Genomic DNA, 115,343 nt, shown 5'->3' with positions numbered 1-115,343 from the left:
TCGTCGCTGTTTTCAAATACCACGGCGCGGCCGGTATGCTTGAGCAGGGCCGGCGTAGCGGCAGATGGTTTGATCACGGCGCCGTCCGGGCACAGATTGCCGTGCAATACGGCGATACCGGCAGCCGGTTTGAACGGCGCATCGAAGGCATGAATCACGTCGCGATTCCAGTTCGGCGCTTCCTTGCAGTTATCCCACAGGGTCTGACCATTGGCCGACAGGGCACCCTTGTCGATCACGCTTTCCAGTTCGCGGATCACGGCTGGCAGCCCGCCGGCGTAGTAGAAGTCTTCCATCAGATACTTGCCCGATGGTTGCAGATTCAACAGGCATGGCAAATGTTGACCGATATCATCCCAGTCTGCCAGATTCAGATTGACGCCGATACGACCGGCAATTGCCAGCAAGTGAATTACGGCGTTGGTGGAACCGCCGATGGCGGCGTTGACGCGGATCGCGTTTTCAAATGCGGCGCGGGTCAGGATCTTCGACATGACGAAGTCTTCCTGCACCATTTCCACGATGCGGCGGCCGGAGTTGCGGGCCAATACATTGCGACGCGCATCGACGGCCGGAATCGCGGCATTGCCCGGCAAGCTCATGCCCAGCGCTTCGACCATGCTGGCCATGGTGGAGGCGGTGCCCATGGTCATGCAGTGGCCGTGCGAACGGTGCATGCAGCTTTCGGCTTCAAAGAATTCTTCCTGCGTCATCTTGCCGCCGCGCACTTCTTCCGACATTTGCCAGACACCGGTGCCGGAACCGAGTTCGCCGCCACGGTATTTGCCGTTGAGCATCGGACCGCCGGAAACGCCGATGGTCGGCACGTCAACCGACGCCGCACCCATCAGCAACGCCGGTGTGGTTTTGTCGCAGCCCATCAGCAGCACCACGCCGTCGAGCGGATTGGCGCGAATCGATTCTTCCACATCCATGCTGGCCAGATTGCGGAACAACATGGCAGTCGGACGCAGCAGTGTTTCACCGAGTGACATGACCGGGAATTCCAGCGGAAAGCCACCGGCTTCCCAGACGCCGATTTTGACCTGTTCGGCCAGCGCGCGGAAATGGGAATTGCAAGGCGTCAGTTCGGAGTAGGTATTGCAAATGCCGATCACCGGCCGGCCATCGAACTGATCGTGCGGAATGCCGCGGTTCTTTACCCACGAACGGTAAATGAAACCGTCGCGGTCCTGGCGGCCGAACCAGGCTTGGCTGCGGCGGGTGATTTTTTTGGTATCGCTCATGATCTTTTCCTTTTCGGACCATCGTGGTCACGAATGTGCATCTTCAAATAGGGGGGCTATGCTTCCTCAAGCGCGTGTCATGTCGCGCTGCGCGTATTGCTTTGCTCAAAGAAATAACGAGAGAAATCGATCAGGTGAAACGCCAGCACGGAAGCGGTATTGCGTATCCAGGTCACGGAGGAAGTCACGCGCATGAGCGGGCAGCACTGCAGAAGCATGCGGGCACGCCGGGATTCTTGCGCAATAGATAGGTAAGCCAATGCCCGTCTCCATGTGTTGTCATTACCCGCCGACAAGGTCTGCTGTATTTTATTTTTTGCAGACACATTTGATGCCAGCGAGTCTATTCAGCAATTGATATTCGGTCAAGTGGTAATACCAAATTTGCAGATGAGTGTTTTTGTCCTGCTATCGGCTGTCGGCCTCAGAGTATCCGTAACAGCCCGTCCTTGCATGCTGCGGCGCGGTATCGATGAATTATTTTCGCGTGGCATTTTCTTGCTTGACATGCATGGGTGGATATGAAATTCTTTTTGCGGGTTGGTCAGACCACATTACCGGTTTGCCGATTCGGTTCAGCATGATCATTCATGGCATGGCACCGTGACAGCACATGAAAACGCGGCAAGAGGGCGTCAGACCTGATTAGCCATTCAAACGAACGCGGCAGGCGAAATACGACTCGTTGTAAAAACGAAATGCTTTTTTTGCCACGCCTACGGAGGAGACACAATGACACAGCTACGCAGAAATTTTTTGAGAGCAGCAATCGCGATTGGTGCTGCTTTGTCGTTCGGCAGTGCCCACGCGGCATGGCCGGAACGGCCGGTGACACTGGTGGTGCCATGGGGCGCCGGCGGCGGTACCGACGCTACGGCGCGCATTATCGGCGCCTTGCTGGAAAAGGAGTTGGGCCAGCCGGTCAATGTGGTCAATCGCACTGGCGGTAACGGTGTGGTTGGTCATCAGGCAATTGCCGGCGCGGCGCCCGATGGTTACACCATTGGCCTGGCTACGGTTGAAATTGCGATGATGCACCACCAGGGACTGACCCAGCTGACCCCCAGAAATTACACGCCGATTGCCTTGATGAATTTCGATCCGGCGGCGTTGACGGTAAGTGCCGAGTCGCCGCACAAGACGTTCGATGATCTGCTCAAGGCGGTCAAGGCCAATCCCGGCAAACTGAAAGCATCCGGTACCGGCCAGGGCGGGATCTGGCATCTGGGGCTGGCGGGCATGCTGGGCGATCTCAAGCTGGAACCGAACGCGGTGCGCTTTGTGCCTTCCAACGGCGCCGCGCCGGCCATGGTTGATCTGGCCGCAGGCGGTGTCGATGTCGTGGCGGCATCGCTGCCCGAGGCACGTTCACTGATTGATGCCGGCAAGGCCAGACCGCTGGTGGTGATGGCCGAAGCGCCTGCCGGTCTGTATCCGAAAGTGCCGACCCTGAAGAGCCTGACCGGCAGCAACTGGACCAATGGTGCCTGGCGCGGCATCGTGGCACCGAAGAATCTGCCGCCGGAAATTCAGGCCAAACTGGCGCTGCATCTGAAAAAAATCTATGACAGCAAAGAGTACAAAGACTTCATGAGCGGTCGCGGTTTCGGCGTGATGTATGCCGACTCCGCCGATTTCGGGAAGTTCATGGACAAGAGCGATGCCGACATGGGCAAGATCCTGAAAACGCTGGGCATGGCGAAGTAATCAACGGTACTGGCGGCCATCGCAACACGGGTGTTGTGGTGGCCAGCCGGAAGCGGCGCGTGCGCATCCGCATGCCAACCTTTTCGGGATAACGCAATGAAAATCAATGATGCATTGTCAGGCGTGTTGCTGGCGTTGTTTGCAGTCGTGATTTATCTGTATGCGGCAACGTTGCCGCAGATGGGACAACAAATCGGCGCGGCCGTCTTTCCACAATTGCTGGCCGGCGGATTTCTGATCTGCGCCATTTTTCTGGTGCGCCAGGGATTACGCAGCGTGCGCGCCGAAGGCTGGTTCAGCTTGCCGGAGTGGTTCCGCGAAAGGCGCGCGGTGGCAGGTTTTCTGCTGGTCTTGCTGGCGCTGGTGTTTTACGTGTTGGCATCGGAAAAACTGGGTTTTTTGCCGACTGCTTTCATTTTGCTGATGGGCTTGTTCATGGTGTTCCGGGTAAGTCTCAAGCTGGCGGTACCGGTAGCCTTGCTCAGCGCCCTCGGCATTCACTATCTGTTCTACAAATTTCTCAAGGTGCCGCTGCCATGGGGAATCTTGCAGCCGGTTGCGTGGTAAGGGAGAACCGATATGCTTGCTAATCTGTATGCGGCCTTTGGCCTGGTATTTGATCCGTATGTGCTGGCGGTGATTCTCGGTTCTTCCATTTTCGGCCTGTTCATGGGAGCTATTCCCGGACTGAGCGCGACCATGGCGGTAGCGTTGCTGGTACCGGTGACGTTTTTCATGCCGCCGGTGCCGGCAGTGGCAGCCATGGTGTCGGCCACGGCGATGGCAATTTTCTCGGGAGACATTCCCGGCTGCCTGTTGCGTATTCCCGGGACCCCGTCGTCGGCGGCGTATACCGACGAAGCCTACGCCATGACCATGAAAGGGAAGGGCGAGATCGCATTGGGTGCCAGCCTGGTGTTTTCTGTCATTGGCGGCCTGTTCGGTACCTTGGTACTGATTCTGGCAGCGCCGGCGCTGGCCGAGCTGGCATTGAAATTTTCTTCATTTGAATATTTCTGGCTGGTGCTGATGGGACTGACCTGCGCCATTTTCATCGCCTCCGAAAATCCGCTCAAGGGTTTCGTGTCGCTGTTCATCGGCATGTTCATCGCATCGATCGGCATGGGCAATCCATCCGGTGTGCCACGTTTTACCTTTGACAATACCGACCTGCTAGGCGGGGTGTCGCTGGTACCGTTGATGGTCGGCATGTTTGCCATGTCGGAAGTGCTGCGCTTTGCAGTGTCGCGCGACCAGAAAATGGAAATTCCGGGTGGTGCCGTCGGCAATGTATTCAAGGGCATGTGGGACCTGATGTGGAAGTACCCCAAGTCGGTATTGCGCGGCAGCGTGCTGGGTACGCTGGTGGGGGCATTGCCGGGCGCGGGGGCGGATATTGCGGCATGGATGTCGTATGCGATGAGCAAGAAGTGTTCGAAAGAGCCGGAGAAATTCGGCACCGGCCATCCGGAAGGTATCGTTGAATCCGGTGCCGCCAATAATTCAGCGCTGGCCGGAGCCTGGATTCCGGCGCTGGTATTCGGCATTCCCGGCGATTCGATTACCGCCATCGTGATCGGCGTGCTGTACATGAAAAACCTGAATCCGGGGCCGATGATCTTTGTTGAAAATCCGGTCTCGATGTACGCAATTTTCATTGTGTTCATTTTGGCCAATCTGCTCATGCTGCCACTCGGTTACTGGTGCATCAAGGTATCCAAGCGGATTCTGAAAGTGCCGCGCAATATCCTGATGCCGCTGATCCTGCTGTTCTGTATCGTCGGTTCGTATGCCACCAACAACAGTGTGTCCGATGTCGGCATCATGCTGGTGTTCGGTTTGCTGGCTTATCTGATGGAAGAAAACGGTTTTCCGGTGGCGCCGGCAGTGCTGGGCGTGGTCTTGGGTGGCATGCTCGAAGAGCATTTCGTAACCTCGATGATCAAGGCCGACGGCGAGGTACTGGCCTTCTTCAGCCGGCCGATTGCCGGCACGCTGGGCGTTTGCACCATCCTGTTATGGGTATTGCCGCTGGTGGTCAGTCGCCTGCGCCGCAAGCAACTGGCGCAGGTTTGAGGCAGGCATATTGAATTTTTGAATGTTGTTGAATGATGAAAGGATGGTTTTTCCATGGCTGCACCCGAACGTTTTTCCGTTGCCGAACTGACGCAGTTTTCCGAGGCGCTGTTGCAGGCTGCCGGTTTGCCGCAAGAGTCGGCCAAGGCCGTCGCCTCGACCCTGATCGATGGTGATCTGCTCGGCCACGATACGCATGGGCTGGCGCTGCTGGCACCGTATGTCAAAGAAATCGAAAAAGGTACGATGACCACCAGCGGCGAACCGGCAGTGATTTCTGATCGCGCCGCAGCCATGGTCTGGGATGGCCGCCGCCTGCCGGGACCTTGGCTGGTACACAAGGGCATCGATGCCCTGATTCCGCGGGCGCGCGAATATGGCACGGCATCGCTGGCGATTCACCACAGTCACCATATCGCTTGTCTGGCGGCGTATCTGCTGCGCGCGACCGAAGCCGGTTTCATGATGTTGCTGGCCAGTTCCGATCCGGCGGTGCAAAGCGTGGCGCCGTTTGGCGGCACCCGGGCGGTATTCACGCCGAATCCTATCGCTGCCGGGATTCCGACGTCAGGTTCGCCGTTTCTGGTCGATATTTCGGCCTCGATCACCACCAATGGCATGAGCACCCGTCTGCACAAGGCCGGCAAACAATTCGAAGAAGAGTGGATGCTGGATGCGCAAGGCAATGCCAGCCGCGATCCGGCGGTGCTGGCGACGGATCCGCCGGGCACCATCTTGCCGTTGGGCGGTTTGTCGGCCGGTCACAAGGGCTTTGGCCTGGCGTTGCTGATCGAAGCGCTGACCGGCGGCTTGTCCGGCCATGGCCGTGCCGATCCGCCGGCCGGTTGGGGCGCCACCGTGTTCATGTCCTTGTATGACCCGTCCGCCTTCGGTGGTCGCGAACCCTTCCTGCGTCAGATGGATTGGATCGCCGAAGCCTGCCGCAGCAATCCGCCGCGGCCGGATGTCGGTCAGGTGCGCATGCCGGGTGATCGCGGTATCGCGCGCCGGGTCGAGCAATTGCGTGACGGCGTAGTCTTGCATCCGACGATTGCACCGATGCTTCGCGAAGCGGCGCAAAAGTACGGTCTGCATTATCCCGAAGCGCTGGTCAATTGAGACGTGAAATGCCCTGGGCGTAGTGCCGCAAGGCATTTTTCTTGCGTTCCGGGTGCAGTTGCATGATGATCTGGCAATATTTTTTGATAATCATTGGTATACAATCCGGCGCCCACACCGGATTTTTATCGGAACAATTTCATGCCCATTGAAGCGATCGAGCCGCAACGACTTTACCGTCAGATCAGTGACCAGCTGCGCAAGCTGATCATTGACGGCGAATTTCCGGTCGGTTCACGCCTGCCGTCGGAGCGTGATCTGGCGGTGCAACTCGGCGTCAGCCGTCCGTCATTGCGCGAAGCCTTGATTGCGCTGGAGGTGGAAGGTTATATCGAAGTGCTGATGGGATCGGGCATTTATGTCTGCCCGCCATTGCCGCCGACCGAAGGCGAAATCGACCTGTCGAGCGAAGAGGGACCGCTGGAACTGATTCGCGCGCGCGGTGTGCTGGAAGGCGAAGTCGCTGCGATGGCTGCCCGGCTCGGCAAGAAGGCGCAGATCGACGCCATCGAAGCCGCCTTCGACAACATGATTGCCAACACCAATGCCGGCATCAACCCGCTGGACGCGGACCGCTTGTTTCACATCCGGATTGCGGAGGCGACCGGCAACAGCGTATTGGTCGGTCTGGTGACGCAATTGTTCGATGCCCGTCTGGGGCCGCTGTTCAACCGCCTGCACAGTCACTTCGACAATCAGGTGGTCTGGAATCAGGCGGTGGAAGAGCATGGCCGTGTGATGAAAGCTCTGCGCGCCAAGGATCCCGACATGGCGCGCGCGGCGATGCAGCGCCACATGGATATTTCATTCAAGCGCTACAGCGCCAATCTGACCGGACACGCCAAGGAAAAACCGGCGCCGGTGAAAAAGACGGCAGCCGGCAAGAAAGCCGTCGCCGTCAAAAAAACGCCGGCAGTGCTGGCCGGCAGCGTCAAGAAACGCAGCGAAAAAGCCCGGGTGTGAATGGCTCCGGCTGAGTTGAGTTGAACTCAGTTCAGTTGGCTGACATGACGATCCCAGTTGTGGCCATCGAAATCGACAAAGCTGAGTTTGCTGTCGTTCAGATCGAAATCGTCGAGGCAGCGCACATTCACGGTATACAGTTGCGGCGCCGCGCGCGGACGGGTGAATACATGGATGCCGCAGCTTGTGCAGAAATGGTGTTTGGCGACCTTGGTGCCAAACTGGTAGGTGGCGAGATGATCCGCGCCGCTGATCAGATGAAAGGCTTCCGGCTGCACCCGATGATGCAGGATTCCCTTCTTGCTGCACACCGAGCAATTGCACACGGTGATGCGTTCAATCTCGGCGTCGATTTCAAAATGCACTGCGCCGCAATGACAACTGCCGTGATAGTGCGACATGCCGGATTCCTTCGGGAGGCGGTTCAGTTGAAATAGGCGCGCGCCATTTCGAAACGTTGTGAAAAATAAGGATTGTCGAGGCGCGAAATGCGGACCTTGCCGTTGGTCGATGGCGCGTGGACGAAACGGCCGTCACCGATGTAGATGCCGACGTGCGAGAACGGCTTGTTCATGGTATTGAAGAACACCAGATCACCGGCACGCAAACTGGCCGGATCGATCTGGCGTCCCTTGCGGGCGATATCGGCAGCGCTGCCGGCCACGTTGAGGCCAGCCGCCTGACCGAAGATATACGACACCATGCCGCTGCAATCGAGACCGGCTTCCGGATTCTTGCCGCCGAAGCGATAGCCGGTATCGATCAGGCCCAGCGCATAGATCGCCACTTCATTACCGTTTTCACTGGCCGCTGCCGACCGCTCGACCGCCATCGGCGCGCGCCCGGCAGTTTGCAGCGGCACGCCGCCGCATGCTGCCAGCAACAACGCCAGGCAGCACGCCGGCAGCAGTGTCAGTCGCGATAGTTGATGTGGCAACATGTGCGGGCGCGAATCAGTGACCGATTTTCTTCAGCACATCCGACAGCATGCTCAGCATCTGATCGATTTCATCTTTGCTGACATTGAGGGATGGCATGAAGCGCAACAGGTTGGGGCGCGGCGAATTGATCAGCAGGCCAATCGGATTCAGATCGCGTGCCGCTTCGACGATTTGCGGACCGATATCCTTGCCCAGTTTCAACGCGCGCAGCAAGCCTTCGCCGCGTTCGCCTTCGAAACCATGCTTGTCCGACAGCTTGATCAGTTCGCTGCTCAGGTATTGACCCTGATCCTTGACCGATTGCAGGAAGCCCGGCTTCAGCAATTCCTTGAGCACCGCAGCGCCGACGGCTGTCATCAGCGGATTGCCGTTGTAGGTGCCGCCTTGTTCACCGGCTTCAAAACAGGCGATCTCTTCGCGCGCCAGCAGGGCTGCCAGCGGCACGCCGCCGCCGATGCCCTTGCCCAGCGTCATGATGTCCGGTTCGATGTCCGACAGTTGATAGGCGAACAACTCGCCGGTGCGGCCGAAACCGGTCTGGACTTCATCCACGATCAGCAACAGATTGGCTTGCTTGGTCAGGCGACGCAGGCCTTGCATGAATTCGCGCGTGGCAGGAATCACGCCGCCTTCGCCTTGCACCGGTTCCAGCATGACAGCCACGGTTTTCTTGGTGATCAGGCGTTCCACACTGGTCAGGTCATTCAGTTCAGCCTTCTTGAAGCCCGGCACTTGCGGCGCGAACATGGTGTCCCAGCCCGGCTTGCCGCTGGCCGACATGGTGGCGATGGTGCGGCCATGGAAGCTGTGATCGAAGGTAATGATTTCAAAACGGTCCTGACCTTCGCTGTCAGGATTCTTCTTGCCCCATTTGCGGGCCAGCTTGATCGCGCCTTCATTGGCTTCGGCGCCGCTGTTGGCGAAGAACACACGGTCGAATACCGAATTCTCGGTCAGCAGATCCGCCAGTTCGATCGACGGCGCATTGTAGAAAGCCGGCGACGGATTGATCAGTTTTTTTGCCTGTGCAGTCAAGGCATCCACCATACATTGCGGCGAGTGGCCCAGCGCGTTGACCGCCCAGCCCTGCAGGTAATCCAGATAGCGCTTGCCGGTGTGATCGGTCATCCACATGCCGCTGCCTTCAGTGAAGATCAGTTCCGGGCGGTTGGTGACATACATCAGTTTGTTGACTTCTGACTGCTTGAATTCCATTGTGAGACTCCTGCTGGACAATGAGTAGGGGAGGGGCTGCGCGTTGAACGCGTGAGAAACCGTGTGAACTAACCTCTGCAATAAAAAAAAGCCACAGGGGTTAGCCTGTGGCTTCGCAATCAGGACAGACTTACGCGCACGGCAAACCTCGTTGAGGTTGGCTACGGCGTCGCAGGAATGTGGTGGTTGCGTTCATGCGGTCAATATTAGGACGTTTTGCGCGATGCGTCAAAATGTTTTATGTCCGATTTGGTGCGAATTTTCAGAACATTTAGCACATGCGCAACAATTAACCGACAGCATTGGCCAGATCGGCCTCCGAAGTAAACGAGTCGGCGTAAAACTCTTCGGCCGGCAACTTGCATTGGGCGACGAAATCGCGCTGCGCCGAATCGACCACAACCGGCGCGCCGCAGGCATAAACCTGATGCTGCGACAGGTCCGGGAAGTCGGCGATGACGGCTTGATGCACGAAGCCGTTGCGACCGCTCCAGTTGTCTTCCGGCTGTGCATTCGACACCACCGGCACATAACGGAAGTTCGGCAAGTTCCTGGCCCATTCTTCGCACAAGGCATTCATGTACAGGTCTTGCGGGCGGCGGCCGCCCCAGTACAGGGTGACCGGACGTTGCGATTTGGCATGTTCGAGTTGTTCGATGATGGCCTTGATCGGCGCAAAACCGGTGCCCGATGCCAGCAATACAATCGGTTTCTCCGAATCTTCGCGCAGGAAGAAGGTGCCCAGCGGACCTTCAAAGCGCAGGATGTCGCGTTCCTTGAGGGTGGTGAAGACCTGATCGGTAAACAAGCCGCCCGGCATGTGGCGGATGTGCAGCGTCAGATGCTCATCCTTGTGCGGCGCGTTGGCCATGCTGTAGCTGCGGCGCTTGCCGTCGCGCAACATGAATTCGACATATTGGCCGGCCTTGTATTGCAGGCGGTCATTGGCCGGCAATTGCAGCGACAGGATGATGACGTCATCGGCCACTTTATCCAGTTTGGCTACCCGTACCGGCACTTTCTTGATCGGGAATTCGCCGACGCCGGCCACTTCGCGTGCTTCGATGGTGATGTCCGAATGCGGTTTGGCGCAGCAGAACAGGGAAAATCCCGATTCTTCATCCTTGGCGGTCAATGCGCGTTCCTGATGCGGGCCATGGGTGACGCTGCCGCCCAGCAATTTGCCGCGGCAAGAACCGCAGGCGCCGTTTTTACAGCCGTAAGGCAAGCCGACGCCGGCGCGGATGGCGGCATTGAGGACCGTTTCGCCCTCATCGCAGACAAACTGATGGCCGCTGGGCTGAACTGTGACTTGAAAACTCATACAATCCTGATCATGAAAGATAAATTAAAAAAAATCGGTAAGCCACGCTTGCTGATCCTCGGTTGCGGCGATGTCGGCATGCGTCTGCTGCCGCTGGTGCGCACCCGATTCCGGGTGTTTGTCGCTACCAGCAAGCCGGAGCGTTGCGCCGAATTGCGTGCCGCCGGCGCCATTCCGGTCGTCGCCGACCTCGATCATCCCGCCAGTCTGGCGCGTCTGGCGCGGCTGGCGCCGGCGATTGTGCATCTGGCACCGCCGCCGGCAGCGGGCGCTCTGGACCGCCGGACCCGTAACCTGGCCGCCATTTTACCCGACCGGGCGGTAATGGTTTACATCAGTACGACTGGTGTCTATGGCGATTGCGGTGGCGCCAGTTTTGACGAGACGCGTGCCACCCGGCCGCAGAACGAACGCGCCAAACGCCGCGTCGACGCCGAAACCGTGTTGCGCGCCTGGGCCAGACGCAGCGGCAGCCGGCTGGCGATCTTGCGCGTACCTGGCATTTATGCTCAGGACCGCTTGCCAACCGAGCGTCTGCGCAAGGCGCTGCCGGCATTGAATGCCGATGAAGATGTGTATACCAACCATATCCACGCCGATGATCTGGCGCGGATCGCCGCCACGGCCTTGTTCCGTGGGGCGCCGTTGCGGATTTATCATGCCGTCGACGATTCCGACATGAAAATGGGCGAGTACTTCGACGCCGTGGCCCGTGCACTCAAGCTGCCACTGCCGCCACGGCTGTCGCGCGCCGAGCTGACACAGGCGGTATCGCCGGTGATGTTGTCATTCATGTCAGAGTCGCGACGCTTGCGCAATACCCGGCTGCGCGCCGAGCTGGGCATCCGGTTGCAGTTTGACACCGTGCAACACATGCTCGATGGCATGGCGACTGCTTGATTTTGGCGGCTGTTTATTCGTTTTTCGCATAAGCATAAGACTTAAAAGTTGTTGTCTTGCATCTCGGGCCTCAGTAAAGTCCCTGCTACTTTGAGGAAAATCCGCAAATAATTGCAAAAACGACAGCATTGGCGTGGCTGTTGTCATCACACGATCAACATGAAGTTATCTTTCAAGAACATACAAAAGAGTTTTTCCGGCTTGCACGTGATCGACGATTTCAGTCGCGATATCGAGCAGGGAGAACTGGTGGCGCTGGTCGGTCCTTCCGGCTGCGGCAAGTCGACCTTGCTGCATATCGCCGCAGGACTCGAGACGCCCAGCTCGGGCAGCATTCTGGCCGATGGCAAGCCGGTGCGCGGGCCGCATCCGGAACGCACGCTGATGTTTCAGGAAAACGCACTTTATCCGTGGCTGACGCTGGAACAAAACGTGGCATTGGCGCTGGAGTTTCAGAATGTCGACAAGAAGTCTGCCGCACAACAGGCGCGCAGCTGGCTTGGCAAAGTCAACCTGAGCGGCTTCGAACACTATTATCCGCATCAGGTATCAGGCGGCATGCGCCAACGTGCAGCGCTGGCACGGGCTTTCATTTCGCGTCCCAAAGCCTTGTTGCTCGATGAACCATTCGGCGCGCTCGATGCGCTGACCCGCATGACCTTGCAAGACGCCTTGCGCCAGTTGATCCGGCAAGAAGGCGACGCCGCCAGCGGACATCAGGCACCGACCGTGTTGCTGGTCACGCATGATGTCGATGAAGCCTTGTTCCTGGCGGACCGGATTCTGGTATTCAGTAACCGGCCCGCCACCGTGCTCAAGGAATTCAATCTGGTGCATCACGAAAAGACGCACGACTTGTCGGAGTTCTCCGCCGTGCGTCGGGAAATATTGTGCCTGCTCGGGATTCATGCCGAACAGGATGACTTTGCTAAAACGATAGAGGGGGTAGGGGTATGAAGATCAAACGTTTGTTGGTTCCGGTACTGGCAGCATTGGCGCTTTCCGGCAATGCCATGGCCATCGAAAAATTCAAGGTCGGCTATCTGCGCGTGATGGATGATGCACAAGCCATGGCCGCCTATGAAGCCGGTTTGTACAAAAAACACGGCCTGGATGTCGAACTGATCGAATTCAAATCCGGCACCGACCTGATCAAGGCGATTGTCGGCGGCCAGCTCGATACTGGCGTGTTCGGCTTTACCAATGCCGTGGCATGGGCGTCGAAAGGTGCTGACCTGAAAGTCGTCGGTGGCGCGCAGCTTGGCTATCACGCGATTGTTGCGCGTGACGATTCCGGCATCAGGAAAGTCTCCGATCTGAAAGGCAAGACACTGGCTTCGCAAGCCGAAGGCAGCACTGCCGACGTCGTGCTCAAGGGCGTGGTGTTCAAGGATGCCGGCCTCAAGGCAGATGACGTCAACGTGCTCGGCGTCAGCCCGCAAGTTGCCGTGCAATCGCTGGTCGGCAAGCGCGTTGACGCAGCCTTCCTGTTCGAGCCGCAGGCACGTATTGCGCAACTGATTGCACCGGTCAAGCAAATCTATGAAATCGGCGAAGTCTGGCCGTTCCCATGCATGGTCGTGATCACTTCCGGTGAAACCCTGAAGAACCGCCGCGCGGCGGTCTGGAAATCGCTCGACGCCCAGCGTGACGCCATCGAACTGCTGAAGAAAAAGCCTTACGATGCGGCCAAGCTGATCGCCGGTTACTTCATCGCCGAGCCGGTACTGAAGACGCTCAAACACGGTGAACTGCTGCGTGAAGACGTCATCCGCGACGCCATCAAGAGCCAGACCTTCAATGCCAAGCTGACCGAAAAAGAACAGGACCGCATGCAAGACATCGCCAACATCCTGCAAGAACAAGGCTCGTTGAAAACCAAGGATGGCAAGCCGTTTGAGGTACGCAGCATCGTGGACCTGAGCTGGCAGAAGGATCGCAAGCTCTGACAGCATGGCGTAAAACTACTGCGCCAGCCGGATTGACATCTGTGATGCTCGCCGTACGCATGTACGGCTGCGCGTCTCGACGTAACGGCGACTGGCTCGCTACGCTTGCTGGTCCACGATCGGCTCTTTATCGGCTCCTTATCGGCTCCTTAAGCATCGGTATAAGCATCGAGCATCGCTATTTTTTGCAATTATTTTTCGGCCGGCGACTTCGTCGGCCATCGCATTTCTAAATTATGAGTAATCAGCGTCGCGTTACCGGATATCGTAAAAAGCTTGCCATGGTGATGGCGATTGCTTTCATTTTGTTGATGTGGCAGATCGCTGCCTGGTCGCTGCCGGACTTTTTGATGCCTGGGGTGCCGGTGGTGCTGGCGCGCCTGTGGCATGAAGTGCAGGAGCCGGCGTTCCGGACTGCGCTGTGGGGCAGCCTGACGCGCCTCGGTGGCGGTTACGGAGCGGCCTTGTTGTTCGGTATCGGTTTTGGTTTGCTTGGCGCGGTGCTGTTCTTCTTCCGCGAAGTATTGAAGTCGGCCATCATCATCTTGCAGTCGATTCCTTCGATTGCCTGGGTGCCGCTGTTCCTGATCCTGATGGGCTTCGGCAATTTGCCGATCATGGTGGTGGTGGCGATTGCCGCGTTTTTCCCGGCCGCCTTGTCAGTCATGAATGCGACCGAGAGCGTGCAGCAAGTGCACGTATCGGCGGCGCGCGTGATGGGCGCTACGCGCTGGGGCATGTTGCGTCGCGTGTATCTGCCGGCAGTCATGCCGGAGCTGATTACCGGCGCCCAACTGGCGTTCGGCAATGCCTGGCGCGCACTGATTTCGGCTGAAATGCTGATCGGCTTCGGCAAGGGCCTGGGCCGCACGCTGGCGTATTCCGGTGAGACTGCCGACATGGTCGGCGTGATGACCAATATTCTGGCGATTGCCATTCTGGCGGCCCTGATCGATCAGGTGATTCTGGAAAACCTCAAACATCGTTTGTTACGCTACCAATACGTGTAAACATGAACACCGTCTCGCTGCGCCTCTCTTTGACTTCCGCATCGCTGCGCGCGCTGGCGGTGTTGGCGGCGTGCTGGATGACGGCGGGCGCGGCGCAGGCTGATATTGATGGCGTCGCGCAGCGCGGCGTGTTGAATGCCGGACTTGCTTATCCTTTGCCGAAGTACGTCGCCGGCGCCAAATTCCGTACCCCGGAAAGTCTGGAAACGCCGCTGGCGCAAGATCTGGCGACCCGTCTGAAGGCCGGGCTGGCCACGGTCAAGGCCGATGCCGGCAGCGCCTTGAATTTGCTCAAGAGCGGCAAGGCCGATGTGGTGCTGGCCATGGTGGATGACAACGATCCGCTGCGACGCGACGCGGCGGTCATTGCCACCGGTTACAGCGCCGGTGCCATGGCCATCATGCGCACCGATACCGACATCAAGACCTGGGAACAACTGAAAGGGCGTACCGTCTGTCTGTCCGAGGGCGGCGCTTATGTCGGCAAGATGGCGGCACGCTACGGTGCTATCGAAAAAGTCCAGCGGGCGCCGGCCGATTCGCTGTTGGCGGTGCGCATCGGTGAATGCGATGCGGCAGTGCACGACGATACCTTGCTCAATGAATTGCTGAAACTGCCGGAATGGAAAAAATTCTCGGCCCGCTTGCCGGTGCAAAGCCGTGCTGCGCTGTCCTTCATCGTCAGGCAGGATGATGGCAAAGCCATCGCGTTCCTGAAACAGACTGCGGCCAGCTGGTATGCCACGGGTTTCATGGGTACGCTCAAGAAAAAGTGGACCAATAACGTCGCCTTCGAGGTGTATCTCGATCAGAACGTGCCGGATTGTCATTAATCCGATAGCGTGTAAGATGTGAGTTCATCTGATCATCTGCATATTGTGCTATCGACAATATGGCAGATGGTGAGTAATCCCTTCACAAGGAGATTATCGTGGCAATCGATTCCGTCTCATCCGTCAGTTCTGCTGCGCCGCCGGTACCCGTGGTGTCCAAAGCGCCCGATCCGGAGGAAGCGCGCCGGATTCAGGAACGCAAGGATCTGGAAGAAGCCGCCCGCAAGCGTGCCGAAGAACGTCGCGCCGAAGAGCTGCAGGCCGCGCGGGCGCAACAGACCGCTACCATCAATGCCAACGGGCAGACCATCGGCACTACCATCAACACGATTGCCTGAGCCTCTGGCTTGCAGACAATCGCTCAGGGCTGGTAACCGTCGGTGAGCGTTTTCATGAACGCGATCACGTCCTGTATTTCGCTGGCTGACAATACCGGCTTGTCGCCGCGCTTGCCGCCGAACGGCGCTTCCATATTGACGTTGGCGTGATACGCCGGCAGCAGGTCGTCGAACTTGCGCAAGCTGCGGTCGCGGTTGCGCGGATACCATTTCTGCGGTGCCGTGTCGCGCTCGACATAAAACCGCATCACTTCATCGAGGCTGTGAAACACGCCGTTGTGAAAGAAGGTCTGCCGCAACGCTACGTTGCGCAAGGTCGGCGTCTTGAACAAGCCGCAATAGTCTTTTCTATCCATGAAGTCGGTACGCTCCGGACCGCATAAACCAAGATCAACATACTGAGGATTCGCATTGGCCGGAATTTCTCGGTTACGGGGTGCGCCGAGGGCGATCAGACCGTAATCGGTAAATTGCGGAAATGCGCCGTTGGGGGCGACGGCACTGATATGACATGAGGCGCAGTTGCCTTTGTCCGGATCGTTGAACAGGCTCAGGCCGCGCATTTCCTGTGGCGTCAGCTTCACTTGCCGGCGCAGGAAAGCATCGTACTTGCTGCTGTAAGGATAAAAGTCGGCCGGATTTTCCTGAAATACTTCCAGCGCATGCATGGCCGCATCAAACGCCCGTTCGGGATCATCAAACACTTGTGCACCGAACAGGGCTTTCAACTGTGGGGCGTAAGTTGCCGCGCGCAGTTTGTTGACCACCTCGCCGGTACTGGCGTTGCCCATCTCATGGGTCGACAGCAACGGAATGCGCGCCTGTTCGTGTGCGGAGTCGACGCGTCCGTCCCAGGTACGGCCGCCGGTGGGGCCGGCGTCGATACTGTCGTCGCCATCGTCATCGTGATAGTGCTCGGTAAAGGCCGGCGTGTTTTGCATATAGCGCAATGACGGCACGGCCCGGGTGCCGGACAGCGTCAGAAAACGTCCGCCCGGTTGCACCGGCAAATTGTTCGGCGGCCCGAAGGCATGTTCCGGGCTATGGCAACTGGCGCACGATTGTTTGCCCGAGGCCGACAATGCCTGATCAAAAAACATGGCGCGACCGAGCGTGGTGAGGTCCGTCACCCGTTGATGTTGTTGTTGCCGGCTGAGCGCAGCCGGTTTGCCGGCGCTCACTGCGGCCGCTGCCGATGGCGAGTTGCTGCCGGTCTGGAGTACCAGCGCGGCCATCAGGGTTGAACCGAGCAGAAGGGCTTTCATGAAATCCGGGGATGCAATGTGGCTTGCCAATTAAACAGAATCCGAACCCTAACAGTTCAATGTGACGAAAAGATGACGGCTATCCCCGGTTTTTGTCAGGTCCTTGTCAGGCAAGGCTTGCAGCGCGTTTCTTGTCATTTTCCCGTTATATTTGAACGCTAGCATGGCGCGATTCAATAAAGGAATCAACATGAACCGACCCCTTCGCCTGAGCTTGCTGGCGACCGCCTTGCTACTGATGCTGACTGCCTGCGGCGGCAACGCCAATCTGGCCGGCAACGACAGCGCCTTGCGCAATATCGATACCCTGGTGGTGATCTACGCGGAAAATCGCGGCTTCGATACCTTGTACGGATTGTTTCCCGGTGCCGACGGTATTCCGGGCGTGAATCCGTCTTCCAAATCGGCCTATGCACCGCAACGCGATGTCGATGGTTCGGTGTTGCCGGTATTGCCGCCGACCTGGGGTGGCGTGACGCTGCCGGGGCAGTCGCGGGTGATCACGCAGGCGCAATCGGCGAATCTGCCGAACCAGCCATTCCGCATTGATGGCAGCGATGGTTTCAATGCCGGCGCTGACGTCATCACGCGCGATCTGGTGCATCGTTTTTACAATAACCAGATGCAGATCAATGGCGGCAAGAACGACAAGTTCGCCACCTATTCCGATGCCGGCGGTCTGGTCATGGGTTATTACGATGGCAGCGGTATGGCGATGTGGAAACTGGCGCAGCAATACACGCTGGCCGATAACTTCTATATCGGCGCCTTTGGCGGTTCCTTTTTGACGCATCAGTTTTTGATCTGCGCCTGCGCTCCGCAATATCCAGATGCTGACAAGTCACCGGCGCGTGGCCTGATTTCCAGGATCGATGTCGATGCCGACGGCAAGTTCGCACGCCTGACACCGGCCGCCGGTGCTGCCGCTTCAGTGCTCAAGGGCGCGCCGAAATATGCCAATGACGGCGCCTTGACGCCGGCCGATGCCAAGGGCATGTTCTATGCGGTCAATACCATGCAGCCGCCCTATCAGCCGAGCAATGTCGCGCCGGCTGCCGGCGACAGCGCCAAATTGTTTGCCGACCGCGCCAATGCGTCGACCTTGCCGCCGCAGACGCAAAAAAATATCGGCGATCTGTTGTCTGCCAAAGGCATCGACTGGGCCTGGTATGCCGGTGCCTGGAATGCCACCCTGAACAGTGCTCAGGGGGATCGCAAATTTGCGTCGCCGACACCGAATTTCCAGTTTCATCATCAGCCGTTCAATTACTTTGCCAACATGGATCCGGTCAAGCATGCCGCTTACCGGGCCCGGCATCTGAAGGATTTCGACAGCAGTTTCCTGCAAGATGCAGCCGCCGGGAAATTGCCGCCGGTGGCGTTTTACAAACCGCAAGGCAACCTCAATCAGCATGCCGGTTATGCCGATGTCGCTTCGGGCGATGCCCATATCGCCGAGGTCATCAGCCAGTTGCAACAGAGTCCGCAATGGGGCCACATGCTGATCGTCGTCACCTATGACGAAAACGGCGGCTTCTGGGATCACGCGGCGCCACCCAAGGCCGATCAATGGGGGCCAGGTTCACGCGTACCGACCATCCTGATTTCGCCGTATGCCAAAAAAGGCTATGTCGATTCCAGTCTGTACGACACCACTTCGATCCTGCGTTTCATCACGCGCCGCTGGTCGTTGCCGGTGCTCGACGGCATCGCCGAGCGTGACCGTGCATTGCAAGCCAACGGCGGTAAGCCGATTGGTGACCTGAGCGGCGCCCTGACCAATTAAGAAACCGTTGCTTCGCCGTTGCGGGCCGGGCTGCTGTCATCGACAGCGGCCTTGCCCATCGCCATCACGGCAATCCCGGCAATCAGGCTGAAGGCAGTGATCAGAATCGCCACCATCCACGGACTGCCCTGATTCTTGGCCAGCAACAGCGCCGACAGCAGCGGCGTCAGTCCACCGCCGACCAACGCGCCGATCTGATGTGAAATGCCGACGCCGCTGTAACGCACCTTGGTGCCGAACAGGCTGGCGAACAAGGCGCCTTGCGGGCCGTACATCATCGGATGAACCACGCCGATGGCCAGAATCACGGCAGTACACACCAGCAGCGGTTGCGCCGAGCTGACCATGGCAAAATACGGCCAGATACCGATGGCAGCGACACCGGCGCCGATCAGGTACATGCGGCGAAAACCGATACGATCCGAAATGGCGGCAAAGAACGGATTGCCGAAAATCGAAATGCAGGCACCGATCAGAATCGCATTCAAGATCATCGGTTTGCCCAGTTGCAATTGCGTCACCACATACGACGTGGTGAACACCAGCACATTGATGACCCAGGCAATTTCACCGGCGCGGGCGACGGCGGCCAGCAGGATTTCTTTCTTGTGCTCACGCACCAGTGCGCGCAGCGGTGTTTTCGATACCGTACCCGCTTGTCTGGCGGCGGCGAAATCCTCTGACTCCGGCAAGCGGGCGCGCGATATCACGCCGATCACCACCAGCACGATGCTGAACAGGAACGGCAGACGCCAGCCCCAGGAAAGAAAATCGGCTTCCGGCAATTTGGCGGTAATCGACAAGGCCAGCGTCGACATCACCAGACCGGCCATGCCGCCGGCTGAACTCCAGCTGCCAAACAGACCTTTGCGTTTTTGCGGCGCATTTTCAACGGCGATCAGAATCGCGCCGCCTTGTTCACCGCCAAGGGCGATGCCTTGAATCAGGCGCAGTGTGCACAACATGACCGGGGCCCAGATGCCGACGCTGGCATAGGTTGGCAACAAACCGATCAGGGTCGAGGCCACCCCCATGATGATCAGCGTCGCCAGCAATACCGATTTGCGGCCGTAGCGGTCGCCCAGATACCCGCACAGGATGCTGCCGAGCGGACGTCCGACATAGCCGGTGGCATAGGTGGCAATCGCCGCCAGCGCGCCGGTCAGCGGATCGAGGGTAGGGAAGAACAGTTTGTTGAATACCAGTGCGGCAGCGGTGCCGTACAACAGAAAATCATATTGCTCCAGCGCAGTGCCGATGAAGCTGGAAAGAAAGACAATCACGCGATTCGGTTTTTTGACGGCAGACATGGACGGCTCCTGACGAGATAAGGACAACGGCAACCGGCTGACGCCGTCGTGCGCGATAGGCACCAAGTGCGGAATATCTGTGCGGCGACGGCGTTGCGGTTCGGTTTTTTTATTCAGCGCGTGCGCAGCAACTGTCGCGCGAACATGGCAAAGCTGGCTTTGACGATGCTCGGGGCCAGCAGGAAATCATGCGATTCCTTGGCCAGTACCGGATCGAGTCGCTTGAGGGTGCCGTAAGACGACATCGCCAGCAGTTGATTGCGTGCGGCACGCTCGATCAGTACCGACAAATACAGGGTCTCTTCAATCGATGACGTGGCCGCCAGAAAGCCGTGGTTGACCAGCAGGATGCTGCGCTTGCTGCCGAGCGCGGCGGAAATGATTTCGCCTTCCTGATCGGCAATCGGCAAGCCCGGCCATTCCGCCAGAAAGGCGCAGTCGTCGTGGAACGGGGTGGCATCCATGTGGGCGATTTCCAGCGGCTGGCCGGTCATGCTCAGGGTCGACACATAGGGCGGATGGGTGTGGATGATGCAGTTCACATCCGGCCGTCGCTGGTATACCCACAGATGAAAACGGATGGCCGGATTGGCGGCGCCGGCACCTTCCAGTACTTCCAGTTTGTCATTGATGCGGATCACCGAAGCGGCGCTGATTTCATCGAAGCCATGCGCCAGCGGCGTAGTCAGAAAGCTGCCGTCGGGCTGGCGTACCGTGATCTGGCCGGCCAGTGTTTCAGAATGCCCTTCCTTGGCGAGGATGTTGCAGGACAGGGCGATTTTTTCTTCAATGCTCCAGTTACCGTAGTCGAGACCCGATGAAATCTGGCCCAATACCTGGCTGGACAATGCTTGCTTGGCTGCTGCGGTCACGTTCTTCTCCGTTGGCTTTTGATGCAGAGAAGACTACCGCGAGCCTGCCGTCACGCACTAACACCGGAGTGCACGCCGGCATGCATGCAAGTGCACGCGTCAGGCTGCCAGCGCGCCGGCGCTGCGGTAGGCCGAGGGGGCGGCGCCATAGACTTGTTTGAAACTGCGGCTGAAATGACTCGCGTTGTTGAAGCCGGCACGGTAAGCGATTTCCGATACCGGCACTTGTGCATATTGTGGATTGCTGAGGTCGGCATGGGCGCGCGCCAGGCGTTTGCTTAGCAGATAAGAACTGTAGCGGTGACCGTTGAGTTCAAACAGGCGATGCACCAGCCGCGTCGAGATGCCGAGTGCGCGCGACAGGTCGGTGACGGTCAGGTCCGGTTCATACAGCAAGGTGTCGAGCGTGCTGACCAGCAATTCCCAGCGGATATCGGTTTTATTGTCGGTGTGATTGCATTGCTGCGATTCGGAATACACCGCCGACAACAATGAAATGAAGGCCTGCTCGGCGTGGTGCACGGTATTGACCGAACTGCTGGCGAGCGATGGCAGCACATGTTCGACGTATTGCCACAGCGCCTGCCGCAATTGCGAATCGCGCCGCGCCAGCGACGGTACGAAGTCGCTGAAGCGTTTGACATGGGCGCCGCTGAAACGGCCAAACGAAAAGCGCAGCAACAGAAAACGGCAAGCCTGATCGACCCTGACCGCTGAGGGCAGGCGCGCCTTGCGATAAAACACGTCGCCGGTCTGGAACTGCAGATCGATACCATGCTGCGAGACACTGCCGGTACCGGCCAGCACCACAGTGGCAATCACGTCATCGGCAGACAGGTCAGACAGATGCTGCCATTCGTGGCGCACCATGGTGTCGGCTGGCAACGACGCCATCAGCATGATGCCGCCGCCGACCATGCGGCAGGCCGACAGGGTACCGGGGAAACTGTCCGCCGATTGAATATCGCCGGGCGCCACCAGATCATCGAGCGCATATTTGAGGTGATGCACCGAGAATACGCTGACCGGATGCAAGGCCGGCCCGTACGGTAAACGGGAAATGAGCGAGGTCGTCATGTGATGGTCTCCTGATGGCTGGCGGCAGCGGTATCGTCGATCAAGCAATATTCGTGCTGGTATCGGTGCTGTCTCTGGGCGTATGGACATGGACCGGCCGGTTGCCGTGTCGCATCGCTGTTTCAGCCGCAGTGTGCACCATTCGCAGGCAACAGGCAAACCCGGCAGCGGCGTGGCTGCCGGGTTGTCATTCCATCATCGAAACGGCGGTCGTGCCGGCGCAGCGTCAGTTGGAGGAACTGAGCGAACCGAGCAGCCAGGTTTCCGCCATGTCGATCTGGTTGATCAGGCTCATGAAGGTTTCGTCGTTGATTTCCTGTTGGGCGCGCAGGCGATGCAGTTCCTGCCGCTCGGCGCGCAATGCCTCCAGTCGCAATTCGCGTTCGAACTGCTTGAAGCGATTGGCGACCCGGTGCGTTTCTTCGGAATCGCTTTCGGCATCCATGCGCATGCGGTAAGTTGCCAGCAGACTGCCGCTGACTTCGGTCAGCAGCGCCTGATCGGCTTCATCGAGTTGGGTGCTGAGTTTGTCGTGGGCATTTTCTATGCCGCGCACGGCGGCTTCCGACACCCGTGCCCGGGCCCGCATTTCTTCGGCGCGCTGGCGTTGATGTTCGCCATCGAGTTGCAAGCCTTTCAACAGCCATGGCAGGAAAAAACTGCCGCTCAGCAACGAACACAGAATCACGCCGGTGGCCAGAAAGATGAGCAGGTCGCGGGCCGGGAATGCACTGCCGTTGGGCATCGCCAGCGGAATTGACATGACGGCGGCGAGCGTGATCGCACCGCGCACGCCGGACAGCGAGGTAATGCTGATCAGCCGCACATCCAGCGCGCGCTGTTTGCTGCGGCGGCCGCGCAAGGCGCTGCTGAAGCTTTTGAGGCGCAGGTTGAACCAGACCCAGAAGAAGCGCATGGCAATCAATGCGGCGGTAATCGCGGCGATGTACGCAAACAGATGCCAGACCGGGACGTTGCCGGCCATTTGCGCATCGATATGGGCGAGGCCGACGATGCCCGGCAATTGCAAACCGAGCAACAGAAACGACATGCCGTTGAAGACGAATTCCAGCATCATCAGGATGCTGCGCCCTTGCATGCGGGTTGCGGCCGATTCGGCGCCGGCGGTTTCGACGTAGGGCATCAGCATGCCGGCGGCGACGGCCGACAGAATCCCGGACAAGCCGAAATGTTCGGCAAAGATGTAGGCCGCAAACGGAATCAGCAACAGCAGCACCACTTGCACGCCGGGTTCGTCGCCGGCCCATTCGATGATCTTGCGCCGCACCAAACCGAAGCTCCAGGCCACGGCGAGGCCGACCACAATACCGCCGATGGCGATCAGCACGAAACTGAGGCTGGCGTCCATCAGCGAAAAGGTGCCCGACAAGACGGCGCCGATGGCGAACTTGAACGCCACCAGACCGGAAGCATCATTCATCAGCGCTTCGCCTTCCAGCACATGCTGCAGCGTGGTCGGCAAGCGTCCCTTGCCGACAATCGAAGATACCGCCACGGCATCGGTCGGTGACAGCACGGCGGCCAGCGCAAACGCAGCCGGCAGCGAAATCACCGGAATCATCCAATGGATGAAGTAGCCGACCCCGACCACGGTAAACAATACGAGGCCGAGCGCCAGCGCCAGAATCGGTTTCGAGAGCCGAAAGAATTCACGCTTGGGAATCCGCCAGCCATCACTGAACAGCAGTGGCGGGATGAACAGCAACAAGAACAATTCAGGATCGAAGCTGATGCGCAAGCCGAACAGCGGTAACGCCAGTACTGCACCGAGTCCGATCTGGAACAGTGGCAACGGCAATTTGAACGGGGCGAGACGAGCGGCGACACCGGAGGCGGCAACGGCGAGCAACAGGATCAGAACGGTAAAGACAATTTCCATCAGTAGCGGGCGAAGAAGGTCAGTGGGTCAGTGAGACAGGAGGATGCGCATGCATCTGACGGTAACCGGCAAGCCGGGTTCCCGCGCCAGCGACAAGTATAGGGCCATAGTGAGGTTGGCGTCGTCAGCGGCGGATGTGAATCGGGACTAGAATTGGCACTCCGTTACCAAGGCCATTGACAAGGAGCAAGATGATGAGCACCAAGCGCACACTGGGCAATTCCGGCATTGAGGTTGCGCCGCTGGCCTTCGGCGGCAACGTATTTGGCTGGACCGCGGATGAGGCGACCTCATTTTCGCTGCTCGACAAGTTCGTGGCATCGGGGTTGAATCTGATCGATACCGCCGATGTCTATTCGCGCTGGGTCGACGGGCATCGCGGCGGCGAATCGGAAACCATCATCGGCAAATGGCTCAGGCGCAGCGGCAAGCGCGATCAGGTGGTGCTGGCGACCAAGGTTGGCATGGACATGGGCGATGGCAAAAAGGGTTTGCGCAAAGCATATATTGTGCGGGCGCTGGAAGATTCATTGCGCCGTTTGCAAACCGATTACATCGATCTGTATCAATCGCATACTGATGATGCCGATACGCCGCAGGAAGAAACGCTGGCGACCTACGCCGATCTGGTACGGCAAGGCAAAGTGCGGGTAATCGGCGCGTCCAATTTCAGTGTCGAGCGACTGGCGCAGGCGCGTAGCGTCAGCCAGCAGCACGATTACCCGCTGTATGAAACGCTGCAACCGGAATATAACCTCTATGACCGCGCTGGGTTTGAAGCCACGCTGGAGCCGTATTGCCTGGAAAATGGCGTCGGCGTCATCAATTACTATTCACTGGCCAGCGGTTTTCTGAGCGGCAAATATCGCAGCGAACAGGATCTGGGCAGCAGTGTGCGCGGCGGTAAGGTGAAAAATTATCTGAATCCGCGCGGCTTGCGCATTTTGTCGGCGCTGGATCAGGTGGCCGAACGTTACGGCAGCACGCCGGCCAGTGTCGCGTTGGCATGGCTGATTGCCCGCCCCAGCATCACGGCGCCGATTGCCAGCGCCACCACCCTGACGCAACTCGATGCGCTGGTGGCAGCGACCCGGCTCAATCTTGATGTGCAAGCCATCGCGCAACTCGATCAGGCCAGCGCCGCCTGAGGCGCTGAAGCTTCCTTCCCGCTTCGTATCAAGCCTGCCATATCAAGCCTGTTCATCGGGCGCGACCCGGCTCATGGCCGGGGTCGCCATGCCGGTATCGGGGGCCATGCCGCGCACTTGCGCACTCAGCATATGGGCGTGACGCCAGCCGCCGTAGCGGTAGTACGCCAGCGCCAGCAGCACCGACACCACCGAACCCAGCGGGAAACTCCACCAGATGGCTTCGGCGCCATAGCGGGCGCTCAGCACTTCGGCGAACGGCAAGCGGATCAGCCACATCGATATCACCAGAATCAGCAAGGGTGGCATCACGGCGCCGGTAGAACGAACCACGCCGAACAACACCATGGTGATCCCGAACAGCACAAAGGACCAGGCGACGATGTTATTGATATGTTGCGCCACCACCATGGCCTGGCCATCGCGCGGCAAGAACAGGCCAAGTGCGGCATGATCGAACACATACAGCACCGTCACCAGTGCGCCGGTCAGCAAAAAATTGTAGCCGACGCCGATGCGGGCGATGCGCGATACCCGGTCCCAGCGTCCGGCGCCGACGTTTTGCGCCGCCATCGATGACACGCTGGCGCCAATCGCCAGCGCCGGCATTTGCACATAGGTCCATAACTGCGAGGTCACGCCGAAACCGGCGGTGACTTGCGAACCGTAGCGGTTGACCATGCTCATCATGATCAGCGCCGAGGAAGAAATCACCAGCATTTGCATGCCCATCGGCAAGCCTTTCATCACCAGCGCGCGCAGGATCGCCAGGTTCGGCCAGAAGTAGCGCAAGTCCTTGCTGTGCAGCGCCAGAAAATGCTGACGTCGATACAGATACACGATCAGCCACACCAGGCTGGTGGTTTGCGCAATCAGCGTCGCCAGCGCCGAGCCGGCAATGCCCATGGCCGGCAACGGTCCGAGGCCGAAAATCAGCAGCGGATTGAGGGCGATATCCATGGCCACCGAGAGCAGCATGAAATAGAACGGGGTCTTGGAGTCGCCGGCGCCGCGCAGCGTCATCATCAGGAAGTTATAGAAATACATGACCGGCAGCGCCACGAAGATGATGCGCAGGTAGGCAATCGCATACGGTGCGGCATCGGCCGGCGTATTCATGGCGGCCAGGATTTGCGGCGTCCACAGATAACCGCCGCATGCTACCAGCACCGACAACGCGGCAAAAAACACGGCGCCGGTGCCAACCACACGCCGCGCCTGATCGACATTGCCGGAGCCGATGGCCTGTCCGACCAGAATCGTGGTCGCCATGCTGATGCCGAATACCACGCCGAGCAGGAAGAACAGGATGATGTTGGCATTGGATGCCGCCGTCAGTGCGGATTCGCCCAGATAATGGCCGATCCACACCGCATTCACGGAGGCATTCAGCGATTGCAGGATATTGCTGCCCAGAATCGGCAGCGAAAACATCAGCAGGGTGCGGGCAATCGGGCCATTGACCAGATCAGGACGGGAAGCGGCGCGGGTGGCAGACATAAAGTAAATGAGGCTGGCGGAACGGCTATGCTAGCGCAATTTGGTGCACCACTTTGTATCAACTTGCAAATGCGCCGGCACGGCAGCAGGCATGTCGGGATGCTGCCGGGCAAGCCCTTGCTTGACAGGGGGGACGCTGCCGCCTATGCTGCGCTCTCATTGGTCTTACCAATCTACGTCCAGGCACTCATGTCATTTGATCCCATCGTACAGAAATCCATTTCCGAGCAAGTCGCACAACGGCTGCTCACCATGATTCGCAGCGGCTTGCTCAAGCCCGATCAGCAATTGCCACCGGAACGCGAACTGGCGTCGATGCTGGGGGTCGGCCGGCCGGCGGTGCGTGAAGCGATTCGCGGTCTGGCGTTGCTGGGTTTGTTGCGCATCAGGCAAGGTGAGGGCACTTTCGTCGGTTCGCTGGAGCCGCGCGAATTGCTGGAGCCGCTGGAAATGATCATCGATCTCAACGCCGGCACGCTGGAAGCGCTGTTTGATGCGCGCCTGATCATCGAAACCGGGGTTGCGGCACTGGCTGCGACACGCATGGCCGAAGCCGAGCTGGCGGTGCTGACCGCGAATATCGAAGATGAAGCGCGGCTGTTGAGTGACCCGGTGGCGTTTGCCGCGGCCGACGTCGAATTTCATGAAGCCATCATCGAAGCCTGCGACAACCCGTTTCTGCAAAGCATTGCCGGCAGCCTGTATGTGCTGGGCAAGAAAAGCCGCAGTATCACTTCGCGCATTCCGGCCACGCTGGAGCGCAGTCTGCAAGATCACCGCGACATTCTCGACGCGCTCAAGGCGCGCGATCCGGCGCGTGCTTCGGACGCCATGCGCGGCCATCTGGTGCGGGTGCGCGATGCCTATCGCGGCGCCGCCAAGAACAAGGACGAATCCGCCCGCGAGTGAGGCGCTCGCCAGGCCGGTGTGGCATTTTCGGCGCCGCTTCAACTGTTTTCACAACAAGACCGGCGCCTGACGCAAAGCCGGTGGCATCACCCTATTAACCTCTCCAGGAGTGCAGACAATGTTGGATTTGGCAGGCAAGGTAGTCTTCATTACCGGTGCAAGTACCGGAATCGGCGCAGCGGCAGCACGCGCATTTGGTGCCCGCGGCGCGCAAGTGGCGGTGCATTACAACCGCTCGGCAACGGAAGCCGAAGCGGTTGCGGCAGACATTCGCAACAGCGGCAGCAAGGCCATCACGGTCGGCGCCGACGTGCTCGACAGCGATGCCATTGCGCGCAGCGTGCAAGCAGTGGTGGAACAGTTTGGTCGTATCGATGTACTGATCAACAATGCCGGCAGTCTGGTCAAACGCGAAGCGCTGGAAAATACCACCGATGCCATGTTCGACGAGATCGTGCATATCAATGCCCGTTCGGTGGTGGCCTTCAGCCGTAACGTGATTCCGCTGATGCGCAAGCAGGGCGGCGGCAACATCATCAATGTGACGTCGGTGGCGGCGCGTCACGGCGGCGGTCCCGGCGCCTTGATCTATGCCGCATCGAAAGGCTTTGTCAGCACCATTACGCGCGGTATGGCCAAGGAATTGCTGCCGGATCACATCCGCGTCAATGCGGTGTCGCCGGGCGTGATCATGACGCCGTTCCAGGAGCGCTTCACCACGCCTGAACAATTGGAAAATTTCCGCAAGACCATTCCCATGGGCCGCATCGGCGAACCGGACGAATGCGCCGGCGCTTTCCTGTATCTGGCGTCGAATCATTTGTCGGGCTATGTCACCGGACAGATCATCGAAGTCAATGGCGGTCAGTACATGCCTTGATGGCGTTGATGCCGGCGTAAAGCCGGAGTCCGGACAACATGCCGTCGTCAGTGCAAACTGGCGGCGGCATGTTGTCTTTATGCGAGCGCTGGCACGGGCTTTGCTGATCTGCTGGGGATCCCGGAATCATCATGCCGGTTTGGGCTTTTTCGGGATTGCCGGACGGCGTTGGTGCAGTATCTGCACCGCAATGCAGCAGTCCGGTTTTTGCCATTCCCGCTATCGAGGAGCATTCATGGATCGTCATCTGGTTACCCAAAAAATCATTGAAGGCAAGGTCAGGAACAAAATGACCTGGGCCGCCGTGGCCGAAAAAATTGGCCAGAGCAAGGAGTGGACGACCGCCGCCATGCTGGGCCAGATGACATTGACGGCGAAGCAGGCGGCGATCACGCAGGAATTGTTCGGCCTCAGCGACGAAGAGACCCTGTGGTTGCAGATAGTGCCCTACAAAGGTTCGCTGCCGACGCCGGTGCCGACCGATCCGCTGATCTACCGCTGGTATGAAATCGTCAGCATCTATGGCACTACCATCAAGGAACTGATTCACGAAGAGTTCGGCGACGGCATCATGAGCGCCATCGACTTCAAGATGGATATCCAGCGGCAGGCCGATCCCAACGGTGATCGCGTCAATGTGGTGTTGAGCGGCAAATTTCTGCCCTACAAGACTTATTGAAGCATTTTTGTCGGACGCAGAAAGAGGGCGGTAGAATAGCCCGCATGAGCGCAGACCAAACTCCTCCCGTCCCCAAACATTCCGTGCGCCGCATGAAGGCGCGTTTCGTCGCCATCTCGTGGCGTGATCTGGCAGTCAGCTTCGGCCCCATCGTCTTGCTGGCGATTGTCGGCGTCTGGCTGGCGATCTGGCTGATCCATCCGGCGCCGCCCAACACCATCACCATCGTCACCGGGCCGAAAGACAGCAATTTCTGGAATACCGCAGAAAAGTATCGCAAGATTCTGGCGCGCGACGGCGTCACGCTCAAGGTGCTGACGTCAGAAGGCTCGCTCGATAACCTGCGCAAGCTGAGTGATCCGGACAGCGATGTCGATATCGGTTTCGTGCAGGGCGGGGTGGCCTCCGGCATCGATATTTCCGACCTGGTCTCGCTCGGCAGCGTGTCGTATGTGCCGGTATCGGTTTTCTATCGCGGCAAGACCGCTGTCACCCGCTTGTCTGAATTGCATGGCTTGAAGGTCGCCATCGGCATGCCGGGCAGCGGCTCGCGCGTGCTGGCGCTGAGCCTGCTCAAGGCCAACGGCATTGAACCGGGCGGCAAGACGCAGTTGCTCGACATGGGCGGCGATGAAGCCGCCAAGGCGCTGGTGGCCAACGAGATCGATGCCGCCTTTCTGATGGGGGATTCAGCTTCGCCACCTACCATGGGCAAACTGTTGCGCACCCCGGGTATCCGCTTGCTCGACTTTTCGCAGGCGGCTGCTTATGCCCGGCGCTTCAGTTATCTGAATGAACTGCGGTTGCCGATGGGCGTGTTCGATCTCGGCAAGAATTCACCGGAGCGCAACATTCGTCTCATTGCGCCGACGGCTGAACTGATCGCCCGCGACAGCCTGCATCCGGCCTTGTCGGATCTGCTGATCGAGGCGGCGCGCGAAGTACATGGCAAATCCAATGTGCTGCAACGCGCCGGTGAATTTCCGGCACCGCTGGAGCATGAGTTCCCGATCAGCGACGATGCCAAGCGCTACTATAAATCCGGCAAGAGCTTCTTCTACCGTACCTTGCCGTTCTGGCTGGCGAGCCTGGTGGACCGCACGGTAGTGATCTTGCTGCCGATCATTCTGTTGCTGATTCCGGGGCTGCGTCTGGTGCCGATGCTGTACGGCTGGCGCATCAAGTCGCGCATCTATCGCTGGTATGGCGCACTGATTGCGCTGGAGCGCGGCGTCACCGGCCATTCGCCGGAAGAGCAGGCCAGGATGCGGGCGCAACTGGATGAAATCGAAGCGGCCGTGAATCGCATGAAAATGCCGCTGGCGTTTGCCGATCAGTTCTATGTGTTGCGCGAGCATATCGGCTTCGTGCGCAGCCGGCTCGAGGGCAGTACCTGACGGCGAGTGCCGGATGCGCGAATTGGGGGCAGGTCCGGCGGCCGTGCTAATATCGTTTGGCGCTGAAACAACAGCACATAAAAAGTACTGTTTATTTATACAGTAGTCGTGATACAGTGGATTCTCTTTCAAACGGATAGGAATCACTGCCATGACACACTTGGATCTTGCCTCAACTGCACGATTTGGTCTGGAATCCAGCCCGACCTCCTTCAGCCTGCGCATGGGTCGCCGCGAAATGTTCGTCTGCCGCGACACCTATGTCCGCCGCTACCGGGTCAATCCGGTAATCGAATGCAGCGCCGGTCTGCAAGCCGGTCACCTCGAAATTCTCCTGTTCCGTCGCTGGCTCGTCGTGCTGTCGAAAGCACGCGGCTGAAATGCGAGCCACGTGGTACTGCCGGATAGCGGGCAGGCTGCAAGCGACGCGATCTGACGCATGCCATCAGATGCGGGTAAGCAAAAAATTAAAACGCGAATAATTCTCATTTGTGCTATATTCCTGACGGCCTTTACACATGCAAGCACGGCACGTGACGCTTCTTTTGGGGCGGACGCGCCACCGGCTTGCGGTGCAAAGACTGCAGATTAATCAGCCGAAAGGGGATAGTTCATGTTTTTACGCAAGTTTGTCTTACGCACGTTGGCAGCAGGAATCATGCTGGCGGGTATCTCAACAGCCGCACATGCGCAGGAAAAGGTGATCAACCTGTATTCCGCCCGTCATTATCAGACTGACGAAGCGCTCTACAGCGGGTTCACCAAAGCCACCGGTATCAAGATCAATCGCGTTGACGGTGACGATGCCGGCACACTGGCACGTCTGAAAAGCGAAGGCAGCGCCAGTCCGGCGGATGTGATTTTGCTGGTCGATGCCGCCCGTCTGTGGCGCGCCGAAAATGACGGCTTGTTCCAGCCGGTGAAATCGAGCGTACTGGAATCGCGGATTCCGGCCAACCTGCGTGGCAAGGATGACGGTCAGGGTTCGCAATGGTTCGGCTTTTCGACCCGCGCCCGCGTGATCGTGTACAACAAGCAAAACATGAAGCCGGAAGACGTCGACACTTACGAGTCGCTGGCCGATCCGAAAAACAAGGGCAAATTGTGCACCCGCTCCGGCGCACACCCTTACAACGTTTCGCTGTTTGGTGCCTTGCTTGAGCATGTCGGCGAAGCCAAAACGGAAGCGATTCTCAAAGGCATGGTTGCCAACATGGCGCGCTCGCCGGTCGGCGGCGATACAGATCAGATCAAGGCCGTCGCTTCCGGTGAATGCGGTGTTGCCATTTCCAATTCGTATTATGTCGCGCGTCTGATGAAGTCGACCAAGCCGGAAGATATCGCCGTGGTCAGCAAGATCGGCGTCGTCTGGCCGAATCAGAAAACCTTTGGCGCCCACGTCAATATCGCCGGTGCCGGTGTTGCCAAGCATGCACCACACAAGGCTGAGGCCATCAAGTTCCTGGAATATCTGTCGAGCGACGATGCCCAGCGTTATTTCGCCGAAGGCAACAATGAATGGCCGGCAGTCAAGAGCGTCAAGACCGGCAATGCCGCGCTGGATTCTCTGGGACCATTCAAGGCTGAAGTGATTGATGTGGCAGCAACCGGCCGCAATCAGCAAAAGGTATTGCAGATTCTGGACCGCGTTGGCTACAAGTAATCAGTACCATGGGTTTCCGGTGCAACGGATTTGAGATGCACCGGCACCAAAGAAAAACCCCGCAGGGCAGTGATGCTCTGCGGGGTTTTTCTTTGGCTGAATGCCTTGTCTGTTAAACCGGTACCGGTTGCGGAAATGCCACCACGTGACTGACATCAAGTCGCACGCCAATCCATTCACCGATGGCGTGATCGTGATGGGATGGCACCAGCGACAACACCTGCAAGCCATCGCCGAGTTCCAGCGTGTACAGAAAGTCGGCACCGCGAAACAGTTTGCGCACCACCCGCGCCTTGAATGGCGAGGCATCGTCGTGCAGGATGTCATCCGAGCGCAGCAAGACATCGAAATCGGTTTGTTCCTGATCATCGCCAAAGCTGGCGGCGGCCACATCATGCACATTGCCGAGCGGAGTCGACATGGTCAGTCCCAGATCGTCGCGCACCAGAGTGCAGGGGACGAACACCCCGTGCCCGATGAAGTCCGCCACAAAGCGGGTGGTCGGACGGTGATACAGGGTATAGGCCTGGTCCCACTGTTCCAGATTGGCTTGCTGCATGACGCCGACGATATCGCCGACGGCAAATGCTTCCATCTGATCGTGCGTCACCATCAGCGCCGTGATGCGCGCCTGTTTCAGGATGTGCCGCACATCGTCGGCCAGCCGTTCACGCAATTCCACATCGAGGCTGGAAAACGGTTCGTCGAGCAACAGCAGGCGCGGCTCCGGCGCCAGTGCCCGGGCCAGCGCCACGCGTTGTTGCTGACCACCCGACAATTGATGCGGAAATTTGTCCTGCGCGCCATCGAGGCCGACCAGCGCCAGCATTTCGCTGACGCGCGCACTGCGTTCCCGCGCGCTGCCATGACGCAAACCGAAACCGATGTTGGCGCCGATGTTCAGGTGCGGGAACAAGGCAAAGTCCTGGAACACCATGCCGATGCGGCGTTGTTCGGCCGCAATGCGGATGCCGGGACCATCGAGTACCTGACCGTCGAGTGTGATGGTGCCGGCCCGGGTATGTTCCAGCCCGGCAATCGCCCGCAACAGCGTGGTCTTGCCGCTGCCGGACGGGCCGATCAATACGCCCAGCTGACCTGCCTGCAATTGCAGGGAAACCGATTCAACCGCGGGCGAAGGGGCACGCGGATAACTGACACTGACCTGATCGACTTGCAGAAACATCGGAACCTTCGGGGAAAATAGTTACAATTCTCATTTGCCGCCAGTGTAGCGCATGTTGCCGGTGTCTTTGCATGTCGCGTTTGCTCCGGTTTTCATTCGTTGTTCTCTATCATTGCTCTCTATGTATCTTATCGGCCTGATCGCTTTACTCATTGCCTTGCCCCTGTTCGGTATCGTGTCGGCCTGGTTCAGTCTGGATGTCAACGGACTGCAAGTATTGGCGCAGCAAATGCAGACCGTCATGCCGGGTTACCTGGCGACCTCGGCCTGGCTGGCGTTTGCGGTGACGCTGGGAGTGATCATTGTCGGTGCCGGTACCGCAGTTGCCATCAGCCTGTTTGAATTTCGCGGCAAGCGTTTTCTCTCCTGGGCTTTGTTGTTGCCGATGGCGATGCCGGCCTATGTCTCGGCCTACGCCTTTACCGATTTTCTGCAATACGGCGCGCCGTTGCAAACATCCTTGCGCGCCATCTTTCCCGGTTTCCGGTTTGATGTGCGCAGCTTGTCGGGCGCGATATTTCTGTTCGTGTTCACGCTCTACCCCTACGCCTATCTGCTGGCACGCAATGCGCTCAGCGAACGCGGCGCGCATTTGATGGAAGCCGCACGGCTGCTGGGAACGCCGCTCGGCGAACGGATTCGCAAGGTGGCGCTGCCGCTGGCGCGGCCGGCGCTGATGGCCGGGGCCGCCCTGGCATTGATGGAAACGTTGGCCGATTACGGCGTCAGCGCCTACTTCGGGTTGACCACGTTTACCACCGGCATCTACAAAGCCTGGATGGTCATGGATGACCGTATCGCTGCCGCCCAATATGCCACCGTGCTGCTGTTGTTCGTTGCCTTGTTGCTGTGGGTCGAGCGGCGCGAGCAGCAGCGCATGCGGTTCGCCACGGTGCGCGGTCATCGCGGCGATGGCGCCGAATCACGCTTGCCGCGATTGGGCCGCAGCGGCACCACACTGGCCTGGCTGGTGTGCGGCTTGCCGGTCGTGCTGGGTTTCATTTTGCCGGTGCTGATCTTGTTGCATCTGATCTGGCGCGATCCGGTAGCGCTTGATCTGACGCGCTATGTCAGCTGGACCTGGAACAGTTTCCGCTTCGGCGGTAGCGCCGCCGTGATTGCAGTACTGCTGGCATTGGCCTTGTGTTTCGCGCAGCGCGCCAATGATTTGCCGCGCATCCGCCGGTTGATGCTGCGCTTTGTTGCCCGCCTGGCATCGATGGGCTATGCGATTCCCGGCTCGGTGATTGCAGTCGGCATTTTGCTGCCGCTGGCATGGTTGCAGGCCTTGATGCCGGGCAGCATGATCGGCATCTGGCTGACGGCGACCTCGGCCGGCGTGGTTTACGCTTATCTGGTACGCTTTACCGCGGTCGCCGTGCAATCGGTGGAAGCCGGTTATTCGCGGATTCCGGCCAGCTTCGATGAGGCCGCCCGGACCATGGGCAGCTCGCGCTGGCATATCGTCCGGCGTCTACATATGCCGTTGCTGTGGCGCTCGTTGGCCACTGCCGCGCTGATGGTGTTTGTCGATGTGGTCAAGGAACTGCCGGCGACCTTGCTGTTGCGGCCGTTCAATACCGACACGCTGGCCGTGATCGCCCATAATCTGGCGCGCGACGAACGTCTGGCCGAAGCCGCGGTGCCGGCGCTGACGATTGTGGCGGTCGGCCTGATTCCGGTGCTGCTGGTTACGCGGGCCTTGAATCGCAAGGCATGACGGACGTACCGATGAATTTCACCAGTTAAAAAGGAAGCACATGTCTGCATACGATTATGATTTGTTCACCATCGGTGGCGGTTCCGGCGGCGTGCGCGCCAGCCGCTTTGCGGCGCAACACGGTGCACGCGTGGCGATTGCCGAAAGTCAGTATCTGGGCGGGACCTGCGTCAATGTCGGTTGCATTCCGAAAAAGCTGATGTCGTATGGCGCGCATTTTCATGAAGACTTCAGTGATGCCGTCGGCTATGGTTGGCAACCGGGCCAGCCGGGGTTCGACTGGGCCACGCTGATCGCCGCCAAAGATAAGGAAATCGCCCGTCTCAACGGCGTCTACCGCAAATTGCTCGATGGCGCCGGCGTCAAGGTGATTGACGGTTTTGCCGTGATCGAGGATGCGCATACCGTGCGCGTCGGCGAGCAGCGCTTCAGTGCTGAACATATCCTGATCGCTACCGGTGGCCAGCCGTCGGTGCCAAACTTTCCAGGCAGCGTCCATGCGATCACGTCGGACGGCTTTTTCCGTTTGCCGGCCTTGCCGGCGCGCACGGTGGTGATGGGCGGCGGCTACATTGCCGTCGAACTGGCCTCGATCCTGAATGGCTTGGGCAGTCAGGTCACGCTGGTGTATCGCGGCAAACAATTGTTGCGCACCATGGACGCTGAACTCGGTGTGTTTCTGGCGGCGGAAATGCAGAAGAAGGGCATGCAGATATTATTTGAAACCACGATTGCCGGCATCGAACAAAGCGCCGGCGGCAAGACCGTGATACTTGATGATGGCCGTCGTATCGAAGCCGATTGTGTGCTGCTGGCAACCGGACGCGATGCCAATACGGCGCAACTGGGGCTGGGCAATGCCGGTGTCGCCACCAAGGATAACGGCGCCATTGTGGTCAATGAACAGTTCGCCACCAATGTGCCATCGATCCACGCGATTGGCGATGTGATCGACCGCATTGCCTTGACGCCGGTGGCGCTGGCCGAAGGCATGGCGGTGGCCGGACGCCTGTTCAACAAGGCGGCGCGTTCAGTGTCTTACGATAATGTGCCGACCGCCGTATTCAGTCATCCGAATGTGGCGACGGTGGGGTTGAGTGAAGAGCAGGCGCGCAAGAAATTTACCGGACTGCGGATCTTCAAGTCCGAATTCAAACCGCTCAAGCATACGCTGAGCGGCAATCCGGAACGTACCTTCATGAAACTGGTGGTGGACGCCGCCAGCGACAAGGTGCTGGGGGTGCACATGGTCGGCGCCGAAGCCGGTGAAATCATGCAGGGCTTTGCGGTGGCGTTGCAGTGCGGTGCGACCAAGGCGCAGTTCGACGCCACCATCGGCATTCATCCGACGGCGGCTGAAGAGTTCGTGACGATGCGTACGCCGGTCTGAAACAGTGAAACCCTAGCGCCAGAGGCTGTAGCCGATACGAAATTGCGGCGTCAGTTTCTGGTTGTAGGTCAGCAGGCTTTCGCCATAACCATAAAACACGCTGGCCATCACGTAACCGGCAGCACCCGGCAACCATTTCGTGACCGGATAGCTCAACTGCGAGTCAATGCTGCCGTAGTTGCTGGCCGAACCCTTGCGCAGCGTGCTGGAAAATTCAATGCCATCCGGTTTGCCGAACGCGATGTTGAGATCGACGTTGCCGCGGTAGCGGGCGATATCCGGATTGTCTTCGCGCGAACCGATATAGGCGTAAATCTTGGGCGAAATGCGCAGATGGTAATCGTTGAGATTGCCGAAGCTGAATGTCGGTCGCACGAATGCCATATTGATGCTGCGCGATTGCGCACCATCGCGGCCGTTGGATTCATGTTCCAGCCCGGTCGCCACCGCCATGCGGCTCAGAATGCCATTCTGGATGCCGAGGTCCGGCAAGAAATAATACAGGCTGGGGCGGTAATTGGTATCGCGGAACGGCGCTGACGGGCTTTGCAGATCCCATAAGGAAAACTGGGTATACGCGAAATACAGATTGTCGATCAGGCCGTGTGAGCGCGGATCGTCCGGCTGAAAAATGCGGTACTTGAAGCTCAGCTGGAATTTGGCGTTGCTGTTGCCACCGCTGTTGCCGGCGACAAAATACATCGGTTCATTGAACGTCAGGCGCGAGGTATTGATCAGGTCCAGCGCTGCCGGCGCGCTGGCGTTGGCTGCTGCGTTGGCGCCCGGCGTGATGACCGAAGCTGCCGGCGTCACCGGTGCGGCAGCGCTGTCAGAATGCGCCAGCGGTGCATCGGCCATGAAAGGCACCGGTGCCAGTGGTCCCAATGCCGGATCGGGACGCACCACGACCAGCAGCATCGGCGCCGCATCAAGGCCGACCGGCTCGATCCGGACATTGCCGCGCATATTCGGCGGCAGTACGGCGCTGTAGGTATATTTGCGGAATTCGCCTTTGCGCAGGGTGATCTGATCGTTGCCATCATCATCGCGCCGCAACGCGATCTGCTGCGGCGGAATCATGTCTGCCGACACTGCGACCATCAATTGTTTTGGAATCTCGTATTGCTGTTGCGGCAAATTGTCATCACTGACCAGCAACGTCAGTTGCAGCGGTTGTGTGCCATCGATGCGCTTGCCCGGCTGCAGCAAGGCGACACCGGCGATGGCATTTTGCAACAACAGCAGGGAAGCACCGGCGATCAGACTGCGCCGCAGAATTCGAAAAGAAGTGGACGTGGGTGGCATGGGCAGGCGTTGGTTAGCGGAACAAGTGGAGGGAGTTCGGGAATTGACTGCATTGCATTAATAAAGTTGCCTGGATCATACGATTGAATCCCCCCCATGTTGTCAATAATTAGCATTTAGATAGTGAGTTGGCGGCGTAAATCAAATTTACGGGATAATGGCGGTTTTGCTTATTGTTTCGACAAGTCCATGTTGACCGACTCTTCCGCCCGCTGCAGCCTCATCTGCCTCCAACTGATTTGCCATCCATGTTAACCGCTTCTTACGATAGCGCGCTGGTCGTCGTTTCGCTGCTGGTTGCCATTCTCGCTTCCTATACCGCGCTGGACATGGCGGAGCGGATCAACAGCACACAGGAATTCGGTGGCCGTTCGTGGCTGGTGGGTGGCGCGGTCGCCATGGGCATCGGCATCTGGTCGATGCACTTCATCGGCATGCTGGCATTCCGGTTGCCGATCGTATTGGGATATGACATCTGGATTACCTTGCTGTCGTTGCTGGTGGCGATCATCGTTTCCGGCTTTGCACTGTGGACCGTCAGCCGGCCCGAGCTGCCGCTGCGACGCCTGCTCAAGAGCGCGCTGCTGATGGGTGGCGGGATTGCCCTGATGCATTACATCGGCATGGCGGCGATGCTGATGAATCCGGCGATTCAATACGACCCGCTGATATTCCTTGCATCCATCGTGATTGCGGTGGTGGCGGCCGGCGCCGCCTTGTGGATTGCCTTTCACTTGCGGCGCAATACACCGCATGTCAGATTGGCCCGCGCCAGTGCCGCAGTGGTAATGGGCATTGCCATCGTCGGCATGCATTACACCGGGATGGAAGCGGCCCGTTTCCCACTCGGCAGTATCTGCACCGCCGCGCGTGAAGGCGTCAGTCCGGGCTGGCTGGCGATCGTGATTGTCATCGCGACGTTGTCGGTGCTGACCATCGCCTTGCTGACCTCGATCCTGGATGCGCGTCTGGAATCGCGCACCGCCAAGCTGGCAGTATCGCTGGCCGAAGCCAATGAAGAATTGACGCAACAGGTATTGCATGACCATCTGACCAAGCTGCCCAACCGCACTCTGCTGGAAGACCGGCTGAATCAGGCCATTCATCAGGCCTCACGCGAACATGGTCATTTCGCATTGATGTTCATCGATCTCGACGGCTTCAAGGCCATCAACGATTCGCTCGGTCATCACATCGGTGACTTGCTGCTGATCGAAGTCGCCAACCGGATCCGGTCCATCATGCGCGCGCACGATACTGTGGCCCGCCTCGGCGGCGATGAGTTCGTGTTGCTGGTCGATCTCAAGGAACGCGACGATGCCGTGGCCATCGCCGACAAGCTGGTTACCATCATCAACGAGCCATTTCATATCCAGCGCCATGACCTGAGTGTCTCGGCCAGCGTCGGCATCGCGATTTATCCGGAAGATGGCAGCACGCGTCACGATCTGGTGATCAATGCCGATGCCGCCATGTATCACACCAAGCGCAGCGGCCGCAACGGCTACCATTTCTTTGAAGCATCGATGAATGCCAATGCGCACAACCAGCTGCAATTGCTGCAGGATTTGCGGCAAGCGCTGGAGCGCAAGGAATTCGTCTTGTATTACCAGCCCAAATTCAATCCGCCGAATGGCCCGGTGCTGGGCGCTGAGGCCTTGCTGCGTTGGCAGCATCCGACCCGTGGCATGGTTGGTCCGGATGAGTTTATCGGACTGGCTGAAAAATCCGGCTTGATCGTACCGATCGGCGCCTGGGTATTGAATGAGGCGTGCCGGCAAATGCGCGAATGGCGTGATCTCGGACATCTCGACTGGAAAGTGGCGGTCAATTTGTCGGCGCTGCAATTTGCGCATCACGATCTGATCGAGTTGGTCCAGTCGACACTGGCGCGCTACGATTTGCCGGCGCGTTGCCTGACACTGGAAGTGACTGAATCGACCGCGATGCATGATGCCGAAGCGAGCCTGCTGACCTTGCAGAAAATCGCCGATCTCGGCGTTGATATTTCCATCGATGACTTCGGCACCGGCTACTCCAGTCTGCTGTATCTCAAGCGCTTGCCTGCCAATGAATTGAAAATCGATCGTGGCTTTGTCCGCGACCTCGGCATCGGTACCGATGATGCCGCCATCGTTTCCTCGATTGTGGCCCTGGGGCGCACGCTGAATCTGCGGATTGTGGCGGAGGGCGTCGAAACTGCCATGCAACAGGATTTCCTGACGGAACTCGGCTGCGATGCATTGCAAGGATATCTGATGGGACGGCCAATGCCGGCGGATCAGTTTCTGGCAGCAACTTCAAACTTGTAAGTCTCGTCCGCCACCACTTCTGGCGGGCACGGAGCAGCGTGTCGCTGCATTCCATTATTTTCATTCGCATGGCTTCCCTTTTTTCCTTGCCTCACTAAAATCAGATATGCATCTGATTGACGTGAGGCGATGGCGTGCTGCCGCCGGTCAATACCAATGCAATCACGACGACACGGCAGGTTTCGCATAGCACAGCATCCTTCGGGGGGAGAACGTGAACATGATGAACAATATCCGCATCGGCAAACGCCTGGGCATGGGGTTTGCACTGATTCTGAGTTTGTCGCTGGTGATTGCGGTGATCGGTATCTGGCGCCTGCAATCGGTGGCCGCCGCCACCACCGCTATGATGGCCACGCCACTGGCCAAAGAACGCATGATCAGCGACTGGTATCTGAATACTTACGGCGGTATCCGGCGCGCGATGGCGATTGCCAAGAGCGCCGATACCTCGCTCGGAGGATTCTTCAAACCGGAAACCGAGACGGCCACCCGAAACTCGGGTGAGCTGCAGAAAAAAATCGGCGCCATGTTGACCTCCGACGACGAACGACAATTGTTTGACAAGATCGCACAGCAACGCCAGGTCTATCTGACGACCCGCGATGTGATCTACAAGGCCAAGGCTGCAGCCAATCCGGATCAGGCCATGATCGATGCCGCGCTGGAAAAGGACTTCTTGCCGGCGGCAGCTTTGTATCAGCAACAGGTCGAGAACTTGCTGCTGTTACAGCGCCAAAATATCGATCAGCTGAACATCGATATCAATGCCGTGGCAGTGCAGAGTACCCGGCTGCTGGTGTTGCTGGAAGTGCTGGTGCTGATCCTCGGCATGACATGTGCCTGGTATCTGACCATCGGCATCACGCGCCCGCTCAATGCGGCGGTCGGGATTTCCCGGCGGGTCGCCGCGGGTGACCTCAATACCACCATCGTGGTCAATTCCAGGGATGAGTCGGGACAACTGCTGCAAGCCTTGCAAGACATGAATCTCAGCTTGCGCAATATCGTCGGCAATGTGCGCACCGGTACCGATACGATAGCCACGGCGTCGAGTCAGATTGCATCGGGTAATCTGGATCTGTCTTCGCGTACGGAACAGCAGGCGGGTTCGCTGGAAGAAACCGCGTCGGCGATGGAACAGTTGACTTCCACCGTCAGGCAAAATGCCGATAACGCACGGCAAGCCAATCAACTGGCGGTGTCGGCCTCGGCAGTGGCGGTGCAGGGCGGCAGCGTGGTCGGGCAAGTGATTGCCACTATGGGGTCAATCAATGAATCGTCGAAAAAGATCGTCGATATCATCAGCGTGATTGATGGCATTGCATTTCAAACCAATATTCTGGCGCTGAACGCGGCAGTAGAGGCGGCCCGGGCCGGCGAACAGGGACGCGGTTTCGCGGTGGTGGCCAGTGAAGTGCGCAGTCTGGCGCAACGCAGTGCGGCTGCGGCCAAGGAAATCAAGTCGCTGATCGATGACTCGGTGGAAAAGGTCGGGGTCGGCAGCCGGCTGGTGGAGCAGGCCGGCAGCACCATGGACGAAGTCGTGGAGAGTGTCAGACGGGTGACCGATATTGTCAGCGACATCAGTGCTGCCAGTCAGGAGCAAAGCACCGGCATCGAAGAAATCAACCGCGCGGTCACGCTGATGGATCAAACCACGCAGCAAAATGCAGCACTGGTGGAGCAAGCGGCAGCAGCGGCGCAGTCGATGCAGGATCAGGCGACGAAGCTGGCGCAACTGGTGAGCGTGTTCAATCTCAGTGGCGCTGGCAGCAAGTTGTTGCATCCGGTCACTTAGCCGTCGCATTCGCGCTGATAGGACTCGGCCGCGCGCCGGCTTTGGCGTCTGGCCTTGTCGAGCGTCTTGCTGTCGGCCTGACGCAGATCTTCTTCCGCCCATTGCCGGCGTTGCGCCAGCGCGGCGCATTTCTTGTTCTTCTTTTGGGCGGCGCTGTTGGCGCGGGATTGCTGATGCCGGGCTTGTGTCTCTTTTTTGTCTTCCGCCTGGCGTTCGGTTTCCAGTTGTTTGAGTGCGGCCTTGTCTTGCGCCGCTCTTTTTCTGGCAGCGGCGGCATCGGGAGGCGGTGCCGTGAAGTCCAGCGTTTTGCCGCCGGGGCAGGGGACGTCGGTATAGCGAATGACGCCGGCTTCATGGCATTTGTAAATGGCCCGGGCCGGTGTGGCGGGCAACAACAGGGCTGCCAGCAAGGGCAGCAGGCGACGATGTCGGTGGTACATGGAGAACTCCCCGGAGCAAATGGCGGGATGCTGAACGCATCCTGCCAGACTGAGCGGGGAGCGTTCTACAGGACCTTGCCTGGATTCATCAGATTGTGTGGGTCCAACGCCTGTTTGATGCTGCGCATCAACTTCAGTTCTGTCGGTGATTTGTAGCGCAGGATTTCTTCGCGCTTCAATGCGCCGAGTCCGTGTTCCGCGGAAATCGAGCCGCCGAACTGGTCAACGCTGTCATGCACTACGCGATTGATCTCGGCCTGCGCGGTAATGAAACTGACATCGCTGACACCGGCCGGCGGCGATACGTTGTAGTGCAGATTGCCGTCGCCCAGATGGCCGAAGGTCACCATGCGGCAGCCGGGCGAGGCCGCTTGCAGCAGACGGTCGGTGACGCGGATGAATTCGCCGATGCGGGAAATCGGTACCGAAATGTCGTGCTTGATATTCTTGCCTTCATGCGCCTGCGCCATCGAAATGTTTTCGCGCAACAGCCACAGCGATTTCGATTGGGCAATCGAGGCCGCCACCACTGCATCGGTGATCAGTTCCTGTTCCAGTGCAGCGCCGACCACGCTTTCCAGCATCGCCGAGGCATGGGCTTCGGATTCGCTGTCGGATAATTCCAGCAACAGATATTGCGGCGATGCCTGATTGAACGGCAGCCGCAGTGGCGGGAAATGGCGTATCACCAGTTGCAGGCACAGGTCCGACATCAGTTCGAAACCGGTCAGTGCCGCGCCGCATTGGGCCTGTGCCAGTTCCAGCACACGCAGCGCCTGATCCGGCGTATCCAGTGCCAGCAGTGCGGTGACTTGCGCCTTGGGTTGCGGAAACAGTTTGAGTACCGCGGCGGTGACCACGCCCAGGGTGCCTTCGGCGCCGATGAACAGGTCGCGCAAATCGTAACCGGTATTGTCCTTGCGCAAGCCGCGCAGGCTGCTCATGACGTCGCCGTCGGCGGTGACGACTTCGAGTCCGAGACACAGTTCGCGCGTATTGCCGTAACGCAGCACGCCGGTGCCGCCGGCGTTGGTCGACAGATTGCCGCCGATGGTGCAACTGCCTTGCGCCGCCAGTGACAACGGGAACAGCCGTTGCGCGGCGGCCGCCGCTTGTTGTACATGTTCCAGAATGCAGCCGGCTTCGACGGTCATGGTGTTGTTGATCGGGTCGACCGCGCGGATGCGGTTGAGCCGGGTCAGCGATAACAGCACGGCGTCGCCGCTGGCATCGGGCACGCTGCCGAGTACCAGCCCGGTATTGCCGCCTTGCGGCACGATCGGTATCCGGTGCGCGGCACACAGGCGGACCACGCCGGCGACTTCGTCGGTTGTACCCGGTTTGAGCACCGCCAGCGCCTTGCCGGTAAAGCGGCCGCGCTGATCGGTAAGGTAGCCGGCAGTATCGGCGGCAGCGGTCAGGACGTGGGAGGCGCCGATCAGTTCACGGCAAGCTTGCAGGAAGTCACTCATAGTGGCGGATCGGATCGGTGGCCGGGGGTAGCGTGAACAGCGCGGGTTATTGCGAGGCTTTTTGAATCGCCTGTTTGGCCAGCGCCTTGGCCGCTTTTTTGTAAGGACTCAGATACAAAATGGCGCTCAGGAAATACAAGCAGGTCAGGCCGACTTCAACCCAGCCGAGCGTGATCGACATGGGGACGCGGTCGCTGGTGGCGCGCACGATGCCTTCGGTAAAGTAAATCAGAATCAGCATCGACGACCATTGCATCGTATACACATCGCGTTTGAGTACGCCGCGCAACGGAATCAGCAATGGCAATACCTTGAGGACCATCCAGGAACCGCCCGGTCGCAACGGCGCCAGCACCAGTTCCCAGGCGACGCACAGAATGATCAGGGCGATCAGGCTGGTGGCGGCGGTGATATGAAAAATACGGGCGCGTTCGGTGCTCATGATTCACCTCGCAATTTGAGGGCGGTGGTAGCCAGACGCTGGCCGAGCGCAATCGCCAGCGCGCGGGTATCGTCCGAGATTGGCTGGTTGCCGTTGACACCGGACCAGTGGCTGGCGCCGTAAGGGCTGCCGCCGCTGCTGGTGCTCATCAGTTCGGGATGGGTGTAAGGCAGGCCGAGCAGCAGCATGCCGTGGTGCAGCAAGGGAATCATCATCGACAGCAGAGTCGATTCCTGGCCGCCATGCATGCTGCCGGTAGAGGTGAACACGCACGCCGGTTTGCCGGCCAGTGCGCCCGACAGCCATTGCGGCGCGGTGCCATCCCAGAAATATTTCATGGCCGATGCCATGTTGCCGAAGCGGGTCGGCGAACCCAGCGCCAGCCCGGCGCATTGTTCGAGGTCGGCCAGTTCGACATACGGCGCGCCGTCCGCCGGGATGTCGGGGGCGCTGGCCTCGGTCACGGTCGATACCGCCGGCACGGTACGCAAGCGGGCATCGCAGCCGGCGACGCTTTCCACGCCCTGAGCGATCAGTTCGGCCAGTTTGCGGGTCGAGCCGTGGCGGGAGTAATACAGGATCAGAATGCTGGTATTTGTCATGTTGGTATTATAGGGGCCTTTAGAACCCATTCACGATCTTGGTGCGAGATCATGAACAGGTTTTTGGTGGTCTCGAACATGGGTTCCTGAGGCGTCGGGGAACCCGGCGACCGGATTCGTGGTCTGGCCTGATCGATATTATTTTGATTGTCAAATGCTGCCTACTTTTTTTCGCAATATGAAAGGACTGACCCGCGCGCAATTGCAGGACTTGTTCAAGTTCGCCGCCCGCCGGCTCAATGACGACCGTCTGCCGCAAGTCGCCGGCAGCCTCACGTTTACCACCATCCTGTCGCTGGTGCCGATGCTCACGATTGCATTGGCGCTGTTTACCGCGTTTCCCTTGTTCAGCACATTCCGCTCGGCGCTGGAAGCCTATTTCGTGCAAAACCTGATGCCCAAGGGGGTCGCCAATACCATCCTCGGTTACCTGAATCAATTCGCCTCGAAGTCGGCGCGTCTGTCGGCGGTCGGCGGGGTGGCGCTGATTTTCACGTCGGTCATGACGATGGCCACTATCGACCGTGTCTTCAATCAGATCTGGCGCGTCAAGAAATCGCGGCCGCTGATGCAACGGATTCTGGTGTACTGGGCCATCATCACGCTGGGGCCGTTGCTGATCGGGGTCTCCATCAGCGTGACTTCTTATCTGTACGCGGCCACCAACGGCGTGGTCACCAGCGTACCGCTGATCGGCGCCAGTTTCTATACGCTGATTTCGGTTTTGCTGACCACCGCCGCCTTTACCCTTTTGTATATTGCCGTGCCGAATCAATGGGTGGATTGGCGCGACGCCATCTGGGGCGGCTTGCTGGCCGGGGTTGCGGTGGAAATCGCCAAGCGCCTGTTTGCTGCCTATATCATCAAATTCCCGACCTACACCATGGTGTACGGGGCGGTCGCCGCCTTGCCGATCTTCCTGCTGTGGATCTACATGCTGTGGATGATCACCTTGCTCGGCGCCTTGCTGACCGCGGCCCTGCCGGTGGTGCGTTATGAGCGCTGGTGGCATGTGGCATCGCCCGGCGGTGAGTTTCTCGATGCCATGAAAGTCTTGACGATCTTGCACCACGCCCGCGTCAATGGCGAATCGGCGATGGTCGATGCCGGGACCCTGCGGGCGGAAACCCGGCTCGGCTTCGAAGAATTGCAAAGTTTGCTGGAAAAGATGCTGGACGCCGGCTGGGTCGGTTCGATCAAGGCCGACGGCCCGAAAAAGGCAGCCTGGGGCAAGCGCATGGTGGATGGTCTGGATAGCTGGACCTTGCTGATCAACCCGGATGTGCTGACATTGTCGGACGTCTACCGCTTGTTCGTGTTTGATGCCGCCACCCACATGGATGAAGACCGGCGCCTGGTCGACACGCTGGAAACCGCAATCGGCAGTGTGCTGAACCAGACCTTGTCGGACTATCTTGCGGCGCCGGCGGATAACGCCGCCGTGCCGGCGCTGCCGCCGACGCCGGTCACCGGCCGGGCAGTCTGAACCGGCGACCGTTATCTCTCGGGATGACTGTCGTCAGGGTTGCCGAAATGGCTATAAACCTCGTACCATGCAAATGCAGCCCGTTGGCGTGTAGATTTTTCAGCCGGCTTGGGCTACAGTCAAGATACCGATACGTTGGCAACAGCAGCAATACGCATTTAAAACAACTTTAATCAGGATGACACCATGAAAGTCTCTGAAATTCTCAAAGTCAAAGGCAATATCCTATTTACCGTCACGCCGGAAACTTCGATTGCGGACGCGGTAGGCACGATGGCTGAGAAAGACATCGGCTCGCTGGTGGTCATGGAATTCGGCGAACTGGTCGGCATGCTGACCTTCCGCGAAGTACTCAAGACCTTGCAGGCCAACCATGGCACCGTTGGCACCAGCACCGTGCGCAAGCATATGGATGATCATCCGATCACCGTCACACCCGATACCGATCTCAATGAAGTGCGCCGCATCATGCTGGAAAAGCATGCGCGTTATGTGCCGGTCATGGATGCCAAGACCCTGCTCGGCGTGATGTCGTTCTACGACGTTGCCAAGGCGGTGCTCGATGCACAGGGTTTCGAAAACAAGATGTTGAAGGCCTATATCCGCGACTGGCCTGCCGAAGAAGAGAACGGTTGAGCGCGTTGTCAGCGTCTGCCGTGGTTGGCCGGTTCCACACCCCGCGCGGGTGATCCGGTGCTGATCCAAACCGTTCATGTTGTCATGGACGGTTTTTTCTTGTCCGCGTTATTTCCCTCACTTTCCTGAGTTCATGTCTCAATCCAATCAGTTTTCCCTGTTGTCCCAGCGTCGATTCGGTCCCTTTTTCTGGACGCAGTTTCTCGGCGCGCTCAATGACAATGTATTCAAGACCGCGCTGCTGACCATCATTACATATGACGCGCTGAGCTGGACCGATATGGATTCCGGTTTTCTGAACAATCTGATTCCGGGTTTGTTCATCTTGCCATTCTTTCTGTTTTCGGCCACCGCCGGGCAACTGGCGGACAAGCTGGAAAAATCGCGGCTGGCGCGCTTCGTCAAATTGCTGGAAATTGCGATCATGGCGGTGGCCGCCTTCGGCTGGATGACGCATCACCTGTGGCTGCTGGTGGCGGCGGTGATCGGCATGGGTTTGCATTCAACCCTGTTCGGGCCGGTCAAGTACGCGTATCTGCCGCAGCAATTGAAGCCGGAAGAGTTGGTTGGTGGTAACGGTGTGATTGAAATGGGGACCTTCGTCGGCATCCTGATCGGCGAAGTGGTGGGCGCGGTATTGGTGGTGTACAAACCGTGGGGGCTGGAACTGGTGGCGGCGGTGACGATCGCGATTGCCTTGCTGGGCTGGCTCATGAGTTTGCGGATTCCCTTGTCGCCGGCACCGGCGCCGGATCTGAAAATCAATTGGAATCCGTTCACCGAGACCGCCCGCAACCTGGCTTTTTCGCGGCGCAACCGGCCGGTGTTCCTGTCGATGCTGGGCAATTCCTGGTTCTGGTTTTACGGCGCCATCATGCTGGCGCAGTTTCCGCTGTACGCCAAAAACTATCTGCATGGCGATCACAGCGTATTCGTGTTGCTGTTGACGGTGTTTTCGGTCGGCATCGGTACCGGTTCGCTGTTATGTGAGCGTTTGTCCGGCCACAAGGTTGAAATCGGTCTGGTACCGTTCGGCGCGATTGGCTTGTCGATCTTCGGCTTCGATCTGTATCTGGCCAGCACCAGTTATACCCATACCGGACTGGTCGATCTGCTTGGCTTTGTGGCGCAGCACGGCGCGCCGCGCATCTTGTTCGATTGCGTCATGATCGGCGTGTTTGGCGGCTTGTACATCGTGCCGCTGTTTGCCTTGATTCAGACCCGTTGCGATCCGCAGCACGTCTCGCGCACCATCGCCGGGATGAATATCATGAACTCGCTGTTCATGGTGGTGGCGGCGTTGCTGGCCATGGTGTTGTTGCGCGCCGGCTTTACCATTCCCGAGATTTTCCTGACCACGGCGATTCTCAATGCGCTGGTAGCGACCTATATTTTCTCGCTGGTGCCGGAATTCCTGATGCGCTTCCTGGCGTGGATACTGATCCACACCATCCATCGCGTGCGTACCGTCAATACCGAACGGATCCCGGTGGAAGGAGCTGCCGTGCTGGTCTGCAATCACGTCAGCTACGTCGACGCCATCGTCATCATGGCGGCCAGTCCGCGCCCGATCCGCTTTGTCATGGATCACCGGATTTTCAAGATTCCGGTGCTGGCGTGGATTTTCAGAACCGCCAAGGCGATTCCGATTGCACCGGCCAAGGAAGATCCGTGGCTGATGGAAAAGGCTTATGTCGATATTGCTCAGGCATTGCATGAAGGCGATCTGGTGTGCATTTTCCCGGAAGGAAAATTGACCAGCAATGGTGAAATCAATGAATTCAAGGGGGGCGTCAAGAAAATCCTCGACCGCAGTCCGGTGCCGGTATTGCCGATGGCCCTGCGCGGTTTGTGGGGCAGTTTGCTGACGCGCGGCAATGGCAATCCGTTTCATCGTTCGTTCAAGCGCGGTCTGTTTTCCCGCCTGGAGCTGGTGGTCGGTGAACCGGTGGCGGCGGCCGAAGCCAGCCCGGAATATCTGAAGCAGCGCGTGGCCGACCTGCGCGGTGAATGGAAGTGAGTTCTGCCTGTGATTCCCGCTGCAGGGGCAAGCACTGGTAAAATCGGGTTTTTACGTCCATTCAGAAATTTATTATGTCCGGCAATACTTTCGGCACGCTGTTTACCGTCACGACGTTTGGTGAATCCCACGGTCCGGCCATTGGCTGCGTCATTGATGGCTGTCCGCCGGGCATGGTGCTGTCGGAAGCCGATATCCAGCCGGAACTGGACCGGCGCAAGCCGGGCACGTCGCGCCACGTCACCCAGCGGCAGGAACCCGATACCGTGGAAATCCTGTCGGGCGTGTTCGAAGGCAAAACCACCGGCACCCCGATTGCCTTGCTGATCCGCAATCAGGACCAGCGCAGCAAGGATTACGGCAATCTGCTGGAAACCTTCCGCCCCGGTCATGCCGACTACACGTACTGGCACAAATACGGCATCCGCGATCCGCGCGGCGGCGGTCGTTCTTCGGCACGCCTGACGGCGCCGGTAGTGGGCGCGGCGGCAGTGGCCAAGAAATGGTTGTTTGAAAAATACGGCACCACCTTCAAAGGCTGCATGAGCCAGCTCGGCGATATCGCGATTCCGTTTGAATCCTGGGAGCATGTGCGCGACAATCCGTTTTTTGCCGCCAATGCCAGCATCATTCCGCAACTTGAGTCCTATATGGATGACTTGCGCAAGGTCGGCGATTCCTGCGGTGCGCGCATCGATGTGGTGGCGCAGAACGTGCCGGTCGGTCTGGGCGAACCCATTTATGACAAGCTCGACGCCGAGATTGCCTATGCCCTGATGGGTATCAATGCCGTCAAGGGCGTGGAAATCGGCGCCGGTTTCAAATCGGTGGCGCAAAAGGGCACCGAGCATGGCGACGAGCTGACCCCGCAAGGTTTTATCGGCAACAATGCCGGCGGCATTCTGGGCGGCATTTCCACCGGTCAGGAAATCACGGCCTCGATTGCCATCAAACCGACTTCCAGTATCCGTCAGGCGCGGCAGTCGATTGACAAGGCCGGCCAGCCGTCGCAGGTGGAAACCTTTGGTCGTCACGATCCTTGTGTCGGCATTCGTGCTACACCGATTGCCGAGGCCATGCTGGCGCTGGTGCTGATGGATCATGCATTGCGCAACCGCGCGCAATGCGGCGATGTCAGTGTCGATACACCTTCGATTGCCGATTCGAAAAAATAAGAAAGTTCGCAAGGCTGACGGCGGCGGCAGAACTGCTGCCCGTTTGTCCGGTCAATTGCGATGGATGCAATAAGCAAGTGAAAGCGATGCAAACCCGTGTTTGTATCGCTTTTGTGTTGTTTGATCGTCATTGTTCAAGGGGACAGGTGTGGTGCGCAAGATTCGGGTTCGTAACTATGCAGCGTTGTTGATCAGCGCGCTGGCGTTGATCGCGTGTGAAACGGTGAACACCACGCAGGGTGGACTGGTCGGTGTCGACCGCCAGCAGCGCATGGCGTTGTCGTCACAGGAAATGGATACCTCTGCTTCCAAACAATACGCTCAGGTACTGGAAGAACAGCGCAAAAAAGGGGCATTGAACCAGAATGCAGCGCAATTGCGCCGGGTGCGCGCCATCGCCAATCGCCTGATTCCGCAAACCACGGCGTTTCGTCCGGATGCCGCCAAATGGAATTGGGAAGTCAATCTGATCACGGCGCCGGACGTCAACGCCTGGTGCATGCCGGGCGGCAAGATTGCGGTTTATACCGGCCTGATCGACAAACTCAAGCTGAGCGACGATGAATTGGCGGCGGTCATGGGCCATGAAATTGCCCATGCCTTGCGTGAACATGCGCGCGAACGGGCCTCCGAACAAATGGTGACGGGCGGCCTCATTTCCCTCGGCAGTTCGATTCTCGGCGTGGGCGACCTCGGCCAGCAAGGCGCCCAATATGCCTATATGGTCACGATGGGTTTGCCCAATTCACGTACGCATGAAACCGAAGCCGACCGCATCGGCGTCGAATTGGCCGCCCGCGCCGGTTACGATCCGCGCGCGGCTATTACCCTGTGGCAAAAAATGGCGCAGGTGGGCGGCGATGAACCGATGAAATTCATGTCGACCCATCCCTCGCGTGAGGACCGTGTCAATGATTTGACGGTCTACTCCCAGCGCGTGATGCCGCTGTATGAGCAAAGCAAAAAAGGACGTTGAGCGTTTGCGTGGCTAAAACCACATTCGCGACTCGGAAACAGCACAGTTATGGCATAATCAAAAGCTCATTTCAACGACCTGTGTTGCTTTTTACACGCTTGCGCCATGCTTAAAACGCTTTACGACAAACTTTGGGAATCCCACGTCGTGCATACAGAACAAGATGGCACCGCCATTCTGTATATCGACCGTCACTTGCTGCACGAAGTTACCAGCCCGCAGGCATTTGAGGGACTAAAGCTGGCGGGACGTCAACCGTGGCGCAACGCCGCCAATCTGATGGTGGCCGACCACAACGTGCCGACCACCAACCGCGCCAACGGTATCGCCGATCCGACCTCGCGTCTGCAAGTGGAAACACTGGACGCCAATGCCAAGGAATTCGACCTGACTTATTTCGGCATGAACGACAAGCGTCAGGGCATCGTGCACGTGATCGGTCCTGAGCAGGGCGCGACCTTGCCGGGCATGACCGTGGTCTGCGGCGATTCGCATACGTCCACGCATGGTGCGTTCGCCTGTCTGGCGCACGGTATCGGCACCTCGGAAGTCGAGCACGTACTGGCCACGCAGACCTTGCTGGCGAAGAAATCCAAATCGCTGCTGGTGCAGGTCGACGGCCCGTTGCCACATGGCGTGACGGCAAAAGATATCGTGCTGGCCGTGATCGGTCGCATCGGCACTGCCGGCGGTACCGGCTATGCCATCGAATTCGCCGGCTCGACGATTCGTTCGCTGTCGATGGAAGGCCGCATGACGGTCTGCAACATGGCGATTGAAGCCGGTGCCCGCGCCGGCATGATCGCCGTCGACGACACCACCATCAATTACCTCAAGGGCCGTCCGTTCGCACCGTCGGGTCCGCACTGGGAGCGCGCCGTCAGTTACTGGCGCACGCTGCATACCGATCCGGGCGCCAAGTTCGATCTGGTGGTCACGCTCAATGCGGCCGACATCAAGCCGCAAGTCACCTGGGGCACGTCGCCTGAAATGGTGATCGCGGTCGACAGCCGGATTCCTGATCCGGACAAGGAAAAAGACGCTACCAAGCGCGATGGCATGGAAAAGGCGCTGGCCTACATGGCGCTCAAGCCGAATACCCTGATTGAAGATATTCGTATCGACAAGGTGTTCATCGGTTCCTGTACCAATTCGCGCATTGAAGATTTGCGTGAAGCAGCAGCCGTGGTGCGCGGCAAGTTCCGTGCTTCCAACGTCAAGCTGGCGATGGTGGTGCCGGGCTCCGGACTGGTCAAGGAACAGGCCGAACGCGAGGGGCTGGACAAGATATTCAAGGATGCCGGATTTGAATGGCGTGAACCGGGTTGCTCGATGTGTCTGGCGATGAATGCCGACCGTCTGGAACCGGGCGAGCGTTGCGCGTCCACTTCCAACCGTAATTTTGAAGGCCGTCAGGGCGCCGGCGGGCGTACCCATCTGGTCAGTCCTGCCATGGCAGCTGCGGCCGGGATTGCCGGTCACTTCGTTGATGTCAGATCTTTATAAAACAGGAGCCAATAATGAAAAAACTCATCGCGCTGACATTGCTGGCAGCATCGTTTCTGACACTGGCGGGTTGCAATACCGTGCAGGGCTTCGGCAAGGATGTGCAGAAGGTTGGAGAAAAAGTACAGGACGCCGGCCAGAAGTAAGGGCTGACGTCGTTCCTCTGCTGTCATTGCATGCAGGTGATGCGCGGCGGCAGAGTCGATAACAGAAACTGAGAGAAATCGATCATGCCGGGTTGCCGCAGCATGCAGTGATCCGGATCGATACAAAGTGCCATGAATAAATTTATTGTCCATGATGGTTTGGTTGCCCCGCTGGATCGGGCCAATGTCGATACCGACGCCATCATCCCCAAGCAATTCCTGAAGTCGATCAAGCGCAGCGGCTTCGGCCCCAACCTGTTCGATGAATGGCGTTATCTGGATCACGGCGAACCGGGCATGGATAATTCCAAGCGGCCGCTGAATCCCGATTTCGTGCTCAATCAGGCGCGCTATCAGGGCGCATCGATTTTGCTGGCGCGCAAGAATTTCGGTTGCGGTTCCTCGCGCGAGCATGCACCGTGGGCGCTGGATCAATACGGTTTCCGCGCCGTGATCGCGCCGAGCTTTGCCGATATCTTTTTCAATAATTGCTACAAGAACGGGCTGTTGCCGATCGTGCTGCCAGAGCAGCAGATCGATCACCTGTTCAATGAAGTCAAGGCATTCCCAGGTTTTCGTCTGGTGATCGATCTGGAAAAACAGATCGTTACTACTGCCAGTGGCAGCCAGATCTATCCGTTTGAAGTCGGCGAATTCCGTAAATACTGTTTGCTCAATGGTCTTGATGACATCGGTCTGACCCTGCGTCAGGCGGACAAAATCCGCGCTTTCGAAGAGCGCCATCTGTTCGATCAGCCCTGGCTGGCCAACACGATCTGACCGGTATTGCGGCGAACATCGATTTTCACGCGCGGCAGGAGAGCGGCAACGGGCTCCAGCCGCGAAATCATATTCTCAGATTAAAGACGAAAAAATGAAGATAGCAATTTTGCCAGGCGACGGCATCGGTCCCGAAATCGTTGAACAAGCGGTACGCGTCCTCAATTCCCTGGGCGAAACGTTTGAAATGGAAACGGCCCCGGTCGGTGGCGCCGGCTATGAAGCGCACGGTCATCCGCTGCCCGATGGCACGCTCAAGCTGGCCAAGGAAGCCGATGCCATTCTGTTCGGCGCGGTCGGTGACTGGAAGTACGACACGCTGGATCGTCCGCTGCGTCCCGAACAGGCCATTCTGGGTCTGCGCAAGCATCTGCAATTGTTCGCCAATTTCCGTCCGGCAATCTGCTATCCGGAACTGACCGGTGCCTCGTCGCTCAAGCCTGAGCTGGTGGCCGGCCTTGATATTCTGATCGTGCGTGAATTGAACGGTGACATCTATTTCGGCCAGCCGCGCGGTATGCGTGAAGCGCCGGACGGTCCGTTCAAGGGGGCCCGCGAAGGTTTCGACACCATGCGTTACAGCGAGCCGGAAATCCGCCGCATTGCGCACGTCGCATTCCAGGCTGCGGCCAAGCGCGGCAATCGTCTGTGCAGCGTCGACAAGGCCAATGTGCTGGAAACATTCCAGTTCTGGAAAGACATCGTCACCGATGTCCATAAAGAATATCCGCAAGTCGAATTGACCCACATGTATGTGGACAATGCCGCCATGCAACTGGTGAAAGCGCCGAAGAATTTCGACGTCATCGTTACCGGCAACATGTTCGGCGACATTCTGTCGGATGCCGCAGCCATGCTGACCGGCTCGATCGGCATGTTGCCATCGGCGTCGCTGGATGCCAATAACAAGGGGTTGTACGAGCCGTCGCACGGCTCGGCGCCTGACATTGCCGGCAAGGGCATCGCCAATCCGCTGGCGACGATTCTGTCGGCGGCGATGATGCTGCGCTTCTCGCTGAACAAGGCGGAGCAGGCTGATCGTATTGAATCCGCGGTAAAGAAAGTCCTTGCACAGGGATTCCGCACCGGCGATATTTATGAAGAGGGCACTACCAGAGTCGGCACCAGGGAAATGGGCGATGCAGTCGTCAAAGCCCTGGGTTGAGCTGGCAGTGGTTTTTTTAATGTAGTTTTTAATGGAAGCAAGTTCACAGGGAAAGATGATGAAACTGGTTGGTTTGGTTGGCTGGCGTGGAATGGTGGGTTCGGTCCTGATGCAACGCATGCAGGACGAGGGTGATTTCGATCACATCGAACCGGTATTTTTTTCGACCTCGAATGCAGGCGGTAAAGCGCCGTCGTTTGCCAAAACGGCAACGACGCTGAAAGACGCCAACAGCATTGATGAGCTGAAAAAATGCGACATCATTATTACCGCGCAGGGCGGCGACTACACCACGGAAATCTTCCCCAAGCTGCGTGCAGCCGGCTGGAACGGTTACTGGATTGATGCCGCGTCGACCCTGCGCATGAAAGATGACGCCGTGATCGTACTGGATCCGGTCAATCAGGACGTGATCGGTGAAGCCATGGCGCGCGGCGTCAAGAATTACATTGGCGGCAACTGCACCAACTCCATCCTGCTGATGGGTGTGGGCGGTCTGTTCAAGCACGGTCTGGTCGAATGGGTCAGTTCGATGACCTATCAGGCGGCATCGGGCGGCGGCGCCAATCACATGCGCGAATTGCTCAAGGGCATGGGCGTGATTCATGACGCCGTGGCGGACGAACTGGCAACACCATCGTCGGCGATTCTGGATATCGACCGCAAGGTCGCCAACACCATCCGCGAAAGCGTGCCGACCGAGTTTTTCGGCGCGCCGCTGGCCGGTGGTCTGATTCCGTGGATCGATGCGCAACTGGAAAACGGCCAGTCCAAGGAAGAGTGGAAGGGCCAGGCGGAAGTCAACAAGATCCTCGGCAATGCCCAGCCAATCCCGGTCGACGGCCTGTGCGTGCGTGTCGGCGCCATGCGTTGCCATAGCCTGGCACTGACGATCAAGCTCAAGCGCGATCTGCCGCTGGCGGAAATCGAATCGATTATCCGTGACGGCAATCAATGGGTGAAGTGGGTGCCGAATGATCGCGCTGTTACGGTCAAGGAATTGACCCCGGCATCGATTACCGGCAGCCTGGAAATCGGCGTCGGTCGTGTGCGCAAGCTCAATCAGGGGCCGGAATATATTTCCGCGTTCGTGATCGGTGACCAACTGTTGTGGGGTGCGGCTGAACCGCTGCGCCGCATGCTGCGGATCATCCTCGAAAAGTAAGCTATTGATAGTCTTTGTTACGTTGTCAATATGCAACGAAAACCCGTCAACACGCCGTGACCCGGATGTTGGCGGGTTTTCCACATCTTGAGAACTTGGTTACACTTGCACCTGCAAGTTCTTGATGATATGTTGAAATTCTGAATCATTTCCATCCGTACAACTCGCAAATGGCTCGCCCGTTCCGGCGCCGGCAGCGGTTTTTACGGACCTGCATTGATGAAATGCGCTGTGTTCGCCAGGTTCTTCCCCAGGGAACGTCTTCTACATCATATAAACATGCGTCTAAATACACATAGCAAGCGGTCCCGACTGAAGAAAATGAGTGCTGCCATGTTGTTGCTGGCGGCCAGCCTGCCAATGACAGCGGATGCTGCAGGTCTCGGCAAGCTGACGGTACTGTCGTCGCTGGGCCAGCCGCTGCGTGCTGAAATCGAATTGACGGCGGTGTCGAAGAAAGAAGCGGCGGAGCTGGTGGCCAAACTGGCTTCGGCAGATGCATTCAGTCGTGCCAACATCGATTTCAACCCGGTCTTGTCTTCCTTGCGCTTTGCCGTCGAGCAGCGCCAGGGCAAGCAACTGGTCAAGATCACCTCATCGCAACCGATCAATGAACCGTTTGTGGACCTGCTGCTGGAAGTCAGCGGCGGCGGCTCACGCGTGGTACGCGAATACACTTTCCTGCTGGACCCGCCTGATTCGCGTGCGCCCCAAAGCGTGCAAACGGCACCGGCAGTCGCACCGGCTCCGGCACAGGCCGCACCGGCTCAGCCCGCAGCTGCGGGTACGCCATCACAGGCCGCACCGGCACTGGTGTCCAATCAGGAAGATGAGCCGGTCAGCAGAATCGTTACCAAATCCGCGCCATCGCCACTGGCTGAAGAGCTGATTCGCAATAATCGTGCTGCTCCTGCCGCCGCTGCTGCGCCGACTCCGGCGCCCGCATCTGCACCGGCACCGGCTGCTGCGGCCGAAGAAACCAAGCCGGCCAGCAACACCCGCAAGGGTGACGTGGCTGCCAAGACGCCGGCAAAAACCGAAGCGCCGGCAGAGAAAACCGGCAAGGCCAATTCCTATCAGGTCAAGACGGGTGATACGCTGGCTGAAATCGCCGGCAAGAATAAGCCCAGGGGTGTTTCTCTCGATCAGATGCTGATTGCCTTGTATCAGGCCAATCCGGATGCGTTCGTGGGCGAAAATATCAATCGCTTGCGTGCCGGCCGCGTTCTGACGATCCCGCAGGCCGATACTGTCGGCGCGGTTGATCAGGGCGAAGCCAGAAGCCAGGTGATTGCGCAAGCCCGGGACTTCAACGAATATCGCAACAAGCTGGCAGGGCAGGTGGCAACCGGTCAGGCGCGCAAGGCGACGGATACCAAACAAAGTGTCAGCGGCAAGATTACCGCCAAGGTGGAAGAGCGCAACAGCGCGGCCGGCGAAGCGCGCGACAAGTTGCAACTGTCCCGCTCCGGCGACAAGGACAAGGCATCAGCAGCGGCGGCGGCTGAAGACAAGATTGCCGCCGACAAAGCGTTGGCAGAGGCCAATGATCGCGTCAAGGCGCTGGAAAAAAACGTTGGTGACCTGCAAAAATTGCTGGAAATCAAAGACAAGACACTGGCTGACCTGAGCGCGCAAAAAGCGCCGGAGAAGCCGGAAGCTGCCGCGGTAGCACCGGTTGCGGCGACGGAAGCCAAGCCGGAAGAGAACAAGCCGGCCGCTGCTGATGGCGCGACGCCGCCAGCGGAGCCACCTGCAGCGGTGCCGGCACCGCCAGCCGTTGCACCGGCAGCACCCGCAACGCCGGTAGTTGCGGCGCCGGCGGCACCAAAAGCGGAAGCATCGGCGCTGGATCAGGCGCTCGCCAATCCGTGGACGTTGCCCGGCGCTGGCGTGGTCGTTGCCGCACTGGCCGGACTCGGCCTGCTGCTGGCACGCCGCAAAAAAAAACCGTTAGCGGAGACTGAGGCCGAAGAAGAAGCAGCCGAGGAAACCCCCGAGCCGGTAGTAGCGGCGCCGGATGCCGTGGTGGAAACCGAGGTTGATCCGATTACCGAAGCCGACATGTATATCGCCTATGGCCGCGATGAACAGGCCGAAGATGTCTTGCGGCAGGCGCTGGTAACGCAGCCCGAGCGGCACGCCTTGCGTCTCAAGCTGCTGGAAATTTATGCCAAGCGCGAAGATGTGGTCGGCTTCAATGGTGCCGCCACGGAATTGCACGCTGCCACCGGCGGCGTGGGTGAGGAATGGGATCACGCGGTCGTCATGGGCGCCTTGCTGGACCCGGGCAATCCTTTGTATGGCGGCAATGACGCCGACGATGAAGAAGATGTCATGCAGGCGATTGACGTCGAAGGTCTGAGCAAGGCTGCGGCAGAGGAAGCCAAGCCGGAACCGGCGCCGAAGCCGGTGGTGACGCCGCCGCCACCGCCGCCGGTAGCGGAGGATAGTGGCATCGAGTTCGATCTGAGCGACTTCAAGGGCGCCGAGATTCAGCCGGGCTCCGTCCCGCCGGCCGATCTGGGCAACAAGATCGATTTTGATCTGGAACTTGACGGTGAAGCGCCCAAGGGTGATCTTGGCGCATTGACTGCTGCCAGTGCGGCGGCATTGCCGGATGCACCGGCAAAGCCGGCACCGGCGCCGGTGGCAATGAATGACATTGATCTTGACTTGCCGGCCGCCGAGCCAGCTGTTTCCGCCACTTCGGCATTTGATGACGAAGAGTCGGCGTTCGCGGCTGAAATGGGGACCAAGCTGGATCTGGCCGCGGCCTATCAGGAAATCGGCGACAAGGAAGGTGCGCGCGAGTTGCTGGAAGAAGTGATTCGCGGCGGTACCGATCAGCAAGTCGAACGCGCCAAGGCGGCGTTGTCGAAACTGAGCTGAGCGCGCCGCTTTTTCAAACTCAGGGGACGGGCGCCGCAGCTGGGCGCCCGTTTGTTGTTAACCTTCGATGTGCGGTAACGAAATGGCAGTAATGGAGTTTTCGACAGTGCCGGCGGCCAATGGGCAGGGCATGCACCGTATCGTGCTGGGTGTGCAGTATGACGGCACGCCTTGGCAAGGATGGCAGACCCAGCCGCACGGGCTGACGGTGCAAGACAAGCTGGAGTCGGCATTGCGTCAGTTCACGCTGAGCGAGATTGCCACGGTGTGCGCCGGACGTACTGATTCCGGTGTGCATGCGGTCGAGCAGGTGGTGCATTTTGATACCCCGGTGGTGCGCGAGATGGCGTCTTGGGTACGCGGCGTCAACGCCTTTTTGCCGTCATCCATTGCGGTGCGCTGGGCCTGTGAAGTCGCCGCCGATCCGCCGCTGGCGGCAGCCGGGCGTGACAACGGATTTCACGCCCGCTTCAGCGCCACTTCCCGCACTTATCATTACCTGTTGTACAACCACGCGGTGCGTTCGCCGCTGTTGCATGGCAAGGTGGGCTGGACTTTTCGTCCGCTCGATGTGGCGTCGATGCAGGAAGCTGCGCAATATCTGGTCGGGCAACATGATTTCAGCAGTTTCCGTGCCGTCGAGTGTCAGGCGCGTTCGCCAATCCGCACCATGGAGTCGTTGCAGGTGCGGCGGCAGGGGGACATGATCATTCTGACCTTGAAAGCGAATGCCTTCTTGCAGCACATGGTGCGCAACATCGTCGGTTCGCTGATCATGGTGGGTAACGGCAAGCAGTCGCCGCAATGGCTTGCACAAGTGCTGGAGCAGCGTGACCGCAGTTGCGCCGCGCCGACCTTCATGGCCGATGGTTTGTACCTGGCGCGGGTCGATTACCCGGCACATTGGGTGTTGCCGCAGGAAGATGCCGCGTGGCCCGGCCCCGGCTGATGCAGTAGACTAGGTGCTTTCGCCAGTTTTGCATTGAATTCATGACACATCGTACGAGAATCAAGATTTGCGGTCTGACGCGGTCGCAGGATGTGGCTGCGGTGGTGGCAGCCGGAGCCGACGCTGTCGGTTTCGTGTTTTACCCGCCCAGTCCGCGTTACGTGAGCGCCGCTGCTGCTGCCGCGCTGGTGGCCACGGTGCCGCCGTTTGTCAGTACCGTTGGACTGTTCGTCAATGCCACGGTGGATGAAGTCGCCGCCGTGCTGGCGCAGGCGCCTTTGTCATTGTTGCAATTCCACGGCGATGAAACGCCTGAGCAATGCGCCGCCATCGCGCATGCCGTGAAACGACCATTTATTCGCGCTGCCCGCATCGGCGCTGCTACAAGCGCCGATGATTTGTTAAAATGCGATCAGGATTATCGTTCAGCCAGTCCCTTTTTCTCGGGACTCTTGCTTGACACTCTGGTTGAGCAATATGGCGGCAGCGGAAAGGTTTTCGATTGGTCTCTCATTCCAGAAGAACTCGCGCCTCGGGTCGTTTTAAGTGGTGGCTTGAGCGTACAAAACGCGACTGACGCGGTGCAGCGCGTGCGTCCCTATGCGGTCGACATCAGCAGTGGTGTCGAGCAGCAAAAGGGGATCAAGGATGCCGCCAAAATAGCCGCCTTTGTCACGGCGGTACGGCTGGCGGACGCTACTCAAGAGTAGCCTGCAATCTCATTAGAGGAATTTCCATGAAAGAATTGAATCCGCTTGGCAATCTTGCCGGACGCCAAGCCGTTCCTGCGGCAGCCATGCAACAAACCGCTCCATATCATTTGCCTGACGCCCGTGGCCACTTTGGTCAGTACGGCGGCAGCTTCGTAGCGGAAACGCTGACGCTGGCGCTGGCCGAGCTGCGCGATGCGTACGCGCACTACCAGCATGACGAACAGTTTCTGGCTGAATTTCATTCCGAGCTCAAGCATTTTGTCGGTCGTCCAAGCCCGATTTACCACGCCAAACGCTGGTCGGAAGAAGCCGGCGGCGCGCAGATCTACTTCAAGCGGGAAGATCTGAACCACACCGGCGCGCACAAGATCAATAACGTCATCGGTCAGGCCTTGCTGGCCAAGCGCATGGGCAAGAAGCGCATCATCGCTGAAACCGGCGCCGGTCAGCATGGCGTTGCCACGGCCACCATCTGCGCCCGCTTCGGCATGGAGTGCATCGTCTACATGGGCAGCGAAGACGTCAAGCGTCAGTTGCAGAACGTGTACCGCATGAATCTGCTGGGCGCCAAGGTGGTGCCGGTGGAATCCGGTTCCAAGACCCTCAAGGACGCGCTCAACGAGGCAATGCGCGACTGGGTCACCAATATCGAAACCACGTTCTACATCATCGGCACGGTGGCGGGTCCGCATCCTTATCCGATGATGGTGCGTGACTTCCAGTCAGTGATCGGCAATGAATGCCTGGTGCAGATGCCGGAAATCGCCAGCCGCCAGCCTGACTATGTGGTGGCTTGCGTGGGCGGTGGTTCGAATGCGATGGGGATTTTCTATCCCTATATCGATCATCATGATGTGCAGCTGGTCGGCGTGGAAGCCGCTGGTGACGGCCTTGATACCAATCGCCATTCGGCATCGCTGACGCTCGGTTCGCCCGGCGTGCTGCACGGCAACCGTACCTATCTGTTGCAAGATGAAAACGGCCAGATCATGGAAACCCATTCAGTCTCGGCCGGTCTCGATTATCCGGGCGTCGGTCCTGAACACGCATGGCTCAAGGACAGCGGCCGCGCGCAATACCAATGCATCACCGATGAAGAAGCGCTGGCAGCGTTCCATACCTGTTGTCGTATCGAAGGCATCATCCCGGCACTGGAATCGAGTCATGCACTGGCGTATGCCGCCAAGCTGGCCGCGACTTTGCCCAAGGACAAGATCGTACTGGCCAATTTGTCCGGACGCGGTGACAAGGATATGCATACCGTGCAGCAACGGCAGGCCTGAAGCTGCGGCAGCCGTCGAACCCCCGCGCAGGCGGGGGATGAATATCATACGATCTGAAAAAATATATCAATCATGTCTCGCATCCAATCCACTTTTTCCGCACTCTCGGCACAACGCAAGAAGGGTTTGATCACCTTCATTACGGCCGGCGATCCGTCACCGCAGTTGACGGTGCCGCTGATGCACGCGCTGGTCGCCGGTGGCGTCAATATTCTTGAACTGGGCGTGCCGTTTTCCGACCCGATGGCCGAAGGTCCGGTGATTCAGCGGGCCTGCGAACGTGCCTTGAAGTTTGGCGTCAGCACCCGTGATGTACTGGAATACGTGCGCGAATTTCGAAAGACCGACGCGGTAACGCCGGTGGTACTGATGGGTTATGCCAATCCGATCGAACGCTTTGGCGTCGATGCGTTCATTGCGGCGGCGAAAGATGCCGGTGTGGACGGCACCATCGTGGTGGATTATCCGCCGGAAGAATGCGAAGAATTTGCGCAAAAAATGCAAGCCAACGGCATGGATCCGATTTTCCTGCTGGCGCCGACCTCGACCGAAGCGCGTATCCGTCAGGTGGCCAAGGTCAGCAGCGGCTTCAGCTATTACGTCTCGCTCAAGGGTGTGACCGGCGCCGGCAATATCGATACTGCGGAAGTGGCGGCGCGCATTGCGGCCATCCGCGAACATGTCAAATTGCCAATCGGCGTCGGCTTCGGTATCCGCGATGGCGCTACCGCGCGGGCCGTGGCTGAAGTGGCAGACGCCGTGGTGATCGGCAGCCGCATCATTCAGGAGCTGGAAAACACGCCGCACGATCAGGCAGTTGCTGCAGTGCAAGTATTTGTCACGGACATTCGCCAGGCGCTGGACGCCTGATGTTGCCCGATTCACGTCCCGCCGGATCGCGACCGCTGACGCCAAAATGGCACTGGTTGCGGCTCTCCGTCGGAATTAACGACTGGCGTATGGCTCTGGTACAATGCGCCACCGGAATGTCTTAAAGAGGTTTCTATGAGTTGGCTAGAGAAATTACTCCCGCCTCAGATTCAACGTAGCGACTCCGCCAGTCGGAAGTCGATACCCGAAGGATTGTGGGTCAAGTGCCCGTCCTGCGAAGCAGTGTTATACCGTACCGACCTGGAATCCAATCTCCACGTCTGCCCCAAATGCAGCCATCACATGCGGATTCGCGCACGTGCGCGGCTGGATGCCTTGCTCGACGAAGGTGGCCGGTATGAAATCGGCCAGGAAACCCTGCCGGTCGACACCCTCAAGTTCAAAGACAGCAAAAAATATCCGGATCGTCTGAAAGACGCGCTGGAATCGACTGGTGAAACCGACGCCATGGTAGTCATGGGCGGCGCCATCATGACCTTGCCGGTAGTGGTTGCCTGCTTCGAATTCGAATTCATGGGCGGCTCGATGGGTTCGGTGGTCGGTGAACGTTTTGCCCGTGGCGCCCAAATGGCGCTGGAACAAAAAGTGCCGTTCATCTGCGTCACAGCCACCGGCGGTGCGCGTATGCAGGAAGGCTTGCTGTCATTGATGCAGATGGCCAAGACCACTTCCATGCTGACCAAGCTGGCAGAAAAGAAATTGCCGTTCATCAGCGTCCTGACTGATCCGACCATGGGCGGCGTGTCTGCCTCGTTCGCGTTCATGGGCGACATCGTGATGGCCGAGCCAAAGGCGCTCATCGGTTTTGCCGGTCCGCGCGTGATTGAAAATACCGTACGCGAAAAATTGCCGGAAGGCTTCCAGCGTTCGGAATTCCTGGTGCAAAAGGGCGCTATCGACATGATCGTCGACCGCCGCAAGATGCGCGAAGAAATCGCCCGTTTGCTGGCGTTGTTGCAAAATCAGGCAGCGGAAACAGTTTCCTGATTTGCCTGCCGGCGACAAACCCGAACTTGGCAGTGCTTGCAAGTTCGGGTTTTTGCCTTTCATTTCCTGATAAATCTCCGCAATTCACGTCATGCCACAGCAAAAGCCCCCAACCCCCGATAATCTGGCCGACTGGCTGACGCTGCTTGAACAACGTCATCCCAAAGCCATCGACATGGGGCTGGAGCGCACCACGCAGGTCAAGAATCAGCTCGATATCCGCTTTGACTGCCCGGTGATCACGGTCGCCGGCACCAATGGCAAGGGCTCGACCTGCGCCATGCTGGAGTCGATCCTGATGCGTGCCGGCTATCGCGTCGGCCTGTATATCAAACCGCATTTCCTGCACTTCAATGAACGCGCCCGTCTGCGCGGCGAGCCGGCTTCGGACGCCATGCTGATTGCGGCCTTCGAGGCCGTGGAAGCGGCACGCGGCGAGATTTCGCTGACCTATTTCGAATTCACCACGCTGGCCATCATGAAATTGCTGGCTGACGCCCATCTCGACGTCGTGATTCTGGAAGTCGGTCTGGGTGGTCGTCTGGATGCCGTCAATGTGATTGATGCCGATGTCAGCATCGTCACCAGCATCGACATCGATCACACCGATTATCTGGGCAGTACCCGCGAAGCCATCGGTTTCGAAAAGGCCGGCATCTATCGCGCCGGCAAGGCTGCCATCTGCGGCGACCCCATGCCGCCGCAATCGCTGATCAAGCACGCCGACGCCATCGGTGCCGATCTGTGGCTGATGGGCCGCGACTTCAACTACATGGGCGACAAGCAGCAATGGAGTTATGGCGGTCGGGCCCAGCGCCGCAACTCGCTGGCCTACCCCAGCCTGCGCGGCGCCAATCAGTTACTGAATGCCTCCGCTGCGCTGGCTGCTTTGGAAGCCTTGCGCGATCGCCTGCCGGTAGGGGCGCAAGAAGTGCGTACCGGACTGGCCACGGTGGAATTGCCGGGCCGCTTCCAGGTATTGCCCGGGCAGCCGCTGGTGATTCTGGATGTGGCGCATAACCCGCATGCCGCTGCCGCGCTCGCACAAAATCTGGACAACATGGGCTTTCACCCCTATACCTTCGCCATCTTCGGCTCCATGCTGGACAAGGATATCGAAGGCGTGATCGGACACCTCAAGGGCAAGATCGATCACTGGTGCGTGACCGACCTGCCATTGCCGCGCGCGGCGACCGCGCAACAGCTCAAGGATAAATTGCTGGAAGCCGGGGTGGAGCCGGAATACAAGCCGGATGCAGCATGCACCATAGAAACCTTCGACACGCCGGCGGCAGCTTTTGCAAATGCACAGAGCAGAGCGGGTGAGAATGATAGAATTGTGGTTTTCGGATCTTTCCTCACCGTCGCCGGAGTGATGGAAGCCCGCAAACCGGAATTGCACTGATATCGCATTGAATTGGCCGCGCAATCTGCAGTGCGGCCGGCATCGGAGATGACCGCCCTGGTTTTTTGAGCGGCAGCCGTTGCGGGAGTACCACGAAGCACCCGGCCACACGAGCGTGGAATGCGTTATTTTCCGTCCGCAGTTTAGTTTTTTACAGACCACTCAATTTATATCCGCATGGGCTTGTTCTCGTTTTTTCGTAAAAACAAGCAGGAAGCTGCTTCAGGTCAGGGCGAATTTCGCTCCCGTTCCGCAGGTGATGCGCCGGCTGCCGCTACCCGCAGCAAGCGCAAGGCAGGCAAGGAAGAGTCGGCCGATCCGGTATTGCCCGAGAAAAAACGCGCACGCCGTCGTCTGATCGGTGCCGTGGCGCTGGTGCTGGCGGTGGTGATTCTGTTGCCGATGGTGCTGGATTCCGAACCCAGGCCGCTGGCCGACGATATTGCGATCCAGATTCCATCCAAGGAGCCCGCTGCTACCGCTGCGCCGGCTGCCACAGCACCTGATGCCAAGGTGGCAACAGGCGCCGGCCTGGATCAAAAGGAAGAAATCGTGGCGCCGGCCAATGTGCCAGTGACGCCACCGGTGGTCGCACAGGCTGTGCCGGCGGCGCCAGCCGTCAAGCCGGCCGAGAATCCGGTCGAAAAAGCACCAGAAAAAATTGCCGAAAAGCCAGTTGAAAAACCAGCTGACAAGCCGGAGCATGAAAAGCCGAAGGCGGCCAAGCCAGTCAAGCCGGAACCTGAGCGCAAGCCAGTGGTCAAGACTGAGGACAGCGACGCTCGCGCACTGGCCATTCTGGAAGGTAAACCTGCCGCCGACAAGAAGCCGGCAGCCAGCGGCGGCAAATTCGTGATTCAGGTCGCAGCACTGGCCACGCAGGAAAAAATCGATGAATTGCGCAACAAGCTCAGTGGCGCCGGCATCAAGACCTATACGCAAAAGGTAGCAACCCAGTCCGGGGATCGCACGCGCATTCGCGTCGGCCCGTTCGGCAGCCGTGATGAGGCCGAGAAGATGCGGGGCCGGATCAACAAGCTTGGTTTGAGCGCCACCATTGTTCCCGCTTGAAATTGTCGACTATTAGCTGCATATTGTCATTGTGACGATTTTTGATTACCTGATATTGCTGGTGCTGGTCTGTTCGGTCGTGATCAGCACCTTGCGCGGATTGGTCAAGGAAGTGTTGTCGCTGGCGAGCTGGATCATCGCACTGGTGGTCGCCAACGCCTACGGCGAAGCGCTGGCCAAAATGTTGCCGGAAGCCATCCCGGGCGATTCGACCAGATTGATCGTGGGTTTCATTGCACTGTTTCTCGGTACCCGTCTGTTGATGGGGTTGTTGAGCAGAGCCCTCAATGAGGTGGTCAAGGCCACCGGGTTGTCGCTGGTGGATCGCGGTTTGGGTGGTTTGTTCGGTTTGGCGCGTGGTCTGGTGATTGTGCTGGCAGTGGTATTGCTGTGTGGCACGACATCCATTCCGCAGCAACCGTTCTGGAAGGATGCATTGTTCAGTCCGCTGGCGGAAACTGCAGCGGCAACGGTCATGCCTTATTTGCCCGGGCAGTTCGCGCAGCATGTCAGTTTTTAATTTCGTTCTTGTTTAGGAGTCCACCATGTGTGGCATAGTCGGCATCGTTTCCCATAGTCCCGTCAATCAGTTGCTTTACGATGCGCTGTTGCTGTTGCAGCATCGCGGTCAGGATGCAGCCGGGATCGCAACCAATCATGGCAGCGGTTTTTCCATGCACAAGGCCAACGGTCTGGTGCGTGACGTATTCCGTACCCGCAACATGCGTTCGCTGCCAGGCAATACCGGCATCGGCCAGGTCCGCTATCCGACCGCCGGCAGCTCGTCGAGCGAAGATGAAGCGCAACCGTTCTACGTCAATGCGCCATTCGGCATCACGCTGGCGCATAACGGCAATCTGACCAATGCCGAACAGCTCAAGGTCGAGATGTTCAAGAACGACCGCCGTCATATCAATACCGATTCCGATACCGAAGTGTTGCTCAACGTGTTTGCACACGAACTGCAACAAGCCACCACCGGCTATTCGCTGGATCCGGCGGCACTGTTCAAGGCCGTTGCCATGGTGCACAAGCGCGTGCGCGGTTCGTACGCGGTGGTGGCGCAGATTGCCGGCTACGGTCTGATCGGTTTCCGCGATCCGTACGGCATTCGCCCGATGTGCATCGGCTTCAATGAAACCGACAAGGGTTCCGAATATGTGATGGCCAGCGAATCGGTGGCGCTCGAAGGTCTGGGCTTCCGTTTCCTGCGTGACGTCATGCCGGGCGAAGCGATTTTCATCGACAACGACGGCAAGCTGTACAACCAGCAATGCGCCGAAAATCCGACCCTCAATCCATGCGCGTTCGAATTCGTCTATCTGGCGCGTCCGGATTCGATCATCGACGGCGCGTCGGTCTACGCCACACGCCTGAAGATGGGCGAATTCCTGGCCGACAAGATCCGTACCCAAATCAGCAGCGGTGAAATCGACGTCGTCATGCCGATTCCTGACTCGTCGCGTCCGGCCGCCATGGAGCTGGCGCTGAAACTGGGCATCGAGTATCGCGAAGGCTTCATCAAGAATCGCTACATCGGCCGTACCTTCCTGATGCCGGGGCAAGCGATCCGCAAGAAGTCGGTACGTCAGAAACTCAACGCCATCGGTTCCGAATTCAAGGGCAAGAGCGTGCTGCTGGTGGATGACTCCATCGTGCGCGGTACGACCAGCCGCGAGATCGTGCAGATGGCGCGCGAAGCCGGCGCCAAGCGCGTGATCTTTGCATCGGCCGCGCCACCGGTCAAGTTCCCGAACGTGTACGGGATCGACATGCCGACCCGTGACGAACTGATCGCCTATGGCCGCACCGACGACGAAGTGTGCCGCGAAATCACTGCCGATGCGCTGGTGTACCAGGAAGTCGAAGCGCTCAAGCGTTCGATTTCGGAAGTCAATCCGGCCTTGCGCAATTTCGAGGCATCCTGTTTCGACGGTCATTACATCACTGGCGATATCTCGCGCGACTATCTCGATCGTATCGAGTTTGCCCGCAAGAATCCGAAGCCGGCGCTGGAAGACGCGGTCCGCTCGCAATTGAATCTGAACCTGGCACGCGTAGACTGAAGCGGCAGGAATTTCTGCCACAGTCCATGATGTACCTGGCGCCGGATGCTGTTTGCAGCACTCCGGCGCTTTTCATTGCGATGCCGTTTCGCCATTCACATTCTCATCATCGTTTGCCATTCCATTTTCCAACATGAACGACAAGAAAAAATACGGTTTCACCACCACGATTTTGCACAGTGATCGCCAAAAATCGATTGAACACGGCTCCTTGCACAAGCCGATCCATACCTCGGTTGCCTTCGGCTACAAAGATGCGCGGCAACTGGCCGAAGTGTTTCAGGGCAAGCAGCCCGGTTATCGCTATGGCCGTCAGGGTAATCCGACGGTCGGCGCGCTGGAAGACAAGATCAGCAAGATGGAAGACGGCATCGCCACGATCTGCTTCGCCACCGGGATGGCGGCCATCGGCGCCGTGGTGCAAGGCTTGTTGCGCGAAGGCGATCACGTCGTATCGTCAGCTTTTCTGTTCGGCAATACCAACAGCCTGTGGATGACCGTCAATGCCCAGGGCGCACGGGTATCGCTGGTGGATGCCACCGATGTTGCCAATGTTGAAGCGGCGTTGACACCGGCCACGCGCATCGTGTTTGTCGAGACGATTGCCAATCCGCGCACCCAGATCGCCGATTTGAAACGCATTGGCGAGCTGTGCCGTGAGCGCGGTATTTTGTATATCGTCGATAACACCATGACTTCGCCCTATCTGTTTCAGCCGAAAAGCGTCGGTGCCGGTCTGGTGGTGAATTCGCTGACCAAGTCGATTGGCGGTCATGGCAATGCCCTCGGTGGTGCTTTGACCGATACCGGGGTGTATGACTGGTCGCGTTATCCGCACATTGCCGATAATTACAAACGCAATCCGCAGGCGCAATGGGGCATCGCCCAGATTCGCGCCAAAGCCTTGCGTGACTTCGGCGCTTCGCTGGGACCAGAAGCTGCGCATCACATCGCCGTCGGTGCCGAAACCATGGCCTTGCGTCAGGAGCGCGAATGCGCCAATGCCTTGGCGGTAGCGCAGATGCTGAGTGCCGATGCGCGCGTGGCAGCGGTGCATTACCCCGGTTTGCCCGGCCATCCGCAGCATGCGCTGGCAAGTGAATTATTCCGTTCGTATGGCAGCTTGCTGAGCTTTGAGCTCAACGACAATATCGATTGCTTCGATTATCTGAACCGCATGCAACTGGCGATACCGGCCAGCAATCTCGGTGACACCCGCACGCTGGTGATCCCGGTGGCGCATACGATTTTCTATGAGATGGGTGCCGAACGGCGCGCCGCGATGGGGATTGCTGAATCATTGATCCGGGTGTCGATCGGGCTGGAAGATACCGCCGACCTGGTGGAAGATTTCCGGCAAGCGCTGGATCAGTAAAGCGTCAGATCTTCGCAGGCAACGTCATGTTGCCCGCACAAGAAAACTGCCCCGTGAGACGGGGCAGTTTGCTGATGGCCGAAGATGTCAGGGCAGCAGATTGGAGGCGGCCGCTTTATCCGCCCATTTGCTGGTGTAACTTGGCTTGAACGTCTTGAAACGATTGACCAGCGTGGCCGGATCGGCTTCATGCATCATCAGCAGCGCCTGTTCGGCAGTGACGAAGCGGGCGCTGACCAGATGCTCGACGAAGGCGATCAGGTGATCGTAAAAGCCGTCAACGTTGAGCAGGGCAATCGGTTTGTAGTGGAAACCGAGCTGGGCCCAGGTCAGCACTTCAAACAATTCTTCCAGTGTGCCCATGCCGCCCGGCATGGCAATGAAACCATCCGACAATTCGGCCATCATGGCCTTGCGCTCATGCATGTCCTTGACGATATGCAGGCGGGTCAGGCCGTTATGGCCCAGTTCCTTGTCCAGCAGTGCCTTGGGGATGACACCGGTGGCTTCGCCGCCGAGCCGGATCACTTCGGTGGCGATGACACCCATCAGGCCAACGTTACCGCCGCCATAGACCAGCGCAATATTGTCTTTCACCATTTGTTGCGCGAGCACGCGCGCGGCTTCCGCATAGACCGGCGAAGCGCCGGGGGAGGAGCCGCAATAGACACAGATAGATTTCATTTTTTCTCCAGCAATTGAACAACGCCATAATGTTATACCATGCCAGCATCAGGATGCCGCGAACGGGATCTGCTGATCATAGCGGCATACCATGACGTTCCGGTGACAGCGGTCAGTACCAGGGTTTCTCCGGTGTATCGAAGCAAAGGACAGCATGCAAAACAAGATTGTGTCGTTGGCATTGCAGGGCGGTGGATCGCACGGGGCATTTACCTGGGGCGTTCTCGATCGATTGCTGGAAGATGGTCGCATTTCTTTTGAAGGTATCAGTGGCGCCAGTGCCGGCGCCATGAACGCAGTAGTGATGGCACATGGTTTTGTGGAGGATGGTCGCGATGGCGCCCGCGCGGCACTGGAGAAATTCTGGACCGGCATTGCCATCAAGGAGCCTTTCAACTTTGGCGGTAATCAGGCCGCCGATTCCGAGGCACTGATCAATTCCGGTCCCAGCGCCGGCATGCAGGCATTTCTGGCAATGGCGCGGTTTTTTTCGCCGGCGCAGCTCAATCCGATGGGCTTCAATCCCTTGCGCGATATGCTGGAGCAACAGATTGATTTTGAACGCTTGCGCAAGCGCGGCAACATCAAATTGTTCATTGCCGCCACGCAAGTCAGTACCGGTACCCTGAAGGTGTTTCGCAACCGCGAAGTGTCGCTCGACAGCCTGCTGGCGTCGGCCTGTCTGCCGGCCATCCACCGCGCCGTGGAAATTGACGGGGAGGCCTACTGGGATGGCGGCCTGACCGCCAATCCGCCGATCTTCCCGTTGCTGCATCTGTGCTCGGCGCGCGACATCATGGTGCTGCTGCTGCATCCCTGCCGGCGTCCGACGATACCGACCACCACCGAGGAGATCGGTCACCGGCTCAGCGAAATCAGTTTCAGTTCAGCCTTTTTTACCGAACTGGGCGGATTGGCGCTGGCCAAGCGCGAAGCCGAAGGCACCTTGTTTTCTTTCGGCGCGCTGGAGCGTCGCCTGAAACGCTTGAATATGCACATGATCGATGCCAACGATCTGATGAGCCAGTTGTCCGTGATGAGCAAGCTCAATACCCAGGCTTCATTCATTCACGGTTTGTTTGAGCAGGGCCGGTTGCGTGCCGAACAATGGCTGACCGAAAATTTCCGCAGTCTGGGCGTGAAATCCTCATTCGACCTGAGCCGTTATTTGCAATGAGCGCGTGAGCGGTCCGGCGCGGGCGGCAGCAGCCAGCGGTAAAGCGTTCTATACTCGAAGGTTTTCGTCATATTGCCTGCCATGAAGTCATCCCGTTCCGAATTTCTCGACATCCGCGGTCTGCGTTATCACGTTCGCCATTGGGGCGACGAGAGCGCACCCAAGTTATTCATGCTGCACGGCTGGATGGATATGTCAGCCTCGTTCCAATTCGTGGTCGACTGCCTGCAGCAAGAATGGCACGTCATTGCGCCGGACTGGCGCGGTTTCGGCCTGACCGAAAGAACCGCCGCCGATACCTATTGGTTCCCGGATTATCTGGCCGATCTCGACGCCATTCTGTTGCGCTACTCGCCGCACGAAGCCGTCAATTTGCTGGGACACAGTCTGGGCGGCAATGTGGTCGGCGTGTATGCCGGCGTGCGGCCGCAGCGGATCGCCAAGCTGATCAACCTGGAAGGCTTTGGCATGCCGACCGCCAAGCCCGGGCAGGCGCCGGCACGGTTTGCCAAATGGCTCGATGAATTGCAGAGCCGGCCGGGAATGAAAACCTATGGGTCCTTGCAAGAAGTGGTGGCACGGCTGCAAAAGACCAATCCTCGTCTCAGTACCGCACGTGCGACCTTCCTGGCGTCGCACTGGTCGACCGAAGTCAGCGACGGTTGCTGGGAAATTCTCGGCGATCCCAAGCACAAGAATGCCAATCCCATCTTGTATCGGGTCGAAGAAGTATTGGCCTGCTGGCAGCAAATCACGGCACCGGTATTGTGGGTGGAAGCCGCCGATACCGATATCTGGAAATGGTTCGGCCTGACCGGATCAATGCGCGAAGAAGTGGATCGTCGCATCGGTTTCATCCCCAAGGTGGACGTCAAGATCGTACCGAATGCCGGACACATGCTGCATCATGATCAGCCGCAATTGCTGGCAACGCTGATCGAAGATTTTCTCGCCACCTGACAGGCACGCGGGGCGGCGAAGTCTTGCACCCGCTGCCATGTGCACCCGCAGCATGGGTGACGCAAGCGGCGTACAATGAGCCCATGCGCATACTTTCCTTATCGGTGTCAGCCCCATGCTGAATGTCGATCTCCACTGTCATTCAAATGTTTCCGACGGCATCTTGCCGCCGGCGGCAGTCGCTGCCCGCGCCAAGGCCAATGGCGTCGATGTGTGGGCCCTGACCGATCACGATGAAATCAGCGGCGTCGCTGCCGCCCGCGCCGCCGCCGGGGCGCTTGATCTGGGGTTTGTGCCAGGGGTCGAAATTTCGGTGACCTGGGCCGGGCAGACGGTGCATATCGTCGGCTTGCAAATCGATGAAACCAACCCGGCGCTGGTGCAGGGCCTGGCGGCGACACGCAATGGCCGCGAGGGGCGCGCGCGCGAGATGGCCGGGCAACTGGCAGCGGCCGGTATTCCGGATGCGTTTGAAGGCGCGTTGCGGCATGTCGGCAATGCCGATCTGATGTCGCGTACGCATTTTGCGCGTTACATCGTTGAGCTTGGCCGTTGCGTCGATACCAAGGAAGTGTTTCGCAATTACCTGATCGAAGGCAAGCCGGGTTATGTGCCACATCGCTGGGCTTCGCTGGAGCAGGCGGTGGCGTGGATTGGCGGTGCCGGTGGCGTGGCCGTGATTGCGCATCCGGGTCGTTATCGCTACAGCGACATGGAATTCGGCGTGCTGTTCGATCAATTCAAGCAAATGGGTGGCAAGGCGATTGAAGTCACCACTGGCAGCCATACGCCCGACCAATACGAAGAATATGCCCGGGTGGCCCGCCGCTATGATTTTCTGGCGTCGATTGGCTCCGACTTCCACGGTCCCGGCGAATCACGCGTCGATCTGGGCTGCCTGCCACCGTTGCCGGCCGGCTTGACGCCAGTCTGGCATGATTGGGCGCTGTAATACCCGCAGCTTCGCTCATCGGTCATCATCCTCTTGAAATTACGGTTACAAGTCCTATCTAATAACCACTTTAATAGTAGGAGTTTCCAACATGAAACGCATTTTCCTGTTCCTGGCTACCAACATTGCTGTACTGGTAGTGATGAGCGTGATTCTGTCGCTGCTGGGGGTGGACAAGTTTTTAACCAGCTCCGGCCTGAATCTGCCGATGTTGCTGGTGTTTTCGCTGGTGGTCGGTTTTACCGGCTCCATCATTTCCTTGCTGATGAGCAAGACCATGGCCAAATGGTCGACTGGTGCGCGCGTCATCGACACCCCCGCCAATTCGACGGAATTGTGGCTGGTGGATACCGTGCGCAAGCTGGCGCAACGGGCCGGCATCGGCATGCCGGAAGTGGCGGTCTATGATGGCGAACCGAATGCCTTTGCTACCGGCGCCTTCAAGGATTCAGCGCTGGTGGCGGTCTCGACCGGTTTGCTGCAAGGCATGACCAAGGAAGAAGTCGAAGCCGTGCTGGGTCATGAAGTGGCGCACATTGCCAATGGCGATATGGTGACCATGACCTTGATCCAAGGGGTGGTGAATACATTCGTGGTGTTCTTGTCGCGCGTGGTGGGTTACTTTGTCGATCGCGCCATTTCACGCAACAGCGATGATGCGCCCGGCATCGGTTACATGGTGACCGTGATCATCTGCCAGATCGTGTTCGGTCTCGGCGCTTCGATGATCGTGGCCTGGTTCTCGCGTCATCGTGAATTCAGGGCAGATGCCGGTTCTGCCAAGTTGCTGGGCAGTCCGCAACCGATGGTCAATGCGCTGGCTCGCCTCGGCGGGGTTCCGGTCAGTGGTTTGCCAGAGTCGATGGCGGCCATGGGCATCAATGACAAGCCGGGGTTCATGGCGCTGTTTTCCAGCCACCCGCCGCTGGAGGAACGGATCGCTGCGCTGCGCGGTCAACGCTGACAGCAAGTTTGGCAATAACGTGAGCGGCGGTATGATTACCGCCGCTTTTTTGATTTTTTGATTTCCATTCGAGAAGCGACATGAGTCAGTTTTTCCAAATTCATCCGGACAATCCGCAGCAGCGCCTGATCAAACAGGCGGCGCAGATCATCCATGCCGGCGGCATTGTCGCCTTGCCGACCGATTCCTGTTATGCGCTGGTATGCCAGCTCGACAACAAGGATGCCGTAGAGCGCGTGCGCCGTATCCGCGGGGTCGACGACAAGCATCATCTGACCTTGCTGTGCCGCGATCTGAGCGAGATCGCCCAGTACGCCAAGGTGGATAACCGCCAGTACCGTCTGCTCAAGGCGGCGACGCCGGGTCCTTATACCTTCATCCTCGAAGCCACCAAGGAAGTGCCGCGCCGGCTCAGTCATCCTTCGCGCAAAACCATCGGTCTGCGGGTGCCGGAAAACACCATTGCGCATGCCTTGCTGGCCGAACTGGGGCAACCGCTGCTCGGCACCACACTGATGTTGCCGGAGCAAGAACACGCCTTGACCAGCGCCGATGACATCCGCGATGCGCTGGAAAAGCAGATCGAACTGGTCATCGACAGCGGCGCCTGCAGTCTGGAGCCAACCACCGTGATCGACCTCAGTGATGAGAACCAGCCGGTGCTGGTACGACAAGGGCGGGGCGATGCCAGCCCGTTCGGACTTTGAGCGGCCCCGGTTTTCTGCATTGACTCACCTCCCTGCGCCGCCTGTGGCGCATCTCTGTTTCCCCGGCAAACGGCCCGGAAAGCGATGACATGACAGCATGTTTTTTCGAATTTCCGCAGTGCCGGCTTGCCCCTCTGATAAAATTCGGCCATGAATGATCTTATCCAGACTGTCGCGGTGTATGCGCTGCCGGTACTTTTCGCCATTACACTGCACGAGGCAGCACATGCTTTCGCAGCAAAATATTTCGGCGATACCACGGCCTACATGCTGGGACGCATGAGTCTCAATCCCCTCAAACACATTGATCCGTTCGGCACGATCGTGATTCCGATCCTGCTGTACTTTGCCACCAGCGGCGCCTTCCTGTTCGGCTATGCGAAACCGGTACCGATTGATTTCGGCAAGCTGCGCAAGCCCAAGCGCGACATGGCGTGGGTGGCGCTGGCCGGGCCTGCCGCCAATTTCCTGATGGCGCTGATCTGGACCCTGATCATTTACGGTCTGGTAATTTTCGGTGTCGAAGAAGACTTCTTCATGTTGATGGCCAAGGCCGGCGTGCTGACCAATCTGGTCATGTTTGCCTTCAATCTGTTTCCGATCCCGCCGCTTGACGGTGGCCGCATCCTGACCAGCCTGTTGCCGCACAAATATGCCTACAAGTTCGCGCAGATCGAGCCATACGGCTTCTTCATCGTGATGGCGCTGGTGCTGCTGAAAGTGATCTACACTTGGTGGATGGCGCCTGTCATGTTCCTGGCAAGCTGGTTGCTGCAACTGATCACATCACCCATTTCCTTATTTTTTAGTTAATCCACAACATGTATCCTGACCGCGTTGTCTCCGGCATGCGTCCTACGGGCGCCTTGCATCTGGGCCATTATCACGGGGCGCTGAAAAACTGGGTGAAGTTGCAATCCGAATTGCCGTGCCTGTTTTTTGTTGCCGACTGGCATGCATTGACGACACATTACGATGACCCCAGCGTCATCGAAACCAGCACCTGGGACATGGTGATCGACTGGCTCGCCGCCGGTGTCGATCCGTCGCAGGCGACGCTGTTCATCCAGTCGCGGATTCCGGAACATGCGGAATTGCATTTGCTGCTGTCGATGGCGACGCCGCTCGGGTGGCTGGAGCGGGTGCCGACCTACAAGGATCAGCAAGACAAACTGTCGGACCGCGATCTGGGTACCTATGGCTTTCTCGGCTATCCATTGATGATGGCGGCCGATGTCCTGATTTATCGCGCCAGCCAGGTGCCGGTCGGTGAAGATCAGATCCCGCACATCGAAATCATGCGCGAGATCTCGCGTCGCTTCAATCACTTGTACGGCAAGGAAAAGGGCTTTGAAGAAAAAGCCCGTGATGCCGTCAAGAAACTGGGCAGCAAGCGCTCCAAGCTGTATCAGGAATTGCGTACCCAGTTTCAGGAGCAGGGTAATGAAGAGGCGCTGGAGCAGGCCAAGGCCATGCTCGACGATGCGCAAAACCTGTCGATGATCGATCGCGAGCGCCTGTTCGGTTACCTCGAAGGCAGCCGCAAGCTGATCCTGACCGAACCGCAGGCCTTGCTGACTGAAGCGTCGCGCCTGCCGGGTCTGGATGGCGCCAAGATGTCAAAAAGTTATGGCAATACCATTGCCCTGCGGGAAGACAAGGATTCGGTCACCAAAAAGGTCCGTACCATGCCGACCGATCCGCAGCGCGTACGGCGCACCGATCCGGGCGATCCGGACAAGTGCCCGGTGTGGCAATTCCATCTGGTGTATTCGGATGAACCGACCAAAACCTGGGCCGCCAATGGCTGTCGTACTGCCGGCATTGGTTGTCTGGAATGCAAGCAACCGGTAATCGATGCCATATTGAAAGAACAACAACCGATGCTGGAGCGGGCGCAGCAGTATCTTGACGATCCGTCACTGGTGCGGGCCATCGTCGCCGATGGTTGCGATAATGCCCGCAAGATGGCGCAGGACACCATGCGTGACGTGCGCGAGGCGATGGGGCTGGGCTATTGATCCGCTCCCGGAGTACGCGCGGCGTGCCGCCGGAGTTGCGCGAAACCCATGCTGCACAAGGGTTTGCGCAGATGCGGACGGTGTCCGCAGGCTTGCTGTATTTAACAAGTTGACCGGTACGGGTGGCTATCCGCTACAATCAACGTTTTCTCGTTTACCTAATTACGTACGCACATCATGATTAACGGCAGCATAGTCGCAATCGTCACCCCCATGCATCCAGATGGCAGCCTCGATTTTCCGGGCCTGCGCAAACTGATCGACTGGCATATCGCGGAGGGCACGGACGGTATCGTTATCGTCGGCACTACCGGCGAATCGCCGACCGTATCAGTGGAAGAACATTCCGAACTGATCAAGGTGGCGGTTGAACATACAGCCAAACGGATTCCGATCATCGCCGGCACCGGCGGCAACTCCACTTCGGAAGCGATCGAGCTGACGGCCTATGCCAAGAAGATTGGCGCAGATGCCTCGCTGCAAGTGGTGCCTTACTACAATCGCCCGACGCAGGAAGGCATGTATCTGCACTTCCGCAAGATCGCCGAGTCGGTTGATCTGCCATCGATTTTGTACAATGTGCCAGGGCGTACCGTGGCCGACATGAGCAATGAAACGATTCTGCGTCTGGCGCAGGTGCCGGGCATTGTCGGTGTCAAGGACGCGACCGGCAACATCGGACGCGGTACTGATCTGATCCGTCTGGCGCCGAAGTCGTTTGCGGTGTATTCCGGTGATGATGCGACTGCCATCGCGCTGATGCTGTATGGCGGCCAGGGCAATATTTCGGTGACCGCCAACATCATGCCGCGCACCATGCATGAAATGTGTGTGGCGGCAATGGCAGGCAATGTCGCCAAGGCTGTGGAACTGAATAACAAGATGCTGCCGTTGCATCACAAACTGTTTGTCGAGCCGAATCCGGTGCCGCTGAAATGGGCGATGACCGAAGCGGGTCTGATTCCTTCCGGCATGCGTCTGCCGCTTGCTCCGCTGGGTGCTGACTACCACGACGTGGTACGTGCGGCCTTGCGCGAGTCTGGTGTATTAAAATAATGCGCCGGCTGCCGACGCGCGTTTCTCCCTTGAACCCCGAACCCGCATTTCATTGCAACGATATGACTATTCGCAAGAACGCTAAACCTGTATCGCATACACTTTCACACCGCAGCCTGTTCATGGTCCTTGCTCTCGCAGGACTGGCCGGTTGCACTTCCGTCGGCAGCTTGCTCGAAGGTGATCGTATCGATTACAAAAGTGCGGAAAAGGCCAAGGCGCCCCGACTCGAAGTACCGCCTGATCTGACGCAACTGCAGCGCGACAACCGTTACGCGATTCCTGAAGCCAGCAAAGGTGTGGCGACTGCGTCCGGCTACAACCTGCAACAGACTACGCGTCCTGCCAATGACATAGCGGCAGTGGCGCCAAAGGCCAAGGGCGATATCCGGATCGAACGAGATGGTTCGCAACGCTGGCTGGTCGTGGGTCAGACACCGGAAGTGCTGTGGCCGCAGATCAAGGATTTCTGGCAGGATTCCGGTTTCCTGATCAATGTCGAATCGCCCGATACCGGCGTGATGGAAACCGACTGGGCTGAAAACCGCGCCAAGATTCCTCAGGATTTCGTCCGCAACACGCTGGGCAAAGTGTTTGATTCGCTGTACTCGACCGGTGAACGCGACAAGTTCCGTACCCGTCTGGAGCGTGGCCCGAACGGCACCACTGAAATTTTCGTCAGCCACCGTGGCGCCGAAGAAGTGCTGACCGGTTCCGCCAAGGAATCGTCGGTATGGACTGCGCGTCCTTCGGATCCGGGTCTGGAAGCAGAATTCCTGTCGCGTCTGATGGTGCGTCTGGGTGCCGAAGAAACCAAGGCCAAGGCTGCAGTTGCCAATGCCCCGACATTGCAGTCGCGTTCCAGATTGCTGAAGACCGCGCAAGGTTCTACCGTGCAGGTCGATGAAGGTTTTGACCGCGCATGGCGCCGTATCGGCCTGGCACTGGATCGCGTCGGCTTCACTGTTGAAGACCGTGACCGTTCGCAAGGTTTGTATTTCGTGCGTTATGTCGATCAGGCGCAAGATGCCAAGGACAAGGAAAGCAATCCGGGCTTCTTCTCGAAACTGTTCTCCAGCTCCAAGGACAAGGACAAGAAGGCTGCGCGTTATCGCATCGTCGTCAAGGGCAGTGGCGACAGCAGCAACATCACTGTGCAGAATAATGACGGTCAGACCGAAGTGTCTTCGGCAGCCGACAAGATTCTGGCGCTGCTCAATGAACAGCTGAAGTAATTTCAGATCTGTTGTGTGAAGTAATCTTTACCGTGCGTTCGCGAGGCCGCTGTTGAAATTTGCAAGTCTGGGCAGCGGCAGCGAAGGCAACGCGTTACTCATCTCAGCCGCATCCGGTACGACCACCACTACGGTCATGCTGGATTGCGGCTTTAGTTTGCGTGAAACCGAACGGCGTCTGGCGCGTGTCGGCAAGCAAGCGGCCGACATTGCCGCGATTGTCGTCACGCATGAGCACGGCGACCACGTCGGTGGCGTATTCAAATTTGCGCGCCGTCACGGTACTCCGGTGTGGATCACGCGTGGCACCTATGCTGCGGTAGCATCCGCGTGCGACGGCGTTGATCTGCACTTTTGTCGTGACGGCGATGCGCTGGCCATCGGCGATCTGCAATTGCATCCCTACACTGTGCCGCATGATGCACGCGAGCCGGTCCAGTATGTCGCCACCGACGGCCGTTACCGGCTCGGTGTGCTGACCGATGCCGGCCAATCCACTTCTCATTTGGTTCAGGCGCTGCATCTGTGCGATGCGCTGATGCTGGAATGCAATCACGACCGTCAGATGCTGGCCGATTCCGCCTATCCCATGTCGCTCAAGCGACGGATTGGCGGTGACTACGGACATCTGGCCAACGACACCAGTGCCGAAATTCTGGCGGCGCTGGACAAGTCCAGATTGAAGATGGTCGTCGGTGCCCATCTGAGTTTGAAAAACAACACTCCGGAATTGGCGCGACAAGCGCTGTGCAGCGTACTCGGTACATCTGCGTGCGAAGTGAGGATCGCTTGCCAGGAAGAAGGCTTTGACTGGATCAGTGTCGGCGGGTGAGTGTTGCCGGCCGGCCCGATGATGCGGAAGGGGAACCGGCAGCGGAATTGCAGACGTAAAAAAAGCCGACCAATGGTCGGCTTTTTCAATAATCGCTAGATTATTTTGCTGGTGCTGCGTCAGCTGGCTTAGCGTCAGCTGCTGGTGCTGCATCAGCTGGCTTGGCATCAGCTGCTGGAGCTGCTGCATCAGCGGCTGGAGCTGCTGGTGCTGCTGCTGGAGCTTCAGCTGCTGGAGCTGCTGGTGCTTCAACTGCTGGTGCTGGTGCAGGTGCTGGAGCTTCTTCTTTTTTACCGCAAGCAGCCAGAGCAACGGCCAACAAAGCTGCGATCAACAGAGTTTTTTTCATGAAATATTCCTTCAATAATAATCAAAATTTTGCGATGAATAATTACCGGTAATTATCGCTCTACAGGACGTTTTCGCCGTCTTCATAAGCTATGGAACAACGAAAGCTTTCCAGCCCGATATTATAGCCACATTTTAAGAATGTGACATGCGAATTATTCTTTTGTGTAAGATTTTGTAAGCCAAACGCGCACTTGTCAGTTTTTCGTCAGCCCTTTATTCATGCCGCTTTCCGGCCTTTTGACAAAAACCGGACCCATGCTGGCGGCGGGGTTTTGTATTTTGTCAAGTCAGCGCCCGCGAGCAATCGGCCGCGCGTGCGAACGCGGCCGCAGACATTACGCGTCCAGACTGAGCCAGCCGTCCTCATACCAGACCTGGAATGCTTCGAGCACATCCACCGATGCTTTGGCCACAGCGTCGCCGCTGAGCGCACGGTCATTCGCCAGCGCAGCGAGCAGGATTTTGTCTTCGCGTCCCACGGCAAACGACTCGCCGTTGATGAACACGTTCTTCTGGCGGTACAGCATCTGGGTTTTGCGCGCCAGTTTGACGCCGCGTTTCTTGGCGGCCTGGACGAAGCGGGCCGGCGTCAGCGGTTTGTCGACCGGGTCGAAGAACACGCTGGCTTTCGGTTCGGACAAATACTGGCCGAGGAAAATCGTGATGTCATCGGCGGTGAACTGCATCTTGTTCAATTCTTCGGCGATGCGTTCCACCATCGGCGTCTGCAATTCGGCCGGATTCTTCGCCGGCGTCAGGTCGGGATCGGCGTAACGGCCGGGCAGGTCGATTGAGTCCGCCATGAATTGCAGGAAGGCTTCACCCAGCTCTTGAAACGCCGGCGCCCGGAAACCGATCGAGTAAGTCATGCATTCGCCGATGGCAATGCCATCATGCGCGTAGTGGGGCGGCAGATACAGCATGTCGCCGGGTTCCAGCACGAATTCTTCTTCATGTTTGAAGTTCTTGAGAATCTTCAGCGGCTTGCCTTCTACCAGCGTCAGATCCTTTTGCGCACCGATACGCCAGCGGCGCTGTCCGTGCGCTTGCAGCAGGAACACATCATAGGAATCGAAATGCGGGCCGACACCGCCGCCATCGGTGGCATAGCTGATCATCAGATCGTCCAGACGGCTGTCGGGAATGAAGCGGAACTGGCGCAGCAGTGCATCGACCGCATCATCATGCAGATTGACGCCCTGTACCAGCAAGGTCCATTGCTTTTGTGTCAATGGCGGCAAGCTGGTCTGCGGCCCGTGTTCCATTTGCCAGTCTTGCTGATTCTGGGTGATCAGGCGCGATTCGACATCCTCCCGCGCCGCCAGCTCGAACAGGGCAGTGCGCTCCAGCAATGGCTTGAAGCCGGGAATGGCCTGACGGATCAGCAACGGCTTTTTGTGCCAGTAATCGCGCAGGAAGGTGGCGGGGCTGATGCCGCCGAGCAGAGTCAGATTTTTCATGGCGACATTATAGAGCCTGTTCCGACGCCTCATGCGTTGATGCCGTTGCATTTCCGCGGACCCGGCGCGAGCGGGTATAATTCTGCCTGCATCAATGAAGTGCATTGGCTTGCGGCATATCTTCTTGTCGAAATTGCACCGGCTTCTTGCGATTACTTACAGAACAGTTATTAGGAAAAGGGGCATATATGAAGATTGCCAAAAATACCGTAGTTTCAGTCAACTACAAATTGTCGGATGCACAGGACGTGCTGATCGAAGAAAGCAAGGAGCCGATGGTGTATCTGCATGGCGGCTACGAAAACACCTTGCCGAAAATCGAAGAAGCACTGGATGGCAAGGAAGTCGGCTATCACACAACGATTCAGGTCGAGCCGCAAGATGCGTTCGGCGAATACGATGCCGAACTGGTCAAGATCGAACCGAAGAACCGTCTGCCATCGCCGCTGGAAGTCGGCATGCAGTTTGAAGGTTCGCCGGACGAAGAAGGTCATGATGCCGTGATCTTCACCGTGACTGAAATCGCTGATGACAAGGTCGTGCTGGATGGCAACCATCCGCTGGCAGGCATTGCTCTGCGTTTCGAATTGAAGGTGACGGAAGTGCGCGCTGCGACGGAAGAAGAAATCCAGCATCAGCACGTGCACGGACCGCATGGTCATCACCACCACGGTGACGATGATGAAGCCGGCGACGAAGGCGACCATTTCCGCAGCCATCCGGTACATTGAACCCGATGCAGAAATAAAAGAACGCAGACTCCGGTCTGCGTTTTTTTTCGTCTGCAGACGGTGCCGGGTGATATCGCTACTTGTCGCGCGTCGTGGTCGCTGCCAGCGAGATCAAGGTGCCGGACTTGTTATTGACGGCCAGTTTGATCCAGCCGGGACCGACGCCGATAGTGCCCAGATTGCGTTTCCAGTTGATCGCCTTCACGGTTTCTGCGCGTTGTGTCGATTCGCTGTGAACCAGCAAGACCTTGCCCGGGAAATCGCCGGCCAGTGTCGTCAGGCGCTGGCGGATTTCAGAAAAACCATCGCGTTGGCCGCGGAACAGAAATGGTCGCTGATGTGGCAAGGTCATGGGATTGGCATCGCAAAACAGGACGATGCCCTTGAGCTTCTTGGAAGAGGCAAACGTGAACAGGCGTTGCAGCCAGTCGCGATTGGCGATCAGGCGATCTTCGAATTCACTGTTGCGTCCGCCGTCCGGCAAGAAGTGGTTGTTGCCCGATGGCAGATTGATGGTGGCAAACAAGATGCTGCCGACTTCCCAGCGGGCATTTTCGGTGTAGGCGCGAAACTTGGGTGTGATCGACTGGCGCAGCACCGGAATCTTGCTGGCGCCGAAGGAAAACTCTTCCTGGAAAAACAGTTCGCGCACGCGATTGAGACGTTCGAGGGCGGCCGACTTTTCGTTGCGGGTCTTGCAGCCGGCCCAGTCACTGGCAGCGAGCGATACCACGATGCCATTTTCGGCCTCATCCAGCACCGCGCGGCGCTCGCCATACAGCGTATCGCTGCATGGCTCCGAAGCGGATTTGATGCCGTTGACGACGACGAACGCGAGATTGTCGGCATCGCTTTCACGGATCGCCTTGCGCAACAGTGAATCGTCTGCGGTGCCGACGAACGAATGGCCGATGACACCAAATTGAAACGCTTCCTGTGCGTGCGCCGCGCTTGCCAGCAGCAAGCTCAGCGCCAGCGTCAGGAAAGACAGCTTTTTCATGCGTTGCTACCCAGTTGTTTCAGGTGATACAACGCCGCCAATGCTTCACGCGGGGTCAGGGCATCGGGATCAATGTCGGCCAGCGCTTCGGCTACCGCATGGGCTGCCGGGTCTGATGCGCCTTGATGATGTGCATCTTCGATTTCATCGTCATCACTGACCGGCGCATTGAATAAGTCGAACTGCGGCGTCGACTGTACCGAATGCGCTTCCAGCGCGCTCAGATGCTTGCGCGCCGCGCGGATCACGGCCGGTGGTACGCCCGCCAGTTGCGCCACTTGCAAACCATAGCTTTGCGATGCCGGTCCGGCTTGCACCGCATGCAGGAACACGATGCTGTCCTTGTGTTCGACTGCCGACAAGTGGACATTGGAAGCGCTGGCATGAATTTCCGGCAATTGCGTCAATTCAAAATAATGGGTGGCAAACAGTGTGAAGCTGCGGGTGGTTTCGATCAGATGTTTGGCAATCGCCCACGCCAGCGCCAGGCCATCGAAGGTCGAGGTGCCGCGTCCCACTTCATCCATCAGCACCAGTGAATTTTCAGTGGCATTGTTGAGAATCGCGGCCGACTCGGTCATTTCCACCATGAAGGTAGAACGGCCACCGGCCAGATCGTCCGCGGCACCGATACGCGTGAAGATACGGTCGATCGGACCGATCACGGCACTGCGTGCCGGCACGAAACTGCCGACGTACGCCAGCAGCGTGATCAGCGCCACCTGGCGCATGAAGGTCGATTTACCACCCATGTTGGGGCCGGTGATCAGCAACAGCTTGCGTTCGGCGCTGAAGGCGCAGTCGTTGGCGATGAAGCGTTCAATCTGGTTTTCCACCACCGGATGGCGGCCTTGCTCGATCAGGATCGAGGGTTCGGCCACCAGTTGCGGTGCGCACCAGTTATTGCGCGCAGCGTGATCGGCCAGCGCCACCAGCGTATCGAGCTGGGCCAGCGCGTGGGCAATATCCTGCAGGGTGGTGATATGCGGTGCCAGGTCTTGCAGCAGGCGCTCATACAGAAATTTTTCCCGTGTCAGCGCGCGTTCCTGTGCCGACAAGGCCTTGTCTTCGAAGGCCTTCAATTCCGGCGTGATGTAACGCTCGGCATTTTTCAGTGTCTGCCGGCGGCGGTAATCATCCGGTACCTTATCGGTCTGACCGTGCGTGACTTCGATATAAAAGCCATGCACCTTGTTGTATTCGACGCGCAGATTGGCAATGCCGGTGCGGGCCCGTTCCCGCAATTCGAGATCGATCAGGAACTGGCCGGCGTTTTCCGACAGGCCGCGCAACTCGTCCAGATCGGCATCGAAGCCGCGTGCGATAACGCCGCCGTCGCGCACCATGGCAGCCGGCTCCAGCAAGATGGCGCGTTCCAGAAGATCAAGACATTCGCCGGGTGTGGCCAGTGCATGTTGCAACGTCAGCAGCAACGGCGCATCCGCATCGCCGCTGCACATGGCGACATACGCGCGCAGCGAACCGAGTTGCTGCAAGCCGGCGCGCAGTCCGGCCAGATCGCGCGGCCGGGCCGACAGCAGGGCAATACGGGTGGTGATGCGTTCGATATCGGGTACTGCTGCCAGCGTGGTCGACAAACCGGAGCAGGCGTCGGTGCGCATCAGCGCATTGACGGCGGCGTGACGGGCGCGCGCGACTTGCTGATCGCGCCGCGCATGATGCAGCCAGTGGCGCAGCAGACGCGAACCCATCGCAGTACGGCAATGGTCGAGCAGCGAAAACAGCGTTGGCGCCAGTGCTGACGTGTCCTGGGTGCGAATGGTTTCGGTCAGTTCCAGATTGCGGCGGGTGGCCGCATCGAGGCCGATGAATTCGTTTTCGGATTCGACGGTTAATGCCCGCACGTGCTGCAAGCCCTTGCCCTGAGTCGATTGCGCATAACGCAGCAAAGCGCCGCCGGCACCGATGGCGGCTGTCAGGCCGGCCGCGCCGAAACCATCGAGCGTGGCCACCGACAATTGATCCAGCAAGGCTTTTTGCCCGCTCGGCAAATCGAAATGCCAGTCGGGAACGGTAGTGGCCTTGCCCGGCAAGATATGCATAAAGGCATCGTTCTGGGTATCGCCGAGCAGAATCTCCGCCGGCGAGATGCGTTCCAGTTCCTGCTTCAGACGGCTATCGAGCAGGCTGCCATCGGCGCTGAATTCCATTATGTTCAACGCGCCGCTGGCCATCGACAACCATGCCAGACCGACAGTCACGCTCTTGCGTTGCTTGTGGCTGACCACATGCACGGCCAGCAACGGCCGGTCGGACTTTTCCGGCAACAGATCGGAATCGGTCAGGGTGCCGGGCGTGATGACGCGCACTACCTTGCGTTCTACCGGTCCCTTGCTGGTGGCCGGATCGCCGATCTGTTCACAGATCGCCACCGATTCGCCGAGCTTGATCAGCTTGCCGAGATATTGATCGGCCGAGTGAAACGGAATGCCGGCCATCTTGATCGGCGTGCCATTGGACGAGCCGCGCTGGGTCAGCGTGATGCCCATCAGGCGCGACGCCTTTTCGGCGTCGTCGAAAAACAGTTCGTAAAAATCTCCCATCCGATAAAACACCAGCGTGGTCGGATAGTCTGCCTTGATGCGCAGATACTGGATCATCATCGGTGTGTGTTTTTCGGCGCCGTTGCTGGCACTAACGTTGGCCGGGCTGGTATCAGGGGTGGATTTTTTGATTGAGGTCATTTAGTCTTGCAGACAACGTTTATCGACGTCATCGTCCTGCGGATATGGTTTATTTTGCAATTCTACAGTGTGCGGGCGGCCCAGAGGAAGGGAATGGCGCATGCCGGCTCATCATATCCGGTGGCGTACCTCGCTGGCGATCATAAAAATGGTGCGGTGTTCCGTTTTCGGGAGAACACCAGCACCGGATGGCATCTGGTTTGATTTGCCGGCGGGGAATCATGACAATGTCTAGATGGGCAGGGCGCTGCCGTTTATCAATCGTCAACAGTCTGTTGCTGGTTGCGGCGGGAGGGATGGCGTGGCAAGCGGATGCCGGCGGTAACGCTGCGGTGCCGGTACGCAAGGTCGCGATCGGCTTTGCCGGGCCACTGACCGAGCGCACCGCGCAGAGTGCACGCGAGGGCGCCGAGCTGGCCGTGGCGGAAGCCAATCAGCGCCAGTTGAAACTGACGCATGGCGCTGAGCGCCTGCAGTTTGAAATGCTGACGCAGGATGATAAAGGCGATCCCAACAGCGCCGGCTTCGCGGCGCAGTACTTCATCCGCTCGGAAGTCGTTGGTGTCATCGGGCATTGGTCTACCGGTGCCGCACTGGAGCAGTGTCCCCACTGGCAGGCTTTTCAGAAAAGGTATGCGGGCATGTTTGGCAAGCCGCCGATTTCGTTTTCGCGCTATGCGTATAACGCCACCACGATTCTGATCGATGCCGTGCGCCAGGCAGATTCGCTGGACACCGCGAAAATCACGGCCGCACTGCATCGCGGAAAATATCGCGGATTAAGCGGAGAGATTGCCTTTGACAAGGATGGCAATGCACTCCACTTTTTCTATACGCTGTATCAGTACGGCACTCCCGCATGGCAAGCCATCAAGGGATTTGCCTGGCACCGTGAAGCCGGTTGCTGATCAAGGCTGACGCGCGTGCACACACACTCCCGCTGAATAAGTCGCCGCAATACTGCGGTCATCGCCCAGCATCGCCAGCGCGAACAGTTGTTCTTCGAGGCTGTCGGTGGTGGCGCTGCGGCGTGCCAGCAGGGGCGTGGCCTTGGGGTCGAGCACGATGAAGTCGGCTTCGCAGCCGGCGCTGAAATTGCCGATGGTGCCTTCCAGCTGCAGCGCTCTTGCGCCGCCCAGCGTGGCCATGTAGAACATGCGTTGCGCCGCCAGATGGACGCCGCTCATGCGGCCTACCTTGTATAACTCATTCATGGTGACCAGCATCGAAAAGCTGGTGCCGCCGCCGACGTCGGTGGCCAGTGATACCGGCATCTGCAATCTGTCGGCGGCGGCGAAGTCGAACAAGCCGCTGCCGAGGAACAGATTGGAGGTCGGGCACACGGTCGCCACGGATCTGGTGGCGGCCATGCGCGCGCGGTCGGCGTCGTCGAGCCAGATACAGTGGGCGAACAGGGCGCGTTCGCGCATCAGGCCGCAACGGTCGTAGACATCGAGATAGCTGCGGGCGTCGGGGAACAGTTGCTTGACCCACGCCACCTCATCGGTATTTTCGGCGACGTGGGTCTGGATATACGTATCCGGATATTGGGTGGCCAGTTCGCCGGCCAGTTTCAATTGTTCGTCGCTTGATGTTGGTGCGAAGCGCGGCGTGATGGCGTACAGTTGGCGGCCCTTGTTATGCCAGCGGCGGATCAGGTCGGCAGTGTCGCGGGCGCTGCTTTCCGGTGTATCGAGCAAGAACTCCGGGGCATTTCTATCCATCAGCACCTTGCCGGCGATCATGCGCAGATTGCGTGCATGGCTGCGGCTGAAGAAGGCATCGACCGATTGCGGATGCACGGTGCAATAGACGGCAGCGGTGGTGGTGCCGTTGCGCAGCAATTCAGCGAGAAAGAAATCGGCCACTTCGGTGGCATGCGAATTACTGCCGAAGCGGCGTTCGGTCGGGAAAGTGTAGGTGTTGAGCCAGGGCAGCAGGCCGGAGGCCGGCGAGCCGATGATGTCGGTTTGCGGATAGTGAACGTGGGTGTCGATGAAGCCGGGCGCGATGATCTTGCCGCGATAGTCGTGCACCTCGCAGCCGGCCGGCAGCGTCGGCACCAGTTTGCTGTAGTTGCCGGCGGCCACCACTTTGCCGGCGGCCACAATCAACAGGCCATCGGTATGCCACAGCGTGGCGTCGTCATCGAAGGCGGGATCGTTACGGAAATGGAGCAGGCTGGCGCGATAGGCTTGCACGTGGGAAGTCATGATGGTCCTTGATCTTGGCTGGTGCCGGCGCACGCGGAACGGAACCGCAAATGCACCGGCGTCAGGCCACAACTGAATGAGAGGGTAGAGCGATTACTGCTGCAGGCGACGGTCCGGACTGTTCAGTGCCGGCCGTCCAGCAGGTGTGTCGCGAGTACTACGCCTGGCTTTCGTTGTGGTTGCTGCGCTCGCAGTTCCCATAATTGCATCAGTTGCGCCACCACCGCAATCGCGATGCTGGCGGGTTCCTTGCCATAGATGCCCGGAATGCCGATCGGGCAGGTCATCTTGTTCAACTGTTCCGGCTTGATACCGCGCTCTTGCAGGCGGTGCTCGAATTGTTTGCGCTTGGTGTACGAGCCGATCAGGCCGAACCAGGCGATATCCTTGCGCTTCAGAATGCGTTCGCTGAGTTGCTGATCCAGCGCGTGGCTGTGCGTCATCACCAGAAAGTAGGCGCCCGGTTCCGCCTGATCGACCATGGCGTTGGGCACATCGGTGGCTTCCAGCGTCACTTGCAGTGGCAGGTCGGCCGGGAACATGTCTTCGCGTTCATCGACCCACAGGATACGGCATGGCAGCGTCCCCAGCACCCGCACAATGGCGGCGCCGACATGGCCGGCGCCGAACAGCACCACTTGCGGCTGATGGGCGCGGCAGCGATCCAGCAGCCAGCGCTGGCCATCGCGGTCGGTGGCGATATGGGTGCCGTTGGCATCGCGGAACATGGTGGCCGTGAGACCGTTGTCAGGTGCGCTGTGGTCACAGGCTTCACCTTCCAGTTCATACAGCAGCGTCGGCGTCTCCGATTCCAGCGCGACGGCGCGCCAGACGTCGATGCCATCACGCCAATGCTGTTCCAGCGCATTGAGCAGCAGGCCGGTATTCGGTTCGCGCACGCGATCGACCCGTTCGAACGCGAGAAACACGACACCGCCGCAACACTGCCCCAGGCTCGGGCCGAGTGCAATGCGCTCGAGCCGGCGCACGCTGCCCGGCAGCACCGGGTCGGCATCCAGCATGGCACGTGCAATCTGCGCCGCGCGCCATTCCAGATGGCCGCCGCCGATGGTGTCGTACTGATCGCTGGCCGTATACACCATGCGCGCACCAGCCTCACGCGGCGTCGACCCTTGACTGGTCGCTACCGTTACCAGTACTGCCGGGGTGGCGCTGGTGTGCAAGTCTTTCAGTGCGGCGAGCCAGGTGCTCATGAATTCTCCTCAAAAGATATACGGTTATTGTAGGGCTTATTGCATCGCTTATTGTGTCGCTTGTTGCACGGCGCCACGCGCAGCCTTGACGGCGTCCACGGCATCGAGAATTGCTTCGCTGGTCGCCGGCGCCCGCAACGGCGGATTGATGCGCTTGTCACCGACGGCGGCAACGGCGTCGCGGATCGCCAGGAATACCGAGAACGGCAACAGCAACGGCGGCTCACCGACGGCCTTGGAGCGGTGGATGCTGTCTTGCACGTTGCTGTTCTTGAACAGCTTGACCCGAAAATCTGCCGGGCAATCCGAAATCGCCGGAATCTTGTAGGTCGACGGCGCATGCGTCATCAGCTTGCCATCCTTGTTCCACCACAATTCTTCGGTGGTCAGCCAGCCCATGCCCTGAATGAACGCGCCTTCGACCTGGCCCAGATCAATCGCCGGGTTGAGTGCTTCGCCGGCATCGTACAAGGCATCGGCGCGCAACAGTTTCCATTCGCCGGTGAGGGTATCGATCACCACTTCCGAGACCGAAGCGCCGTAAGCGTAGTAATAGAACGGATGACCATTCATGGTCTTGGCGTTCCAGTGCACGCGCGGGGTTGAGTAAAAGCCGTCGGACCACAACTGGATGCGCGCGGTGTAGGCCAGCATCACCAGTTCCGGGAAACTGAGCGATTGGGCACCGGCGCTGACGATGCCATCGGCAAAGCGGACTTCGGCCACATCGACACTAAAACGCTGCGCCACAAATGCCGCCAGTCGTTCGCGAATCTGCAAGGCCGCATGTTGCGCGGCTTTGCCGTTGAGATCGGTGCCGGTGGAGGCGGCAGTGGCGGAGGTGTTGGCGACCTTGCTGGTGTCGGTGGCAGTACAGCGCACCCGGTCCAGCCCGAGACCAAGCGCATTGGCGACTACCTGCGCCACCTTGGTATTGAGACCCTGACCCATTTCGGTGCCGCCGTGATTGACCAGTACCGAGCCATCGGTATACACGTGCACCAGCGCACCGGCCTGATTCAGATGCGGCACATTGAAGGAAATGCCGAACTTGACCGGCGTCAGCGCCAGGCCTTTTTTCAGGATCGGGCTGGCGGCATTGAAGGCATCGATGGCGCGGCGGCGTTCCTGGTATTGGCTGCTGACTTCCAGTTCATCGACCAGTTCGTGAATGATGTTGTCTTCCACCTTTTGGCCGTAATGCGTGACGTTGCGCGCATCCGGACCGTCGGCATCGCTGCTGCCGTAGAAGTTGGCGCGTCGTACCGCCAGCGAGTCCAGACCCAGATTGCGGGCGATTTCATCGACGATATATTCAATCGCGATAGCGCCTTGCGGTCCGCCGAAGCCGCGGAACGCGGTGTTCGATTGGGTATTGGTCTTGCCGCACATGGCGTGGATTTCGACATCCGACAGATAATAGGCATTGTCGAAGTGACAGACAGCACGGGTGGCGACCGGACCCGACAAGTCGGCGGAAAAGCCGGCGCGCGAAATCATGTCGATGCGGGCCGCCAGAATACGGCCGTTGTCATCATAGCCGACTTCATAATCGTAGGCGAAGCAGTGGCGCTTGCCGGTGACGATCATGTCGTCATCGCGGTCGGCGCGCAGCTTGACCGGACGCCGCAGGCGCGCGGCGCCGACCGCAGCGGCGCAGGCCCACAGTGCCGATTGCGATTCCTTGCCGCCGAAACCGCCACCCATGCGGCGGCATTCGACCAGTACATCATGCGAAGACACATGCAAGACATGCGCTACGTGATGTTGCATTTCGCTTGGATGTTGGGTCGAGCAGTGGACATGCATGCCGCTGCCTTCCTTGGGAATGGCGTAGGAAATCTGGCCTTCCAGATAAAACTGTTCCTGACCGCCGACATCGAACTTGCCTTGCAGCTTGTGCGGCGCAGTGGCAAAGGCGGCGACGGCATCGCCGCGTTTCAGGTGCATTGGTGGCAGCACATAGGATTGCGCAGCATGGGCGGCACGCGGTGTCAGGATGGCCGGCAGTTCGTCATATTCGATGACGCCCAGACGGGCAGCGCGGCGGGCGGCATCGTGGCTTTCGGCAACTACCAGGAAGATGGGCTGGCCAATGTATTGCACCAGGCCATCGGCCAGTACCGGGTCGTCGTGGATGATGGCGCCGCATTGGTTTTCGCCGGGAATATCATCGGCGGTAAATACGGCCACCACGCCGGGGGCTGCCTTGACTTTGCTGAGGTCGATGCTGCGAATGGTGGCATGGGCTTTTTGCGACAAGCCCAATGCGCCATGCAGCGTGCCTTGCAATTCGACGATGTCGTCGGTATAGGTGGCTTCGCCGGTGACGTGCAGAATCGCCGATTCGTGCGGATGCGGTTTGCCGACTTCCTTCCAGGCTGGCGCGGCCGCCAGTTTTTCAGACATGAATTGTTCGGTTTGCTTGTTCATCATGATCCTTGGTAACGCATTTCTCTTGCTGCCTCAAGCAATCTGTGTCGCGGCAGTACCCAGCGCGAAAGCGCGCAGCGAGGTGGGCGCCAGCGGCGCCTCGGCCCGGGTTTCCAGCCAGTAGCGATATAACAGATTCTGCGCCGTTTTCATGCGGTATGCCGATGAGGCGCGCATATCCGATAACGGTGCGTAATCCTGCGCCAGCAGGGCGATGGCAGCTTGCACATTGGCCTCGTTCCAGTCCTTGCCATTGAGCGCGGCTTCCGCCAGTGCCGCCCGTTTCGGGGTCGCCGCCATGCCGCCGTAGGCGATGCGGGCAGCCGTCACCTTGCCATCGGCGAGAGCGAACGCAAAGGCGGCGCATACCGCAGAAATATCCTGATCGAAGCGCTTCGACAATTTGTAGGTGCGGAACACGATGCCGGGACGCGGTAACGGAATCCGCACCGCCTTCACGAATTCATTCGGCAGCAATGCCGATTTTTGATAGGCCAGATAAAAATCTTCCAGCGGCATGCTGCGTTCACCATCGACACCATGCAAGACGATGTGGGTGCCGAGCGCAATCAGCCACGGCATCGAGTCGCCAATCGGCGAGCCATTGGCGACATTGCCGCCGAGCGTGCCGGCATTGCGCACCGGCAGCGAAGCAAAGCGTTGCCACAGTTCCGACAACTCTTGCGGGTAATGCGCATGTGCCGCCGCATAAGATTTTTCCAGCGTGACGCCGGCGCCGATCTGCAACCAGCCATCCGCTTCGCTGATGCTTTTCAATTCGTCGACCTGGCCCAGGTAGATGATGTCGCCAAGGTCGCGCATGTGTTTGGTGACCCACAAGCCGACATCGGTGGAGCCGGCCAGAATGCGCGCCTTCGGCAGTTCGGCGCGCAAGGCCGAGAGTTGCGCCAGCGTGCGTGGGGCATGAAAGGTCTGGCCGTTATAGCTGACGCTCAGAGGTTCGCGGCGCTGCAAGCCGCGCAAGGCATCCGCCACCTGCGCGCGGTCAAAGCGCACGCCGGGCAATTCGCCCATGCGCCGCGCGGCATCGATGATGGGGCGGTAACCGGTACAGCGGCACAGGTTGCCGGACAGTGCGTCATCGATCTCGCGGGTAGTCGGCGCGATATCGCTTTGTTCATGTTGCAGATACAGGTTCCACAGCGACATCACAAAGCCGGGCGTGCAAAAGCCGCATTGCGAACCGTGACATTCGACCATCGCCTGTTGCACCGGATGCAGGCAGCCATCGCTTTGCTTCAGATCTTCCACGGTGAACAAGGCCTTGCCATCGAGGGTCGGCAAGAATTGAATGCAAGAGTTGACCGTGTTGAGTTCCAGCCGCTCGCCACGCAGTTCGCCGACCACCACGGTACAGGCGCCGCAATCGCCTTCAGCGCAACCTTCCTTGGTGCCGGTGCAATGCAAGTCTTCGCGCAAATGCTGCAAAACGGTGCGCGTATTGGCCTGGCCTGCCACTTCATGCGTGGCGCCGCGAAAGTAAAAACGAATCGGTTCTGACATGGTCTGTTGGCTCTGTTGAAATACAAATACGAATGGCTGAATCAATGTCTCACTGCACTGCTGTTACGTCTGCTGATTTTTGCGCAATGACACTGTGGACCATGTCATTGCGCAAGCATCCTGCTTGTCTCCTGCGACGGCGCTGCCGATTGCCGCCGGCGCAGGACGTGTCATGTTCCTTAGCCGCCCAGATAAATCAGCTTGAACAGGAATACCGCAGCGATGATCCAGATCACCACCGAGACTTCCTTGATGCGGCCGGTCAGCAGCTTCAGTGCGGCATAGCTGATGAAGCCCAGTGCCAGACCGTTGGCAATCGAATACGTGAATGGCATGATCAGCGCAGTGATGACTGCCGGTACGCATTCGGTCGTATCGTTCCAGTCGATGTCGGCCAGTTCGCGCAACATCAGGCAAGCCACAAAGAACAGCGCCGGTGCCGTAGCGTAAGCAGGAACCACGCCAGCCAGTGGCGCCACGAACAGACACAGCAAGAACAACACGGCAATGGTGACTGCAGTCAGGCCGGTGCGACCACCAGCCTGCACACCCGCTGCACTTTCAATATAGGCGGTGGTGCTGGATGTGCCAAGCAGAGAACCCGCCACAATCGCGCCGCTGTCGGCCAGCAAGGCTTTGTTGATGCGTTCCATCTTGCCGTTCTTCAGGAGCCCGGCGCGTTGCGCCACGCCCATCAGGGTACCGGTGGCGTCAAACAGTTCGACCAGGAAAAACACCAGCACCACGTTGATCAGACCCATCGCCAGTGCGCCCTTGATGTCGAGCTGGAACAAGGTCGGTGAAATCGATGGCGGCGCCGAAAATACGCCGGTGAAATGGTTGCCGCCAAAGAAGAAACTCAATACCGTGACCGTCAAAATGCCGATCAGCATGGCGCCACGGAATTTCAGACGATCCAGTGCCACGATCACGATAAAGCCGATAGTGGCCAAGACTGCCGGCGCCTGATGCAAGTCGCCGAGCGACACCAGCGTGGCCGGGTTGGCCACCACAATGCCGGCGTTCTTGAGGGAGATCAGTCCGAGGAACAAGCCGATACCCGCCGGTATCGCGGTGCGCAGTGACGGCGGAATGCTGTCGATAATCAGTTCGCGGACCTTGAACAGACTGACCAGCAAGAACAGGCAGCCGGAAATGAACACCGCGCCCAATGCCGCCTGCCACGGCATGCCCATGCCTTTGACCACGGCATACGCAAAGTAGGCATTGAGCCCCATGCCCGGCGCCAGGCCGATCGGGTAATTGGCATACAAGCCCATGATCAGGGTGCCGACTGCCGCCGCCAGACAGGTGGCGACGAATACCGAATCCTTGGGCATGCCGGCGTCGCCCAGAATCGAGGGGTTGACGAAAATGATGTAGGCCATCGTCAGAAAGGTGGTCAGGCCTGCCAGCAATTCTGTGCGGACGGTGGTGCCGTTGTCGCTCAGCTTGAAAAACTTGTCCAGAAAAGTCATCTGTGTGTCTCCTGATTATTGTGCTTTTGTATGTGCGTTCATATTCTTCGCTGCCGATCCTGTCCGGAGGCGGGCTGCGACATGCCGCAGGTACCGGCGGGCGGCCTCATTCCGTTGTGGATCGTGCTCAGCGTCTGTAATGTCCTCTAAATTTAAAGGTGCAATGTAAGTCATATGAAATATTCACTATAGGTTTGCGGATATATGGTCGGCGTGGCCCGAAAACAGGGCAAAATCCGGCCCGGCAGGTGCCTCATTTGTGGCGTTGGCGGCCATTCGGATCAGGCTTTGGTCCAGTAGCCGGGTTGCGCATAGACTTCTTTCAGATAGTCGATGAAAAACCGAGTCTTGGCCGGCAAATGGCGTTGTTGCGGGTAGACCGCCATGATGTCGTAGTGCGGCAGCGCATAGTCATCCAGCACGGTGATCAGGGCGCCGGTCGCCAGTTGCGCCTGAATTTCCCAGGTTGAGCGCCACGCCAGACCCAGACCTTCGCTGGCCCAGCGGTGCAGCAATTCACCATCGTTGCAATCGAGATTGCCTTGCGCCTTGACGATCACCGGTTTGCCGTTTTGCTGAAAATACCAGCCGCGCTGTTGTCCGCCTTGCAAGTTGAAGGCCAGACAATTGTGTTGCGCCAGATCATCCAGCGTCTTTGGAATACCGTTGCGGTGCAGATACTCCGGCGCCGCACATACCACGCGCCGGTTGCTGGCCAGCTTGACGGCCACGAAACTGGGTTCGATCACGCCGCCGATGCGAATGCCGAGGTCATAACCTTCGCGCACCAGATCCACCACGCGGTCGGTCAGATTGAACGATATCTGGACTTCCGGATTGGTCGCCAGGAAGTGCGGCGCATGCGGCGCCACATGCAAACGGCCATAAGCCGCCGGGGTCGACACCACCAGATGGCCGGTGGCTTTGTGACGACCTTCGGCAATGCTCTTTTCCGCGACTTCGATTTGCTCCAGCAACTTGCGGGAGTGGTCGAGGAACACGCTGCCTTGTTCGGTCAGTGTCAGATGGCGGGTAGTGCGATGCATCAGTTTGGTACCGAGCCGTTTTTCCAGCGCATCGATACGCCGGCCCAACATCACCGGGGTGATATCAGCCTCCAGTGCAGCGGCCGCCAGGCTGCCTTTGTCGACTACCGACACGAAGGCTTCGATCTGTTTGAGTTTGTCCATAAAACCTCTTGATTAGATACTTTTCGTATATTTCCATACTTTTTGTATTGAATAAACAGATATTTCATCCTCTTATCGTGCGAAATTATTCCGGATAGCATGTGCCTCAAGAACTGAATACGTGCAGAGAAATTCGTCGGCAGTCGCCCGGTCCGCTCTGCACATGGCATAACCTGGAGGATATATGGCAAAGATGAAAGCAGTAGACGCCGCAGTATATGTACTGGAAAAAGAAGGTTGCCTGCAGGCATTCGGTGTGCCGGGTGCAGCGATCAATCCATTCTACGCGGCACTCAAGCGGCATGGCGGCGTCAAGCATGTGCTGGCACGTCACGTCGAAGGTGCGTCGCACATGGCAGAAGGTTATACCCGCGCCAATCCCGGCAATATCGGTTTGTGCATCGGCACTTCCGGTCCGGCCGGCACCGATATGATTACCGGCTTGTATTCGGCGCAGGCGGATTCGATCCCGATCCTTTGCGTCACCGGGCAGGCGCCGCGTGCGCGTCTGTATAAAGAAGATTTCCAGGCAGTCGATATCGAGTCGATTGCCAAGCCGGTCACCAAGTGGGCGGTCACCGTGCGCGAACCGGCGCTGGTGCCGCGCGTATTCCAGCAAGCATTCCATCTGATGCGTTCCGGCCGTCCCGGCCCGGTGTTGATCGATATGCCGTTTGACGTACAAATGGCCGAGATCGAATTTGATCCCGATACCTATGAACCGCTGCCGGTCTATCGGCCATCGGCATCGCGCGCCCAGATCGAAAAAGCGCTGAGCATGCTGAATGCCGCCGAGCGGCCATTGCTCACCATCGGTGGCGGCGTGATCAATGCCGACGCTTCGGCGCTGGCGGTGGAATTCGCCGAGCTGACCGGCGTACCCGTGATTCCGACCCTGATGGCATGGGGGGCGATTCCCGATGACCATCCGCAAATGGCGGGCATGGTCGGTTTGCAAACCAGTCATCGTTACGGCAACGCCAGCATGCTGGCTTCCGACTTCGTGCTCGGTATCGGCAATCGCTGGGCCAATCGCCATACCGGCTCGGTCGATGTCTTCACCAAGGGTCGCAAGTTCGTGCACGTGGATATCGAACCGACCCAGATCGGCCGCGTCTTCGGTCCGGATTACGGCATCGTGTCCGATGCCAAGGCCGCATTGACACTGTTCATCGAGGTGGCGAAAGAGTGGCAGGCCGCCGGCAAGTTGCCGGATCGTTCAGCGTGGCTGGCCGAGTGTCGGGAGCGCAAGCGCACCTTGCAGCGCCGCACCAATTTCACCGAAGTGCCGATCAAGCCGCAACGCGTCTACGAAGAAATGAACAAGGCCTTCGACCGCAACACGTGCTACGTCAGCACCATCGGCCTGTCGCAGATCGCTGCCGCGCAATTCTTGCATGTGTACAAACCGCGCCACTGGATCAATTGCGGTCAGGCCGGCCCGCTCGGCTGGACCATCCCGGCTGCACTCGGGGTCTGCGCTGCCGATCCGCAACGCAAGGTCGTGGCGATTTCGGGCGATTACGACTTCCAGTTCATGATCGAAGAACTGGCGGTGGGTGCGCAATTCAATCTGCCGTATCTGCATGTGGTGGTGAACAACTCCTACCTCGGGCTGATCCGTCAGGCGCAACGCGGTTTCGAAATGGATTACTGCGTGCAGCTGGCATTCGAGAATATCAATGCGCCGGAACTCAACGGCTATGGCGTCGATCACGTGGCGGTAGTGGAAGGTCTCGGCTGCAAGGCGATCCGCGTGCGGGACCCGAATGCAATCCAGGATGCGTTTGCGCAAGCCAAGCGCTGGATGGAAGAGTATCGGGTGCCGGTGGTGGTGGAAATCATTCTGGAACGGGTGACCAATATTTCAATGGGTACCGAGATTGATGCGGTCAATGAGTTTGAAGAACTGGCGACGCGGCGGGAGCACGCGCCTACGGCGGTCAGTTTGCTGGATTGAGGTTTGGCTTTGGTTCTTTCTGCGGTGAAGCAAGCGGGGGGCTCTCCTGTGGGCAATGCCGAAGGCGAGCCGGCATTACGTTTCCGCATTGAGTCGCTGCCGTTGGGGACGGGTGGTAATCGGATAAAGAAGCGAAACTTGTCTGAGCGCAGCGAGCTTCCCGATTGCCGCCTGGCACCAACGGGAACCCGAAGGGCAGCGGCTTTGCGGTCGTCTTCTTTTGCTTGCTTTTCTTGACGAAGCAAGAAAAGTGAGTAGCTGCGGGGCTACCCCCCGCTTGCTTCACCGAAGAGAGAAAAAACAAAACAGCAACAACAAAACAGCAACAACAAAAAAATCATCAACGATTCAATTATCCGCAATACAAAAATACGCAAAGGAGTATCCATCAATGACCAAGCTTGCCGCCAACCTCACCATGCTGTTCACCGAGCTGCCTTTCATGGAGCGCTTTCGCGCTGCCGCTCAGGCCGGCTTCAAGGGGGTGGAATTTCTGTTTCCCTATGCCTTCCCGCCGCAGGAAATCGCCGAACAGTTGCGCAAGAATGAGCTGGAACTGGTGTTGCACAATCTGCCGGCCGGTAACTGGGAAGCCGGCGAGCGCGGCATTGCCTGCCACCCGGATCGCATCAGCGAATTCCGTCAGGGCGTCGATGAAGCGATTCGCTATGCCGGCATCCTCGGCGTCAAGCAACTCAACTGCCTGGTCGGGATTGCACCGCAAGGGGTGAGCGCTGAGCGCGTGCGCAGTACCTTGCTGGACAACCTCAAATTCGCCGCCGACAAATTGCAAGCCGCCGGCATCCGGCTGCTGATTGAACCGATCAATCATTTCGACATTCCCGGCTTTTATCTGAACACCACCAAACAGGCGGTGGAGCTGATCATGGTCAGCGGTTCCGGCAATCTGTTCGTGCAATACGACATCTATCACATGCAACGCATGGAAGGCGAACTGGCCAACACCATCAAAGCCAATCTGTCGCTGATCCGGCATGTGCAACTGGCGGACAACCCGGGACGCGGCGAACCGGGCAGCGGCGAAATCAATTACCGCTACCTGTTCGGCTTCCTCAACGAGATCGGTTACACCGGCTGGATCGGTTGCGAATACAAACCGCGCGCCGGTACGGTGGACGGTCTGGGCTGGCGTGCGGCACACGGCGTTTGACTATTTCGGGTTTGAACACTTTATAGATACAGGAGAATCATCATGGCAAAAGTAGGCTTTATCGGACTGGGCATCATGGGCGCGCCAATGGCGGAGAATCTGCAAAAGGGCGGCCACAAGCTGTATCTGCATGACCAGAAAAATCCGCCGGCTGCGCTGATCGAAGGCGGCGCCACGGTCTGTACTTCCGGCGCCGAAGTGGCCAAGCGTGCCGATATCGTGATCGTGATGGTACCCGATACGCCACACGTGGATGCCGTGTTGTTTGGTGAGAAGGGCGTGGCCGAAGGCTTGTCGGCCGGCAAGCTGGTGATCGACATGAGTTCGATTTCGCCGATTGCCACCAAAGGCTTCGCCAAAAAAATCAACGCGCTTGGTTGCGAATATCTGGATGCGCCGGTATCCGGCGGTGAAGTCGGCGCCAAGGCAGCCTCGCTGACTATCATGGTGGGCGGGAACGAAGCGGCATTCAATGATGCCAGGCCCTTGTTCGAATTGCTCGGCAAGAACATCACGCTGGTGGGTGGCAATGGCGATGGCCAGACCACCAAGGTCGCCAACCAGATCATCGTGGCGCTGAATATTCAGGCCGTGGCCGAAGCGTTGCTGTTTGCCTCCAAAGCCGGCGCCGATCCGGCCCGCGTGCGGCAGGCATTGATGGGCGGCTTTGCGGCATCGCGGATTCTGGAAGTGCATGGCGAACGCATGGTCAAGCGCACGTTTGCGCCGGGCTTCCGTATCGAATTGCATCAGAAGGATTTGAATCTGGCCCTGCAAGGGGCGAAGGCACTCGGCGTCAGTTTGCCCAATACCGCCGCCGCCCAGGAATTGATGAACTCATGCGCGGCGCATGGGTTGAGCGGCCTCGATCATTCGGCGCTGTGCCGCGCCATTGAGCTGATGTCGAACCATCAGATCGCAGAAGGCTGAAGTCATACGCCATTGCGATTTGCCGACTGGCGGCGGGCCTGAATCTCGCCGCCAGTTTTTTATCATGCCTGTTGAGGAATTCCATGCCGCTTCATCCCCGCCAGTTTTTGCTCGATCTGTATGCCAGCGCAGTTGCGGCGGCCAGTGCAGAAAAGTCGTTGCCGCCTTATTTGTCACCCTATCTGCCACGACCCGCAGCCGGTCGCACGATTGTGATCGGTGCCGGCAAGGGCGCGGCGGCGATGGCGCAGACGCTGGAACAGCATTGGCAAGGACCGCTGTCGGGACTGGTGGTGACGCGTTACGGGCATGGCGCTGATTGCCGCCGGATCGAAGTGATCGAAGCTGCGCATCCGGTGCCGGATGAAGCCGGTCGCGGCGCTGCCGCCCGCATGTTGCACATGGTACAGGGCTTGCAGGCCGACGATCTGGTGCTGTGCCTGATTTCGGGCGGAGGGTCGGCGTTGCTGGCATTGCCGGCAGAGGGTATTTCACTGGCCGACAAACAGGCATTGAACAAGGCGTTGCTGCACAGCGGCGCTACCATTTTTGAAATGAATTGCGTGCGCAAGCATTTGTCGGCCATCAAAGGCGGACGGCTGGCACTGGCTTGTGCACCGGCGCAGGTGGTGACGCTGATGATTTCGGATATCCCCGGCGACGATCCCGGCATCATCGCCAGCGGCCCGACGCTGGCCGATGCTACGACCTGTGCCGATGCCTTGGCGGTATTGCGCAAGTACGCGATCAATGTACCGCCGGCAGTGTTGCAACATCTGGAATCGGGGGCCGGTGAAACGCCGAAGCCCGGCGATGCGCGGCTGGCCGGCAATACCCATCACGTGATTGCCACCGCGCAGCAAGCCTTGCAGGCAGCGGCGGCGACCGCGCGCGCGGCCGGGGTGACACCGTATATCTTGTCGGATGACATGGAAGGCGAGGCCCGCGATATTGCACTGGCGCATGCGGCCATTGCGCGCCAGGTGGCCGTGCATGGACAACCGTTTCAAAAACCGTGCGTCCTGATTTCCGGTGGTGAAACCACCGTCACGGTACGCGGCAGCGGACGCGGCGGCCGCAATGCCGAATTCCTGCTGGCGCTGGCCAATGCGCTCGACGGTGCCGAGGGAGTCCATGCAATTGCCTGCGATACCGATGGCATCGACGGCTCGGAAGACAATGCCGGTGCCGTGTATCAGCCGGATTCGCTGGCGCGGGCGCAGCAACACGGATTACAGCCGCGCGCCATGCTCGACAACAACGATGGTTACGGATTTTTCAGTGCGCTCGATGATCTGGTGGTGAGCGGTCCGACCCGCACCAACGTCAACGACTTTCGCGCCATCCTGATTCTGTAAGCAAGTAACCCCGGTCCGGATGTCCTCGCGCCGCATTTTTTCACATTCCCTATTTCAAGGAGGCCGTCCATGCGACGCCAACGTCAAGCAAAAATCGTCGCCACGCTCGGCCCCGCCAGCGATAGCCGCGACATGATTCAGGCGCTGTTCCAGGCCGGCGCTGATGTGTTTCGTTTCAATTTCAGTCATGGCAGTCATGCCGATCATCAGGCCCGCTATCAAATAGTGCGCGAAGTCGAACAGCGGGTCGGCCGCCCGATTGCGATTCTGGCCGATCTGCAAGGGCCGAAATTGCGTGTCGGCCAGTTCAGTACCGGCAAGGTCATGCTGGAAGCCGGTCAGGAATTCACGCTCGACAGCGACACCTCGCCCGGCGACCAGCGCCGCGTCTGCCTGCCGCATCCGGAGCTGTTTGCCGTTATCGGCACCGGTCAGTCACTGTTGCTCGATGACGGCAAGTTGCGCTTGCAGGTCGTGGACGCCGCCAATGGCAGCATTCGCACTCGCGTAGTCAATGGCGGCGTGCTGTCGGATCGCAAAGGCGTCAATGTGCCGGATGCGGTGCTGCCGATTCCGGCCCTCACGGAAAAAGATAAACGCGATCTGGCATTTGCGCTGGAACTCGGGGTCGACTGGATTGCCTTGTCGTTCGTACAGCGGCCGGAAGATGTATTGGAAGCGCGGGCACTGGTGGCGGGGCGGGCAGCAATTCTGTCCAAGCTGGAAAAGCCGGCGGCGCTGGACCGGCTGGAAGAAATCGTGCAAGTCTCGGACGCCATCATGGTGGCGCGCGGCGACCTTGGGGTGGAGCTGCCACCCGAACGGGTACCGGGAACGCAAAAGCGTATCTTGCGTGTCTGCCGGCAACTCGGCAAACCGATCGTGATCGCGACTCAAATGCTGGAATCGATGATCGTCAGTCCGGTGCCGACGCGGGCCGAAGTGTCGGATGTGGCCAGCGCCATTTACGACGGTTCGGACGCGGTGATGCTGTCGGCCGAATCGGCCAGCGGAGCCTGGCCGGTGGAAGCGGTGGCGATCATGGACCGCATCATCAATGAAGTCGAACGCGATCCGCTGTATCGCAACATGCTCGATGCGCAACATGAAAAGCCGCAAGCCAATCGCGCCGATGCCATCTGCTCGGCATTGCGTGACGTGACCCAAATTGTCGGCGCGACGGCCACCGTGACCTACACCAGCTCGGGTCACACCAGCTTGCGTGCTGCACGTGAACGGCCGATGGCGCCGATCCTGAGTATCACGCCGCGCCTGACTACGGCACGCCGGCTGGCATTGGTATGGGGCGTGCATTCCACCATCAGCGATCAGATTCATAATGAAAGCGAAATGGTCAACGCCGCCTGCCAGACCGCATTGCGAGAAGGCTTCGCCAAACCTGGCGATCAGATTGCGATTACTGCCGGCATGCCGTTCGGACAACCGGGCAGCACCAATCTGTTGCGGCTGGCGGAAGTGTGGGGATAAGCGCAGTTCAGGCGCAAGCGGGCAGATAAAGACCAGAGCCCATCCCGCAACGGCGCGGAACAGGCCCTGGGTACCGCCATGAAATCGTGTTGCTCAAGATTGCCAGGATCATCCCGACGATGTCCGGGCACTGCTTTTTCTGGCCACAGCCATGGGAAAGACGATCTTGCCTCACGCAGAATGCGCTTGCCATTGTGATCAGATTGCGCAGTCCGGTGCAGATAATATTCTTGCTTCAGCAATGGATATATTTTGTCGGCATTGAAGTTTTATCGATAGAGAAAAAAATGAAAAATCCAGTCGATATTATTTGGATGTTTCTTCTCGTATTGCGGAGATGCTTGTCGCCCTGTCGCCCGACGCGACACTGAACCGGATCAACGTGCCTGCGCCGCCGGGACATTGCCGCTGAACTGTATCAACAGCACCCCTGCGATCAACAGCAGCGCGCCCAGCACCCGGCCGTAACTGAGTTGTTTGCTTGCCAGCCCCAGCAAACCGAAGTGATCCAATACCAGCGAGGTCAGCACCTGTCCGGCAATGGCGGCACCGATAAAGCCGCCGGCACCGAGCTTGGGCATCAGGATCAGCGTCAGCGAAATGAAAAACACGCCATAGACGCCGCCCGACCATAACCAGAACGGTGCCTTGCCGGCGAATTCAAACGTGGGCAACGGCACCCGCAACAGCAGCATGGCCGGCAGCAGCGCCGCGATGCTGACCAGCAACGACACCAGTGTGGCCCACAGCGGATGGCCGAGGCCGCGCCCCAGGCTGGCATTGACGCCACCCTGCAACGGGACCACGACGCCGGCGCTGACGGCGAGCAACAGCATGGCAAGAGATTGAATCAGCGGCATCATGTATCCTTCTTTAACGGCGGTGTTGCCACTGTATGGCGTTCCTCCGATCTTGTGAAATTCCCTTTTGCTATCTCCGTCATGCATGAAATGAATATACTGCGTCGCATTGACCTGAATTTGCTGGTGATACTGGATGCCTTGCTGGCCGAGCGGCATGTGACGCGCGCCGCCGAGCGCCTGCATCTGAGCCAGCCGGCGGTCAGCCATGCGCTGGCGCGCTTGCGTGAATTGCTCAACGATCCCTTGCTGGAGCGGGTCGGCAGCACCTTGGTGCCGACCGCGCGGGCGCAGGAACTGGCGCAGCCGCTGGCCGAGGTGTTAACGCAGGTGCAAGCCTTGCTGGCGCCCGAGACGTTTGATGCGGCGACCGCCAGCCGCAGTTTCCGGTTGGCCATGTCGGATTACGGTGCGGCGCTGCTGCTGCCGGGGCTGGTGCATGATTTGCGCAGTACCGCGCCCGGGATCGATCTGGTCGTGACGCAAGCCAGTCGCGAAACCATGCTGGAGCAACTGCTGGCCGGTGACATCGATCTGGCGCTGGGCGTATTCCCCTTAGTGCCGCCCGGATTGCGCTCGGTTACCTTGTTCGAGGAACATTTTGCCTGTCTGCTGGATCGCGCCGCATTGCCGGCCGGCGCGGCCTTGACGCTGCCTGCCTATCTGGCGCGTCCGCACGTGGTGGTGGAGATGCGCGGCGGGGGCGCAGCGGAAATCGGCCAGGCGCTGACGGCGATGCATGCACACCGGCGCGTCGCGGTATCGTTGCCGCACTGGAATGTGGCGCCGCAACTGATCGCCGGCACCGATCTGATTCTGACGGTCGCCGCGCGCGGCTTGCGCCAGATCGCCCATCCGCAACTGGCGGTGCTGCCGGTACCGTTCGCGCTGCCGGCATTTTCGTTCGTGATGGTCTGGCATCAGCGACGCGATGAAGAGCAGGGCTTGCAGTGGTTGCGCGAACGCATCGTCGTCAACAGCGGCGCCGATTAAATCGCGCTCCTTACTGCAACTGATGCGTCGCCGGCGTGATATCGATTTCCGTGCGCAGCGGCTTACCGCGTGACAGATTGCCGGCTTGCTGCTCAAGCTTGAAGATGCTGACCACCTGCATCAATTGATCGGCCTGATCCTGCAATGACTGCGCGGCAGCGGCCGACTGTTCGACCAGCGCCGCATTTTGCTGCGTGCCTTCATCGATCAGCGTGATGGCGCGGCCGACTTCGTCGATGCCGGCGCTTTGTTCCTGACTGGCGCCGCTGATGGCGCTGACGATGTCGGTCACCCGGCGCACGCTGGCGACGACTTCATCCATGGTGACCCCGGCCTGCTGTACCAGCTTGCTGCCGTTGCCGACTTTCTCCACCGAGTCATCAATCAGGGTCTTGATTTCCTTGGCGGCGGCAGCACTGCGCTGGGCCAGGCTGCGCACTTCGCTGGCGACTACCGCAAAACCGCGTCCCTGTTCGCCGGCACGCGCCGCTTCGACGGCGGCATTGAGCGCCAGAATATTGGTCTGGAACGCTATGCCGTCGATGACGCCGATGATGTCGACGATCTTTTTCGAGGACGCATTGATGGCTCCCATGGTATCGACCACCTGGCCGACCACGTTGCCGCCCTGGCGTGCGACATCCGAGGCCGATACCGCCAGTTGATTGGCTTGCCGTGCATTGTCGGCGTTTTGGCGCACGGTGGACGTCAGTTGTTCCATCGCGGAAGCGGTTTCTTCCAGTGAACCGGCTTGCTGTTCGGTGCGTGACGACAAGTCCATATTGCCGCGCGCGATTTCACCGGATGCGCTGGCAATGGTGCCGGTGCCATTGCGGACCTGGGTCACGATGTGATGCAGATTGTCATTCATGGTTTTCAGCGCCCCCATCAACTGACCGGTTTCATCGCCCGAGCGGATCACGACTTGCGTGCTGAGGTCGCCGTCGGCCACGCGTTTGGCAACATCGACCGCTTCATTGAGCGGGCGCGTGATGCTGCGCGAGACCAGCCAGCCGACGGCGACCGATAGCAGCAAGGTAATGCCGGCCAGAATATTGATGACGATACGGGCCTGGCCTGATTCAGTGCTGGCGGCATTGCCGGCAGCATCCATCAGGCCGCCCTGATAATCGAACATGGCATCGAGGGCGATGAAGTATTTCACTTGCAAGGGCATGAAGCTGTCTTGCAGATAGGCTTTGGCTTCATCGATCCGGCCTTCCTGCGCCAGCTTCAGCAGCGCGTCACGTGCCGGCACATAGTTGTCGCGCGCTTGCATGGCGGCCTGCACGTAACGTTTGTCATCCTCTGTTTTGGCAATCACCGCCACCTGGCTCAGGCCGGCATTCATCTTCTTGTCGGACGCCAGCGTATCGGCAACCAGTTGCCTGATTTTCGCGGTATCGCTGCTGAGCATGATGTCACGCAGATTCAAGGCAATCTTGTTGACTTCAATTTGCACCGCATTGGCCAGCACGGTTTTGGGGTAACGGTCTTTGGTGATCAGATTGATGCTGTTGCTGAGTTGCCCCAGTTGTGTATTGCTCAGGACCGTGATGGCGATCAGCAGGGCGATCACGATGCCGAAACCGAGCGTCAGGCGCTGGCCTATTTTCATGTTGACGATATGCATGGCGGTACCTCTGTGCGATGACGGAAGGCAGCAAGCGCTGCCGGGCAAATCAGACGATGACCCAAGACTTGTACCGGCGGCGTTGTGACGTTCCGGCATTGTTCCGATACCGGGGAAATGCGATGGCATTGCCCCGGACTGATACCACCGCAGTTCAGCGCGCGGCTTCGGCCAGTGCCAGCGCCAGCGCGTTGTGGCGTTCCAGTACTTGACCCAGTTCAATGGTGGTGCATTGACCGTCGCGCACTACCACGCGGCCATTGATGATGCTGCAGGCGACATTGGGCGGGGTGCAGAACACCAGTGCCGCAACCGGATCATGCAGGGCGCCGGCGAAACCGGTCTGGCGCAGGTCGAACATCACGATGTCGGCCGACATGCCGGGTTTGATGGCGCCGATATCATCGCGATTCAAGACCCTGGCACCGCCGAGCGTGGCGATTTCCAGCGCCTGCCGCGCGGTCATGGCGTCCGGTCCGAAGCCGACCCGCTGCAACAGCATGGCTTGCCGCACTTCACCCATCATGTGGCCGGAATCGTTGGAGGCACAGCCATCGACACCAAGGCCGACCGCCACGCCGGCATCAATCATCTTGCGTACCGGTGCGATGCCGGATGCCAGCCGCATGTTGGAACAGGGACAGTGCGCGATGCCGGTGCCGGTGCGCGCAAACAGATGGATCCCGGGTTCGTCCAGTTGCACGCAGTGCGCATGCCAGACATCGTGGCCGACCCAGCCGCAATCTTCGGCATATTCGGCCGGCGTCATATTGAATTTTTCGCGGCTGTAGGCAATGTCGCTGACGTTTTCTGCCAGATGGGTATGCAGTGAAACGCCGAAGTTGCGCGCCATCGTCGCCGATTCGCGCATCAAATCGCGCGACACTGAAAACGGTGAGCAGGGCGCGACCACGATGCGCTGCATGGCATGGCGGCTGGCGTCGTGGTACGTCTCGATCAGGCGCTGGGTGTCGCGCAAGATATCGGCTTCCTGTTCCACCACGCGATCCGGCGGCAAGCCGCCTTTGGATTGGCCGACACTCATCGAACCGCGCGCGGCATGAAAGCGCATGCCGATCTGCTGTGCCGCTTCCAGGCTGTCGTCGAGACGGCAACCGTTGGGGTAAATATACAAATGATCGCTGCTGGTAGTGCAGCCGGACAACATCAGTTCCGTCATTGCCGTTTGCGTCGAGACCCGGATCATTTCCGGCGTCAGGTTGGCCCAGATCGGATACAGATTGGTGAGCCAGTTGAACAGTTCACCATTCTGCGCCGCCGGCACTGCGCGCGTCAGGCTTTGGTACATGTGATGATGGGTATTGATCAATCCCGGCAGCACCACGTGATGACGGGCGTCGATCACCTCATCGGCAGTCTGCGGCAAGCTGGCGCCGGGGCCGACCTGTTCGATCACGTTGTCACGGATGAAGACCGCGCCACCGGCGATTTCTTCGCGCTGCGCATTCATGGTGACCAGCACCGTTGCGTTCTTGATTAAAAGAGTTTTGGACATGGTATGCCTGTTCAATGACACTATTTGGACGGCGACCGTGATTCGACAGTGCCGCGACATTCCCGGTGGTGGACCGGTTGCCAGTTACCGTTTTTGTATCGCCAAAAAACGGTAACCCAAAAAGGGTGATCGCAAACCATGCCCGCAGACGGGGCATGGCCAGACAGGACGATTAACCTTGGTGTTGCAGGGTGCTGCTGTGCTCAGGCTTTTGCTTTGAAACTGCGCAGGAAATCCAGCAAGATCTGGCCCGATACTTCGGCATCGTCAGCAGTCATGGTTTCCAGCGGATTGTGACTGATACCGCCGTTGCCGCAACGCGTGAACAGCATGGCCACGTCCGTCATGCGGGCAATCGCCATGGCATCATGGCCGGCGCCCGAGGCCAGCTGGAACGGACGCACGCCGGCACGTTCGGTGGCAGCCGACAATTGCTGCATCAGCCACGGCGCGCACGGGGCGGCCGCCGCGGAGACTGTTTGTTCCACTTTGCATTCGATATTGCGGCGCGCGCAGATGGCGGCGATCTGCTGCAATACATCGCTGGCGGCGGCATCGCGCACGCTGTCGACGGCGGCGCGGATATCGAGCGACAACATGCAGCGCCCGGGAATCACGTTGGTTGAGCCGTTCGGCACCTGCAACTGGCCGACGGTGCCGACCAGCGAGGCTTGCTGATCTTGTGCGCAGCGCTGTTCCACATACAACACGATTTCAGCCGCCGCCGCCGCCGCATCCTTGCGCATGGCCATCGGCGTGGTGCCGGCATGGCTGGCGACGCCGCGCAGTTCGACCAGATAGCGCGAGCTGCCGGCAATCGAAGTGACGATGCCGACCGGCAAATCGTGTTGCAGCAATACCGGCCCTTGTTCGATATGCACTTCGACATAGCCGAGCACGTCGGCCGGGTCGCGTGCAATCTGCGGAATGGTACTGACGTCATGGCCGGCTTGCGTGATCACTTCGCGCATGCTGATGCCGTCGCGGTCGGTGATGTCGAGCAGGGCCATGTCGAACTGACCGGTGACGGCGTTGCTGCCGAGGAAGGTGCTTTTGAAACGCACGCCTTCTTCTTCCGAAAAACCGATGATTTCAAAATGAAACGGCAAGGTTTCGCCGCGTTCATGCAAATGCCTGACGATGGCGATGGGCAGCAGGATGCCTTCGCGGCCATCGTATTTGCCGCCATTGCGTACCGTGTCGTAGTGGGAACCGGTGATCAGCGTCTTGGCGGCCGGGTCGGTGCTCAGGTAACGGCCGACCACATTGCCGACGGCATCAATGTGCACATGCATGCCGGCTTCGCGCATCCAGTGCGCCAGTTGGTCGGCAGTGCGACGGTGGGTCAGCGTCATGTAGGTGCAGGTAAGCGCATCTTCATCTTCGCTCCAGCCGCCGATTTCTTCGGCCCAGGCCATCACGGTATTGCCGATGGCCGGTACATGGCCGAGCAGATCATTGAGTCGCATCTCGGCAATGCGACCGATCTGGCGCAATGCTTCATGCAATTCGTCGACCGGCTGGTTGCGCAGGCGGCGACTGAAGGTGGCGATGATGGCTTGGCGTGTCAGGCCCTTGCCGGTCGGTCCCTTGACGGCGACGATGAACGGGAAGCCGAATTTGGCGTTGTAGTCGCTGTTGAGCTTTTGCAGCGTGGCGAATTCTTCCGGTGTGCACAGATGGAGACCGGCCTTGGCTTGTTCGCCGGTCGACTCGGCCGTCAATTCACCGGCAATCGCTGCTTTGCCCGCCAGCTCGGGGTGGGCGCGGATCAGGCCCAGCTGTTCTTCGCGGCTGGCTCCGGCGACCACTTCGTGCAAGGCTTGCTTGAGGGCAGTGATGTTGCGCAGCGGACGCTGGGCTGCCGCCCGTTCCGGAATCCATGGCGAATGTTCATAGATGCCGTGCAGGGTAGCGACGAAGGTGGCGATGTCGCAGTGATTGAGTTGTTCCAGAGTCGTCATGTGTTTCATGTACGTTATGTGCAGACTGGCAGGTTCCGCCTGGCCAATCCTGGTCTTGAATGCTGAAGCGGGCGGAACCCGCTGTACTTGAAGCTGATTGCCTGCGTTCAATGATCCGAGCTTTGTGCCGCTGCCATCGCATAGGCATCGACATCACGCACATCGCCACGGCCATTGAAGAACAGATTGAGTATGACGGCCATGGTAGATGCAAGCAATATGCCACTATGGAAAATGGTCGAGAGGAAGCCTGGCATTTTTTCGAAAAAGGTCGGGGCGACAATCGGGATCATGCCGACGCCGATACTGACGGCGACGATGAACAGATTATTGCGGTTGTGTTGAAAATCCACCTTGGCCAGAATCTTGATGCCGGTTGCAGCGACCATGCCGAACATCACGATACCGGCACCGCCGAGCACGAATTGAGGGATGGAGGCGGCCACGTGCGCCATTTTGGGGAATAATCCGAAGCCGATCAGAATCACGCCGGCGGCGATGCAGACATACCGGCTGCGGATGCCGGTGACCCCGACCAGACCGACGTTTTGCGAAAACGAAGTGTAAGGGAAGGTGTTGAATATGCCGCCGATCACGGTCCCCAGGCCATCGACCCGGAGTCCGCTGGCGAGCGCCTTGTCATCCACCTTCTTGCCGACGATTTCACCCAGCGCCATGAACATGCCGGTCGATTCGATCATGGTCACGATCATTACCAGGCACATGCTGATGATGGAACCGGCATCGAATTGCGGCCAGCCGTAATGAAACGGTTTGATCATGGCGAACCAGTCGGCATTGCCGAGACCGTCGAAGCTGATCTTGCCGAGCGTCAGCGCAATGATGAAGCCGACCACCATGCCCATCAGGACCGAAATGTTGGCGATGAAGCCTTTCATGTATTTGGTGATCAGCAGGATCGATATCAACACGATGGCAGCGATGCCCAGGCTCAGCGGCGAACCGTAATCGGGATTGGGAATCTTGACGAACACGCCGTCGACCAGTTTGCCGATGATGGGTTGGCCACCGGCGGCCCAGTTGATGCCGACTCCCATCAGCGAGACGCCGATGACGGTAATCACGGTGCCGGTGACGACCGGCGGAAAGTAGCGCATGAGCCGGCTCATATAGGGCGACGCCAGAATACAGAATATCCCGGACACGATCACCGCCCCATAGATGTGCAAGATGCTGAGGCCGGGGTTGTTGGCCATCGCCACCATCGGTCCCACCGCAGCAAAGGTGACGCCCATCATGACTGGCATGCGGATGCCGAATTTCCAGATGCCGAGACTCTGGATGATGGTGACCAGACCGCAGCAGAACAGATCGGCGCTGATCAGGTAAGCGATTTCGGATTTCGGCAAATTCAAGGCACCGCCGATGATCAGCGGCACGGCGATGGCGCCGGCATACATCACCAGTACGTGCTGCATGCCGAGGGCGGCGAGTTTGACTACGGGTAATCTTTCATCCACCGGATGGCTGGTGTTGGTTTCCATGGCTGTCTCCTGGGTTTTTATAGTTGACCCCGCAAAACTGTGCCAGCGTTGTTATGCCTTCTCGCCGTACGCAGCATACTGTCTCTGGCCGTGGTGCCTGACCGCAACAGTTTTGCATAAGTCTTGTTTTACCTTGCTTCGGGATCGCTCCTGAATGCAGGTTGGTGAGCCGATACTAAAGTAAATCGGACTGCCCAATATATAAGCCGGCGAATAGTGGATTTCGATGTTCAGATATATGCCTGAGGTGTACCCGGAGAAGTAAATGCTTAATTTGAAAGGGTTTTGGCCGCAGCGCTGACTTGTGCCCGCAACCATTTATGCTCGGTGGCCTGATGCACGCGCTCATGCCATAACTGGTAAAAACGCAAGGGTGGAAACTTGATCGGCACGGTATAGCTTTTGAGTGCCAGCGTCTTCTCGTAAAAGCTGGCGAATTGCTGGCCGGCCGTCAGCACCAGGTCGGTTTGCGCCACCATATAAGGCAGCATGCGGAAATGTGCCGATTCGACCACGACATTGCGATGCAGATTCTGTTTTTCCAGGAAGGAATCGATGGTGCCGTGATAACCCGGCAAGATTTGCGACGGCGCCGCATGCGGCAGGCTCAGGTAATCTTCGATGCTCATGTCGTCGCGGCCGGTGCGGCGGGCATAGGCGCAGTCGGAGCGCATCAGGCAGACAATCGGGTCATCGAACAGTTTGGACAGGTGCAAATGCGCCGGCGGTTCATCCCAGTTGGCGATCACCAGATCGAGTTCGCCATCCGACAGCAAGCGCACATAATCGGTTTCCGGTCCCAGCGCATGAATCACGATGTGGCTTTTCGGCGACTCGCGCCGCAGGCGGCCGATCATTTCCGTGAAAAACGGCGTATTCATGTAGTCCGGCGCGGCAATATGGAAGGTGCGGGCTTCTTCCTGCGGCACGAAGGCGGTTTTGGGAACAAACAACCGTTCGGTTTCATCCAGAATGCGCTTGGCCGGTTTGAGCAGGCTCTCGCCGTGCTGGGTCGGCACCATGCCGCGCGCGCCGCGCACCAGCAGCGGATCGCCGGTCAGTTCGCGCAATTTGCGCAATGAAGCCGAAATCGACGGCTGCGGCTGGTTCAGTTTAAGTGCCACGCGGGACACGTTTTTTTCACATAACAGCAAGTAAAGAATGCGTATCAGATGAATATCGAGATGGTCTGGCAGCCTGGACATCAGTTGTCTCCGGATAGGTAGTGGCATGGCAGGCTTCGTTATTAGTATAGGTAGCGAAGCCTCGCACATTCCGGATGCATTGTTGTATATCGGTTTGGATATGTCAAATATAAGCCAAATGCAATGTTTTGCGAGGGCTGGACGGTTATCGTTTCGTCATCCGGCAATAAAGCAAAAGATGCCGGGTGAGATCACAGGAGGAAATGGTTTCCGGTACGGCGGCAGTTGCTGCGGCAGACCGGAATCATGTATGGATATTACGGTCGCAGCGGCATGTCCGGGCGGCAGGACCAGAAGCAGCGCCTGACGCTGGCGCAAGTCTTGCTAATGGCAGATACGACCAATTCGGGATCTGAAACGCATCCGGAAATGCGTTCCGGGCCCTGCTCATTTGCAGAGCGCGCAGTGGCGGATGAGAATCAAACGTGGGGAAGACATGGAAGCATTATTCGTATCATATGGCGTCGAGTGGCTCAATCTGCTGGTGCGCTGGTTGCATCTGATTACCGGCATTGCGTGGATCGGCGCCTCGTTTTATTTCGTCTGGCTCGACAATTCGATCCGGCCGCCGAAGCCGGGCAGCGACCTGGCCAAGAAGGGCGTTTCCGGAGAATTGTGGGCGGTGCACGGCGGCGGTTTTTATAATCCGCAAAAATATCTGGTCGCGCCGCAAGAGCTGCCGGAAGAATTGCACTGGTTCAAATGGGAAGCCTACGCCACCTGGCTCAGCGGCTTCGCCATGCTGTTCATCGTCTATTACTTCAACGCCTCGGCCATGATGATCGACAAGTCGGTGGCTGATTTGTCGTCGTGGCAGGCCATCGGCACCGGCCTCGGCACATTGGTGGTGGGCTGGACGGTCTATGATGTGCTGTGCCGTTCGCCGCTGGGCAAGCGCGACGGTTTGCTCGGCATCATCATGTTCCTGTTCATCGTCGGCGCGGCTTATGTGCTGACCCATCTGTTGAGCGGTCGTGCTGCTTACATTCACGTCGGCGCCATGATCGGTACCATCATGGTCGGCAACGTACTGATGGTGATCATTCCGGGACAACGCAAGCTGGTGGAAGCGATGAAGGTCGGCAAGTCGCCGGATCCGATCTACGGCAAGCGCGGCAAGCAACGCAGCGTGCACAACAACTACTTCACGCTGCCGGTGCTGTTCATCATGATCAGCAACCACTACGCGATGACTTACACCCATGCCTACAGCTGGCTGGTGCTGGCCGCGATCATGGCTGCCGGTGTGTTGATCCGTCACTTCTTCAATCTGCGGCATGCCGGCAAGGTGTCGATCGGTTATCCGATTGCCGGCGTGGCACTGTTGCTGGCAGTAGCGATTGCGATTGCACCACGGCCGGCACCGAAGCCGGCAGTGGCTGCTGCTTCTGCAACTCCGGCAGTGACAGATACGGCAGCAGGTGCTGCGCCGGCCGCAGCAGTGGCAGCCGGACCGAGTGAATTCGAACGGGTGCAAACCGTGATTACCCAACGCTGTGTCAGTTGCCATGCAGCGCAGCCGACACAGCCGGGCTTTGCCACGGCGCCGAGCGGCATGATGTTGCAGACGCCGGATCTGATTCGCCAGCACGCCGCCAAGGTCTATCAGCGCGCAGTTCAGACCAAGGATATGCCGTTGGGCAACATGACCCACATGACCGATGAAGAACGGGCCCTGATCGGCGCCTGGTTCGAAGGCGGTGCCAAGTAAGCAGCACTCCTGCAGGTGCCCGGCCGGAGGCGAAGTCAGGACTGGCTTCGCCGGCCAAACTACACATGGCTTGCGCCCGTGCATGCAGCAAGTGCACCGGGATTCACGTCCTCCGCGGATGACATTTCCGCGCCCATCAGAACACAAGGATCAGCAATGAGCACCATCACTATCGACGGTTTCAATTTGAACGCCCAGCAAGTCTTGAGCGTGGCGCGCGCGCCGCATCACAAAGTGGCGCTGGCAGAATCGTCGCGCGCGGCATTGAAGCAAAGCCGCGACTATATCGAATCGACCTGGATGCACGACGAAGCACCGATGATGTACAGCTTCAACACCGGCGTCGGCTTGCTCAAGGACACCCGCATCAAGGTCGAACATATCGCACTGTTCCAGACCCAGATGATCAAGGCCCACAGCGCCGGTATCGGGGAACCGTTTTCGGAAGAAGTCAGCCGCGCCACCATGCTGTTGCGCGCCAATGCCTTCGCCAGCAATTACTCGGCGCCACGGGTGGAAGTGGTGGACCGTTTGCTGGCGTTCCTGAACGCCGGGATTCATCCGATCATGCCGCAAAAGGGATCGGTCGGCGCTTCCGGCGATCTGGCGCCGCTGGCGTATCTGGCGGCGGCGATTGCCGGTTTCGATGAAGCCGAAGTGATGTATCAGGGCCAGCGCATGTCGGCGCCGCAGGCGATCCTCAAGGCCGGTGTCGGTGAAGTGAAATTCGATCTCAAGGCCAAGGATGCCTCGGCCCTGATCAATGGTTGTACTGCTTCGCTGGCAGTCGCGGTATT

General features: G+C 58.7%; 98 protein-coding genes (1 of these 98 running past the window's edge). 65 read left to right on the top strand and 33 right to left on the bottom strand.

What is annotated here, in order from left to right; genetic code table 11:
- Nucleotides 1–1,247, bottom strand: the 5' portion of a protein-coding gene (locus AKL27_RS12200; protein ID WP_050463099.1) for an IlvD/Edd family dehydratase. The gene continues 481 nt to the left of window position 1, outside the view; 1,247 of the gene's 1,728 nt are visible here — the first part of the coding sequence; its start codon is at nucleotides 1,245–1,247; the stop codon falls past the left edge of the window.
- A gap of 732 nt (nucleotides 1,248–1,979) precedes the next feature.
- On the opposite strand from AKL27_RS12200, the gene AKL27_RS12195 reads away from it, so the two are divergent.
- From AKL27_RS12195 to AKL27_RS12175, 5 genes are all read left to right on the top strand, one after another.
- Entirely contained in the window at nucleotides 1,980–2,954 is a 975-nt protein-coding gene (locus AKL27_RS12195; protein WP_050463098.1) for a Bug family tripartite tricarboxylate transporter substrate binding protein, read from the top strand.
- Between the two features lie 96 nt (nucleotides 2,955–3,050).
- Nucleotides 3,051–3,521 carry a tripartite tricarboxylate transporter TctB family protein gene (locus tag AKL27_RS12190; RefSeq protein WP_050463097.1) on the top strand — a complete coding sequence of 157 codons (471 nt, stop codon included), beginning with the start codon at nucleotides 3,051–3,053 and terminating at the stop codon, nucleotides 3,519–3,521.
- Nucleotides 3,522–3,533: 12 nt separating this feature from the next.
- Nucleotides 3,534–5,030, top strand: coding sequence for a tripartite tricarboxylate transporter permease (locus AKL27_RS12185; protein WP_050463096.1), 1,497 nt, complete (start codon nucleotides 3,534–3,536; stop codon nucleotides 5,028–5,030).
- Between the two features lie 54 nt (nucleotides 5,031–5,084).
- Nucleotides 5,085–6,149: an Ldh family oxidoreductase gene (locus AKL27_RS12180; protein WP_050463095.1), complete on the top strand. Its 1,065-nt coding sequence runs from the start codon at nucleotides 5,085–5,087 to the stop codon at nucleotides 6,147–6,149.
- Between the two features lie 141 nt (nucleotides 6,150–6,290).
- A complete protein-coding gene (locus AKL27_RS12175) occupies nucleotides 6,291–7,112 on the top strand; it encodes a FadR/GntR family transcriptional regulator (RefSeq protein WP_050463128.1) in 822 nt (273 codons plus the stop codon).
- A gap of 26 nt (nucleotides 7,113–7,138) precedes the next feature.
- Here the strand turns inward: AKL27_RS12175 and AKL27_RS12170 are convergent, their stop codons facing one another.
- The 4 genes from AKL27_RS12170 to AKL27_RS12155 form a co-directional block, all read right to left on the bottom strand.
- The gene (locus AKL27_RS12170) at nucleotides 7,139–7,513 is read right to left on the bottom strand and encodes a GFA family protein (protein ID WP_050463094.1); all 375 of its coding nucleotides are present in this window, start codon (nucleotides 7,511–7,513) and stop codon (nucleotides 7,139–7,141) included.
- Between the two features lie 23 nt (nucleotides 7,514–7,536).
- On the bottom strand, nucleotides 7,537–8,052 hold the full coding sequence (locus AKL27_RS12165) for a C40 family peptidase (RefSeq protein WP_050463093.1): 516 nt from the start codon (nucleotides 8,050–8,052) through the stop codon (nucleotides 7,537–7,539).
- A 13-nt stretch (nucleotides 8,053–8,065) separates the two neighbouring features.
- A complete protein-coding gene (locus AKL27_RS12160) occupies nucleotides 8,066–9,268 on the bottom strand; it encodes an acetylornithine transaminase (RefSeq protein ID WP_050463092.1) in 1,203 nt (400 codons plus the stop codon).
- Between the two features lie 289 nt (nucleotides 9,269–9,557).
- Entirely contained in the window at nucleotides 9,558–10,592 is a 1,035-nt protein-coding gene (locus tag AKL27_RS12155; RefSeq protein ID WP_050463091.1) for a CDP-6-deoxy-delta-3,4-glucoseen reductase, read from the bottom strand.
- Between the two features lie 12 nt (nucleotides 10,593–10,604).
- On the opposite strand from AKL27_RS12155, the gene AKL27_RS12150 reads away from it, so the two are divergent.
- The 6 genes from AKL27_RS12150 (at nucleotide 10,605) to AKL27_RS12125 (ending at nucleotide 15,622) form a co-directional block, all read left to right on the top strand.
- Nucleotides 10,605–11,492, top strand: a complete 888-nt coding sequence (locus tag AKL27_RS12150) for an SDR family oxidoreductase (RefSeq protein ID WP_050463090.1) — start codon at nucleotides 10,605–10,607, stop codon at nucleotides 11,490–11,492.
- A 159-nt stretch (nucleotides 11,493–11,651) separates the two neighbouring features.
- Nucleotides 11,652–12,449 carry an ABC transporter ATP-binding protein gene (locus AKL27_RS12145; protein WP_050463089.1) on the top strand — a complete coding sequence of 266 codons (798 nt, stop codon included), beginning with the start codon at nucleotides 11,652–11,654 and terminating at the stop codon, nucleotides 12,447–12,449.
- On the top strand, nucleotides 12,446–13,441 hold the full coding sequence (locus tag AKL27_RS12140) for an ABC transporter substrate-binding protein (protein WP_050463088.1): 996 nt from the start codon (nucleotides 12,446–12,448) through the stop codon (nucleotides 13,439–13,441). Before AKL27_RS12145 ends, AKL27_RS12140 begins: the two co-directional genes overlap by 4 nt.
- A 236-nt stretch (nucleotides 13,442–13,677) precedes the next feature.
- Nucleotides 13,678–14,451 (top strand): ABC transporter permease, encoded by a 774-nt coding sequence (locus AKL27_RS12135; protein ID WP_050463087.1) that lies wholly within the window; start codon nucleotides 13,678–13,680, stop codon nucleotides 14,449–14,451.
- A 2-nt stretch (nucleotides 14,452–14,453) separates the two neighbouring features.
- Entirely contained in the window at nucleotides 14,454–15,284 is an 831-nt protein-coding gene (locus AKL27_RS12130; protein WP_083439012.1) for a transporter substrate-binding domain-containing protein, read from the top strand.
- Between the two features lie 98 nt (nucleotides 15,285–15,382).
- Nucleotides 15,383–15,622, top strand: coding sequence for a hypothetical protein (locus tag AKL27_RS12125; protein ID WP_050463086.1), 240 nt, complete (start codon nucleotides 15,383–15,385; stop codon nucleotides 15,620–15,622).
- Between the two features lie 23 nt (nucleotides 15,623–15,645).
- On the opposite strand, the gene AKL27_RS12120 is transcribed toward AKL27_RS12125, so the two are convergent.
- A complete protein-coding gene (locus tag AKL27_RS12120) occupies nucleotides 15,646–16,887 on the bottom strand; it encodes a cytochrome-c peroxidase (protein ID WP_050463085.1) in 1,242 nt (413 codons plus the stop codon).
- Nucleotides 16,888–17,077: 190 nt separating this feature from the next.
- Between AKL27_RS12120 and acpA the strand changes: the two genes are divergently transcribed.
- The gene (acpA, locus tag AKL27_RS12115; protein ID WP_050463084.1) at nucleotides 17,078–18,673 is read left to right on the top strand and encodes an acid phosphatase; all 1,596 of its coding nucleotides are present in this window, start codon (nucleotides 17,078–17,080) and stop codon (nucleotides 18,671–18,673) included.
- Here the strand turns inward: acpA and AKL27_RS12110 are convergent.
- The 4 genes from AKL27_RS12110 to AKL27_RS12095 form a co-directional block, all read right to left on the bottom strand.
- A complete protein-coding gene (locus AKL27_RS12110; RefSeq protein ID WP_050463083.1) occupies nucleotides 18,670–19,983 on the bottom strand; it encodes an MFS transporter in 1,314 nt (437 codons plus the stop codon). The two genes, acpA and AKL27_RS12110, sit on opposite strands and share 4 nt — an antisense overlap.
- A 113-nt stretch (nucleotides 19,984–20,096) precedes the next feature.
- A complete protein-coding gene (locus AKL27_RS12105; protein WP_050463082.1) occupies nucleotides 20,097–20,855 on the bottom strand; it encodes an aldolase in 759 nt (252 codons plus the stop codon).
- Between the two features lie 99 nt (nucleotides 20,856–20,954).
- Nucleotides 20,955–21,932, bottom strand: coding sequence for a helix-turn-helix transcriptional regulator (locus AKL27_RS12100; RefSeq protein WP_050463081.1), 978 nt, complete (start codon nucleotides 21,930–21,932; stop codon nucleotides 20,955–20,957).
- A gap of 226 nt (nucleotides 21,933–22,158) precedes the next feature.
- A complete protein-coding gene (locus tag AKL27_RS12095) occupies nucleotides 22,159–23,832 on the bottom strand; it encodes a Na+/H+ antiporter (protein ID WP_050463080.1) in 1,674 nt (557 codons plus the stop codon).
- A gap of 194 nt (nucleotides 23,833–24,026) precedes the next feature.
- Here AKL27_RS12095 and AKL27_RS12090 point away from each other — a divergent pair, with 194 nt between their 5' ends.
- Nucleotides 24,027–24,980 carry an aldo/keto reductase gene (locus tag AKL27_RS12090; protein WP_050463079.1) on the top strand — a complete coding sequence of 318 codons (954 nt, stop codon included), beginning with the start codon at nucleotides 24,027–24,029 and terminating at the stop codon, nucleotides 24,978–24,980.
- 42 nt (nucleotides 24,981–25,022) lie between these two features.
- Here AKL27_RS12090 and AKL27_RS12085 read toward each other — a convergent pair whose 3' ends face one another.
- Nucleotides 25,023–26,480, bottom strand: coding sequence for an MATE family efflux transporter (locus AKL27_RS12085; RefSeq protein WP_050463078.1), 1,458 nt, complete (start codon nucleotides 26,478–26,480; stop codon nucleotides 25,023–25,025).
- A gap of 189 nt (nucleotides 26,481–26,669) precedes the next feature.
- On the opposite strand from AKL27_RS12085, the gene AKL27_RS12080 reads away from it, so the two are divergent.
- The 6 genes from AKL27_RS12080 to AKL27_RS12050 all read left to right on the top strand — a co-directional run bounded on the left by AKL27_RS12080 (nucleotide 26,670) and on the right by AKL27_RS12050 (nucleotide 32,008).
- Entirely contained in the window at nucleotides 26,670–27,389 is a 720-nt protein-coding gene (locus tag AKL27_RS12080; protein ID WP_050463126.1) for a FadR/GntR family transcriptional regulator, read from the top strand.
- A 118-nt stretch (nucleotides 27,390–27,507) separates the two neighbouring features.
- Nucleotides 27,508–28,269, top strand: a complete 762-nt coding sequence (locus AKL27_RS12075) for an SDR family NAD(P)-dependent oxidoreductase (protein ID WP_050463077.1) — start codon at nucleotides 27,508–27,510, stop codon at nucleotides 28,267–28,269.
- A gap of 235 nt (nucleotides 28,270–28,504) precedes the next feature.
- A complete protein-coding gene (cynS, locus tag AKL27_RS12065; RefSeq protein ID WP_050463075.1) occupies nucleotides 28,505–28,948 on the top strand; it encodes a cyanase in 444 nt (147 codons plus the stop codon).
- A 44-nt stretch (nucleotides 28,949–28,992) separates the two neighbouring features.
- On the top strand, nucleotides 28,993–30,345 hold the full coding sequence (locus tag AKL27_RS12060; RefSeq protein WP_050463074.1) for a TAXI family TRAP transporter solute-binding subunit: 1,353 nt from the start codon (nucleotides 28,993–28,995) through the stop codon (nucleotides 30,343–30,345).
- Between the two features lie 151 nt (nucleotides 30,346–30,496).
- Complete coding sequence (locus tag AKL27_RS12055; RefSeq protein WP_050463073.1) at nucleotides 30,497–30,724, top strand: hypothetical protein; 228 nt, start codon at nucleotides 30,497–30,499, stop codon at nucleotides 30,722–30,724.
- A 234-nt stretch (nucleotides 30,725–30,958) separates the two neighbouring features.
- On the top strand, nucleotides 30,959–32,008 hold the full coding sequence (locus tag AKL27_RS12050) for a Fe(3+) ABC transporter substrate-binding protein (protein ID WP_050463072.1): 1,050 nt from the start codon (nucleotides 30,959–30,961) through the stop codon (nucleotides 32,006–32,008).
- A gap of 112 nt (nucleotides 32,009–32,120) precedes the next feature.
- On the opposite strand, the gene AKL27_RS12045 is transcribed toward AKL27_RS12050, so the two are convergent.
- Nucleotides 32,121–33,194, bottom strand: a complete 1,074-nt coding sequence (locus AKL27_RS12045) for an ABC transporter ATP-binding protein (RefSeq protein ID WP_050463071.1) — start codon at nucleotides 33,192–33,194, stop codon at nucleotides 32,121–32,123.
- A gap of 121 nt (nucleotides 33,195–33,315) precedes the next feature.
- Here AKL27_RS12045 and AKL27_RS12040 point away from each other — a divergent pair, with 121 nt between their 5' ends.
- Complete coding sequence (locus tag AKL27_RS12040; protein ID WP_050463070.1) at nucleotides 33,316–34,914, top strand: ABC transporter permease; 1,599 nt, start codon at nucleotides 33,316–33,318, stop codon at nucleotides 34,912–34,914.
- A 40-nt stretch (nucleotides 34,915–34,954) separates the two neighbouring features.
- Nucleotides 34,955–36,304, top strand: a complete 1,350-nt coding sequence (gorA, locus tag AKL27_RS12035; protein WP_050463069.1) for a glutathione-disulfide reductase — start codon at nucleotides 34,955–34,957, stop codon at nucleotides 36,302–36,304.
- A 12-nt stretch (nucleotides 36,305–36,316) separates the two neighbouring features.
- Here gorA and AKL27_RS12030 read toward each other — a convergent pair whose 3' ends face one another.
- Entirely contained in the window at nucleotides 36,317–37,609 is a 1,293-nt protein-coding gene (locus AKL27_RS12030) for a phospholipase A (protein ID WP_050463068.1), read from the bottom strand.
- 248 nt (nucleotides 37,610–37,857) lie between these two features.
- Here AKL27_RS12030 and AKL27_RS12025 point away from each other — a divergent pair, with 248 nt between their 5' ends.
- The gene (locus tag AKL27_RS12025) at nucleotides 37,858–39,921 is read left to right on the top strand and encodes a putative bifunctional diguanylate cyclase/phosphodiesterase (protein WP_050463067.1); all 2,064 of its coding nucleotides are present in this window, start codon (nucleotides 37,858–37,860) and stop codon (nucleotides 39,919–39,921) included.
- Between the two features lie 220 nt (nucleotides 39,922–40,141).
- Nucleotides 40,142–41,722, top strand: coding sequence for a methyl-accepting chemotaxis protein (locus AKL27_RS12020; protein ID WP_157056901.1), 1,581 nt, complete (start codon nucleotides 40,142–40,144; stop codon nucleotides 41,720–41,722).
- Here AKL27_RS12020 and AKL27_RS12015 read toward each other — a convergent pair.
- From AKL27_RS12015 to wrbA, 4 genes are all read right to left on the bottom strand, one after another.
- Complete coding sequence (locus tag AKL27_RS12015; RefSeq protein ID WP_050463065.1) at nucleotides 41,719–42,162, bottom strand: DUF4124 domain-containing protein; 444 nt, start codon at nucleotides 42,160–42,162, stop codon at nucleotides 41,719–41,721. The two genes, AKL27_RS12020 and AKL27_RS12015, sit on opposite strands and share 4 nt — an antisense overlap.
- Nucleotides 42,163–42,227: 65 nt before the next feature.
- On the bottom strand, nucleotides 42,228–43,634 hold the full coding sequence (locus tag AKL27_RS12010; protein WP_050463064.1) for an FAD-binding oxidoreductase: 1,407 nt from the start codon (nucleotides 43,632–43,634) through the stop codon (nucleotides 42,228–42,230).
- 46 nt (nucleotides 43,635–43,680) lie between these two features.
- Nucleotides 43,681–44,076: a DUF2069 domain-containing protein gene (locus AKL27_RS12005; protein ID WP_050463063.1), complete on the bottom strand. Its 396-nt coding sequence runs from the start codon at nucleotides 44,074–44,076 to the stop codon at nucleotides 43,681–43,683.
- On the bottom strand, nucleotides 44,073–44,678 hold the full coding sequence (wrbA, locus tag AKL27_RS12000) for an NAD(P)H:quinone oxidoreductase (protein WP_332308343.1): 606 nt from the start codon (nucleotides 44,676–44,678) through the stop codon (nucleotides 44,073–44,075). Before wrbA ends, AKL27_RS12005 begins: the two co-directional genes overlap by 4 nt.
- Nucleotides 44,679–44,832: 154 nt before the next feature.
- Here wrbA and AKL27_RS11995 point away from each other — a divergent pair, with 154 nt between their 5' ends.
- The 21 genes from AKL27_RS11995 to AKL27_RS11895 all read left to right on the top strand — a co-directional run bounded on the left by AKL27_RS11995 (nucleotide 44,833) and on the right by AKL27_RS11895 (nucleotide 69,365).
- Nucleotides 44,833–46,164, top strand: coding sequence for a YihY family inner membrane protein (locus AKL27_RS11995; RefSeq protein ID WP_408609767.1), 1,332 nt, complete (start codon nucleotides 44,833–44,835; stop codon nucleotides 46,162–46,164).
- 186 nt (nucleotides 46,165–46,350) lie between these two features.
- Nucleotides 46,351–46,800: a CBS domain-containing protein gene (locus AKL27_RS11990; protein ID WP_050463061.1), complete on the top strand. Its 450-nt coding sequence runs from the start codon at nucleotides 46,351–46,353 to the stop codon at nucleotides 46,798–46,800.
- A 133-nt stretch (nucleotides 46,801–46,933) separates the two neighbouring features.
- Complete coding sequence (locus AKL27_RS11985; protein ID WP_050463060.1) at nucleotides 46,934–48,820, top strand: MFS transporter; 1,887 nt, start codon at nucleotides 46,934–46,936, stop codon at nucleotides 48,818–48,820.
- A gap of 74 nt (nucleotides 48,821–48,894) precedes the next feature.
- Complete coding sequence (gene aroC, locus AKL27_RS11980) at nucleotides 48,895–49,995, top strand: chorismate synthase (protein ID WP_050463059.1); 1,101 nt, start codon at nucleotides 48,895–48,897, stop codon at nucleotides 49,993–49,995.
- A gap of 148 nt (nucleotides 49,996–50,143) precedes the next feature.
- Nucleotides 50,144–50,971, top strand: coding sequence for a M48 family metallopeptidase (locus tag AKL27_RS11975; RefSeq protein WP_050463058.1), 828 nt, complete (start codon nucleotides 50,144–50,146; stop codon nucleotides 50,969–50,971).
- A 105-nt stretch (nucleotides 50,972–51,076) separates the two neighbouring features.
- Nucleotides 51,077–52,477 (top strand): 3-isopropylmalate dehydratase large subunit, encoded by a 1,401-nt coding sequence (gene leuC, locus AKL27_RS11970; protein ID WP_050463057.1) that lies wholly within the window; start codon nucleotides 51,077–51,079, stop codon nucleotides 52,475–52,477.
- A 14-nt stretch (nucleotides 52,478–52,491) separates the two neighbouring features.
- The gene (locus AKL27_RS11965; RefSeq protein WP_050463056.1) at nucleotides 52,492–52,623 is read left to right on the top strand and encodes an entericidin A/B family lipoprotein; all 132 of its coding nucleotides are present in this window, start codon (nucleotides 52,492–52,494) and stop codon (nucleotides 52,621–52,623) included.
- Between the two features lie 132 nt (nucleotides 52,624–52,755).
- A complete protein-coding gene (gene leuD, locus AKL27_RS11960) occupies nucleotides 52,756–53,403 on the top strand; it encodes a 3-isopropylmalate dehydratase small subunit (RefSeq protein WP_050463055.1) in 648 nt (215 codons plus the stop codon).
- 94 nt (nucleotides 53,404–53,497) lie between these two features.
- Nucleotides 53,498–54,568: a 3-isopropylmalate dehydrogenase gene (gene leuB / locus AKL27_RS11955; RefSeq protein ID WP_050463054.1), complete on the top strand. Its 1,071-nt coding sequence runs from the start codon at nucleotides 53,498–53,500 to the stop codon at nucleotides 54,566–54,568.
- 58 nt (nucleotides 54,569–54,626) lie between these two features.
- Complete coding sequence (gene asd / locus AKL27_RS11950) at nucleotides 54,627–55,733, top strand: aspartate-semialdehyde dehydrogenase (RefSeq protein ID WP_050463053.1); 1,107 nt, start codon at nucleotides 54,627–54,629, stop codon at nucleotides 55,731–55,733.
- Between the two features lie 321 nt (nucleotides 55,734–56,054).
- Nucleotides 56,055–58,625 (top strand): FimV/HubP family polar landmark protein, encoded by a 2,571-nt coding sequence (locus AKL27_RS11945; RefSeq protein WP_232310977.1) that lies wholly within the window; start codon nucleotides 56,055–56,057, stop codon nucleotides 58,623–58,625.
- Between the two features lie 91 nt (nucleotides 58,626–58,716).
- A complete protein-coding gene (gene truA / locus AKL27_RS11940) occupies nucleotides 58,717–59,574 on the top strand; it encodes a tRNA pseudouridine(38-40) synthase TruA (protein WP_050463051.1) in 858 nt (285 codons plus the stop codon).
- A 41-nt stretch (nucleotides 59,575–59,615) separates the two neighbouring features.
- Nucleotides 59,616–60,284 (top strand): phosphoribosylanthranilate isomerase, encoded by a 669-nt coding sequence (locus tag AKL27_RS11935; protein WP_050463050.1) that lies wholly within the window; start codon nucleotides 59,616–59,618, stop codon nucleotides 60,282–60,284.
- Nucleotides 60,285–60,310: 26 nt separating this feature from the next.
- Nucleotides 60,311–61,570, top strand: coding sequence for a tryptophan synthase subunit beta (trpB, locus tag AKL27_RS11930; protein WP_050463049.1), 1,260 nt, complete (start codon nucleotides 60,311–60,313; stop codon nucleotides 61,568–61,570).
- A gap of 72 nt (nucleotides 61,571–61,642) precedes the next feature.
- Nucleotides 61,643–62,440, top strand: coding sequence for a tryptophan synthase subunit alpha (trpA, locus tag AKL27_RS11925; protein ID WP_050463048.1), 798 nt, complete (start codon nucleotides 61,643–61,645; stop codon nucleotides 62,438–62,440).
- A 135-nt stretch (nucleotides 62,441–62,575) separates the two neighbouring features.
- Entirely contained in the window at nucleotides 62,576–63,448 is an 873-nt protein-coding gene (accD, locus tag AKL27_RS11920; RefSeq protein WP_050463047.1) for an acetyl-CoA carboxylase, carboxyltransferase subunit beta, read from the top strand.
- A 91-nt stretch (nucleotides 63,449–63,539) separates the two neighbouring features.
- Complete coding sequence (gene folC, locus AKL27_RS11915; protein ID WP_050463046.1) at nucleotides 63,540–64,853, top strand: bifunctional tetrahydrofolate synthase/dihydrofolate synthase; 1,314 nt, start codon at nucleotides 63,540–63,542, stop codon at nucleotides 64,851–64,853.
- Nucleotides 64,854–65,030: 177 nt separating this feature from the next.
- On the top strand, nucleotides 65,031–65,924 hold the full coding sequence (locus AKL27_RS11910) for an SPOR domain-containing protein (RefSeq protein ID WP_050463045.1): 894 nt from the start codon (nucleotides 65,031–65,033) through the stop codon (nucleotides 65,922–65,924).
- A gap of 31 nt (nucleotides 65,925–65,955) precedes the next feature.
- Entirely contained in the window at nucleotides 65,956–66,444 is a 489-nt protein-coding gene (locus tag AKL27_RS11905) for a CvpA family protein (RefSeq protein WP_050463044.1), read from the top strand.
- A 25-nt stretch (nucleotides 66,445–66,469) separates the two neighbouring features.
- Complete coding sequence (purF, locus tag AKL27_RS11900; protein ID WP_050463043.1) at nucleotides 66,470–67,990, top strand: amidophosphoribosyltransferase; 1,521 nt, start codon at nucleotides 66,470–66,472, stop codon at nucleotides 67,988–67,990.
- A gap of 133 nt (nucleotides 67,991–68,123) precedes the next feature.
- Complete coding sequence (locus tag AKL27_RS11895) at nucleotides 68,124–69,365, top strand: cystathionine gamma-synthase family protein (protein WP_050463125.1); 1,242 nt, start codon at nucleotides 68,124–68,126, stop codon at nucleotides 69,363–69,365.
- Nucleotides 69,366–69,452: 87 nt separating this feature from the next.
- Here the strand turns inward: AKL27_RS11895 and AKL27_RS11890 are convergent, their stop codons facing one another.
- Nucleotides 69,453–70,049 (bottom strand): LOG family protein, encoded by a 597-nt coding sequence (locus tag AKL27_RS11890; RefSeq protein WP_050463042.1) that lies wholly within the window; start codon nucleotides 70,047–70,049, stop codon nucleotides 69,453–69,455.
- A gap of 154 nt (nucleotides 70,050–70,203) precedes the next feature.
- Here AKL27_RS11890 and AKL27_RS11885 point away from each other — a divergent pair, with 154 nt between their 5' ends.
- The 11 genes from AKL27_RS11885 (at nucleotide 70,204) to AKL27_RS28135 (ending at nucleotide 80,304) form a co-directional block, all read left to right on the top strand.
- Nucleotides 70,204–71,226, top strand: coding sequence for a patatin-like phospholipase family protein (locus tag AKL27_RS11885; RefSeq protein ID WP_050463041.1), 1,023 nt, complete (start codon nucleotides 70,204–70,206; stop codon nucleotides 71,224–71,226).
- A gap of 81 nt (nucleotides 71,227–71,307) precedes the next feature.
- Nucleotides 71,308–72,186: an alpha/beta fold hydrolase gene (locus AKL27_RS11880; RefSeq protein WP_050463040.1), complete on the top strand. Its 879-nt coding sequence runs from the start codon at nucleotides 71,308–71,310 to the stop codon at nucleotides 72,184–72,186.
- 115 nt (nucleotides 72,187–72,301) lie between these two features.
- The gene (locus AKL27_RS11875; RefSeq protein WP_050463039.1) at nucleotides 72,302–73,138 is read left to right on the top strand and encodes a 3',5'-nucleoside bisphosphate phosphatase; all 837 of its coding nucleotides are present in this window, start codon (nucleotides 72,302–72,304) and stop codon (nucleotides 73,136–73,138) included.
- Nucleotides 73,139–73,229: 91 nt separating this feature from the next.
- Nucleotides 73,230–74,102, top strand: coding sequence for a protease HtpX (gene htpX, locus AKL27_RS11870; RefSeq protein ID WP_050463038.1), 873 nt, complete (start codon nucleotides 73,230–73,232; stop codon nucleotides 74,100–74,102).
- A gap of 80 nt (nucleotides 74,103–74,182) precedes the next feature.
- Nucleotides 74,183–74,809, top strand: coding sequence for an L-threonylcarbamoyladenylate synthase (locus AKL27_RS11865; protein ID WP_050463037.1), 627 nt, complete (start codon nucleotides 74,183–74,185; stop codon nucleotides 74,807–74,809).
- A gap of 150 nt (nucleotides 74,810–74,959) precedes the next feature.
- A complete protein-coding gene (locus tag AKL27_RS11860) occupies nucleotides 74,960–75,622 on the top strand; it encodes a site-2 protease family protein (protein ID WP_050463036.1) in 663 nt (220 codons plus the stop codon).
- 8 nt (nucleotides 75,623–75,630) lie between these two features.
- Nucleotides 75,631–76,830: a tryptophan--tRNA ligase gene (locus AKL27_RS11855; protein ID WP_050463035.1), complete on the top strand. Its 1,200-nt coding sequence runs from the start codon at nucleotides 75,631–75,633 to the stop codon at nucleotides 76,828–76,830.
- Nucleotides 76,831–77,007: 177 nt separating this feature from the next.
- A complete protein-coding gene (dapA, locus tag AKL27_RS11850) occupies nucleotides 77,008–77,886 on the top strand; it encodes a 4-hydroxy-tetrahydrodipicolinate synthase (RefSeq protein ID WP_050463034.1) in 879 nt (292 codons plus the stop codon).
- A 62-nt stretch (nucleotides 77,887–77,948) separates the two neighbouring features.
- Nucleotides 77,949–79,121, top strand: coding sequence for an outer membrane protein assembly factor BamC (gene bamC / locus AKL27_RS11845; protein WP_050463033.1), 1,173 nt, complete (start codon nucleotides 77,949–77,951; stop codon nucleotides 79,119–79,121).
- 52 nt (nucleotides 79,122–79,173) lie between these two features.
- Nucleotides 79,174–79,953 carry an MBL fold metallo-hydrolase gene (locus AKL27_RS11840; protein ID WP_050463032.1) on the top strand — a complete coding sequence of 260 codons (780 nt, stop codon included), beginning with the start codon at nucleotides 79,174–79,176 and terminating at the stop codon, nucleotides 79,951–79,953.
- Nucleotides 79,954–80,097: 144 nt separating this feature from the next.
- Entirely contained in the window at nucleotides 80,098–80,304 is a 207-nt protein-coding gene (locus AKL27_RS28135; protein WP_050463031.1) for a hypothetical protein, read from the top strand.
- 335 nt (nucleotides 80,305–80,639) lie between these two features.
- On the opposite strand, the gene AKL27_RS11830 is transcribed toward AKL27_RS28135, so the two are convergent.
- Nucleotides 80,640–81,764: a cupin domain-containing protein gene (locus tag AKL27_RS11830; protein WP_050463030.1), complete on the bottom strand. Its 1,125-nt coding sequence runs from the start codon at nucleotides 81,762–81,764 to the stop codon at nucleotides 80,640–80,642.
- 188 nt (nucleotides 81,765–81,952) lie between these two features.
- Between AKL27_RS11830 and AKL27_RS11825 the strand changes: the two genes are divergently transcribed.
- Nucleotides 81,953–82,495, top strand: coding sequence for an FKBP-type peptidyl-prolyl cis-trans isomerase (locus AKL27_RS11825; protein WP_050463029.1), 543 nt, complete (start codon nucleotides 81,953–81,955; stop codon nucleotides 82,493–82,495).
- 76 nt (nucleotides 82,496–82,571) lie between these two features.
- Here the strand turns inward: AKL27_RS11825 and AKL27_RS11820 are convergent, their stop codons facing one another.
- Both AKL27_RS11820 and mutS read right to left on the bottom strand, forming a co-directional pair.
- Entirely contained in the window at nucleotides 82,572–83,495 is a 924-nt protein-coding gene (locus AKL27_RS11820; protein ID WP_050463028.1) for a hypothetical protein, read from the bottom strand.
- Nucleotides 83,492–86,200: a DNA mismatch repair protein MutS gene (mutS, locus tag AKL27_RS11815; RefSeq protein ID WP_083439008.1), complete on the bottom strand. Its 2,709-nt coding sequence runs from the start codon at nucleotides 86,198–86,200 to the stop codon at nucleotides 83,492–83,494. The genes AKL27_RS11820 and mutS overlap by 4 nt, the downstream gene beginning before the upstream one ends.
- A gap of 227 nt (nucleotides 86,201–86,427) precedes the next feature.
- Between mutS and AKL27_RS11810 the strand changes: the two genes are divergently transcribed.
- Entirely contained in the window at nucleotides 86,428–87,108 is a 681-nt protein-coding gene (locus tag AKL27_RS11810; protein WP_198155953.1) for an ABC transporter substrate-binding protein, read from the top strand.
- On the opposite strand, the gene guaD is transcribed toward AKL27_RS11810, so the two are convergent.
- The 6 genes from guaD to AKL27_RS11780 all read right to left on the bottom strand — a co-directional run bounded on the left by guaD (nucleotide 87,109) and on the right by AKL27_RS11780 (nucleotide 96,252).
- Nucleotides 87,109–88,413: a guanine deaminase gene (gene guaD / locus AKL27_RS11805; RefSeq protein ID WP_050463026.1), complete on the bottom strand. Its 1,305-nt coding sequence runs from the start codon at nucleotides 88,411–88,413 to the stop codon at nucleotides 87,109–87,111.
- Between the two features lie 122 nt (nucleotides 88,414–88,535).
- Nucleotides 88,536–89,627, bottom strand: coding sequence for a xanthine dehydrogenase accessory protein XdhC (xdhC, locus tag AKL27_RS11800; protein ID WP_050463025.1), 1,092 nt, complete (start codon nucleotides 89,625–89,627; stop codon nucleotides 88,536–88,538).
- Nucleotides 89,628–89,675: 48 nt separating this feature from the next.
- Complete coding sequence (gene xdhB / locus AKL27_RS11795; protein WP_050463024.1) at nucleotides 89,676–92,060, bottom strand: xanthine dehydrogenase molybdopterin binding subunit; 2,385 nt, start codon at nucleotides 92,058–92,060, stop codon at nucleotides 89,676–89,678.
- Nucleotides 92,061–92,093: 33 nt separating this feature from the next.
- Nucleotides 92,094–93,584, bottom strand: a complete 1,491-nt coding sequence (gene xdhA / locus AKL27_RS11790; protein WP_050463123.1) for a xanthine dehydrogenase small subunit — start codon at nucleotides 93,582–93,584, stop codon at nucleotides 92,094–92,096.
- 179 nt (nucleotides 93,585–93,763) lie between these two features.
- Nucleotides 93,764–95,062 (bottom strand): NCS2 family permease, encoded by a 1,299-nt coding sequence (locus AKL27_RS11785; protein ID WP_050463023.1) that lies wholly within the window; start codon nucleotides 95,060–95,062, stop codon nucleotides 93,764–93,766.
- 281 nt (nucleotides 95,063–95,343) lie between these two features.
- On the bottom strand, nucleotides 95,344–96,252 hold the full coding sequence (locus AKL27_RS11780) for a LysR family transcriptional regulator (RefSeq protein WP_050463022.1): 909 nt from the start codon (nucleotides 96,250–96,252) through the stop codon (nucleotides 95,344–95,346).
- Between the two features lie 184 nt (nucleotides 96,253–96,436).
- Between AKL27_RS11780 and gcl the strand changes: the two genes are divergently transcribed.
- The 5 genes from gcl to pyk all read left to right on the top strand — a co-directional run bounded on the left by gcl (nucleotide 96,437) and on the right by pyk (nucleotide 103,159).
- Entirely contained in the window at nucleotides 96,437–98,212 is a 1,776-nt protein-coding gene (gene gcl, locus AKL27_RS11775; protein WP_050463021.1) for a glyoxylate carboligase, read from the top strand.
- Nucleotides 98,213–98,603: 391 nt separating this feature from the next.
- Nucleotides 98,604–99,383: a hydroxypyruvate isomerase gene (gene hyi, locus AKL27_RS11770; protein WP_050463020.1), complete on the top strand. Its 780-nt coding sequence runs from the start codon at nucleotides 98,604–98,606 to the stop codon at nucleotides 99,381–99,383.
- A gap of 42 nt (nucleotides 99,384–99,425) precedes the next feature.
- Complete coding sequence (locus AKL27_RS11765) at nucleotides 99,426–100,313, top strand: 2-hydroxy-3-oxopropionate reductase (protein WP_050463019.1); 888 nt, start codon at nucleotides 99,426–99,428, stop codon at nucleotides 100,311–100,313.
- Between the two features lie 83 nt (nucleotides 100,314–100,396).
- Entirely contained in the window at nucleotides 100,397–101,671 is a 1,275-nt protein-coding gene (locus tag AKL27_RS11760; RefSeq protein ID WP_050463018.1) for a glycerate kinase type-2 family protein, read from the top strand.
- Nucleotides 101,672–101,740: 69 nt separating this feature from the next.
- Nucleotides 101,741–103,159 (top strand): pyruvate kinase, encoded by a 1,419-nt coding sequence (gene pyk, locus AKL27_RS11755; RefSeq protein WP_050463017.1) that lies wholly within the window; start codon nucleotides 101,741–101,743, stop codon nucleotides 103,157–103,159.
- A gap of 377 nt (nucleotides 103,160–103,536) precedes the next feature.
- Here pyk and AKL27_RS11750 read toward each other — a convergent pair whose 3' ends face one another.
- A complete protein-coding gene (locus AKL27_RS11750; RefSeq protein WP_198155952.1) occupies nucleotides 103,537–104,022 on the bottom strand; it encodes a DMT family transporter in 486 nt (161 codons plus the stop codon).
- Between the two features lie 87 nt (nucleotides 104,023–104,109).
- On the opposite strand from AKL27_RS11750, the gene AKL27_RS11745 reads away from it, so the two are divergent.
- Entirely contained in the window at nucleotides 104,110–105,012 is a 903-nt protein-coding gene (locus tag AKL27_RS11745; RefSeq protein ID WP_050463121.1) for a LysR family transcriptional regulator, read from the top strand.
- Nucleotides 105,013–105,022: 10 nt separating this feature from the next.
- On the opposite strand, the gene AKL27_RS11740 is transcribed toward AKL27_RS11745, so the two are convergent.
- The 5 genes from AKL27_RS11740 to AKL27_RS11720 form a co-directional block, all read right to left on the bottom strand.
- Nucleotides 105,023–106,645 carry a methyl-accepting chemotaxis protein gene (locus AKL27_RS11740; protein ID WP_083439006.1) on the bottom strand — a complete coding sequence of 541 codons (1,623 nt, stop codon included), beginning with the start codon at nucleotides 106,643–106,645 and terminating at the stop codon, nucleotides 105,023–105,025.
- Between the two features lie 154 nt (nucleotides 106,646–106,799).
- A complete protein-coding gene (locus tag AKL27_RS11735; protein ID WP_050463016.1) occupies nucleotides 106,800–108,161 on the bottom strand; it encodes an 8-oxoguanine deaminase in 1,362 nt (453 codons plus the stop codon).
- A gap of 203 nt (nucleotides 108,162–108,364) precedes the next feature.
- Nucleotides 108,365–110,125, bottom strand: a complete 1,761-nt coding sequence (locus tag AKL27_RS11730; RefSeq protein ID WP_050463015.1) for an allantoate amidohydrolase — start codon at nucleotides 110,123–110,125, stop codon at nucleotides 108,365–108,367.
- A 107-nt stretch (nucleotides 110,126–110,232) separates the two neighbouring features.
- Nucleotides 110,233–111,630, bottom strand: coding sequence for a nucleobase:cation symporter-2 family protein (locus AKL27_RS11725; protein ID WP_050463014.1), 1,398 nt, complete (start codon nucleotides 111,628–111,630; stop codon nucleotides 110,233–110,235).
- Nucleotides 111,631–111,899: 269 nt separating this feature from the next.
- Nucleotides 111,900–112,835 (bottom strand): LysR substrate-binding domain-containing protein, encoded by a 936-nt coding sequence (locus tag AKL27_RS11720; protein ID WP_050463013.1) that lies wholly within the window; start codon nucleotides 112,833–112,835, stop codon nucleotides 111,900–111,902.
- 436 nt (nucleotides 112,836–113,271) lie between these two features.
- Between AKL27_RS11720 and AKL27_RS11715 the strand changes: the two genes are divergently transcribed.
- Complete coding sequence (locus AKL27_RS11715) at nucleotides 113,272–114,546, top strand: urate hydroxylase PuuD (RefSeq protein WP_050463012.1); 1,275 nt, start codon at nucleotides 113,272–113,274, stop codon at nucleotides 114,544–114,546.
- A 156-nt stretch (nucleotides 114,547–114,702) separates the two neighbouring features.
- A partial coding sequence (locus AKL27_RS11710) for an aromatic amino acid lyase (protein WP_198155951.1) occupies nucleotides 114,703–115,343 on the top strand: 641 nt, incomplete at its 3' end.

This window comes from Herbaspirillum autotrophicum, assembly GCF_001189915.1.
Taxonomy (GTDB): Bacteria; Pseudomonadota; Gammaproteobacteria; order Burkholderiales; family Burkholderiaceae_D; genus Herbaspirillum; species Herbaspirillum autotrophicum.
The sequence above is the reverse complement of the archived record's forward strand: the minus strand, read 5'-3'. Positions and strand labels throughout refer to the sequence as shown.

Coding starts and splice junctions, on each gene's coding strand:
- AKL27_RS12195 (WP_050463098.1), top strand. CDS start 1,980: ATGACACAGCTACGCAGAAATTTTTTGAGAGCAGCAATCGCGATTGGT.
- AKL27_RS12190 (WP_050463097.1), top strand. CDS start 3,051: ATGAAAATCAATGATGCATTGTCAGGCGTGTTGCTGGCGTTGTTTGCA.
- AKL27_RS12185 (WP_050463096.1), top strand. CDS start 3,534: ATGCTTGCTAATCTGTATGCGGCCTTTGGCCTGGTATTTGATCCGTAT.
- AKL27_RS12180 (WP_050463095.1), top strand. CDS start 5,085: ATGGCTGCACCCGAACGTTTTTCCGTTGCCGAACTGACGCAGTTTTCC.
- AKL27_RS12175 (WP_050463128.1), top strand. CDS start 6,291: ATGCCCATTGAAGCGATCGAGCCGCAACGACTTTACCGTCAGATCAGT.
- AKL27_RS12170 (WP_050463094.1), bottom strand. CDS start 7,513: ATGTCGCACTATCACGGCAGTTGTCATTGCGGCGCAGTGCATTTTGAA.
- AKL27_RS12165 (WP_050463093.1), bottom strand. CDS start 8,052: ATGTTGCCACATCAACTATCGCGACTGACACTGCTGCCGGCGTGCTGC.
- AKL27_RS12160 (WP_050463092.1), bottom strand. CDS start 9,268: ATGGAATTCAAGCAGTCAGAAGTCAACAAACTGATGTATGTCACCAAC.
- AKL27_RS12155 (WP_050463091.1), bottom strand. CDS start 10,592: ATGAGTTTTCAAGTCACAGTTCAGCCCAGCGGCCATCAGTTTGTCTGC.
- AKL27_RS12150 (WP_050463090.1), top strand. CDS start 10,605: ATGAAAGATAAATTAAAAAAAATCGGTAAGCCACGCTTGCTGATCCTC.
- AKL27_RS12145 (WP_050463089.1), top strand. CDS start 11,652: ATGAAGTTATCTTTCAAGAACATACAAAAGAGTTTTTCCGGCTTGCAC.
- AKL27_RS12140 (WP_050463088.1), top strand. CDS start 12,446: ATGAAGATCAAACGTTTGTTGGTTCCGGTACTGGCAGCATTGGCGCTT.
- AKL27_RS12135 (WP_050463087.1), top strand. CDS start 13,678: ATGAGTAATCAGCGTCGCGTTACCGGATATCGTAAAAAGCTTGCCATG.
- AKL27_RS12130 (WP_083439012.1), top strand. CDS start 14,454: ATGAACACCGTCTCGCTGCGCCTCTCTTTGACTTCCGCATCGCTGCGC.
- AKL27_RS12120 (WP_050463085.1), bottom strand. CDS start 16,887: ATGAAAGCCCTTCTGCTCGGTTCAACCCTGATGGCCGCGCTGGTACTC.
- acpA (WP_050463084.1), top strand. CDS start 17,078: ATGAACCGACCCCTTCGCCTGAGCTTGCTGGCGACCGCCTTGCTACTG.
- AKL27_RS12110 (WP_050463083.1), bottom strand. CDS start 19,983: ATGTCTGCCGTCAAAAAACCGAATCGCGTGATTGTCTTTCTTTCCAGC.
- AKL27_RS12100 (WP_050463081.1), bottom strand. CDS start 21,932: ATGACGACCTCGCTCATTTCCCGTTTACCGTACGGGCCGGCCTTGCAT.
- AKL27_RS12095 (WP_050463080.1), bottom strand. CDS start 23,832: ATGGAAATTGTCTTTACCGTTCTGATCCTGTTGCTCGCCGTTGCCGCC.
- AKL27_RS12090 (WP_050463079.1), top strand. CDS start 24,027: ATGAGCACCAAGCGCACACTGGGCAATTCCGGCATTGAGGTTGCGCCG.
- AKL27_RS12085 (WP_050463078.1), bottom strand. CDS start 26,480: ATGTCTGCCACCCGCGCCGCTTCCCGTCCTGATCTGGTCAATGGCCCG.
- AKL27_RS12080 (WP_050463126.1), top strand. CDS start 26,670: ATGTCATTTGATCCCATCGTACAGAAATCCATTTCCGAGCAAGTCGCA.
- AKL27_RS12075 (WP_050463077.1), top strand. CDS start 27,508: ATGTTGGATTTGGCAGGCAAGGTAGTCTTCATTACCGGTGCAAGTACC.
- cynS (WP_050463075.1), top strand. CDS start 28,505: ATGGATCGTCATCTGGTTACCCAAAAAATCATTGAAGGCAAGGTCAGG.
- AKL27_RS12060 (WP_050463074.1), top strand. CDS start 28,993: ATGAGCGCAGACCAAACTCCTCCCGTCCCCAAACATTCCGTGCGCCGC.
- AKL27_RS12055 (WP_050463073.1), top strand. CDS start 30,497: ATGACACACTTGGATCTTGCCTCAACTGCACGATTTGGTCTGGAATCC.
- AKL27_RS12050 (WP_050463072.1), top strand. CDS start 30,959: ATGTTTTTACGCAAGTTTGTCTTACGCACGTTGGCAGCAGGAATCATG.
- AKL27_RS12045 (WP_050463071.1), bottom strand. CDS start 33,194: ATGTTTCTGCAAGTCGATCAGGTCAGTGTCAGTTATCCGCGTGCCCCT.
- AKL27_RS12040 (WP_050463070.1), top strand. CDS start 33,316: ATGTATCTTATCGGCCTGATCGCTTTACTCATTGCCTTGCCCCTGTTC.
- gorA (WP_050463069.1), top strand. CDS start 34,955: ATGTCTGCATACGATTATGATTTGTTCACCATCGGTGGCGGTTCCGGC.
- AKL27_RS12030 (WP_050463068.1), bottom strand. CDS start 37,609: ATGCCACCCACGTCCACTTCTTTTCGAATTCTGCGGCGCAGTCTGATC.
- AKL27_RS12025 (WP_050463067.1), top strand. CDS start 37,858: ATGTTAACCGCTTCTTACGATAGCGCGCTGGTCGTCGTTTCGCTGCTG.
- AKL27_RS12020 (WP_157056901.1), top strand. CDS start 40,142: ATGATGAACAATATCCGCATCGGCAAACGCCTGGGCATGGGGTTTGCA.
- AKL27_RS12015 (WP_050463065.1), bottom strand. CDS start 42,162: ATGTACCACCGACATCGTCGCCTGCTGCCCTTGCTGGCAGCCCTGTTG.
- AKL27_RS12010 (WP_050463064.1), bottom strand. CDS start 43,634: ATGAGTGACTTCCTGCAAGCTTGCCGTGAACTGATCGGCGCCTCCCAC.
- AKL27_RS12005 (WP_050463063.1), bottom strand. CDS start 44,076: ATGAGCACCGAACGCGCCCGTATTTTTCATATCACCGCCGCCACCAGC.
- wrbA (WP_332308343.1), bottom strand. CDS start 44,678: ATGACAAATACCAGCATTCTGATCCTGTATTACTCCCGCCACGGCTCG.
- AKL27_RS11995 (WP_408609767.1), top strand. CDS start 44,833: ATGCTGCCTACTTTTTTTCGCAATATGAAAGGACTGACCCGCGCGCAA.
- AKL27_RS11990 (WP_050463061.1), top strand. CDS start 46,351: ATGAAAGTCTCTGAAATTCTCAAAGTCAAAGGCAATATCCTATTTACC.
- AKL27_RS11985 (WP_050463060.1), top strand. CDS start 46,934: ATGTCTCAATCCAATCAGTTTTCCCTGTTGTCCCAGCGTCGATTCGGT.
- aroC (WP_050463059.1), top strand. CDS start 48,895: ATGTCCGGCAATACTTTCGGCACGCTGTTTACCGTCACGACGTTTGGT.
- leuC (WP_050463057.1), top strand. CDS start 51,077: ATGCTTAAAACGCTTTACGACAAACTTTGGGAATCCCACGTCGTGCAT.
- AKL27_RS11965 (WP_050463056.1), top strand. CDS start 52,492: ATGAAAAAACTCATCGCGCTGACATTGCTGGCAGCATCGTTTCTGACA.
- leuD (WP_050463055.1), top strand. CDS start 52,756: ATGAATAAATTTATTGTCCATGATGGTTTGGTTGCCCCGCTGGATCGG.
- leuB (WP_050463054.1), top strand. CDS start 53,498: ATGAAGATAGCAATTTTGCCAGGCGACGGCATCGGTCCCGAAATCGTT.
- asd (WP_050463053.1), top strand. CDS start 54,627: ATGAAACTGGTTGGTTTGGTTGGCTGGCGTGGAATGGTGGGTTCGGTC.
- AKL27_RS11945 (WP_232310977.1), top strand. CDS start 56,055: ATGAGTGCTGCCATGTTGTTGCTGGCGGCCAGCCTGCCAATGACAGCG.
- truA (WP_050463051.1), top strand. CDS start 58,717: ATGGAGTTTTCGACAGTGCCGGCGGCCAATGGGCAGGGCATGCACCGT.
- AKL27_RS11935 (WP_050463050.1), top strand. CDS start 59,616: ATGACACATCGTACGAGAATCAAGATTTGCGGTCTGACGCGGTCGCAG.
- trpB (WP_050463049.1), top strand. CDS start 60,311: ATGAAAGAATTGAATCCGCTTGGCAATCTTGCCGGACGCCAAGCCGTT.
- trpA (WP_050463048.1), top strand. CDS start 61,643: ATGTCTCGCATCCAATCCACTTTTTCCGCACTCTCGGCACAACGCAAG.
- accD (WP_050463047.1), top strand. CDS start 62,576: ATGAGTTGGCTAGAGAAATTACTCCCGCCTCAGATTCAACGTAGCGAC.
- folC (WP_050463046.1), top strand. CDS start 63,540: ATGCCACAGCAAAAGCCCCCAACCCCCGATAATCTGGCCGACTGGCTG.
- AKL27_RS11910 (WP_050463045.1), top strand. CDS start 65,031: ATGGGCTTGTTCTCGTTTTTTCGTAAAAACAAGCAGGAAGCTGCTTCA.
- purF (WP_050463043.1), top strand. CDS start 66,470: ATGTGTGGCATAGTCGGCATCGTTTCCCATAGTCCCGTCAATCAGTTG.
- AKL27_RS11895 (WP_050463125.1), top strand. CDS start 68,124: ATGAACGACAAGAAAAAATACGGTTTCACCACCACGATTTTGCACAGT.
- AKL27_RS11890 (WP_050463042.1), bottom strand. CDS start 70,049: ATGAAATCTATCTGTGTCTATTGCGGCTCCTCCCCCGGCGCTTCGCCG.
- AKL27_RS11885 (WP_050463041.1), top strand. CDS start 70,204: ATGCAAAACAAGATTGTGTCGTTGGCATTGCAGGGCGGTGGATCGCAC.
- AKL27_RS11880 (WP_050463040.1), top strand. CDS start 71,308: ATGAAGTCATCCCGTTCCGAATTTCTCGACATCCGCGGTCTGCGTTAT.
- AKL27_RS11875 (WP_050463039.1), top strand. CDS start 72,302: ATGCTGAATGTCGATCTCCACTGTCATTCAAATGTTTCCGACGGCATC.
- htpX (WP_050463038.1), top strand. CDS start 73,230: ATGAAACGCATTTTCCTGTTCCTGGCTACCAACATTGCTGTACTGGTA.
- AKL27_RS11865 (WP_050463037.1), top strand. CDS start 74,183: ATGAGTCAGTTTTTCCAAATTCATCCGGACAATCCGCAGCAGCGCCTG.
- AKL27_RS11860 (WP_050463036.1), top strand. CDS start 74,960: ATGAATGATCTTATCCAGACTGTCGCGGTGTATGCGCTGCCGGTACTT.
- AKL27_RS11855 (WP_050463035.1), top strand. CDS start 75,631: ATGTATCCTGACCGCGTTGTCTCCGGCATGCGTCCTACGGGCGCCTTG.
- dapA (WP_050463034.1), top strand. CDS start 77,008: ATGATTAACGGCAGCATAGTCGCAATCGTCACCCCCATGCATCCAGAT.
- bamC (WP_050463033.1), top strand. CDS start 77,949: ATGACTATTCGCAAGAACGCTAAACCTGTATCGCATACACTTTCACAC.
- AKL27_RS11830 (WP_050463030.1), bottom strand. CDS start 81,764: ATGAAAAATCTGACTCTGCTCGGCGGCATCAGCCCCGCCACCTTCCTG.
- AKL27_RS11825 (WP_050463029.1), top strand. CDS start 81,953: ATGAAGATTGCCAAAAATACCGTAGTTTCAGTCAACTACAAATTGTCG.
- AKL27_RS11820 (WP_050463028.1), bottom strand. CDS start 83,495: ATGAAAAAGCTGTCTTTCCTGACGCTGGCGCTGAGCTTGCTGCTGGCA.
- mutS (WP_083439008.1), bottom strand. CDS start 86,200: ATGACCTCAATCAAAAAATCCACCCCTGATACCAGCCCGGCCAACGTT.
- AKL27_RS11810 (WP_198155953.1), top strand. CDS start 86,428: ATGTCTAGATGGGCAGGGCGCTGCCGTTTATCAATCGTCAACAGTCTG.
- guaD (WP_050463026.1), bottom strand. CDS start 88,413: ATGACTTCCCACGTGCAAGCCTATCGCGCCAGCCTGCTCCATTTCCGT.
- xdhC (WP_050463025.1), bottom strand. CDS start 89,627: ATGAGCACCTGGCTCGCCGCACTGAAAGACTTGCACACCAGCGCCACC.
- xdhB (WP_050463024.1), bottom strand. CDS start 92,060: ATGAACAAGCAAACCGAACAATTCATGTCTGAAAAACTGGCGGCCGCG.
- xdhA (WP_050463123.1), bottom strand. CDS start 93,584: ATGTCAGAACCGATTCGTTTTTACTTTCGCGGCGCCACGCATGAAGTG.
- AKL27_RS11785 (WP_050463023.1), bottom strand. CDS start 95,062: ATGACTTTTCTGGACAAGTTTTTCAAGCTGAGCGACAACGGCACCACC.
- AKL27_RS11780 (WP_050463022.1), bottom strand. CDS start 96,252: ATGGACAAACTCAAACAGATCGAAGCCTTCGTGTCGGTAGTCGACAAA.
- gcl (WP_050463021.1), top strand. CDS start 96,437: ATGGCAAAGATGAAAGCAGTAGACGCCGCAGTATATGTACTGGAAAAA.
- hyi (WP_050463020.1), top strand. CDS start 98,604: ATGACCAAGCTTGCCGCCAACCTCACCATGCTGTTCACCGAGCTGCCT.
- AKL27_RS11765 (WP_050463019.1), top strand. CDS start 99,426: ATGGCAAAAGTAGGCTTTATCGGACTGGGCATCATGGGCGCGCCAATG.
- AKL27_RS11760 (WP_050463018.1), top strand. CDS start 100,397: ATGCCGCTTCATCCCCGCCAGTTTTTGCTCGATCTGTATGCCAGCGCA.
- pyk (WP_050463017.1), top strand. CDS start 101,741: ATGCGACGCCAACGTCAAGCAAAAATCGTCGCCACGCTCGGCCCCGCC.
- AKL27_RS11750 (WP_198155952.1), bottom strand. CDS start 104,022: ATGATGCCGCTGATTCAATCTCTTGCCATGCTGTTGCTCGCCGTCAGC.
- AKL27_RS11745 (WP_050463121.1), top strand. CDS start 104,110: ATGAATATACTGCGTCGCATTGACCTGAATTTGCTGGTGATACTGGAT.
- AKL27_RS11740 (WP_083439006.1), bottom strand. CDS start 106,645: ATGCATATCGTCAACATGAAAATAGGCCAGCGCCTGACGCTCGGTTTC.
- AKL27_RS11735 (WP_050463016.1), bottom strand. CDS start 108,161: ATGTCCAAAACTCTTTTAATCAAGAACGCAACGGTGCTGGTCACCATG.
- AKL27_RS11730 (WP_050463015.1), bottom strand. CDS start 110,125: ATGACGACTCTGGAACAACTCAATCACTGCGACATCGCCACCTTCGTC.
- AKL27_RS11725 (WP_050463014.1), bottom strand. CDS start 111,630: ATGGAAACCAACACCAGCCATCCGGTGGATGAAAGATTACCCGTAGTC.
- AKL27_RS11720 (WP_050463013.1), bottom strand. CDS start 112,835: ATGTCCAGGCTGCCAGACCATCTCGATATTCATCTGATACGCATTCTT.
- AKL27_RS11715 (WP_050463012.1), top strand. CDS start 113,272: ATGGAAGCATTATTCGTATCATATGGCGTCGAGTGGCTCAATCTGCTG.